This window comes from Marinobacter sp. AC-23, from assembly GCF_001858325.1.
GTDB lineage: Bacteria > Pseudomonadota > Gammaproteobacteria > Pseudomonadales > Oleiphilaceae > Marinobacter.
This window is the reverse complement of sequence record NZ_MBPP01000034.1, coordinates 1-115,343: the sequence shown is the minus strand read 5'-3', so window position 1 is coordinate 115,343 and position 115,343 is coordinate 1. Positions and strand designations below refer to the sequence as shown.

Annotated in this window: 95 protein-coding genes and 12 pseudogenes (1 of these 107 running past the window's edge); 46 read left to right on the top strand and 61 right to left on the bottom strand. The window is 54.0% G+C overall.

Features of this window, described 5'->3' with window-relative positions:
- The 3 genes from BCA33_RS12310 to BCA33_RS12300 all read right to left on the bottom strand — a co-directional run.
- On the bottom strand, positions 1-340 hold the 5' portion of the coding sequence (locus BCA33_RS12310) for a DUF1439 domain-containing protein (protein ID WP_071266237.1). The gene continues 230 nt to the left of window position 1, outside the view; the window shows 340 of its 570 coding nt (coding positions 1-340); its start codon is at positions 338-340; the stop codon falls past the left edge of the window.
- Between the two features lie 93 nt (positions 341-433).
- Positions 434-625 (bottom strand): CPXCG motif-containing cysteine-rich protein, encoded by a 192-nt coding sequence (locus BCA33_RS12305; RefSeq protein WP_071266235.1) that lies wholly within the window; start codon positions 623-625, stop codon positions 434-436.
- Between the two features lie 9 nt (positions 626-634).
- Positions 635-1,861 carry a pyridoxal phosphate-dependent aminotransferase gene (locus BCA33_RS12300; protein ID WP_071266233.1) on the bottom strand — a complete coding sequence of 409 codons (1,227 nt, stop codon included), beginning with the start codon at positions 1,859-1,861 and terminating at the stop codon, positions 635-637.
- A gap of 265 nt (positions 1,862-2,126) precedes the next feature.
- Between BCA33_RS12300 and BCA33_RS12295 the strand changes: the two genes are divergently transcribed.
- Positions 2,127-3,110 (top strand): D-2-hydroxyacid dehydrogenase, encoded by a 984-nt coding sequence (locus BCA33_RS12295; RefSeq protein WP_071266231.1) that lies wholly within the window; start codon positions 2,127-2,129, stop codon positions 3,108-3,110.
- A gap of 59 nt (positions 3,111-3,169) precedes the next feature.
- Here BCA33_RS12295 and BCA33_RS12290 read toward each other — a convergent pair whose 3' ends face one another.
- From BCA33_RS12290 to BCA33_RS12275, 4 genes and pseudogenes are all read right to left on the bottom strand, one after another.
- On the bottom strand, positions 3,170-3,835 hold the full coding sequence (locus BCA33_RS12290) for a response regulator transcription factor (protein ID WP_071266229.1): 666 nt from the start codon (positions 3,833-3,835) through the stop codon (positions 3,170-3,172).
- Between the two features lie 40 nt (positions 3,836-3,875).
- Positions 3,876-5,824, bottom strand: a pseudogene (gene acs, locus BCA33_RS12285) (acetate--CoA ligase).
- Between the two features lie 279 nt (positions 5,825-6,103).
- Positions 6,104-7,651 (bottom strand): fatty acyl-CoA reductase, encoded by a 1,548-nt coding sequence (locus tag BCA33_RS12280; RefSeq protein ID WP_071266227.1) that lies wholly within the window; start codon positions 7,649-7,651, stop codon positions 6,104-6,106.
- A gap of 191 nt (positions 7,652-7,842) precedes the next feature.
- The gene (locus BCA33_RS12275) at positions 7,843-9,021 is read right to left on the bottom strand and encodes a cellulose synthase operon protein YhjQ/BcsQ (RefSeq protein ID WP_254774361.1); all 1,179 of its coding nucleotides are present in this window, start codon (positions 9,019-9,021) and stop codon (positions 7,843-7,845) included.
- A gap of 337 nt (positions 9,022-9,358) precedes the next feature.
- Here BCA33_RS12275 and BCA33_RS12270 point away from each other — a divergent pair, with 337 nt between their 5' ends.
- The 4 genes and pseudogenes from BCA33_RS12270 to BCA33_RS12255 all read left to right on the top strand — a co-directional run bounded on the left by BCA33_RS12270 (position 9,359) and on the right by BCA33_RS12255 (position 15,489).
- Positions 9,359-11,341: an HDOD domain-containing protein gene (locus BCA33_RS12270; protein WP_071266225.1), complete on the top strand. Its 1,983-nt coding sequence runs from the start codon at positions 9,359-9,361 to the stop codon at positions 11,339-11,341.
- 23 nt (positions 11,342-11,364) lie between these two features.
- Positions 11,365-13,541 (top strand): annotated as a pseudogene (locus BCA33_RS12265) (EAL domain-containing protein).
- Positions 13,542-13,788: 247 nt separating this feature from the next.
- Positions 13,789-14,442 carry a class I SAM-dependent methyltransferase gene (locus BCA33_RS12260; protein ID WP_071266223.1) on the top strand — a complete coding sequence of 218 codons (654 nt, stop codon included), beginning with the start codon at positions 13,789-13,791 and terminating at the stop codon, positions 14,440-14,442.
- Between the two features lie 39 nt (positions 14,443-14,481).
- Complete coding sequence (locus BCA33_RS12255) at positions 14,482-15,489, top strand: DUF2156 domain-containing protein (RefSeq protein ID WP_071266221.1); 1,008 nt, start codon at positions 14,482-14,484, stop codon at positions 15,487-15,489.
- Here the strand turns inward: BCA33_RS12255 and BCA33_RS12250 are convergent.
- Together BCA33_RS12250 and nudC are read right to left on the bottom strand one after the other, a co-directional pair.
- A complete protein-coding gene (locus tag BCA33_RS12250) occupies positions 15,484-16,164 on the bottom strand; it encodes an aspartate/glutamate racemase family protein (RefSeq protein WP_368087247.1) in 681 nt (226 codons plus the stop codon). The genes BCA33_RS12255 and BCA33_RS12250 overlap by 6 nt on opposite strands.
- A 148-nt stretch (positions 16,165-16,312) precedes the next feature.
- On the bottom strand, positions 16,313-17,140 hold the full coding sequence (gene nudC / locus BCA33_RS12245) for an NAD(+) diphosphatase (protein ID WP_071266219.1): 828 nt from the start codon (positions 17,138-17,140) through the stop codon (positions 16,313-16,315).
- 138 nt (positions 17,141-17,278) lie between these two features.
- Here nudC and plsB point away from each other — a divergent pair.
- Positions 17,279-19,746 (top strand): annotated as a pseudogene (gene plsB / locus BCA33_RS12240) (glycerol-3-phosphate 1-O-acyltransferase PlsB).
- A gap of 37 nt (positions 19,747-19,783) precedes the next feature.
- On the opposite strand, the gene BCA33_RS12235 reads toward plsB, so the two are convergent.
- From BCA33_RS12235 to ppc, 5 genes are all read right to left on the bottom strand, one after another.
- The gene (locus BCA33_RS12235; protein ID WP_071266217.1) at positions 19,784-20,623 is read right to left on the bottom strand and encodes a class I SAM-dependent methyltransferase; all 840 of its coding nucleotides are present in this window, start codon (positions 20,621-20,623) and stop codon (positions 19,784-19,786) included.
- 48 nt (positions 20,624-20,671) lie between these two features.
- Positions 20,672-21,370, bottom strand: a complete 699-nt coding sequence (tsaB, locus tag BCA33_RS12230) for a tRNA (adenosine(37)-N6)-threonylcarbamoyltransferase complex dimerization subunit type 1 TsaB (protein ID WP_071266215.1) — start codon at positions 21,368-21,370, stop codon at positions 20,672-20,674.
- Positions 21,371-21,403: 33 nt separating this feature from the next.
- Positions 21,404-22,057 (bottom strand): adenylate kinase, encoded by a 654-nt coding sequence (gene adk / locus BCA33_RS12225; protein ID WP_071266213.1) that lies wholly within the window; start codon positions 22,055-22,057, stop codon positions 21,404-21,406.
- Between the two features lie 206 nt (positions 22,058-22,263).
- Positions 22,264-23,637: an HDOD domain-containing protein gene (locus BCA33_RS12220; protein ID WP_071266211.1), complete on the bottom strand. Its 1,374-nt coding sequence runs from the start codon at positions 23,635-23,637 to the stop codon at positions 22,264-22,266.
- A gap of 65 nt (positions 23,638-23,702) precedes the next feature.
- A complete protein-coding gene (gene ppc / locus BCA33_RS12215) occupies positions 23,703-26,348 on the bottom strand; it encodes a phosphoenolpyruvate carboxylase (RefSeq protein ID WP_083394736.1) in 2,646 nt (881 codons plus the stop codon).
- 116 nt (positions 26,349-26,464) lie between these two features.
- Between ppc and BCA33_RS12210 the strand changes: the two genes are divergently transcribed.
- Positions 26,465-26,698 carry a hypothetical protein gene (locus tag BCA33_RS12210; RefSeq protein ID WP_071266209.1) on the top strand — a complete coding sequence of 78 codons (234 nt, stop codon included), beginning with the start codon at positions 26,465-26,467 and terminating at the stop codon, positions 26,696-26,698.
- A gap of 31 nt (positions 26,699-26,729) precedes the next feature.
- On the opposite strand, the gene BCA33_RS12205 is transcribed toward BCA33_RS12210, so the two are convergent.
- The 5 genes from BCA33_RS12205 to cysM all read right to left on the bottom strand — a co-directional run bounded on the left by BCA33_RS12205 (position 26,730) and on the right by cysM (position 32,621).
- Positions 26,730-27,074, bottom strand: coding sequence for a pilin assembly protein (locus BCA33_RS12205; protein WP_071266207.1), 345 nt, complete (start codon positions 27,072-27,074; stop codon positions 26,730-26,732).
- Between the two features lie 124 nt (positions 27,075-27,198).
- Positions 27,199-28,056, bottom strand: coding sequence for a nucleoside triphosphate pyrophosphohydrolase (mazG, locus tag BCA33_RS12200; RefSeq protein WP_071266205.1), 858 nt, complete (start codon positions 28,054-28,056; stop codon positions 27,199-27,201).
- On the bottom strand, positions 28,053-30,293 hold the full coding sequence (gene relA, locus BCA33_RS12195; protein WP_071266203.1) for a GTP diphosphokinase: 2,241 nt from the start codon (positions 30,291-30,293) through the stop codon (positions 28,053-28,055). Before relA ends, mazG begins: the two co-directional genes overlap by 4 nt.
- Before the next feature lie 58 nt (positions 30,294-30,351).
- The gene (gene rlmD / locus BCA33_RS12190) at positions 30,352-31,701 is read right to left on the bottom strand and encodes a 23S rRNA (uracil(1939)-C(5))-methyltransferase RlmD (RefSeq protein ID WP_071266201.1); all 1,350 of its coding nucleotides are present in this window, start codon (positions 31,699-31,701) and stop codon (positions 30,352-30,354) included.
- A gap of 26 nt (positions 31,702-31,727) precedes the next feature.
- Positions 31,728-32,621 carry a cysteine synthase CysM gene (gene cysM, locus BCA33_RS12185; protein ID WP_071266199.1) on the bottom strand — a complete coding sequence of 298 codons (894 nt, stop codon included), beginning with the start codon at positions 32,619-32,621 and terminating at the stop codon, positions 31,728-31,730.
- Positions 32,622-32,844: 223 nt separating this feature from the next.
- Between cysM and BCA33_RS21845 the strand changes: the two genes are divergently transcribed.
- The 3 genes from BCA33_RS21845 (at position 32,845) to BCA33_RS21835 (ending at position 35,719) form a co-directional block, all read left to right on the top strand.
- Positions 32,845-33,834 (top strand): histidine kinase dimerization/phospho-acceptor domain-containing protein, encoded by a 990-nt coding sequence (locus BCA33_RS21845; RefSeq protein ID WP_254774360.1) that lies wholly within the window; start codon positions 32,845-32,847, stop codon positions 33,832-33,834.
- A 131-nt stretch (positions 33,835-33,965) separates the two neighbouring features.
- Entirely contained in the window at positions 33,966-34,883 is a 918-nt protein-coding gene (locus BCA33_RS21840) for an ATP-binding protein (RefSeq protein WP_254774359.1), read from the top strand.
- A 20-nt stretch (positions 34,884-34,903) separates the two neighbouring features.
- Positions 34,904-35,719: a response regulator gene (locus BCA33_RS21835; protein WP_254774358.1), complete on the top strand. Its 816-nt coding sequence runs from the start codon at positions 34,904-34,906 to the stop codon at positions 35,717-35,719.
- Positions 35,720-35,747: 28 nt separating this feature from the next.
- On the opposite strand, the pseudogene pdxJ reads toward BCA33_RS21835, so the two are convergent.
- From pdxJ to rpoE, 14 genes and pseudogenes are all read right to left on the bottom strand, one after another.
- A pseudogene (gene pdxJ, locus BCA33_RS12175) lies at positions 35,748-36,487 on the bottom strand (pyridoxine 5'-phosphate synthase).
- Entirely contained in the window at positions 36,477-37,205 is a 729-nt protein-coding gene (gene recO / locus BCA33_RS12170; protein WP_071266197.1) for a DNA repair protein RecO, read from the bottom strand. Before recO ends, pdxJ begins: the two are co-directional and overlap by 11 nt.
- Before the next feature lie 25 nt (positions 37,206-37,230).
- Complete coding sequence (gene era, locus BCA33_RS12165; protein WP_071266195.1) at positions 37,231-38,148, bottom strand: GTPase Era; 918 nt, start codon at positions 38,146-38,148, stop codon at positions 37,231-37,233.
- Positions 38,148-38,837 (bottom strand): ribonuclease III, encoded by a 690-nt coding sequence (gene rnc, locus BCA33_RS12160; protein ID WP_071266193.1) that lies wholly within the window; start codon positions 38,835-38,837, stop codon positions 38,148-38,150. The genes era and rnc overlap by 1 nt, the downstream gene beginning before the upstream one ends.
- On the bottom strand, positions 38,834-39,223 hold the full coding sequence (locus tag BCA33_RS12155) for a DUF4845 domain-containing protein (RefSeq protein ID WP_071266191.1): 390 nt from the start codon (positions 39,221-39,223) through the stop codon (positions 38,834-38,836). Before BCA33_RS12155 ends, rnc begins: the two co-directional genes overlap by 4 nt.
- Positions 39,224-39,250: 27 nt before the next feature.
- Positions 39,251-40,030: a signal peptidase I gene (gene lepB, locus BCA33_RS12150; protein WP_071266189.1), complete on the bottom strand. Its 780-nt coding sequence runs from the start codon at positions 40,028-40,030 to the stop codon at positions 39,251-39,253.
- An 11-nt stretch (positions 40,031-40,041) separates the two neighbouring features.
- Positions 40,042-41,844 (bottom strand): translation elongation factor 4, encoded by a 1,803-nt coding sequence (gene lepA / locus BCA33_RS12145; RefSeq protein WP_071266286.1) that lies wholly within the window; start codon positions 41,842-41,844, stop codon positions 40,042-40,044.
- 106 nt (positions 41,845-41,950) lie between these two features.
- Complete coding sequence (locus tag BCA33_RS12140) at positions 41,951-43,996, bottom strand: EAL domain-containing protein (protein WP_254774357.1); 2,046 nt, start codon at positions 43,994-43,996, stop codon at positions 41,951-41,953.
- Positions 43,993-44,673, bottom strand: coding sequence for a CHASE domain-containing protein (locus BCA33_RS21830; RefSeq protein ID WP_254774356.1), 681 nt, complete (start codon positions 44,671-44,673; stop codon positions 43,993-43,995). The genes BCA33_RS12140 and BCA33_RS21830 overlap by 4 nt, the downstream gene beginning before the upstream one ends.
- Before the next feature lie 139 nt (positions 44,674-44,812).
- On the bottom strand, positions 44,813-46,297 hold the full coding sequence (locus BCA33_RS12135; RefSeq protein ID WP_083394735.1) for a DegQ family serine endoprotease: 1,485 nt from the start codon (positions 46,295-46,297) through the stop codon (positions 44,813-44,815).
- A 27-nt stretch (positions 46,298-46,324) separates the two neighbouring features.
- Positions 46,325-46,792, bottom strand: a complete 468-nt coding sequence (locus BCA33_RS12130; protein ID WP_071266188.1) for a SoxR reducing system RseC family protein — start codon at positions 46,790-46,792, stop codon at positions 46,325-46,327.
- Entirely contained in the window at positions 46,789-47,757 is a 969-nt protein-coding gene (locus tag BCA33_RS12125; RefSeq protein WP_139172998.1) for a MucB/RseB C-terminal domain-containing protein, read from the bottom strand. The genes BCA33_RS12130 and BCA33_RS12125 overlap by 4 nt, the downstream gene beginning before the upstream one ends.
- Positions 47,758-47,853: 96 nt before the next feature.
- Complete coding sequence (locus BCA33_RS12120; RefSeq protein ID WP_071266184.1) at positions 47,854-48,426, bottom strand: sigma-E factor negative regulatory protein; 573 nt, start codon at positions 48,424-48,426, stop codon at positions 47,854-47,856.
- Positions 48,427-48,441: 15 nt separating this feature from the next.
- Positions 48,442-49,125, bottom strand: coding sequence for an RNA polymerase sigma factor RpoE (rpoE, locus tag BCA33_RS12115; protein WP_071266182.1), 684 nt, complete (start codon positions 49,123-49,125; stop codon positions 48,442-48,444).
- Positions 49,126-49,258: 133 nt separating this feature from the next.
- On the opposite strand from rpoE, the gene nadB reads away from it, so the two are divergent.
- The 5 genes from nadB (at position 49,259) to BCA33_RS12090 (ending at position 53,588) form a co-directional block, all read left to right on the top strand.
- Complete coding sequence (gene nadB / locus BCA33_RS12110; RefSeq protein WP_175469771.1) at positions 49,259-50,863, top strand: L-aspartate oxidase; 1,605 nt, start codon at positions 49,259-49,261, stop codon at positions 50,861-50,863.
- Between the two features lie 23 nt (positions 50,864-50,886).
- Positions 50,887-51,159, top strand: coding sequence for a succinate dehydrogenase assembly factor 2 (locus tag BCA33_RS12105; RefSeq protein ID WP_071266177.1), 273 nt, complete (start codon positions 50,887-50,889; stop codon positions 51,157-51,159).
- Positions 51,143-51,592 carry a hypothetical protein gene (locus BCA33_RS12100; protein ID WP_071266175.1) on the top strand — a complete coding sequence of 150 codons (450 nt, stop codon included), beginning with the start codon at positions 51,143-51,145 and terminating at the stop codon, positions 51,590-51,592. The genes BCA33_RS12105 and BCA33_RS12100 overlap by 17 nt, the downstream gene beginning before the upstream one ends.
- A gap of 33 nt (positions 51,593-51,625) precedes the next feature.
- Positions 51,626-52,636 carry a folate-binding protein YgfZ gene (locus tag BCA33_RS12095; protein ID WP_071266173.1) on the top strand — a complete coding sequence of 337 codons (1,011 nt, stop codon included), beginning with the start codon at positions 51,626-51,628 and terminating at the stop codon, positions 52,634-52,636.
- A gap of 118 nt (positions 52,637-52,754) precedes the next feature.
- A complete protein-coding gene (locus BCA33_RS12090; RefSeq protein ID WP_071266171.1) occupies positions 52,755-53,588 on the top strand; it encodes an HDOD domain-containing protein in 834 nt (277 codons plus the stop codon).
- Here the strand turns inward: BCA33_RS12090 and ung are convergent.
- The 13 genes and pseudogenes from ung to ffh form a co-directional block, all read right to left on the bottom strand.
- Positions 53,582-54,307 (bottom strand): uracil-DNA glycosylase, encoded by a 726-nt coding sequence (gene ung / locus BCA33_RS12085; protein ID WP_071266169.1) that lies wholly within the window; start codon positions 54,305-54,307, stop codon positions 53,582-53,584. The genes BCA33_RS12090 and ung overlap by 7 nt on opposite strands.
- 2 nt (positions 54,308-54,309) lie before the next feature.
- On the bottom strand, positions 54,310-55,842 hold the full coding sequence (gene lysS, locus BCA33_RS12080; RefSeq protein ID WP_071266167.1) for a lysine--tRNA ligase: 1,533 nt from the start codon (positions 55,840-55,842) through the stop codon (positions 54,310-54,312).
- A 52-nt stretch (positions 55,843-55,894) separates the two neighbouring features.
- Positions 55,895-56,990, bottom strand: a protein-coding gene (gene prfB, locus BCA33_RS12075; protein ID WP_139172997.1) for a peptide chain release factor 2 whose coding sequence is annotated in 2 segments (ribosomal slippage) — positions 55,895-56,917 and positions 56,919-56,990 — 1,095 coding nt in all. Because the reading frame shifts where the segments join, the coding sequence is not laid out codon by codon here.
- Between the two features lie 245 nt (positions 56,991-57,235).
- Positions 57,236-58,968: pseudogene (gene recJ / locus BCA33_RS12070) on the bottom strand (single-stranded-DNA-specific exonuclease RecJ).
- A gap of 6 nt (positions 58,969-58,974) precedes the next feature.
- Positions 58,975-60,375, bottom strand: coding sequence for a threonine synthase (thrC, locus tag BCA33_RS12065; RefSeq protein WP_071266165.1), 1,401 nt, complete (start codon positions 60,373-60,375; stop codon positions 58,975-58,977).
- A gap of 26 nt (positions 60,376-60,401) precedes the next feature.
- Positions 60,402-61,703 (bottom strand): homoserine dehydrogenase, encoded by a 1,302-nt coding sequence (locus tag BCA33_RS12060; protein ID WP_071266280.1) that lies wholly within the window; start codon positions 61,701-61,703, stop codon positions 60,402-60,404.
- A 175-nt stretch (positions 61,704-61,878) separates the two neighbouring features.
- Positions 61,879-62,589: a DsbC family protein gene (locus BCA33_RS12055; protein WP_254774365.1), complete on the bottom strand. Its 711-nt coding sequence runs from the start codon at positions 62,587-62,589 to the stop codon at positions 61,879-61,881.
- A gap of 167 nt (positions 62,590-62,756) precedes the next feature.
- A pseudogene (gene xerD / locus BCA33_RS12050) lies at positions 62,757-63,698 on the bottom strand (site-specific tyrosine recombinase XerD).
- Positions 63,699-63,772: 74 nt separating this feature from the next.
- Entirely contained in the window at positions 63,773-64,129 is a 357-nt protein-coding gene (rplS, locus tag BCA33_RS12045; RefSeq protein WP_071266161.1) for a 50S ribosomal protein L19, read from the bottom strand.
- 25 nt (positions 64,130-64,154) lie between these two features.
- The gene (gene trmD / locus BCA33_RS12040) at positions 64,155-64,913 is read right to left on the bottom strand and encodes a tRNA (guanosine(37)-N1)-methyltransferase TrmD (RefSeq protein WP_071266159.1); all 759 of its coding nucleotides are present in this window, start codon (positions 64,911-64,913) and stop codon (positions 64,155-64,157) included.
- A 3-nt stretch (positions 64,914-64,916) separates the two neighbouring features.
- Positions 64,917-65,444 (bottom strand): ribosome maturation factor RimM, encoded by a 528-nt coding sequence (gene rimM / locus BCA33_RS12035; protein ID WP_071266157.1) that lies wholly within the window; start codon positions 65,442-65,444, stop codon positions 64,917-64,919.
- Between the two features lie 27 nt (positions 65,445-65,471).
- Positions 65,472-65,711 (bottom strand): 30S ribosomal protein S16, encoded by a 240-nt coding sequence (rpsP, locus tag BCA33_RS12030; RefSeq protein ID WP_071266155.1) that lies wholly within the window; start codon positions 65,709-65,711, stop codon positions 65,472-65,474.
- A gap of 164 nt (positions 65,712-65,875) precedes the next feature.
- Complete coding sequence (gene ffh, locus BCA33_RS12025; RefSeq protein ID WP_071266153.1) at positions 65,876-67,261, bottom strand: signal recognition particle protein; 1,386 nt, start codon at positions 67,259-67,261, stop codon at positions 65,876-65,878.
- A gap of 181 nt (positions 67,262-67,442) precedes the next feature.
- On the opposite strand from ffh, the gene ccsA reads away from it, so the two are divergent.
- The 5 genes and pseudogenes from ccsA (at position 67,443) to BCA33_RS12000 (ending at position 73,596) form a co-directional block, all read left to right on the top strand.
- Positions 67,443-68,249 (top strand): inner membrane protein YpjD, encoded by an 807-nt coding sequence (gene ccsA, locus BCA33_RS12020; protein WP_071266150.1) that lies wholly within the window; start codon positions 67,443-67,445, stop codon positions 68,247-68,249.
- Positions 68,250-68,331: 82 nt separating this feature from the next.
- Positions 68,332-69,614 (top strand): annotated as a pseudogene (locus tag BCA33_RS12015) (HlyC/CorC family transporter).
- Positions 69,615-69,767: 153 nt separating this feature from the next.
- The gene (locus BCA33_RS12010) at positions 69,768-70,370 is read left to right on the top strand and encodes a Yip1 family protein (RefSeq protein WP_071266148.1); all 603 of its coding nucleotides are present in this window, start codon (positions 69,768-69,770) and stop codon (positions 70,368-70,370) included.
- Between the two features lie 199 nt (positions 70,371-70,569).
- The gene (locus BCA33_RS12005) at positions 70,570-72,774 is read left to right on the top strand and encodes a DUF1631 domain-containing protein (RefSeq protein ID WP_071266146.1); all 2,205 of its coding nucleotides are present in this window, start codon (positions 70,570-70,572) and stop codon (positions 72,772-72,774) included.
- A gap of 45 nt (positions 72,775-72,819) precedes the next feature.
- Positions 72,820-73,596 (top strand): energy transducer TonB, encoded by a 777-nt coding sequence (locus BCA33_RS12000; RefSeq protein ID WP_071266144.1) that lies wholly within the window; start codon positions 72,820-72,822, stop codon positions 73,594-73,596.
- 18 nt (positions 73,597-73,614) lie between these two features.
- Here BCA33_RS12000 and grxD read toward each other — a convergent pair whose 3' ends face one another.
- On the bottom strand, positions 73,615-73,941 hold the full coding sequence (gene grxD / locus BCA33_RS11995; protein WP_071266142.1) for a Grx4 family monothiol glutaredoxin: 327 nt from the start codon (positions 73,939-73,941) through the stop codon (positions 73,615-73,617).
- A gap of 235 nt (positions 73,942-74,176) precedes the next feature.
- Between grxD and argF the strand changes: the two genes are divergently transcribed.
- Both argF and BCA33_RS11985 read left to right on the top strand, forming a co-directional pair.
- Positions 74,177-75,091, top strand: a complete 915-nt coding sequence (argF, locus tag BCA33_RS11990) for an ornithine carbamoyltransferase (RefSeq protein WP_071266140.1) — start codon at positions 74,177-74,179, stop codon at positions 75,089-75,091.
- A 5-nt stretch (positions 75,092-75,096) separates the two neighbouring features.
- Positions 75,097-76,169, top strand: a pseudogene (locus BCA33_RS11985) (ABC transporter ATP-binding protein).
- Between the two features lie 18 nt (positions 76,170-76,187).
- On the opposite strand, the gene glpK reads toward BCA33_RS11985, so the two are convergent.
- The 7 genes from glpK to BCA33_RS11950 form a co-directional block, all read right to left on the bottom strand.
- The gene (gene glpK / locus BCA33_RS11980; RefSeq protein ID WP_071266138.1) at positions 76,188-77,669 is read right to left on the bottom strand and encodes a glycerol kinase GlpK; all 1,482 of its coding nucleotides are present in this window, start codon (positions 77,667-77,669) and stop codon (positions 76,188-76,190) included.
- Between the two features lie 308 nt (positions 77,670-77,977).
- Positions 77,978-79,546 (bottom strand): ATP-binding protein, encoded by a 1,569-nt coding sequence (locus BCA33_RS11975; RefSeq protein ID WP_071266136.1) that lies wholly within the window; start codon positions 79,544-79,546, stop codon positions 77,978-77,980.
- A gap of 64 nt (positions 79,547-79,610) precedes the next feature.
- Entirely contained in the window at positions 79,611-80,348 is a 738-nt protein-coding gene (locus BCA33_RS11970; RefSeq protein WP_071266134.1) for a response regulator, read from the bottom strand.
- Positions 80,349-80,520: 172 nt separating this feature from the next.
- Positions 80,521-80,991, bottom strand: coding sequence for a peptidylprolyl isomerase (locus BCA33_RS11965; protein ID WP_071266132.1), 471 nt, complete (start codon positions 80,989-80,991; stop codon positions 80,521-80,523).
- Positions 80,991-83,201, bottom strand: a complete 2,211-nt coding sequence (locus BCA33_RS11960; RefSeq protein ID WP_071266130.1) for an acetyl-CoA hydrolase/transferase C-terminal domain-containing protein — start codon at positions 83,199-83,201, stop codon at positions 80,991-80,993. The genes BCA33_RS11965 and BCA33_RS11960 overlap by 1 nt, the downstream gene beginning before the upstream one ends.
- A gap of 225 nt (positions 83,202-83,426) precedes the next feature.
- Positions 83,427-83,750 carry a hypothetical protein gene (locus tag BCA33_RS11955; RefSeq protein ID WP_071266127.1) on the bottom strand — a complete coding sequence of 108 codons (324 nt, stop codon included), beginning with the start codon at positions 83,748-83,750 and terminating at the stop codon, positions 83,427-83,429.
- 233 nt (positions 83,751-83,983) lie between these two features.
- Positions 83,984-85,021, bottom strand: a complete 1,038-nt coding sequence (locus tag BCA33_RS11950; RefSeq protein WP_071266125.1) for an NADP(H)-dependent aldo-keto reductase — start codon at positions 85,019-85,021, stop codon at positions 83,984-83,986.
- Positions 85,022-85,109: 88 nt separating this feature from the next.
- On the opposite strand from BCA33_RS11950, the gene BCA33_RS11945 reads away from it, so the two are divergent.
- Positions 85,110-86,357, top strand: a complete 1,248-nt coding sequence (locus BCA33_RS11945; RefSeq protein ID WP_071266123.1) for a glycosyltransferase family 1 protein — start codon at positions 85,110-85,112, stop codon at positions 86,355-86,357.
- On the top strand, positions 86,323-86,901 hold the full coding sequence (locus BCA33_RS11940) for a phosphatase PAP2 family protein (protein WP_071266121.1): 579 nt from the start codon (positions 86,323-86,325) through the stop codon (positions 86,899-86,901). Before BCA33_RS11945 ends, BCA33_RS11940 begins: the two co-directional genes overlap by 35 nt.
- Here BCA33_RS11940 and dinB read toward each other — a convergent pair.
- Positions 86,898-87,962 carry a DNA polymerase IV gene (gene dinB / locus BCA33_RS11935; RefSeq protein WP_071266278.1) on the bottom strand — a complete coding sequence of 355 codons (1,065 nt, stop codon included), beginning with the start codon at positions 87,960-87,962 and terminating at the stop codon, positions 86,898-86,900. The two genes, BCA33_RS11940 and dinB, sit on opposite strands and share 4 nt — an antisense overlap.
- Before the next feature lie 115 nt (positions 87,963-88,077).
- Here dinB and BCA33_RS11930 point away from each other — a divergent pair, with 115 nt between their 5' ends.
- From BCA33_RS11930 to minE, 5 genes are all read left to right on the top strand, one after another.
- Positions 88,078-88,359 (top strand): DUF1244 domain-containing protein, encoded by a 282-nt coding sequence (locus tag BCA33_RS11930; RefSeq protein ID WP_071266119.1) that lies wholly within the window; start codon positions 88,078-88,080, stop codon positions 88,357-88,359.
- A complete protein-coding gene (locus BCA33_RS11925; RefSeq protein WP_071266117.1) occupies positions 88,356-88,742 on the top strand; it encodes a HopJ type III effector protein in 387 nt (128 codons plus the stop codon). The genes BCA33_RS11930 and BCA33_RS11925 overlap by 4 nt, the downstream gene beginning before the upstream one ends.
- Entirely contained in the window at positions 88,739-89,494 is a 756-nt protein-coding gene (gene minC, locus BCA33_RS11920) for a septum site-determining protein MinC (RefSeq protein ID WP_071266115.1), read from the top strand. The genes BCA33_RS11925 and minC overlap by 4 nt, the downstream gene beginning before the upstream one ends.
- A gap of 79 nt (positions 89,495-89,573) precedes the next feature.
- Complete coding sequence (gene minD, locus BCA33_RS11915; protein ID WP_071266113.1) at positions 89,574-90,386, top strand: septum site-determining protein MinD; 813 nt, start codon at positions 89,574-89,576, stop codon at positions 90,384-90,386.
- Between the two features lie 3 nt (positions 90,387-90,389).
- Positions 90,390-90,641: a cell division topological specificity factor MinE gene (gene minE / locus BCA33_RS11910; RefSeq protein WP_071266111.1), complete on the top strand. Its 252-nt coding sequence runs from the start codon at positions 90,390-90,392 to the stop codon at positions 90,639-90,641.
- A 92-nt stretch (positions 90,642-90,733) separates the two neighbouring features.
- Here the strand turns inward: minE and BCA33_RS11905 are convergent, their stop codons facing one another.
- Positions 90,734-91,741, bottom strand: a complete 1,008-nt coding sequence (locus BCA33_RS11905; RefSeq protein WP_071266109.1) for a DUF2804 domain-containing protein — start codon at positions 91,739-91,741, stop codon at positions 90,734-90,736.
- 137 nt (positions 91,742-91,878) lie between these two features.
- Between BCA33_RS11905 and BCA33_RS11900 the strand changes: the two genes are divergently transcribed.
- The 10 genes and pseudogenes from BCA33_RS11900 (at position 91,879) to BCA33_RS11855 (ending at position 103,436) form a co-directional block, all read left to right on the top strand.
- Positions 91,879-92,619: an START domain-containing protein gene (locus BCA33_RS11900; protein WP_071266107.1), complete on the top strand. Its 741-nt coding sequence runs from the start codon at positions 91,879-91,881 to the stop codon at positions 92,617-92,619.
- Positions 92,620-92,692: 73 nt separating this feature from the next.
- Positions 92,693-93,184, top strand: coding sequence for an HPP family protein (locus BCA33_RS11895; protein WP_071266105.1), 492 nt, complete (start codon positions 92,693-92,695; stop codon positions 93,182-93,184).
- Positions 93,185-93,250: 66 nt separating this feature from the next.
- Positions 93,251-94,605, top strand: a pseudogene (locus BCA33_RS11890) (PhoH family protein).
- Between the two features lie 247 nt (positions 94,606-94,852).
- Positions 94,853-95,449: a transcriptional regulator BetI gene (gene betI / locus BCA33_RS11885; protein ID WP_071266103.1), complete on the top strand. Its 597-nt coding sequence runs from the start codon at positions 94,853-94,855 to the stop codon at positions 95,447-95,449.
- Positions 95,449-96,912, top strand: a complete 1,464-nt coding sequence (gene betB, locus BCA33_RS11880; RefSeq protein ID WP_071266101.1) for a betaine-aldehyde dehydrogenase — start codon at positions 95,449-95,451, stop codon at positions 96,910-96,912. Before betI ends, betB begins: the two co-directional genes overlap by 1 nt.
- Positions 96,913-96,975: 63 nt before the next feature.
- On the top strand, positions 96,976-98,643 hold the full coding sequence (betA, locus tag BCA33_RS11875; protein ID WP_254774355.1) for a choline dehydrogenase: 1,668 nt from the start codon (positions 96,976-96,978) through the stop codon (positions 98,641-98,643).
- Between the two features lie 35 nt (positions 98,644-98,678).
- Positions 98,679-99,608 carry a choline ABC transporter substrate-binding protein gene (locus BCA33_RS11870; protein ID WP_071266096.1) on the top strand — a complete coding sequence of 310 codons (930 nt, stop codon included), beginning with the start codon at positions 98,679-98,681 and terminating at the stop codon, positions 99,606-99,608.
- A gap of 130 nt (positions 99,609-99,738) precedes the next feature.
- Positions 99,739-100,587, top strand: coding sequence for a choline ABC transporter permease subunit (choW, locus tag BCA33_RS11865; protein WP_071266094.1), 849 nt, complete (start codon positions 99,739-99,741; stop codon positions 100,585-100,587).
- Positions 100,584-101,764, top strand: a pseudogene (choV, locus tag BCA33_RS11860) (choline ABC transporter ATP-binding protein). Before choW ends, choV begins: the two are co-directional and overlap by 4 nt.
- A gap of 58 nt (positions 101,765-101,822) precedes the next feature.
- The gene (locus BCA33_RS11855) at positions 101,823-103,436 is read left to right on the top strand and encodes an alkaline phosphatase (RefSeq protein WP_071266092.1); all 1,614 of its coding nucleotides are present in this window, start codon (positions 101,823-101,825) and stop codon (positions 103,434-103,436) included.
- A 35-nt stretch (positions 103,437-103,471) separates the two neighbouring features.
- On the opposite strand, the gene BCA33_RS11850 is transcribed toward BCA33_RS11855, so the two are convergent.
- From BCA33_RS11850 to BCA33_RS11835, 4 genes and pseudogenes are all read right to left on the bottom strand, one after another.
- Positions 103,472-104,824 carry a sigma-54 dependent transcriptional regulator gene (locus tag BCA33_RS11850; RefSeq protein WP_071266090.1) on the bottom strand — a complete coding sequence of 451 codons (1,353 nt, stop codon included), beginning with the start codon at positions 104,822-104,824 and terminating at the stop codon, positions 103,472-103,474.
- Positions 104,821-106,635, bottom strand: coding sequence for an ATP-binding protein (locus tag BCA33_RS11845; protein ID WP_071266088.1), 1,815 nt, complete (start codon positions 106,633-106,635; stop codon positions 104,821-104,823). Before BCA33_RS11845 ends, BCA33_RS11850 begins: the two co-directional genes overlap by 4 nt.
- Positions 106,636-106,733: 98 nt before the next feature.
- A pseudogene (locus tag BCA33_RS11840) lies at positions 106,734-108,913 on the bottom strand (TRAP transporter permease).
- Positions 108,914-109,006: 93 nt separating this feature from the next.
- Positions 109,007-109,984, bottom strand: coding sequence for a TAXI family TRAP transporter solute-binding subunit (locus BCA33_RS11835; RefSeq protein ID WP_071266086.1), 978 nt, complete (start codon positions 109,982-109,984; stop codon positions 109,007-109,009).
- Positions 109,985-110,486: 502 nt separating this feature from the next.
- On the opposite strand from BCA33_RS11835, the gene BCA33_RS11830 reads away from it, so the two are divergent.
- From BCA33_RS11830 to BCA33_RS11810, 5 genes are all read left to right on the top strand, one after another.
- Complete coding sequence (locus tag BCA33_RS11830; RefSeq protein ID WP_083394733.1) at positions 110,487-110,867, top strand: rod shape-determining protein; 381 nt, start codon at positions 110,487-110,489, stop codon at positions 110,865-110,867.
- 132 nt (positions 110,868-110,999) lie between these two features.
- Positions 111,000-111,314, top strand: coding sequence for a transcriptional regulator (locus tag BCA33_RS11825; protein ID WP_071266084.1), 315 nt, complete (start codon positions 111,000-111,002; stop codon positions 111,312-111,314).
- Entirely contained in the window at positions 111,307-111,606 is a 300-nt protein-coding gene (locus tag BCA33_RS11820; protein ID WP_071266082.1) for a DNA-binding transcriptional regulator, read from the top strand. Before BCA33_RS11825 ends, BCA33_RS11820 begins: the two co-directional genes overlap by 8 nt.
- A gap of 137 nt (positions 111,607-111,743) precedes the next feature.
- Positions 111,744-112,079: a hypothetical protein gene (locus tag BCA33_RS11815; protein WP_071266080.1), complete on the top strand. Its 336-nt coding sequence runs from the start codon at positions 111,744-111,746 to the stop codon at positions 112,077-112,079.
- Between the two features lies 1 nt (position 112,080).
- Positions 112,081-112,593: a hypothetical protein gene (locus BCA33_RS11810; protein ID WP_139172996.1), complete on the top strand. Its 513-nt coding sequence runs from the start codon at positions 112,081-112,083 to the stop codon at positions 112,591-112,593.
- Between the two features lie 328 nt (positions 112,594-112,921).
- Here the strand turns inward: BCA33_RS11810 and BCA33_RS11805 are convergent.
- A pseudogene (locus BCA33_RS11805) lies at positions 112,922-113,946 on the bottom strand (IS110 family transposase).
- A 108-nt stretch (positions 113,947-114,054) separates the two neighbouring features.
- On the opposite strand from BCA33_RS11805, the gene BCA33_RS11800 reads away from it, so the two are divergent.
- On the top strand, positions 114,055-114,729 hold the full coding sequence (locus BCA33_RS11800) for a hypothetical protein (RefSeq protein WP_071266074.1): 675 nt from the start codon (positions 114,055-114,057) through the stop codon (positions 114,727-114,729).
- Between the two features lie 158 nt (positions 114,730-114,887).
- A partial coding sequence (locus BCA33_RS11795; protein WP_139172995.1) for a transposase occupies positions 114,888-115,343 on the top strand: 456 nt, incomplete at its 3' end.

Below are 115,343 nucleotides of genomic sequence, written 5' to 3'. Positions count from 1 at the left end.
CTTTTTCCTTGCTGTCGTAAACCGGAGCCCCTTCAACTTTTAACGCAATATCAACCGGCAGTTTTGCCATCAGTACGTTAAGTGCCACCTGGCCCTTCAGATCGATCACTGCAACATCACGGCCGTCCGGCCCAAGGGAAATATCTGCGTCATCGAGACGGAGGCTGAGTGGTGACCCACTCTTCAGCTGTGTGCGGTCGTAATCGCGAACCGCATCCTGCAAGTGGCTTTCCAGCTGCCCTTCAGAAATAGAATAAGGAGAAAAGCTGGCGCAACCACTGGTCAAAGCAAGCGCCAATAACACCATGCCCCAAAGGCTACCAAGGTGTAGTTTATTCATCGTTTACTCTCCATGGATTAAGCACCCATCCTGCGGCAGCACAGCAGACGGAACAAGACCGGCGGGTTAATAATTGGTGAGAATCCGGGCCGCTTACTCGTTTTCGGCCCGGGCCTCTACGTGAGGGGTAAGATTATCATCGAAAACAACCCGCAATAGAATGGGCTGACAGCATACCTGGCAATCTTCAACATACTCCTGCTCCGCTACCGAAGGGTCGACGCTGATATCCAGCGCCTCCCAGCAGTACGGGCACTGGATAAGCACAGAATCCAGAGCCGACATAGCCCCTCCTCAGAACGATTGTTTCGCCATCCATGGGATGATGCGATCAAACGCAGCTTCAAGGTTCTCACAGGTGGTCGAGAAGCTGATACGAACGGCGTTGGTGCAGTGTTCACCGAACGCGTCGCCTGGCACTAAGCATACCCCGGTCTCTTTGAGCATACGAAGCGCCAAATCCGACCCATCTACATGGGGCGGCAGGTCCGGGAATGCAAAGAACGCACCACCCGGCTTATACCCAGTCATGTATGGGGTCTGATCAATCAGCTCCACGACTTTGTCCCGGCGCTCCTTGTAAATGCCCAGCATATCTTTTACGCACTGCTGGTCCCCGGTCAACGCTGCGACACCCGCAAATTGAGACGGCGTATTAGCCACTGACGTAGTAAACATGTGGTAGCGACGAAGGGATTTGATGGCCGCCTGGCTGGCAATTACCCAACCTATACGCAGCCCCGCCATACTGTAGGTTTTCGAGAAGCTACTGATGCACATAATGTTGTCCAGATCCATGGAGCAGTTCAGGACACTGGCGAAGTCATCGTCATCAAAAATCAAATGGTCATACACCTCATCGGCATACACCTGTATGCCTCGATAGGCACACTCTTCCAGAATGGTTTCCACAGTGCTGCGAGGATAAACCGCTCCGGTCGGGTTATTCGGATTATTAAGTATCAAGGCAAAGGTTCGCGACCCCATAGCCCGGATGACTTCATCAGGATCAAGCTGATGGTCGTTATCCGCCCGGGTCGGCACAAATTTAACCTCACCTCCGTTCATGCGGATCAACGGCGCATATAGCAGGAAAGAGGGATCCGTTACAATGAACTGCCGGCCAGGCGCCGCTGTAGCCGAGATGGCCAGGTACATGGCCTCTGTCGCGCCGCTGGTGACCAGAATATTATCTCTGGTGAGCTTGCGATTGTACCGCTTACTGTAGTAATCCCGCAGCGCTACCAGCAACTCAGGAAGCCCGGCATCCATAGTATAGCCAGTCTGCCCTGCGTGGAGAGCGTCAACATAAGCATCGATAATATGCTTGGGTGTTGGCAGATCCGGCTGGCCGATCGAAAGATGAATAACATCCTTCATGGTAGCTGCCATGTTAACCATACGCCGAATACCCGGCACCGGAACGGCCTGCATGGCTGGGTTCCAACTGGCCTTGGTTTTCCGGTACTTCACCTTCCGCGGTTTATCCTGGCCGGTGTCTCTGTTGGCAGCATTCGCCATAACAATCTCCTGCAACGGGAACGGTGGGGCAAAACTAACCCCATTGCAGGTTAGCCAGTAAAATCTAGGCACACAAGGTAAAGCCAACAAACATAAGGTAGGTACAAGTACCCACCCAAAAAAACAGCTATTAAAACCCTAAAATCGAGTCTGGGTTGACCGGATGGCATCTGCCTACCAGACTCTCCTCAGGGTCTTTCAGCGGACATGAACGGCCCACAAAAACCACTCACCATAACCAGCCATTTGATCAGGCGGAGGTTCAATGTCTCAGCACAGCAAGCCTGTTGTAACCGTTCTCACTGCACCCGGAGAGCAGGAACCACCGGGGATGGAATCGCTAAGGGCGCGCGCCGAAGTGCGCTTTGCCAGTGACGAGGCAACCCTGCGCAGCACTTTGCCGGGGACGGATGTGATGATGGTGACGGATTTTCGTACCGAGGCGCTTGAGGCGGCCTGGGGCTGTGCGGACAAGCTGAAATGGATACACGCCACCAGTGCGGGGGTAGACGCACTCATGTTCCCCGCTCTTACAGAAGGTGATGTTGTGGTCACCAACGCCAGAGGGATATTCGACCGAACCATCGCTGAATACGTGCTGTGCACCATTTTGATGTTTGCCAAGGATTTTCCGGGGTCTATCCGCTTGCAAATGAAGCACCAGTGGAAACACCGGGATACAGAAAGGGCCGAAGGCAAACGGGTTCTGGTGGTGGGCGCAGGGTCCATTGGTCGACAGATTGGCCGGTTGGTAGCTGCGGCCGGCATGCAGCCCCACGGCATCGCCAGAACCGCTCGCACCGACGACCCCGATTTTGTCGCCGTTCATGGGAACAACGAACTGTATGACCAGCTGGGCCATGCCGACTATGTCGTTATTGCCGCGCCATTGACGCCACAAACCGAAGGGTTGTTTGACGAGAAGGCATTCAAAGCCATGAAAAGCACCGCCCGCCTGATCAATATTGGTCGCGGCCCGGTTGTTAAAACCAATGATCTGATTGCTGCCCTGAAGGCAGGCGAAATTGCTGGCGCTGGGCTAGATGTGTTTGAGGAAGAGCCGCTACCGGAAGACCACCCGCTTTGGGACATGGAAAACGTCATCATGACCGCACACATGGCCGGCGATTTTATCGGATGGAAACGCGCGCTCACTGATCAGTTTCTTGAAAACTTTGACCGCTGGCATAGCGGCGAAGAGTTGTTTAACCCAGTCAACAAGGAGCTTGGGTACGCTGGAAGCAGTTAACAGTCCAACAAAAACGGGAACTCACAGGTTCCCGTTTTTGTCGTCCGAAAATCTGATTTTCAACTTCCAGACAAGGACTGCTTCGAAGGATCAATTTCCATCTGCTGTATGGCAATGACCGCTTGGGTTCGGTTACGAACGCCAAGCTTACGAAACACCGCTGTAATGTGTGCCTTGATGGTGGCTTCGGACACATCCAGATCGTAAGCAATCTGCTTGTTAAGAAGCCCTTCTGCCAGCATACCCAACACTCGGAACTGCTGTGGCGTGAGTGATGCCAACTTCTCAGAGAAGTCGGTGGTATCTGAATGCATTCGCTCAAGCTTGTCTGCAACACCCTCAGGCAGCCAGACATCGCCTTCAAGAATCCTGCAAATTGCTTCAGTAATGGTAGGCAGTGGCGCCGACTTTGGAATAAAGCCAGACGCCCCATAATCAATCGAGCGCCGCATTACCTGCAGTTCTTCAGAGCCTGACACAACCACCACTGGCAACCCGGGGTACTGCCCACGCATGAAAACCAGCCCGGAGAAACCGTGGGCACCCGGCATATTGAGATCGAGCAAAACCAGATCTGCATCCGGGTGCGAATCTACCGACGCTTGGAGTGCCTTGATGCTATCAACTTCTACGGTTTGTGCATCAGGTACCGCTTGATTGACCGCCTGTTTCAGGGCGGCCCGAAACAGCGGATGATCATCAGCGACGATAATTGTTTGTGTCATTAAGCCAAGTCCTCACAGGTTTGCGGCCGGCTTCCAGGCCTTATTTAAACTCACGACTGTCAATGAGCTCATCTACTACACTAGGATCTGCTAGCGTAGAGGTGTCTCCCAACTGGTCGTGCTCATTGGCAGCAATCTTACGCAAAATCCGGCGCATAATCTTGCCTGATCGTGTCTTGGGCAGGCCAGGCGCCCACTGGATAACATCCGGAGAGGCAATTGGGCCGATTTCTTTACGAACCCACTGTACCAGCTCTTTCTTTAGCTCATCAGAAGGCTCTTCGCCTTGCATCAAAGTCACATAGACGTACAGTCCCTGGCCTTTAATGTCATGGGGGAAGCCAACAACGGCGGCTTCGGCCACCTTGTCATGAGCACCAATGCGCTTTCAACTTCAGCCGTACCCAGGCGGTGCCCAGATATATTGAGCACGTCATCAACCCGCCCTGTAATCCAGTAATCACCGTCTTCGTCACGGCGAGCACCGTCGCCAGTAAAATACATACCCTTGTAGGCGCTGAAATAGGTCTGAATAAAGCGCTCGTGATCGCCATAGATCGTGCGCATCTGCCCAGGCCAGCTGTCCAGAATAACAAGGTTTCCGTCAGCTTTGCCTTCCTGCAGATTGCCTTCGCTATCTACCAACCCAGGCTTAACACCAAAGAAAGGCACCGTTGCAGAACCCGGCTTCAGGTCAACCGCACCGGGTAGTGGCGAAATCAAAATACCACCGGTTTCTGTCTGCCACCAGGTATCTACAATCGGGCATTCACTGTTTCCAACAACACGGTAGTACCACTCCCAGGCTTCCGGGTTTATGGGCTCACCCACCGAGCCCAGCAGTTTTAGGCTCTTACGGGTTGTTCCTTGCATGCAAGCTTCGCCCTCGGCCATCAGTGCCCGGATAGCGGTAGGCGCCGTGTAAAGGATATTCACCTGGTGCTTGTCGACAATCTGGCCCATGCGGGAGCTGTCGGGATAATTCGGCACACCTTCAAACAACACAGAGGTAGCCCCGTTACACAAAGGGCCATATAAGATGTAGCTGTGACCCGTTACCCAGCCGAAGTCTGCCGTACACCAATAAATGTCGCCATCGTGGTAATCGAACACATACTCGTGAGTCATGGAGGCGAAAACCATGTACCCGCCGGTTGTGTGCAGAACCCCTTTAGGCGCTCCTGTCGAGCCTGAGGTATAAAGCATAAACAAGGGATCTTCTGCATTCATTGGCTCTGGCGGGCAATCGGCAGAGGCCGTTGCCATCAGGTCTTCATAGCGCTCATCGCGCCCGTCAACCCAGGGCACGTCTTTATTCCCCGTACGGCTGACAACGATCACTTTCTCGACGTTCGTACCGCTTTCGTTCTTAAGCGCCGCATTCACATTCTTTTTCAGTGGAACCGCACGGCCACCGCGTAAGCCCTCATCAGAGGTAATAACGAAGCGTGATTTGCCATTGGCAACTCGAGCACCCAGCGCTTCTGGTGAGAAGCCGCCAAATACAACAGAGTGGATCGCACCAATACGCGCACAGGCCAACATCGCCACCGCGGTTTCGACGATCATTGGCATATAGATGGTGACAACGTCCCCTTTCTTAACGCCTAAGCCTTTAAGAACGTTGGCAAACTTACTGGTTTCCGTATGCAGTTCCCGATAGGAAACATGACGGGAATCAGAGGGGTCATCGCCTTCAAAAATAATAGCCGCCTGGTCGCCTCGAGTTTCCAGGTGACGATCAAGGCAGTTGGCAGACGCATTTAGCTGCCCATCTTCAAACCATTTAATGGAAACATTACTGTAATCGAACGTGGTATTTTTAACCTTCGAGTAAGGCTTAATCCACTCAAGGCGCTTACCATGCTCGCCCCAGAAGGCGCCTGGATCTTCGACTGATCGACGGTACATTTCGTCATACTGTTCTCGGTTCAGCAAGGCCCGTTTGGCCACGCCTGGGCTTACCGGATAAAGGTGTTTATCAGTCATAGTGCTCCCCTTTGATCAGAGTTTGTTGTCATTATCGGTTTTTGCTAATTCAGAGCGATAGGGCATGCAGGCCCTGCAGGCACATAGCTGTAGTTCAACATGTGTGCCACCACACAATGAATTAGACTAACGTCCTAATGCGCCTGAACTTTTAGCGTAAGAAGGTCAATAACCTACAAAAAATCAACGGCAATTTGCCAGGAGCTTGGGCTTCAACAAAAAGCATAGTTCGCTCTGCGCGAGAGGTAAACCAGCCCCGACAAACGGGGCCCGGTATGATCACGCCGCTTGCTTGCGAATCCGAGAGGTGCGAGGGCGCTGCGCTTTCCTTGCTTTGAGCGCGTAGCGGTTGAGGCCGGCAAGATGAATCTTGCGCAGATACACCGCCCAGTCAATCTGGCGGGCGTCCACTGGAAACAGAGCTTTGTCGACCTCTCCCATGCGCGAAGCCAGGGCCAGCAGGTCGTCATTGCGGAAAATGTAATCCGGTGCTGTGTAAAAGCCAAAAACGGTTGCGAGTGAACGCGTGGTATCAAGGTTTTGCAATATCTTGAGCTCGCCACCCTGCCCCAACATACCCACCAGGCGCATCATGCTGCGAGTCAGACTGAGCGGAATGCGGGCACCACTCACCAAGGCATCAAACAAAGAGCGGTTCACTGCAATAAAGGGTTTGACTGGCCGGCGATAAAACAGGTTCTCGTAGGCGGCATAATTGGTTTTGGCCTCTGCCATCAGGTGATCAATGAAATCACCCAGTGACACCGGATTCGAGCTGCCGCTGCAGCACTGGTAAATCCGAGGCCGTGGGGGTTCACCCAGTGCCTCAGCAGCCGCGAGAATAATGGAGTTCGCAACCAGGTCGACAGGAATGACATCAATAATACCGGAACGCTTGCCGGGGAATAAGGTTACTTTTTCCCTCGCGTAAGCAAGAATAATCGCATCCGCCACTTTCACGCCTTCAATCCAGCCAGGCGCGGGCTCTTCCAAAGCGCTTTCAATAATAGACGGGCGCAAAATGGTGAGCGCTCGCCCCTCCAGAGCCTTCATTAGCAACTGCTCACCCAGCCATTTAGTAAAAGTGTAGGTATCACTCCAGCCGTAACGGTTTGCCTCACGGATACCCAGATCCACAAGCTTGCGTTGCAATATTTTACCGGAATAGCGTGAGCGCACATCTGCAATGATGTCGTTAAGCACTCGAATCAGCTCTTCAATTTCGTAAAACCCGGAGGGGCTGCGGGGGATATCTTCACCAGCAGGCTTGATTACCGATTCTGTAATCTGACCAGAATTCATTCCGTTTACATAACAGGTTGAAACCTGAACAACCACGAGAGTTGGGTTTTGGTGAGCAAGCCTGGCAATATTTTGCAGACACTGGGTATTGATGGATAAGGCTTTATCAAGCTCTTCACGAAAATTAACGCTGGCGGCGGAATTAATAACGGCGTCGATGTCGCCTGCAAGTTTTCGAAATGCGTCAGGCTGCAAGCCAAAATCAGGTTGTGTTACCTCTCCGGTGACACAATGCAGTCGCTCCTCCAGAAAAGTCTCAAACGCCTCGCCGTTCTCTTGGCGCAACCGATCAAACACTGACGAGGTGGCAATTTCATTGAGAAAGCGGCCACGGGCATCTGAGTGTCGTTTATTGCCCCGTATTAGCAGGTGTATACCGCCGATGTCCGGTACTGCACGAATCAGTTTTTCCAGAACAACTTTTCCAAGAAACCCCGTGGTGCCCGTAACCAGAACGTGCTTGCCTCGAAGCTGCTCAAGTACCTTTGATGAAGACACTCCAGCCCCCTCTGTTTGCTTTGCCATGGTGAAAACTCCTTTTCTTGGATGCCAGCAGTAACCGATCCTTGCACAATCTTTGTGGTAGGGCGGTGACAAAGTGCAAGGTTATCACCAAAACTCGCACAACAATGTCAGCACAAAACGCTACTCTACAAACACCACCGATAAAATGACGGGTTAACCGGCATGTTTGTACTCCCCCTCAACACACGCGCTCAAGCGTCGTTATCTTTCTCATCCGCCAACGCCCGGAGTATCTGGCTCAGAGAAATATCAGAAGGCTGTTCTTTCAAGACTCGAACCAGGCTTGCCTGATCACCAAAACTGATGCGGTCATAAAAAGGCTCGGGGAGCACAGTCTGCGGCAAATTCTGCATACCTTCAGTGGTATCACCGGGAGATAGATCAGTGGGTGCGATTTCGCCAGCTAGATGTCTGAGATGCGCTGCCAGGTGCTTGCGCTGTTCCTGGCTCAGGTTTTCCCAAGCGATGGCGCTAAGCCCGGTCTGTATAATTTCTACGGTGTCGTTGTCGAGCGTGCGCCCCAACAGCGCAAACAGGCGCATAAAAGCAACGTAGCGCAGCATGGCGCTCTCATCTGAACTCCCGAGCACCAGTTCCAGTTCGCCAACTGCCTGAAGACAGCGCTCACGAGGACTTACTGCGGCGTCTGCTTTCTGCGCGCGGGCTGGCTGGCGCTTCGAAACTGAGTGCCAGTAGGCGGCTATGCCAGCTTTGCGAACAGGCAGTTGCGCCAAGCGCACATTAAGCATGTCAGCCAGGGTGGTGAACTGCCGGCAGGACGGATCAGACACGGGTAAGAGAGCAACAGGCCTTTGGTTTAATACCGACTGACGCAGGGTCTCATCACGCCATATTCCCCCCATATAATGCAGAGAACACTGCAGATGTCGCCGCGCAGCTGAATCAAGACGTTGAAATACCGAGCGGGCCTGGCTGGCACCTTGCGCCATGTTGATCAGCACACTGGGTGTTCTCCGGTACCCACGGCGCTTCAATACCTTGATCAGGGAAAAAGCGTCTGTCAGTGAGGCAGGATCCGGAGTCACAACCACACACGCCAGCTCCGCCGCTGCAATCATGTGTAAGCCTGTAGGCTGAAGGCCCGCGGCGGTATCCGTTATAACGTAATCATAGCGTCTTTCCAGTGCTGAAAGAGCGCGCAGGATACGAAAACTCTCCTCAGGCTCCATGCTCATACACTCTTGGACACCAGAAGCACCAGGCAAAATATGCAGGCCGTAATCCACTTCCAGAAGAATATCCTCAAGGCGGCATTCAGCAGCAACTACATTGGCTAGTGTTCGCTCAGGATAAAGGCCCAGCATGATGCTGACGTTAGCAAGATCTGTATCGCCATCCAGCAGCAACACACGCTTTTGTTGTCGGGCCAGCGTGAGTGCCAGGTTAAGGCTACAGATGTTTTTCCAACACCGCCCTTGCCGCCAGTTACAGCGATGGTTCTGGGTGGGTTCACCTTGTGCGTACGAGATTTCTGAGCACTCATAACAACCGACCCTACATCCTGGCAACAACAAACGGCATGCTGGTATGTAAAAATTGTACACATATCAACCTGCCGTGAATACGCTGATCAAAAAAAGAACAAAACGCTTTGATATCTGAGGTTTATTGTCTAAGCTCGATCTTTGACAATCAATAAATGAACAAAAAATCACAAATCGATCTCAGAGTGCGGCAGGCAAGCCTATGAATACAGTTCCGGATCTTCAGCTCCCGAGTCTTCCGGAAGTTACCCTGCGCGCTCTTGAGGCCTGCCGTAGAGATGAACACTACCGCGTAATCAGTGAAATCGTCGCGTCAGACACGGCTCTCGTGGTTCGGATTCTGGCATTGGCGAACTCTTCCCTTTATGGCCCTACCCCCGGAATTCGGTCAATCGATCAAGCCTTAATGCGCCTTGGAACCCGGCGTTTTAAAACGCTGATACTCACCGCCGCACTGCGACAAATCCTTTTTGAGCTGAGTGGCGGTGCCTGGCAACAGTTACGGGATTTTTGGCGACACGCCCTGACGACTGCTATGACCGCACGGGCTCTGGCTACCCTTACGCGTTACCCAGAAGTTGACGAAGCATTTATGTTGGGCATGCTCCATAACATCGGAGAGCTGATTGCCATTAAAATGCCAGATATCGAAACCGGGCAACAGTATATGGATCGGCAGGCAGACATCGCAGCCGAACTCGTTACATCCTGGGGAATGGGGCCATTGGCTGCAGATGCCATGCGCTATCAGCTGGCATTACCCTCAGAGTTGCGGGACGCCGGGCACCTGGTTAAGATCATCAGTCTCGCCACTCGCCTGGCCTTGTCTGATGCCGCCGGCATTGCTGCTGCGGGCACTTTGTTCGGGCTCAGCGAAGAACTGGTCCGGGAGATCAACCGGCGGATCAGTCAGGACGTGTCCACAATGGCGGAGTCTTTGGGTATCCCGCTCATTAACAGCTATAACGCTGAGCCCGCCTCTCAACAACTCCGCCAGATCGCCTTACGTCACGCCATCGCCCAGCAAGCCATCGGCTTTGTTGATCTGGCCGGTAAGAGTGGCGCCATTCTTGCCGAAACCGTTATTAGCCTAACCCTTATTACCGGGTTGCCTGCGTTGTGTTTCGGGTACGACGATGACAGCCTTGTTTTGCTTTCTGGTACCACAGGGCAGCACCCGAACCTGACGGTAAGCGCACAACCCGGCGGCAGTGTGCTAACGGAGGCTTTCGCCTCTCGAACACTTGTCAGTCTTAGCGGGCGCACGCCAAACATACTCGACCGCCAGCTTTTATCACTACTGAGAACACCGTCGTTGGTCGCTATCCCGGTGATAACGGGTGACAGCGTCCTCGGTGTTTTTGTGCTAGGAACCGATGGCAATACGCCCGGTGCAACCACAGATCTGGTACTCCTTTTTACTCATCAACTTTCAGGTGTTCTTCAAGAAAAGCGCACATCCCTGGAGAGCGTAACAGGCGAGACTGCCTTTGAGCATCAGGTCGTTCTGGAGCAGGTACGCAGGCAGGTGCATGAAATCAGTAACCCGCTGACAATCATCCGCCAATACATCCACCAGCTCAGAAATCGGCTAGAAGACCCGGGCGTTCAGGAGGAGCTGGATGTTGTGCGAGAAGAACTGGATCGCGCAGGCAATCTGCTACTGCAAATCAATCACGAGACAACCGGCGATACAGACGAGGGAGTGGCTGACCTTAACGCAGAAATACAAAGCCTTGCCCGGATGCTTGAAGACAGCCTTTTCAGTGGCAACAACCTGCATTTAAACGTGTTAACGTGTTTTGATCCGACGTTTGTTATTGCCGGTGCACCCGCTGTCCGCCAGATTCTGATTAACCTGATCAGAAACGCTGTTGAAAGCCTGCCTGAAACCGGAGGCACTGTTATAATTAAGACTTCAGCCCCAGTGTGGCAAGACCGCCGCAACTGGGTAGAGGTTGAAGTAACCGATACTGGCGAAGGCATACCCGATACGGTACGGGAAGCCCTGTTTACGCCGGGGAAAACCACAAAGGGGGAAGGCCACAGCGGTTTGGGTCTGAGCATTATGAAACAGCTGGTTGATGACATGGAGGGCATCATCGCTTGCCGCACAGGGCAGGACGGCACCACCTTCCGGGTCTTGCTGCCGGCGACCAACCGTGAAAATTCCGAATCTGACTGATGAAAAAGAACGAGTGCAGGCCGATGGCAACTGAAGAGCGCAACAGACGTCTATCGCAAGGGATGGCGCCACGCATTCTGGTCGTGGATGACGAGCCTCGCTTGGTAAGTGCACTGGCCACATTGCTGCTCAGCTACGGTTACCATGTCACCGAGGCACACGGCGGAAAACACGCATGTGACTTGATCGACACCTTGCGCTTCGACCTTGCCCTGCTTGACTTGCGCATGCCAGAAGTCGATGGTTTTGCGGTTATGGCTCATCTTGCGAACCAGCAGCCTGAGTGCGGCACCGTGGTAATCAGCGGAGAAAGTTCATTTACATCGGTCAGCCGTGCTCTTCGGCGCGGCGCTCTGGACTACATCCGCAAACCATTTGATCCGGAAGAACTCGTTGCAACCGTTAAAAACGTTGTCGGCAAACAATCGCTCCTCAAAGCCCATGAAGATATACAGGGGCGCTTGGAAAAATCTGAAGCCCTACATCGTTATATTGTAAACAGCTCGCCTGACATCGTTTTCATGCTTGATGCACATGGCCGCTTCTGCTTTATTAACAGCAAAGTAGAAAGCCTTCTGGGCTACAAACCAGCTGAACTCTGTGAACGGCACTTCCGGCATATTCTGGACGACCGTGATGTAACCAAGGGTATCTACGCACTCAATGCACCCGACGTTAGCGCAGACAACCCCCGCACCATAGAGATTCGCCTTAAAACACGCGGCAGCCGACAGGCAACGCGGCATTTTGAAATAACTGCGTTTCCCATTGACCCCCAGAACTGGACACACAGCAGCTACACTCGGGGCGGAGGCAGCGGCCAGAATGCCAGCTACTACGGAACTGCTCGAGACGTAACCGAGCGCAAAGAGGCCGAAGCATTTATTAACTTTCAGGCCTATCACGACCTGCTTACACGCCTGCCTAACCGCGCCTGTTCAAAGACCGCCTGGAACTGGCCATTACCCATGCACGCCGCTCAAACCAGAAGCTTGCGGTGATGTTTCTTGATCTGGACCGCTTCAAGATCATTAACGACACCCTTGGCCACGCCATGGGCGACCGGCTACTGCAAGCCGTAACCCAGCGCCTGGAGAGTTGCCTGCGCAAGGGCGACACCTTGTCACGCTTCGGTGGTGACGAATTCACCCTGCTACTGCCATCAATTCATGGCCAGGAAGACGCCAGCCAGATCGCCAGAAAGCTCATCCATACGCTCAAAGCACCCTTCAAACTTGGTGAACATGAAGTGTTCGTGGGCGTCAGTATCGGCATTGCCATTTATCCAGAGGCTGGAAACAGCATGGATCAGCTGATTCAAAATGCCGATATCGCCATGTATCACGTTAAGGCCCGGGGGAAAGACAGCTATCGTTTTTTCTCAGAGAGCATGAGCATCGACAGCACACATCGCCTGCAGCTCGAACGGGATCTGCGCCTGGCGCTTGCGCGAGATGAACTGCGGGTATTCTACCAACCCCAGGTTTGCGTACATACGAACCGAATTATGGGGCTCGAAGCTCTGGTGCGCTGGCAGCACCCTGAACGTGGCTTGCTCTACCCCCGGGATTTTTTGGGCCTGGCGGAAGAAACCAAACTTATTGGCCAACTTAGCGAACAGGTTCTGGACAAGGCTTGCCGAGATGTTGGCCACTGGATTCGCTCTGGCCACCAGAGCCTGCGTTTGGCCGTAAACCTCTCGCCTATCGAGGTAGAGCACCCCCGTTTTGTGGAAACCCTCATGGAGCGGGTTAACTCTAATAGGTTCCCTCCCGGCAATCTGGAGATCGAGATTACCGAAAACGTGATCATGAACGATCTTGAACAGATCAGCCAAAAGCTGCGCGAACTGGCAGACATGAATGTGCGTATCGCCATCGATGATTTTGGTACCGGCTACTCATCCCTCAACTACTTGCACAGGCTGCCCATCCACACGTTGAAGGTGGATCAATCCTTCGTGAACGCCATTCGTAGTGGCTTAGACGACGCCTGCATTGTTAACGCCATTGTGGCCATGGCTCACGGACTGAAGCTGGATATTGTTGCTGAAGGCGTAGAAACAAGTAAACAACTTGAGTACTTACGTACGCTTGGCTGCCATCAAGTTCAGGGCTTTTACTACGGAGCGGCACAGCCCGCTGCGGAAATCAGTAAATTACTGGCACAGCCGAAGATCGAAATGGTCGTGTCTGGCTAATTCTGACTGCATACACCTTATTATTGTCTGACATTCCTAGTCAAAACCTTGACCTTGTTTGCAAAGTATTATTTTGCGTTAACTTGTGTATCTCGAAATGCGCATTGCTGCACATAATTTCCCTACCCTGTTCACTAAGCTCAAATACACAAGACATTGGCCACCAAAACGCCTGAACATGTCGTTAGGGCAAAAATGACAATAACGGTGCCAGTATCCCAGTTAACAAGAACAGGCAGCAGTGATCATGCGCGACAAGTACCGCTACATAGGCCCGGTATACGATTTCCTCAGCAACCTCTACAGCGGCAAAAATATCCATCGCTGTAAAACCGCCATGCTGGATGTGGAGACAGTAAAACCCGGCGACCGGATCCTCTTTGCCGGTGTTGGCCATGGCAGGGACGCCATACGCGCAGCGGAACTGGGAGCAGACGTAACCGTTGTTGACCTGTCAGAAACCATGCTGCGAAAGTTCGGCGAAGCTCAGGAAAGCGAAGCACCCCACCTGACCATTCGCCGCATTCATAGCGACATCATGAAAGTGGATGAGGCCGGCCAATACGACATGGTCGTCGCCAACTTTTTTCTCAATGTATTTGACGAAACCATGATGGTGAAGGTTCTGGAACACCTGATCCAACTGGGCAAAGCAGACGCACGCGTTGTAGTGGGTGATTTTTGCTACCCAACCGGCAATGTGTTCTCGCGCATGTTCAAAAAGTTGTACTGGTATATGGCCGTTTTCACCTTCTGGCTATTTGCCAACAACGCCTTCCACAAAATCTACAACTACCCGGAGCACATGCGGCGCCTGGGCCTTGAGGTTACAGAGAAAAAGCACTTCAAGCTGATGAACATGGACTGCTATTGGTCAATTCTCGGCCGCAAGCAAGCGTAATCGACCGCCTGCAAGATAAAATAACCGGGGAAACATACAATGTCAGATCAGATCCTTGTACTCGACCAGGCCCCAGAACTTGAAGGCGCTGCATTTACCTTCAGTGAGCGGGTGGGTTATCTGAAGAGGTTTGGCGGCCACTCCCAATCCTTCTCCACCCTGCAGCCAGACATGCAGTATTTCGATATGCCGGGTGTGGGTTATGTGGCCTATATGCGAAAGTGGGGCACCACCATTGTTCTTTCCGACCCGGTGTGTGCACCGGAAAACTTCGGAGCGATTCTTGAACGCTTCCAAAAACGCTTTCCCAATGCCTCCTACGTTCAGGTTTCCAAGCCTGTTGTCGACTTTTTACACTTGCGTTTCGGCCTGTATGGAACACAGTTTGGCAGTGAATCACGAATCGACCTGGGCAAATGGTCCCTCAGCGGCAAGAAAAAACAGATTCTGCGCACCGCACTGAATCAGGCGGAAAAAAGCGGAATTACCGTGCAAGAACGCTTCAGCGACGACCATACCCGCGAAATTTCAGAAGCCTGGATTCGAACCCGCAAATGCAAAAGCAATGAGATACGCTTCCTGATTCGTCCTATGGAGATGGATTACCGGGAGAACGAGCGCCATTTCTACGCTTATCAGGATGGTAAGGCTGTTGGGTTTATCTATTTCGACCCGATTTATCGCAACAATGAAATCATCAGCTACGTGCCTAACATTTCCCGCGCAAACGCAGACTTCAAGCAGGGCATTTTTTATACCCTGATGGCGCATGCGATGGACGCTTTCAAAGCCGAGGGCGTTCCTTACCTGGATTTGGGGCTTATCCCGCTGTCCCTTGATGCCACCACGGAACATCAGGAAAGTCGGCTTCTAAAGCGAATCTTGCACGGTCTCTACAACAGGGGGAGTTTCATCTATAACTTCAAGGGGTTGGAGTTTACCAAATCACGGTTCCGGGGTGACAACTTCAAAACCTACTGCTGCCATAAACGGAGCATACCGGCCTTGGAGTTTCTTGCCATGTTCAAACTTACCCAGGTGCTATGATTTTACGGGCCAGCTCCCAGTAACCGTCTTTGGCTGCAGGCCCAAGCCCGCCATATAGCTAGCAACACCCCCGGGGACACCACCTGAGAAAAGAGCGGCAACCACGGGCGCATTTGGGGGGCCTTTGTACTCAAGCGCGTCGTCAAGCCTATCAACTTGCGCCAAAAGCCACGCGACACGACGGGCAATAGCGTCCCCCGAATCCACCCAGAACTTTACCTCCGGCAGGCTTTGTCTGAGGCTATCCAGTAAAAGCGGGTAGTGAGTACACCCAAGAACCACGGTATCAACTCCGGCGTCACGCAACCCCGCAACTGCATTATCAAGCTCGTCTTGAGGCACGGCCACTCCACGAACCAAATCCTCTGCCCACTGAACAAGCCCGGGGTGGCCCACTCGCTCAACCTGGCAACCGGGTGCAAACTCCCGGATTAGTTCATCGAGGTAAGGCCGGCGCACCGTTGCTGGCGTCGCCAGAAGGCCTATGCGCTTATTAAGAGTTTGTGCTGCGGCCGGTTTCACCGCCGGCACCACCCCAACCACAGGCACACCTGTTATTGCCCGTAAGTGCGGCAGGGCAACCGTGCTGGCGGTGTTGCAAGCAACAACAATAGCATCGCAAGGGTATTGTTCGAGCGCCTTTGCAATGAGCGTACAACAGCGCTCAACCACCACCGATTCGGGCTGGCCGCCGTAGGGAAAGGCGGCGTTATCGGCAAGATATACAATCGAAGCTGCGGTAGCTTTTTATGAACACAAGCCGCAATGCTAAGCCCACCAACGCCGGAGTCAAAAATCAGAATCCGGGGAGATCTTCTCTCACTCAAGGTTCAATAACTCCACCGGCGATCAGTTTTTCCATATCGCGAATCAGACGCCCGGAAATGGTGGTGTCAGGAGGCACTGGTGGCCTATTCCCGGGTAAAAACCAGCCAGCGTCCGCCAATTCATCTTCCTGAAGTACCAGCTCGCCTCCGGCATAATCCGCGAAAAAACCCGCCATCAACTGGTGCGGAAACGGCCAAGGCTCTGAGGCCCGATATTGAATGTTGGTAACATCCAGGCCGGTCTCTTCTTTCACCTCACGGGCAACTGCGGCTTCCAGACTCTCTCCGGGCTCCACAAAGCCCGCAACCAGGCTGTAAAACTGGCGTTTAACGCGAGACGACTTTGCCAGAAGATAACGATCCTGTTTGCGTATCACCACAATCACGCACGGGGCAAGACGCGGATACCAGGGAATGTTGCAGTGACTGCACCACTTTGCCCGCTCTAGCCGATGAAAACCCGTGCTGCCACCGCAGCGACCGCAGTATTGATGATCCCGAAACCACTGCCACACCTGAAACCCGGTGCTGAGCATGGCCGCTGGCACATCACTGATCGTCATCAGTGCGTCCCGCAGCGGAACAACATTATGGCCGGCACTCAACGATTCCGGCACCTCCGTCACGAAAACCGGGCGGCCACCGGCGCTTCCCAAGGATACAAAGCCAGCATTTCTAGCATTTTCAGGTATGCTTTCCAGTGGCTGCAACCAACCATCATCGGGCTTGAAAACACCAGAACCAGACAGCGCCAGCACAAGGTCTCCTTGTTCGGGTGCCTTGGTTGTCCAGCCGGGACTCCACTGAATTGTTGATGTTGCCATGTGCCATTGCACCTGAGTGATAAACGGGCCAGACCCGAATGTATCACAGAGCTGGGAGCATCAAGAATGCAGCAGCAGCTTTCCGGCTCTCACTCAACCAAGTAAACTTGGCGCCTGTTTTCATCGGAGCGACACTTTATGCGTCTTTACCAGGGTATTCGAAGCCTGATTCTGACCTTTTTCCGGAAAATTTTGTTTTTATGGATCCGGACAGATGTCAGCGGGAATAGCGTTGACGCACTGGGGTTGTCCTCCGAAAAACCTGTGTGTTACGTGCTGCAGTACAGTTCGCTGTCCAGTCGTCTGGTGCTTGAACAGGAAGTAATACGGGCCCAATTGCCAGGTGCAACCACATCGCTTCCCGTTAAGAACGGCCCTTCACACTCATTCTTTTTTCTGTACCGTCGCATTGGCAGGTCGTTCCGTAAACGCCAGGCACCCGTTCCCACCACCGAGTTTCAGGCATTAGTGCGTTACGGCCTCGAAAACCCTGAGCAAGATGTCCAGATTGTTCCAGTGTCTCTATTTTGGGGCCGCTCTCCCGACAAAGAAAAGTCGCTGGTCAAGCTGTTGCTGTCAGACACCTGGTCTGTCGCAGGCCGGCTGCAGAAGTTCCTGATTATTCTGGTACACGGTCGCAATACCTATGTGCAATTCAACAAGCCGCTCTCCCTGAAGCAGGTTGTCGACGAGTATCGTCATAGTGAGGAGCGCGCCAATCGCAAACTTGCCCGTATTCTGCGCACCCACTTCCGCAAGGTGCGGCAAGCCGTTTTAGGCCCGGATCTGTCACACAGAAGAACGCTTGTAGAGGGCCTCTTACGAACCCAGGCAGTAAAAGAGGCCATTCGAGAAACCGCAGCCAAAGAAGACCTCGCGCCAGAGAAAGTACGGGCCCAAGCCTATAAATACGCTGATGAAATTGCCGCCAGCATGTCCATCGTCACCATCCGTATTTTTGAGGTGCTGCTCGCCTGGCTTTGGAACCGCATCTACAAAGGCATTGCCGTTAACAACATTAAAGTAGCCAAGGAAACAGCACAGAACAACGCAGTAATCTACGTGCCCTGCCACCGCTCCCATGTAGACTATCTTTTGTTGTCCTACGTACTGTACAAAAACGGTCTTATGCCGCCGCACATTGCAGCGGGTATCAACCTGAACATGCCGGTTGTAGGGCCCATCCTGCGCCGGGGCGGTGCTTTTTTCATGCGCCGTAGCTTCCGAGACAATCCGCTGTATGCAACGGTTTTCAATGAATACATGCATGTCATGTTTTCCCGCGGCTACTCGGTAGAATACTTTGTGGAAGGTGGCCGTAGCCGCACCGGGCGAATGCTTCAGCCCCGCCCGGGCATGCTCGCCATGACAGTGCGCAGTTTTTTGCGTAATCATCGCAAGCCGATCGTCTTTGTTCCTGTGTACATTGGGTACGAAAAGGTCATGGAAGGGCGTTCTTACCTCGGGGAACTCAGGGGCAAGAAAAAACAGAAAGAAAGCGTGTTCGGTCTTGCTAAAACTGCCCGAAAACTCAGTAGTTCCTTTGGCAAGGTTTCAGTTAATTTTGGCGAGGCCATACACCTGTCTGAAGTGCTGGACGATGTCCGAGACACTTGGCGCGATGAGGCTTACGATTCGGAGTATCGCCCCGCCTGGCTTAACGAGGCGGTTTCCAAACTGTCTCTGAAGGTTGCCTCTAGCATCAATGCGGCTGTAGCGGTTAACCCTATTGGCATGATCGCAACGGTATTGCTTGGCACCGAAAGACTGGCTATGGATGAGGGCCAGCTTATTCGCCTTGCGGATCAGTATGCAGATCTTCTGAAAGTTTTCCCTTACGCCGATACCGTGACCTTACCGGAGGGCAACGGCAAAGATTGGGTGGTCTACTGCGAGTCCATGGGCTGATTTCGCGCCAACCCCAAAAACTGGGGGATATCATCGGCCTGGAAGGCAGCAATGCCACCCTGATGACTTACTACCGGAATAACATTCAGCACCTTTTCGCACTGCCCGCGCTTGTGGCCAGCCTGTTCGAGAACAAAAGCTCTCTCGCCCGAGATAGAATTGTTTATCTTGCCAGCGTAGCGTACCCCTACATTCAATCGGAACTGTTCCTGAAGTACCAACCAGACGAAGTGGAGGCGGTCATCAACCAGTGGATTGATGTTCTGGTAGATCAGGGCTTGCTGGTTGCTTTGGATAACGAGCGAATCGCCCGCCCTGAAGACGGCACCGATGCCATGCTGCGCCTGAGAGTGCTGTCCCGGTTCATCATCCAAACCGTAGAGCGCTATCACATTGCTCTGGGCATACTGCGCAAGTATGGCTCAGCCAAGATCACCGCAGCAGAACTTGAAGAACAGAGCACCCTACTGGCGGAGCGCATGTCTATATTGTTCGGGCTGAATGCACCCGAGTTTTTTGATAAGACACTGTTCCGAAACTTCATCGCCAACATGCAGAAAAACGGTGTTCTTACTACCGATGAAAACGACCTGCTCTGTTATGACGAGGGGCTGGATGAGGTGGCCGACGATGCGCGGCTGGTATTAAGCGTGGAGAAACGCCAAGCTATCCAGCAAGTAACGATGCTGGGTATCTAACCTGGGCACAATAAAGCCCGCGGAGGCGACAGCTAGCCTAGCGCGGGGGGAGTGCGCGGATGGGATAGATATCGTAGCGGCTGCTTTTGCCTTCTATGCGAGTGCCTGGCTCCGGGCCGCTGATCGCCGGCGCTTTTCGGGGGCGCTTTACGGAAACCCGATACTTAGCTGCAGCGAGCGCTGCCCTAAGTAGCGCTTCTGAATCGTCATCGTCCCCCACGATGGTTCTAAAAACCTGCATTTCTTTCTTTACCAACGCAGATTTGTCGCTGTGGGGAAACATAGGGTCAAGATAAACCACGTCAGCGACTTCGCCCCTCTCGGCTGCATTAGCCAGCCAGTCAATACTGCTACCCGCGTGTAACGTCATGCGTGCAACCACTGGCGCACAATCCACATTCAATGCTGCCCGAGCCAGCCCGTCCGCCAACAGGGCATGAATCACAGGGTTGCGCTCAAACAAACTTACGTCACAACCAAGGCTGGCAAGCACGAAGGCGTCTTGGCCTAGCCCCGCCGTTGCGTCCACAACGTGCAAGCCAGTCTTTGTTTTCTGTAAGCCCACGGCGCGGGCCACAAGCTGGCCTGAGCCTCCACCATGCTCACGACGGTATCCCATCTTCCCTGTTACAAACTCGGCCCTTACCGGGCCCGGAGCGCCCTTTCCGGCAACCTGAAGACCCAATCCATTTTCATCCAAAAACAGAAAAACACTGGCGCGCCGTACATCTTTTGGTTGCACAACGCCCAGATATGGCAAGGAAAGCTCTGAACTGAGCGCCTGAGCCTGATGCTCATCACCAAGAGGGCTTCTGGCAACAGCCAGCGGAAAAACGTGATTTTCTGAGGGAGTGTTCGAAGCTTTGGAGCGCGACATCAGATCAGACTATCAACCACGGATCTTATAGGAAAGGAACGGCGTAAATTAGCTGCGGCCTGGCAGCTTCTTCCAGGCAACTTCGTCGCGAATGTATACCGGTTGCGCCTGCTCTGCGGGCACTGCCAGGCCGTTATCGAACTTTACAGCCGCCAAGCGTGCAACCCAACTTGCGCGCGGAATAAGGGTTTCGTCCACTGAGTTGATTTTGCTTGATACCTCTTCAGGCATATCTGCCCGAAAGGCCCAACCCCGGCCGGCGCCATCCCAGCGCGTAATGTCGGCTTCCAAAACAACATTGGAGGGCGGGCAAACTCGCTCTTCGCCTTGCAACTCGGGAAGACCTGAACGGTTTCGAAAGCAACCCCAATATAGTTCGCTCATGCGGGCATCAAAGGCGACAGCAATACCTCCACCCTCGCTTACCTGCATAGCTTCAATAGCGCCGAAGGCAACGGCTTCCAGCGAAGAAACAGGAACGACCGGAAGACTAAGCCCCCACGCCAGCCCCTGAATCACACCCGTGGCGATGCGTACTCCGGTAAAAGACCCTGGGCCGCAGGCAAAAGCTAGCGCATCCAGGTCGTTTGGCCTAAGCCCTTGCTCCGCCAACAACTCACGAACCATCGGCATTAGCAGGCGAGTATGCCCTCTTGGGGCAATCTCAAACTTCTCGATAACATCGCCATCAACAAAAAGGGCTGCCGAGCAGCCTTCGGAAGAGGTGTCCAGTGCCAATAGTTTCACAGGCGTGAATGGCCTCGGTAGAACATAGGTGAGTTATTTCAGGCTAGCGCGAATCTGATCGCGAATACTGTCGAGACTGCCCACACCTTCTACGCGCACATATTCAGGCGCCAGCTCAGGCTCATTTTTTGCCAGGTCCTGATAGTAACCGACCAAAGGCGCAGTCTGCTCGTGATAGATCCCCAGGCGCTTGCGGACGGTTTCTTCTTTGTCGTCTGCACGCTGCATCAGCGGCTCGCCGGTTTCGTTGTCTTTACCTTCCACTTTGGGCGGATCGTATTTTACGTGGTAAATACGGCCACTGCCTTCATGCACTCGGCGCCCTGACAAACGGCTGACAATCTCTTCATCATCTACAGCGATTTCGACCACGTAGTCGATAACAATACCCTGGTTTTTCAAGGCTTCAGCTTGAGGTATGGTGCGGGGAAAGCCATCCAGAAGATAACCATTTTTGCAGTCCGGTTGCTGAATCCGCTCTTCAATCAGCGCAATAATGATGTCGTCAGACACCAAACCGCCCGTCGCCATCACTTCCTTAACTTGTTTGCCAAGCTCAGACTCGGCCTTCACCGCAGCCCTAAGCATGTCACCGGTGGAAATCTGGGGAATATCAAAGCGTTCAGTAATGAACTGGGCCTGGGTGCCCTTCCCCGCGCCTGGCGCGCCTAACATGATGATTCGCATACCGTTGTGCTCCCGTTTTCGTCATTATCGTTTAATTTAAAAAGCTGTGGCAAAAACCTATGCCTTTGCAACAACCTCTCACTCTGGAAGAGATAGTAGCCGAAATCGGCGATGGCGCATTATACGAAGTCAGACACCTCAGAGAAAGTCGACCTCCGTATCATCTTCAGAAAACAGATATGTAACCGAAACCGGAGGCAGCGCCGTTAGGTGATCAAGGACGAAGCCAGAGCATCCAGCTCCGGTGCAACCTGATCGATTTCAGACAACAATTCATCCACGATAGCAGGCTCCAACTTTAATCCGTGCAGCAATGCGGGAATATTATCGGAATTAAATTCATCACCAATACCCCGCCCTTTCAGTAGCGCGTTAGCCAACTGAACCATCATTACGTAGTTCTCATGCTCTCCCTGATAACCCGGGTACTGGTGCACGCCTGCTGCTTTAATAACAGGGTCAGGCAACTCCCATAACCGGTGCAGGATGCCGCCAATGGCGCCATGGCCTACCGCAAGAATTTCCTGCTCACCGCCCTGCCCGAACACCTGCTGCTCAAGCGATTGCATACTGGTTTCGGGATTGGCTTCCCGCAGCCGGTTGAGCTCTTTGAACTCTGCCGGGAACAAATGGCCTACCAACAACAAACCAAAGTTGTGCAACAGACCGCAAAGATACGCTAAGCCTTTGTCTGCACCACAACGAGGCGCCAAACGCTGGCAAACAAAAGCACAATACAATGAATGCCGCCAGAAGTTATCCATACCCAACATGCCTGCCTTGGGTACATCGAACGCCCGAACCGAAGCAATGCCCAAAGCAATATGGGCTACGCGATCAAAACCCAGCACTCGGGTTACCGCTTCTTGAACAGAGTTGATTTGGCCCGGGTAATTGAATAGGGCCGAGCGAGCATAGCGCATAACCTGCGCCGTAAGGCTGGGGTCAAACTCTATGAGCTCTCCAAGCTCACGGGCTGTGGCCTCGGTGTTTGAGGTTAACCGCAGAATACGCAAAGCCAATGCTGGCATGGGCGGCAACCGGTACAGCTTTTTCAGTTTACTGGCTACATCTGCCAGCGTCAGCGCGTCTCGTACTACATTATTACCGGAACCGCGAATGGCCAAATGCCCCTCCCGGGAACCGGACATTGCCAAGCGCAAAGAGCTGCCATTCATTTCTATGAATGAGTGGTTTGTGCCACTGGAAAACAACACACGCTCGGCCTGCGTAACATCATCATCCAGTAACACGGACATATCGTAGGCATTACCGATGGGCGGCGTAAACCCAGGGTCACAATCACCGAACAACCGCACGGCCTGGCGTTCGGTGAGAGGCTGAAGGTGGCGGCCCGTCATTTGCAGGAGTGCCTCTGTGTCAAGGGTGCTGTCGTATCTCTGAACCACCATCAAAATGCCACTGATATCAATCAGCAGGGTTGCCTTGATAACATCACCCCGAGGCTGCCCCAAAGCAGACACGGCTTCATCCAGGCTGGCAGCCTTGGTTATCGGCAGCTCTTTGTAAGCTATACCTTGTTGATTTAAAAACCGCTCCAGTCGCACTGCGAGAGCCACAAGAATACTCCTGTTATCCATGGTGGGGATGGATCGAGCCTCCCCTAAACCTGTACCCGGTGGCTTTAACCTGTGTTACGCATACCGGCGGAAATTCCCGCCATTGTAACCTTAAGCGCGCGCTCTACCAGCTCCGGCACCTCGCCCTTACCTTCACTTTCCCGGTCACGCTTCAGTAATTCCGCCTGGAGGTAATGCAAAGGATCTGTGTAGGGGTTGCGCACACGCATGGAGTGAGCAAACACGGGCTCACCCTCCAGCAACTTACTCTGTTCCTTGAGCTCCAGCAGGCGCTGAACGCAGCCTTCAAGGCGGGCGCCCAAGCTGGCCCCCAGTGTTCGGAGCTTGTCGTCGTCCAGCAGAGTCTTTTCATAATAGCTGGCGATGCGCAGATCCGCTTTTGCCAGAACCATTTCGAGCATATCTACATAAGTGCGGAAGAACGGCCAGCCGTGCATCATCTCACGCAAGATCGGCAAGCGCCCCTCTTTGGCGGCATCTTCCAGCGCCACATCACTGCCCAGCCAACTGGGCAACATCAGCCGCATTTGAGTCCAGGCAAAAATCCACGGAATGGCCCTCAGACTTTCCACACCACCACTGGCTTTGCGCCGTGCAGGCCGGCTGCCCAACGCCAGTTTTCCCAGCGCCTGCTCGGGAGTCACCTGGCGAAAATAGGGTACAAAGTCGGGGTTTTCCCGAATCACTTCCCGATAAGCTTTGAGCGAGCGCTCTGTCAACCAATCCATGGTGTCACGCCAGTTATCTTCAGGCTCAGGGGGTGGTGCCAGAGTCGCCTCAATGACCGCTGTGGTGTATAGCGTCAGGCTTTGCACCGCCAGCTGAGGCAAACCAAACTTGAACCGGATCATCTCGCCCTGTTCGGTGATACGGAAACTGCCGTTTACCGAACCAGGAGGCTGGGAGAGAATTGCCCTGTTAGCCGGGCCGCCGCCACGGCCAACGGTGCCGCCACGACCATGAAACAGGGTCAGGTGCACACCATACTGGCTGGCCACCTTAGTGAGCTTTTCCTGTGCCTGATACTGTGCCCAAGCTGCCATAAGCTGGCCGGCATCCTTGGACGAATCCGAGTAGCCAATCATGACTTCCTGGCGCCCCTGGCAATAATCCCGATACCAGTCCACCTCGTACAAGGCGGCCATACTCTCAGGCGCGCCGCGCAGGTCGTCGAGTGTTTCAAACAAAGGCACAACCCGCATGGGGAATTTCATGCCCGATTCACGAAGAAGCAGGATGACGCTCAGCACGTCAGACGGCTTGCTGGCCATCGAGATAACGTAGGAACCCAGAGCTTCTGGCGTTTGTTGCGCGACCACCTCGCAGGTGTCCAGTACCTCACGCACCAGCTCGGAAGGCTCCCAATTCCTGGGAACCAATGGGCGACGCCCCTGGAGCTCTCGCACCAGAAAGGCCTGACGGTCTTTTTCAGGCCAGGAAAGGTAATCGCCCAAACCAAGGTACTCCACCATTTCGGCCACCGCTTCCGCGTGGCGAGTCGCTTCCTGACGGATGTCGAGGCGAATAAGGGGCAAGCCAAAGGTATGGGCCCGGCGGATGGTATCCAGCAATGCGCCCTTGGCAATATACTCAAGTCCGCACTCCACCATTGAGCGATAGCAGAGCTCAAGCGGAGCCGTCAGGTCTTCGTTTTCAAAAAGAATGCCCTTGGTATCGGCAGGCTCACCATTCACGCAGGCTTCAGCCCAGTCCCGGGTTTTGATAAGTCGATCCCGCAGCTCCGCCAGTACATGACGGTATGGTTCCCGAGAGTCGCCCGCAAGACCGCGCAGCTCATCGCTGGCTTGCCACATGGAGAGCTCCGCCCTTAGCGACTGGATATCACGGAGAAACAGATCCGCCGCCATCCAACGCCCCAGCAGGAAGACCTTTCGCGTCACCTGATGGGTGACGTTCGGGTTGCCGTCACGGTCGCCGCCCATCCAGGACGCAATGCGCACAGGTGAAGCCTGCAAAGGAAGCCCTTTCCCCGTTGCTTCCTGAAGCGATGTATCAAGATCATCAAGGAATCGAGGCAACGCCTGCCAAAGGCTGTTTTCGATAACCGCAAATCCCCACTTGGCTTCATCGACCGCGGTGGGGCGCTCATGGCGGATCTCATCCGTATGCCAGGCTTCTGCAACAAGCCGGGACAAGCGCTCTATAATCGCGTCTCTTTCAGCCGGCAATAGGTCGGTGTGGTCCAAGCTGGCCAGACAATCCGACATTTCATCGTATTTCATGATCAGTGTGCGGCGTGCCACTTCGGTGGGGTGTGCCGTTAGCACGAACTCCACTCGCATACCTGCCACACACTGATGCAGCGCTTCGGCACTAACGCCGCTGGTTTTCAGGCGACCGAATACATCCGACAGCGACTCAACCGTGAGATCCGAATGATGATCCCGCTTGCGGCGAATGCCGTGGTATTGCTCAGCCAGGTTGGCAAGGTTGAGAAACTGATTAAACGCTCTGGTGACAGGCAGCAGCTCGTCATCGCTCAATTTGCCGAGAAGACTGACCAGGCGTTGGCCGGAGCCGCTCTCCTGCCGACGGTCAGATTTGGCGGCAGCCCGGATTTCCTCAATTCGGTCAAAACAGTCTTGCCCGGGGTGGCGCTGGATGCTCTGGCCCAGCAATTCGCCCAACATGCGGACATTTTCACGGAGATCAGGGTGTAGCTTGGTCACATTGGCGCCCTTATGAATTGACGAAGACAAAGTAAACTAACGATACTAAGGAACCATCGGAAAAGTCTATTGGCGTTTAAAGCCGCAACAGCGCCCGCAACTGAATAGGAGCCACCATGAAAGTCACAGATCTGCCCAAGCACTGGACGCAACAGAAAGAGCCCGCAGAGCTCACTCACGACTACAACCTGAGGCTCCCTCTGGAGGACGCAGCCAGAGTAGCTGCGTTGGCCGAACTTTACCCTGACCGCAGCGAAAGCGACATTCTTAACGACATGGTTGCCGCTGCACTGGACGACCTGGCCAGTCAGGGCCTGCTAAAAGAAAAGCTGGATAAGCAAAACGGGTAAGGGCCTCAGGCTCTTACCTGATGATACGCAATCAGGTTACAGCTTCGGGCTGGTGGGCCTTCAAGCGCTTGATATGTTTTTGACTAAGGTGCACGAACTCCGGAGTAAGCCCCTTGTCTTCATATATTTCAAAGCCGTCCTCATCGTAGGCGACTACCTGTGCGCCCTGAACGTAGGGGAACTCGGTTTCTATCTCGTCCAGTGCTGCGGAAATCAGGTCGCGCATCAGGTCCTGTGACGATTTCAGGGGGTACATGGCCGACAGCTCTTCAAGCTGCCAGTGATGCTGGTCAGACAAAGCTATAGAGCAAGCATCCTGGGTAAGCCTACCTCTTGCGTGCGTGTCCCAGTAACTGACCAGATCTTTGATTTTCATCGAGCCTGACTCCTGCGTTCTGTTGGTGGCCACAGCGCACAAAAAGCGCCCATGCTTCAGCAAGTGTAGACGAAGCTCAGGAGTGAAAACCTCGGCATTTGGTAACGGATTGTACCTACTCACGCTACCCGCTTTTCTTTTCCACACCCTTAACCGATTGCCAGATCTCATCGAGTGCCTCGAGAGTCTCGTCGTCAAAAGAGCGACCTTCGCGCTCAAGAGCCTGCTCAATGGCCCGGAAGCGCGCCTCAAACTTGTGGTTGGTGCGCCCAACCGCCTGCTCTGGATTCACTTTCATGAAGCGGCCGAGGTTCACGCAAACGAACAGCAAGTCACCCAACTCGTCTTCAACGGCATCGTGACCACCCTGCCCGGACTGGGCGGCCTGCCAGGCCTCCTTCAGCTCGTCGATTTCTTCATGGAGCTTATCGAATACCGGCTCTATATCGGGCCAATCAAAACCGTGCCTTGAAGCCCGTTTCTGCAGTTTTTCCGCACGCACCATCGCCGGCAGAGCTCGGGCGATGCCATCCAACCGGCTTGGCGTCGCTGCGGTCTGTGAATTTTCCACGTGTTTTTGAGCCCGCTCCTCTGCTTTGATACGCTCCCAGCTTTCTTTGATCCAGGCTTCATTGGGCCGATTATCCGGATCGATACGGCTTTCCAGCGTACCTTCGGGAAACACATGTGGGTGGCGACGCACAAGCTTGCGCACCAGTTTGTCAACCACGGTATCAAGACTGAAACGGCCTTCTTCTGCACCTATCTGGGCGTAGAAAATCACCTGAAACAACAGGTCGCCCAGTTCATCCTCCAGGTTGTCATAGTCCTCACGCTCAATGGCATCCGCCACTTCGTGGGCCTCTTCCAGAGTGTGCGGAACAACGCTTTTGAACGTTTGCCTGGTATCCCACGGGCAGCCTGTTTCCGGGTCTCGCAGCCGGGCCATCAGTACTTTCAGATCGTCAATAGAGTAGTTCATGAGCGCTTGCGCCTGACGTCGATAACATTAGGAAGGTTGCGAACCTGTGCCAGCAACCGCGCCAACTGTTCCAGACTGGAAATCTCCACCGTAACGATCATGGTTGCAGTGTTGTCATCACGATTAGTCACCGTATGAAGTGACAGAACATCGCTCTTTGACGACGACAGCACCTGTGTGATATCCCGCAACAGCCCCGACCTGTCATAGGCCTCAATTTCGATGTCCACCGGATAAACAGACGCCTGCTGACCGCCCCAACTCACCTCAATGATTCGGTTTGGTTCCACCTCCTGCAGATTGAGGTACGTAAAGCAATCCTGGCGATGAACGGTTACACCCCGCCCAACCGTAATATACCCGCCAATGGCATCACCTGGCAGTGGTTTGCAGCACTTGGCTACCTGGGTCTTCAGCTTGCCCACACCCGCTATCTGGATGTCCGATTCCGTATCGTACGGCTTACGCCGCTGGGCCGTCAGCTTCAAATCAAGCTGCTCGGACTTTGGCTCGAGCATTTGCTGGGCGACGTTGGCCACATGTGCAGGGCGCAGGTCGCCCGCACCCACTGCGGCAAACATATCTTCGGCACTGTGATAATTCACTTTTACCGCAAGATCGCCCAAATCCACATCGTGCAGCGACAGGCGCCGGAATTCGTCATCAATGATGGCACGGCCATCCGTTACGTTTCGCTCGCGATTCTGTTGTTTAAACCAGTGAGTGACCTTAGCCCGGGCGCGGGATGTATGAATATAGCCAAGGCTGGGGTTTAGCCAGTCCCTGCTAGGTGCCGGGTTATTTTTGGAGGTAAGAATGGATACCTGCTCCCCCGTCTTTAACGGGTAGGTCAGGGGAACAATCCGGCTATTCACCCGCGCGCCACGGCAAGTGTGGCCGATCTCAGTGTGAACCCGATAGGCAAAATCAACCGGCGTAGCCCCTTGCGCCAAATCAACAACATGCCCATCGGGCGTGAAAACATAGATCCTGTCCGAAACGATATCGGATTTAAGATGATCCGCCAGCCCGGAGAGGTCACCCAACTCCTCCTGCCACTCCAGCACCTGGCGCAACCAGTTGATTTTGGCATCATAGCCAGACGATTTATTGCTTTTGTCGGTGCCTTTGTAGAGCCAATGCGCGCACACGCCCAGCTCCGCATCTTCGTGCATGCCATGGGTACGGATTTGGACTTCCATGACCTTGCCGTCTGGCCCAATCACAGCTGTGTGCAGGGACTGGTAACCGTTCTCCTTGGGGTTGGCAACGTAATCATCAAACTCATTGGGAATGTGACGCCAGAGCGTATGCACAATCCCCAGGGCGGCGTAACAATCCCGCACTTCCGGCACCAGAACGCGCACGGCCCTTATGTCGTATACCTGGGAGAAATCTATGCCCTTTATGCGCATCTTCCGCCAAATGCTGTAGATATGCTTGGCGCGGCCAGAAAGTTCGGCTTCAATTCCGGAGGTTTTCAGCTCCGCTTGCAGCGTCGCGATAACACGACGGATATAGCCTTCCCGGTCGAGGCGCTTTTCATCCAGGAGCTTGGCAATTTTTTTGTACGCGGTTTCGTGCAAGTAACGGAACGAGAGATCTTCCAGCTCCCACTTGATGTGCCCTATACCCAAGCGATGGGCCAGTGGCGCATAAATATCGAACACTTCCCGGGCCACGCGCATGCGTTTTTCTTCAGGCGCAGTCTTCACACCACGAATGGCGCAGGTTCGCTCAGCAAGCTTTATTAAGGCAACCCGGACATCATCGACCATGGTAACCAGCATTTTACGGACGTTGTCCAGCTGGCCTTCGCTCTGGCCGAGCACATTGCCTTTAAGGGGATGATGTATGGATGAGATGGCCGCCATCTGCTGCACGCCGTTTATCAGCCCGGCTATCTCGTCACCGAATTCCTTACGTATGGACTCGAGGGTAACCCGCTCTTCCCGAACAGCTCGATAGAGAATCGCAGCAACGAGGCTGGCTTGATCCAGTCGCAATTCAACCAGCACCTGAGCCATCTCAATGCCAATACGAAAGCTACTGGAGCCGGGCGCCCACAAACGGTCTTCACGGAAAGCCTGCAAATCGATTTCTGCGGATTTTTCACAGGCCCGGCGAAATTGTTCCACATCATCCAGATGAGTCTGCGCGGCAATGTGCTGTACCCAGCACTCGATGTCGATCTGGCCGTCGCCATTCACTGCGTAGTCTTCGCGAACTTTTACCATATCTGTTTTGAAATTCCTGGTGATTCACGCAGCAATCCCTTGCTGCCCACTACAACATTCAGTGAGAGTCGCGCTCAAACAGCGCAATAGACTCCACATGCGTGGTATGAGGGAACATATCCATCACACCGGCGCGCACCAACCGATAGCCGTTACGAGCCATCACGCCGGCATCCCGGGCCAGAGTGGCGGGATTGCAGGAGACATACACAATGCTCTTTGCATCGAACGCGGTCAGGTATTTGCAGATTTCCTCCGCACCGGAGCGCGGCGGGTCAATAAGAATTTTATCAAAGCCCTCTTGCGCCCAACTCTGGCCGGTAAAGTCACCGTGCAGATCCGCGCCATGGAACGCAACATTCGTCAGCCCGTTCAATTCCGCATTTTCCCGCCCCCGGACAACCATAGCATCATCGCCTTCCACGCCAATAACCTGGCCACCCTTACGCGCAAGAGGCAGCGTAAAGTTTCCCAGCCCGCAAAACAGATCGAGAACTCGCTCATTTGGCTGTATATCCAGCCAATCCACCGCCCTGTTTACCATGACCTTGTTAATGTCTGCATTGACTTGCGTAAAGTCCATGGGATGAAATTTCATGGTGAGATCGAATGCATCAAGCCGATAACTAAGGCGCTCATCATCCCGGCCAGACGATTCCGGCCAGATACGGTGAACCGTATCCGGCCCCTTTGGCTGCAGATAAATATGCAGTTCGTGGGCCTGGCCAAAGGCAATCAGTTTTTCTCGGTCGCTACTACTCAGGCCGTCCATGTTGCGGAAAACCATCGCTGCAGTATCGTCGCCACAGGCAACTTCAACCTGGGGAATGCGGGCATAGGCATCCATGCTATGCAACAGTTCGCGCAGCGGAACGATGCGCTCACCGATGCGAGGATCCAGCACTACACAACGATCAATATCCGTAAGAAAGCTGTTGCGCTTCTCCCGAAAGCCTACCAACACCGATTCCCGGGCTTTAACATAGCGCACGCCCATGCGTGCTTTGCGGCGGTACCCCAAGTTGCTGTCCGGGCGCAGAGGGGCAATCCACTCCTCAGGTTCTATGCCACCAAAATGCGCAAACTGTTCGCGCAGCGTGTTTTCCTTAAAGCGGATTTGCGCGTCACTGCTCATGTGCTGAAGACTGCATCCGCCACATAGATCGGCAAACTCACACGGTGGCTTCTGGCGATCAGGCGCAGACTCCAAAACCTCAAGCGTACGCAGTTCATCAAACTTGCTTCGGGTGGACACCACCTTGGCCATCACTGTTTCACCCGGCAAGGCGCCATCCACAAACTGGACCTTGCCATCCTGATGAGCGATGCCGCGGCCATCATGGCTAAGTCTTTCCACATCACAGCGCACGGGTTCCGTAGGAAGTACCTTCCTGCGTCGTCTGCTCATAGTCTGTTCTCTTGGTGTCGTCAGATTTAGGCGCTGGGAAATACGCCAGTGGATAAATAGCGGTCGCCACGATCACAAATAATGGCTACGATAATAGCGTTTTCAACCTGCGCAGAGAGCCGAAGTGCCGCTGCAATGGAACCTCCGGATGACACGCCACAGAAAATCCCTTCCTGCTCTGCCAGAGCGCGCATCGTGTTCTCGGCTTCTTGCTGACCGATATCGAGCACCTGATCCACACGTGTCGCATCGTAGATTCTGGGAAGGTAGGCTTCCGGCCAGCGGCGGATACCCGGTATAGAGGCACCTTCTTTTGGCTGCAAGCCAATGATATTGATATCGGGATTACGCTCCTTAAGATACCGGGACACACCCATGATAGTCCCCGTAGTTCCCATCGAGCTTACAAAGTGGGTTACCCGCCCTTTGGTTTGCTCCCAGATTTCCGGGCCCGTGGTTCTGTAGTGCGATAGCGGATTGTCCTGGTTACTAAACTGATCAAGTACCTTGCCCTTGCCGTCTGCCTCCATTTTCAGGGCCATGTCCCGTGCCACTTCGATGCCCTCTTCTTGACTGACAGTAATAATTTCCGCCCCGAACGCGCGCATGGAGGCCCGACGCTCTTCGCTCATATTGGCCGGCATAATGAGCACCATGCGATAACCTTTAATGGCCGCAGCCATGGCCAACGCAATACCGGTATTGCCACTGGTTGCCTCAATCAGCGTATCGCCAGGGCGGATTTCGCCGCGGCGTTCAGCCTCCTGAATCATCCCCATGGCGGGCCGATCTTTTACAGAACCGGCGGGGTTATTGCCCTCCAGCTTTGCCAGAATTACATTACTGGTATCGCCCGGAAGGCGCTGCAACCTAACCAAAGGCGTATGCCCGACATAATCTTCAATTGTAGGAAAATGCATATGAGAACCCTGTGGTACACTTTTGCGTTGGCATGATACGCCTTATGGCCTCGGTCGCCCAATACAGCTTCTCGCTAAAACCATGACTGGGGGCTATATAGATCATGTATTTTCTAGCTCAGTCGGCACTCATACGAAAATCATCTGCGCCAGCATGAGCTACCATTACAAGGACGCAACCCGCCCCTGCAGGCGGCGTTAAGTTATTTTTCAGGAATTTCGTATGCGGCGGTGGGGCATTCGCAAAAAAGTGTTGGTGGTCACTCTGGTTCCCACACTTATTACAACACTGATGCTAGGGCTGTTCTTTACTTACAGCTGGATCAGCAATATTGAAAGCCTGTTGCAGGATCGCGGCGAATCGCTTTCACGCCAACTTGCTGCCGGCTCCGAATACGGTCTGTTCACTGCCAATCGCAGCCTGTTAAGCAGCCTTTCTAACGCTTTGTTGGAGGAACAGGATGTACGCTCAATTACATTCTTCGACAGCGACCGACGTCGCTTGTTACATACTGGCCCAGGCGGCTCTGACAATCTTGATAGCAAAGAATTAGCTAGCGAACAGGCAAGCCGTATTGCCAAACAAACCAGCACTCGTTTTGTTACACCCGCTTTCCTGCAAGAACTGATGGTTCAAAATATGCTGGATCCGGACACCCGGCAGTCTGCGTCGCAGCAGCGCGAGCCTTTAGGGTGGGTAGCCGTGGAGATGTCTCACACCCGCACCGAAAAAGAGACCTACAAAGCACTACTGATCTCTTTGCTGTTGATACTCGGTGGCGTTATTTTCAGCCTTGTGATCGCACTTCGGCTGAGCCGGGCCTTTACCGGGCCAGTTTTCGAGCTTAACGAGGCCGTGGCAAAGCTGAAAGAAGGCAAGCTTGATACGCGTATCCATACAGGTGCAGGCCCGGAGTTCGAGCAGCTGGAGTCTGGCTTAAACGCAATGGCAGGCGAGCTGAGCAAAGCCCAGGCCGAGATGCAGCAGAATATTGACCAAGCCACCGAAGACCTGCGAGAAACGCTGGAAACCATTGAAATCCAGAACATCGAGCTGGACTTTGCGCGCAAAGAAGCCCTTGAGGCCAGCCGCATCAAGTCTGAATTCCTGGCGAACATGTCCCACGAAATCCGAACACCACTCAATGGTATTATCGGCTTTACCGAGTTACTGCTCAAAAGCCCCCTGCCTCGCCAGCAACGGATCATCTGAGCACCATTCGCAAATCGTCGGAAATTCTACTTACCATCATCAACGATATTCTGGACTTCTCCAAGATTGAAGCCGGCAAGCTGATCCTCGACCGCGTGCCTTTCCAGCTCAGGGATATCGTGGAAGAAGTCATGGTTATGCTGGCACCTGCCGCCCACAGCAAAAATCTGGATCTTGTCCCTCTGGTGTACAACGACGTGCCGGACAACATCATGGGTGACCCTTTGCGGGTAAAGCAGGTAATTACCAACCTGGTCAACAACGCCATCAAGTTTACCCAGACCGGCGAAGTAGTGCTGCGCGCAAGCCTTGAAGATGAAGACAAAGAAAGTAACCGCGTGACCCTGCGCTTGAGCATTACCGATTCTGGCGTGGGGCTTTCCCGGGCGCAGCAGCAGTCTCTGTTCAACGCATTCAGCCAGGCTGACGCATCAACGGCGCGACAGTACGGAGGCACGGGCCTTGGCCTGGCCATATCCAAGCGCCTGGTAGAAGAAATGGGCGGCAAGATTGGCCTGCAAAGTGAGTTGGGAAAAGGCTCTACTTTCTGGTTTACCCTTACACCCGAACTTTCCTCAAATGGAGACGTGATCGCCCCACGAGATGCCCTGCGAGGTGAGCGGGTTATTTATCTGGAACATCAGAAAACCTGCGGCCTTTCGGTTGAGCACATTTTGCGTGACTGGGGCATGACCGTGGATCGCGTATCGTCCCCTGGCGCCATGCAAGAGAAGGTTGAAGAGGCACAGAAGAGCCAGTCAGGCTATGCCGCCGCCATTATCGGGATTACCCGGCACCTGCTGAACTCAAACCAGTACTGTAGCTTGGTGCGGGCCCTGGAGATTGAGCGTGACTGCCGCACCCTGCTGCTGACCCCTACCTTGGAAACTCACGATACGCCGTTGTCAGGATTGCCCAGTGGCCACCTGACCAAGCCGGTATGCCGTGAGGCGCTTTATGACGAGTTGCTTCTTTTGGTGCACGGCATCAACACCTCAGGCCTGAGCATTTCACGCCAGGATCATGTGGCGCGCTCCCGGCTCCCGTAAATACGCCCAGAGTGCTGGCTGTGGACGACAACGAAGCCAACCTGAAACTGGTTATGACCCTGCTACAGGACTACCAGATACAAGCCGAAGGTTCATCAAGCGGCTTTGAAGCCTTGAGCAAAGCCCGGAAAAAGTCTTTTGACCTGGTTTTCATGGACCTTCAAATGCCGGGCATGGATGGCGTGGAAACCACGGCCCGCCTTCGTGAAATGGATAACAACAGCCACAGAACAACGATCATCGCACTCACCGCGCACGCGCTGGCAGATGAGCAGGAGCGCCTGACTCGGCAGGGTTTTGATGGCTATCTGCCCAAACCCATCAGCAGTGCGCAGCTTGCTGAAACCATACTCGAATGTACCGGCTATGAATGCCAGAGTGCCGGTGAGCTTGGCCGAATTTCTGTATCAGAGGTGCGGGATACAAGGCGCGCTTTGCGGCCCTCAACCCGCAAAATGCAACGGGACTGCGTGAGTGTAAAAGAGAGTATTCAGTTGGCGGCGGGCAAGGCAGACCTCGCAGAAGAGTTGTTCAGCATGCTTCTGGAGCAGCTCCCTACAGACCTCAACACCATTGAGCGGCTATGGGACAGGGACGATCTGAAGAGCTTGCTGGAGTGCGTGCATAAGCTGCACGGCGCCACACGTTATTGCGGGGTACCGGAGCTTCGCTCGGCGGCAAATCGCCTGGAAACGGCTCTCAAGTGCTCAGCACCGGACATGGAGTTGCTGAAAAACCAGTTGGCCTCAGCCATCGAGCGCCTGCAAATCTGGAGTGACCAGACCGACTGGCAACAGATGTTCCGGCAGCACCGCCCGCAGGCTGAAACCAACTGAGGGCGCGTCTACACTGCCCCCATACAGCTCAGGCTCGGCCACGAGCCCGATCAAGAATGGCACTCATATCCCGGACGGCCTCTTTTAAACCACAGAACACAGCCCTGGCGATAATCGCGTGACCAATGTTGAGCTCGTTGATGCCAGGAATCGCAGCAATTCGCTCAGTGTTGTGATAATTCAGGCCATGGCCTGCGTTCACGATCAGCCTTTTTTGCGGGCGTAAGTCACTGCATCTGCCAGCGCATTAAACGCCACATCTTGGGCTTGGGCACCCACGGCCTCCGCATACTCACCTGTATGCAGCTCGATAACCGGAGCGCCACAGCGCGCAGCTGCATCAATCTGCGCGCGATTCGGATCGATAAAGAGGGACACCTCTGCGCCTAATTTGGCAAGGCGCTCACAAGCATTCGCCACACGTTCTTCCTGGCCTTCAACATCCAGGCCACCTTCCGTAGTTAACTCTTCGCGCTTTTCCGGAACCAGGCACACACACTCAGGCTTAACCTTTTCGGCAAACTCCAGCATGGCGTCGGTAACCGCCATTTCGAGATTCATTTTGGTTTGCAGCACGTCCTTGAGCAGCAACACATCACGGTCCTGAATATGGCGCCGATCTTCCCTCGGGTGAATCGTAATGCCGTCTGCACCTGCCTCTTCCGCCATCAGGGCAGCTTGTACCGGGTCGGGATAACGCGTGCCCCGAGCCTCTCGTAAAGTGGCAATATGATCGATGTTGACGCCAAGCAAAACTCTAGGATTCATGTCGTTCTCCCCTTTTGTGAGTGAAAAGACTGCGACTGTTCAATGGACGCCCCTGCAGCAGGTAATCTGTGAGTACGCGCATAACCCGCTTCGCCACCCGGCGGCTTGCAACCGTTTCAAAATCGCCACCGGCGAGGGCCAGAAGCGCCTCGCCCGGCAGGTTTTGCAACCGCACACCAGCAGAGGTTGCGGTGACAATACCCTGTTCAGGGTCGTAGCAATAGGTCCGAGTGGCACAGACGGCCTGGCCGGTATCTGTAGCCAGATCCCATGCAAAATCGTAGCCCAGGCCCGCAGCGAACGACTGCTCAAACTTTCGCAATACCGGCTCTACATCTGACGTTTCTGCAAGCAGCGCAAGGGCTTCAATATAAGCGGCAAATAGTGTGGGGTGAGGATCTGCTTGCGGCAATACCCGCTGCACCAGCTCATTCAGGTACAAGCCGCTGTACAGGGACACGGTGCGATGCAACGCCGGGCCATCGCACACATCTACTTGGGTTAGGGTTTTCAGATCGCTACGCCCCACCCAGCCCAACAATAAAGGCTGAAAGGGCTGAAGCTGTGCCTTCAGAGAGCTTTTGTTACGGCTGGCCCCGCGGGCAACCACGGATATGCGGCCATGATTGAGGGTAAACAGATCAACCATCAGGCTGGTCTCTCGCCAGGGCCGGCGGTGAATCACATAAGCAGGCTCTTGCTCCTGCGCTCCTCTCATAGAGGCTTCAGGGGGCATAGTGGCCTCAGAGGTCGTTCATGCCCAAGCTTTTCAGCGCACGCTCACTGTCTGCCCAGCCACGCTTCACTTTCACCCAAAGCCGCAGCATAACCTTGCTGTCAAACATGCGCTCCATATCGGCTCGGGCATCCTGACCGATACTTCGTAGCCTATCGCCTTTGTCACCGATCATGATTTTTTTCTGGCCCTCGCGTTCCACAAGGATCAGCGCCGAAATGTGCAGCGTCTTACCGTCGCGTTTAAACTCTTCAATTTCTACCGCAACAGAATAAGGCAGCTCAGCCCCGAGTTGGCGGGTGATTTTCTCACGCACCATTTCCGAAGCCATAAAGCGTTCGCTCCGATCGGTTATCTGATCATCGGGATAGAAATGGACACTCTCCGGTAAAAAGCGACCAACTGCTTCTTCTAGCGGTTCCAGGTTGGTCTCCTTCAGCGCTGACATAGGAATGATTTCCGCAAACTCGCGCTTTCTGGAAAGCATGTCCAGATGCGGCAGCAAGTTTTCCCGCTTTTCAATTCGATCCACTTTGTTCACGGCCAAAATAACCGGGCACGACAGCTTGCTGAGTTTTTCCAGTACCATCTCGTCGGCAGTGGTCCAAGCGAGTTGGTCTACCACGAATACCACCACATCCACGCCAGAGAGCGCCGAAGTAGCTGCTTTGTTCATGTAACGATTCAGAGCTCTGGGCTCTTCCACGTGCATCCCAGGTGTATCCACATAAACCGCCTGCACAAGGCCCACAGTTTTAATTCCCAGCACTTTATGGCGCGTGGTTTGTGGTTTGCGGGATGTAATGCTCAGCTTCTGGCCCAGAATATGGTTCAGAAGCGTCGACTTGCCTACATTGGGGCGACCAACAATGGCCACAAAGCCACAACGGCTGTCGGGGTTCTCCGGACGGGTAATATCGTTCATCAGGGTGTCTCCACGCCGAGTTGTTTCAGCGCGCTACGGGCAGCCTCCTGCTCCGCTACGCGGCGGCTACTGCCAACGCCACTGGTTTTGCGATCCAGCGACTGCAACACACAGGACACATGAAATGTTTGGTTATGAGCTTCTCCATCCACAGAAATAACATCGTACCTTGGCAAGGGGAATTGCCGCGATTGCAGATACTCCTGCAAGCGGGTCTTGGGGTCTTTCTGGGTATCCTGAAGGTCGAGCTGTGTTAACCGGTGTTCGAACCAGCGCAACACTTGCTCCCGACATGTGTAAAAATCACTGTCGAGATAAATGGCCCCAATAACAGACTCCACCGCATCAGCAAGAATAGACTCTCGGCGATAACCACCGCTTTTCAGCTCGCCGGAGCCCAGCCGCAAATAATTCCCTAATTCGAACTCCCGGCCAATCTCAGCCAGGGTTACGCCTTTCACCATTCGAGCACGTAAACGGCTCAAATGCCCTTCCCGGGCTTTGTCGAAGCTCAGGAACAAGTATTCTGCGATAACCATGTTCACTATAGAATCGCCGAGAAACTCCAACCGCTCATTATTCTGGTTGCCATAACTGCGATGTGTAAGCGCCAGCATCAGACGCTCTGGCGACTTAAACTGATAGCCAATGCGCCGCTGTAACTGATCTAGATCCGGCTGTGAGCTCACTTGCCCTTCATCTCATATCTGTGTTGAAAATGAACCACAGTGTCCATGTTACGGATAAGGTTATTACGAACTTCGTAATCCACATTGACCACCACAATCCCGCCGTCTTTCTCCACCGTAATATCCTTGGCGTCAAAGCCGCGAATATTATTAACGCTCAGGCGCTTATTGATCAATGTGCGAACTTGCGCCGGCCCCATTTGCGACAACCCCTCTGTACCATCCAGGCTCTCAAGGGCCTCCTGAATCGTAAGGTCATCCATGTACGCAGGCCCAACCTTGATGGCCAGGGAGAGCAAACTGCCGAAAAATAACACCATGATCAGGATAACAAGCGCAGATGCGCCACGTTGGCGGCCCATGGCAGAGAGATTATTTTTCTTCATTACAACTGAACTCCAAAATAGTCAGAATTACTCAATACCGCCAACACGCTTAAAGGATGGCAAGCTGGTGAAAGATTCCCAATGCATCCAGATCGCAAACGCCCTGCCAACAATCAACTCATCCGGAACCGTGCCCCAGTATCGGCTATCGTTACTGTTGTCACGGTTGTCACCCATCATAAAATACTCGCCTTCGGGGATTTTCCATTCGCCCTCACCGGCAGCACCTGAGCGTCCCATGGTGAGGAAAATATCGTGCTCCACCGCGCCCAGGTCTTCTTTGCGCACTTCCACCGGCGGCAGGCGCACAACAAACTCACTCTCAACCAATTGATCATTAATGAACAGCTGCTTGTTGTCGTAGCGTACCGTGTCGCCCGGAAGGCCTATCACGCGCTTGATGTAGTTGGTTTCGCCATCTTTGGGGTAGCGGAATACCATCACGTCACCCCGGGCCGGATCCCCAATGTCCAGAACCTTGGTTCCAACAACTGGCAAGCGCAGCCCATAGGCATATTTGTTGACCAGTATAAAGTCACCAACTTCCAGCGTCGGCAACATAGAGCCCGAGGGTATCTGGAAAGGTTCCACCAGAAACGACCTGAGGATTAACACCACCACCAGTACCGGGAAAAACGAACGGCTAAGATCAACCAGGTAGGGCTCTTTGGGCTCGTCTCCATCATCGGAAACATCCGCCGGAGTCGCTGCAAGACGGCACTTACGCCAAAACAGTATATCTGCCAACCAGATCAGCCCTGACGCAAAGGTCAAAACCACCAGAATCAGCGGAAAATCAATATCCATCAAGGTGCCTTTTAATTATCGACTTTCAATACGGCAAGGAACGCTTCCTGAGGCACCTCAACATTACCCAGCTGCTTCATGCGTTTTTTGCCGTCCTTCTGCTTCTGGAGCAGCTTTTTCTTCCGGCTGACGTCGCCGCCGTAACACTTTGCCGTTACGTTTTTGCGTAACGCTTTTACCGTGACCCTCGAGACAACCTGGTTGCCGATGGTGGCCTGGATTGCGATATCAAACATCTGCCTGGGAATCAGCTCTTTCATTTTCTCGATAAGCTGACGCCCTTTGTAGTGCGACTGATCCTTGTGAACAATCAACGCCAGAGCGTCCACTCGCTCGCCGTTAATAAGCACATCCAAACGCACAAGGTTTGCCGGCTGGAAACGAATAAAGTGGTAGTCCAGCGACGCAAATCCGCGGCTGGCAGATTTGATTCGGTCAAAGAAATCCAACACTACTTCTGCCATCGGCAGCTCATAGGTCAACTGCACCTGACTGGTCATAAAGTGCATGTTTTTCTGAACGCCTCGTTTTTGTTCACAAAGCGCAATAACGTTACCCAGATGCTCCTGGGGCACTAAAATATTTGCCTCAACGATAGGTTCGCGCATTTCCTCAATTGACCCAATATCGGGCAGCTTAGAGGGGCTGTCTACCGAGAGCGTCTCGCCTTTTTTATTCAACACCTCGTAAATAACCGTAGGTGCGGTGGTAATCAGATCAATATCGTATTCACGCTCCAGCCGCTCCTGAATGATCTCCATGTGCAGCATGCCAAGGAAACCACAGCGGAAGCCAAAGCCCAGAGCATCGGAACTCTCAGGCTCGTAAAACAGTGAGGCATCATTCAGGGTGAGCTTTTCCAGCGCATCCCGAAAGTCGTTGTAGTCGTCAGCACTCACCGGGAACAGACCGGCATACACCTGCGGCTGAACCTTTTTGAAGCCCGGTAGCATGGGCGTGGCTTCGGCAAACTTGTGATGCACGATGGTGTCACCCACAGGCGCACCGTGAATATCTTTAATACCGGCAACAACAAAGCCCACATCACCAGCTTCCAGTATATCGGTGTCGTGTGGCTTGGGGTTGAAAATCCCTACTTTGTCGGCATTCCAAGCCTTACCGGTCGACTTGATAACAATTTTTTCGCCTTTTTTCAGAATCCCCTGAGTAACCCGAACAAGAGATACAACACCCAAATAGTTATCGAACCAGGAATCAATGATCAATGCCTGCAGCGGGGCGGCACGATCACCCTGGGGTGGCGGAACTTTTTTGATAAGGTCTTCCAGCACATCCTCAACGCCCATGCCGCTTTTGGCAGAGCAGCGCACCGCATTTGAGGCATCAATACCGATGATGTCCTCTATCTCGGCTGCAACTCGCTCCGGCTCAGCCTGAGGCAAGTCCATCTTGTTCAAAACCGGTACGACTTCCAGGCCCTGCTCGATGGCGGTGTAGCAGTTCGCAACAGACTGGGCTTCCACGCCCTGGCCGGCATCTACAACCAGCAGCGCGCCTTCACAGGCATACAAGGACCGTGACACCTCATAGGAGAAATCCACATGCCCAGGCGTGTCGATGAAGTTCAACTTATATTCGTGGCCGTCCCGCGCCGTGTAATTCAGCGTAACGCACTGGGCTTTAATGGTGATACCCCGTTCCCGCTCCAGATCCATGGAGTCCAAAACCTGTTCGGCCATTTCCCGTTTGGTTAGCCCCCCGCAAATCTGGATAAACCGATCTGCAATGGTGGATTTTCCGTGGTCAATGTGGGCAATAATGGAGAAGTTACGGATTCGGCTCAGTTCAGTCACAGACAATGAATACTCATAAAAAATACAAAGGATTGAGCCCGGAAAGGCCACTACCAAGATCCGGGGCCGGCGTGATTTTACCGGTTACCGGCCGCCATTGCCATGATCAGGAAATCAACGGCCGTTCATACTGCCGAATCAGGAACCCGATCAACGCATCTTCGTCCAGCGGGTAGCTAAACAAATTGCCTTGGCACTGGGTACACCCCGCCGACCTCAGGAAGCTCAGTTGCTGCGGGGTTTCTACACCCTCAGCCACAACCGTAAGATGCAGTTTTTGCGCCAACGCAATCACCGCAGACGCCACATCGGTTGCGCTAACATTGTACGGAATATCGCGGATAAAGCGGTGATCAATTTTTATTACATCGAGAGGAAGCTGCTGCAACGCAACCAAAGAGCAAGAACCCGCGCCAAAATCATCCAAAATCAGGCAAACGCCCAGATCGTTGAGTGACACAAGAAGTTCGCGCAACATACGTGGGTCTTCATTCAATAGCTCCACGGGCATTTCCAGTTCCAACTTCTCAGGCGAAACACCGGTTTCGGTAATGACCTGTCGAACCATATCAAGAAAACGCGAATCTATGATCTGCCTCACCGACAGGTTGACCGCCATCTTCAACGCCTCAAAACCTGCCCGTTCCAGTGCCTGAACCTGAATACAAGCCTGGCGTAATGCCATTTCTCCCAAGCGCACAATCAGCCCGGTTTCTTCCGCCAGGCCAATGAACTGCTGCGCTGAAACCAAACCTTTTTCAGGATGATGCCAGCGCAGAAAAGCCTCAACACCAATAACCCGCTCACTGATCAAATCTACCTTGGGCTGATAATGCAGAACAAAACGCTCCTCATCCAGAGCACTCGCCAGCTCCTCTTGCTGCAGTAGCCTGCGAGCGGCTTTGATATTCATGGCCGGGGTAAAGAACTGATAGGTATTCCGGCCCATTTCTTTGGCTCGATACATGGCCAAGTCTGCAAACTTCATTAGGGCGCCGGGGTCTTCACTGTCATGGGGAATCATGGTTATACCAATACTTACGGTAATACCGACTTCATGATCGCTCAGGCGAATCCGCTGACAAAGCCTGCGCAGAATGGTTTCCGCAACTTTGCCGGCGGCATCTGCGCCACTGATTTGCGACAGCAACACAACAAACTCATCACCGCCAAGCCGGGCCACAGAATCCTCTTCACGCACACAACCCTCCAGCCAATGCGCCACTTGGCGCAAAAGCTCATCGCCAGCATCGTGACCAAGAGTATCGTTAATGCGCTTGAAACCGTCGAGATCAAGGAACATGAGGGCCGCAGGCTCACCACTTCTTCGGCTCCGACGCACCACATTATTGAGGCGATCACGGAACAGCTGACGGTTGGCAAGCCCCGTAAGAGGATCGTAAAAAGCCAGTCGGTGCAATTCAGATTGAGCTGCTTTGAGCTGAGTAAGGTCCCGCAGGCTGAGCACCACACCGTCAACCCCGGGTACCGCGAGCATAGCTGTATAGGTACCTTCCATGTCCCGCCAGTTGTCTGCGGCATCGCGAATGCGTGCCCGAATAACTGCCATCTGCTTGCCCGGCGCCACAATGGCATCATCAAAACCTTTCGCCAGCTGGGGCCAGTCGTCCTCATGCACAAGGCTTTCCAATGCAAGCGCCTGCACCTCCTCAGGATCAAACCCGAGAATATCAAAACAGGAAGGGCTGGCATAAAGGGGCACGCCCGCCTCATCCATAACCAGGGTTACATTGGCTGCTCCCTCCGTAATGGCGCGATAACGCCCCTCACTGATCTGCGCCATCAGGCGTGAGCGAATCAGCACCAGCGCTACGATGAACAGCAGCAGGCTGATAGCCACCCCACTGCCCAGAACGATCGATGGGCGCGGATCAGAAGCAAGGTAGTCGAAAGCCGGAGTGGAACGGGTTTGCAGCAGCCAGTCCCGACCGCCGTGACTTACGGTCTGGCTCATATCAAAGCTGAACTCATTGTCCAATGAGCCCAGATTTGAGCCGTACATGAGGTTTTCGCGAGCCACCACGCCATTGTCGTAGATACGAACATCTAGAAATGGCGAAATCAGGCCAATGATGCCATCAAGAAGGTTGTTCATACGGAAGGCGCTGAACACAAATCCTGCCAGCATCATACGGCGCTCAGCCGTATTTCAGGTACCTCCCCACCCTGATAAACCGGGTAATACATCAGGAAGCTGGCCTGCCCTTCCTCCAGTTCCTCCTGTACCAGAACGACTTTGGCCGTTACCGTGGGAATGGCATTATCCCGCGACTGCTCCATGGCTTTGCGGTGAACGGGATCACTAAAGGCGTCGTAGCCCAGCGCCTTCCGGTTGCTTTCGGTTCCAGGCTCCAGGTACACCATGGGGTAGTAGTAAGGCCCAGCCCCCAGCGGCTTAACCAGATATTTGTACACCCCCTCAGCACGCACCGACGCAATGTGATCGGCCATGCCCCGCACTTCAATACGCTCAACATACCCTATACCCTGTATACCCGGGTAATAGCGGTTTATATCAACCTTGTGAACGTATTCACGCCATTGCTCACGTGAAACTTCCCCGGCGACCGCAAAAAGGCCGGCACTGCCCGCCAGAACCTGCTCATAGTTGAGCAAGCGCTCCTCAATGGCGGTTTTTAACTGCAGCGACTGGGTTCGAAACCGGGCCTCGGTGCGATCCTCTACCAACCGAATTGAAAACTGCCAAGACACCACGGTTACGGCGATCGCCACGACCAGAAGGAGCCAGGCAACCCACGCATTACGGGGTTTGAGAAGTTGCAGGAGAGGGAGATCCTTCTTGTTCATAATCTGACCTGGTCCATTCCGTGGCCGCTGTTATTATTGACGCTGGACAGTATAGCAAAAAAGCCCCCAGGACTGTCGTTTTAAACATCAGGCCTGGAGGCTTTCTACAATAATATGTTGAGCATTCAAGCTCACGCTATCAGGGTTTCATTACCAGATAGATTGCCCGCCCCTGGCGCACAACGCGAACAGACACAGCCCGCCCTTCTGGTAAGGCCGCGACCGCTTTTTGAAAGTCCTCAACCGACGATACCGCTTTTCTGTTGATTTCGGTAATCACATCCCGGGCACGAACACCCGCATCATAAGCAGGCCCTCGATTAACACTCAGCACGACGACGCCCTCCGACACACCAATAGAATCAGCCAGATCCGACGGCAAAGGCTCAACCGTCAACCCCAGGGGCGAGGCGGATGACCCACTTTCAGCAGGGGCAGCTTGCTGAGCACCACGCTCATCCGGCAGTTGACCGATTTCCACATCCAGTGTGATCTCCTTTCCACTACGAAGAACCATAAGGCGGGCTGTATCACCTATCGGGGTGCGCCCCACCATAGGAGGAAGATCCGACGAAAGCTGAATGTCGTCACCGTCATACTCAAGAACGATGTCACCAGGCTGCAAGCCGCCGGCTTCGGCTGGCGAGCCATCCATCACTTCTGCAATCAACGCGCCCCGCGGGCGTTTAAGGCCGAACGACTCCGCCAGGTCGCGGTTTACTTCTTGAATCAGCACGCCCAACCAGCCGCGGGAAACCACACCTTTGTCACGAATCTGGCGGAATACGCTCATGGCATCGTCAATGGGGATAGCAAAAGAAACCCCCATGAACCCCCCTGAACGGGTGTAGATTTGTGAGTTAATACCTATAACTTCACCGTCCAGATTGAACAGCGGGCCACCGGAGTTACCCGGGTTGATGGCCACATCGGTCTGGATAAACGGCACGTAGTTTTCCGATGGGAGCGAGCGACCCAGCGCACTAACTATGCCGGCTGTAACCGTATAATCAAAACCAAAGGGCGAGCCTATGGCAAACACCCACTCACCAACTTTCAGGTTTTTAGAGCTCCCTGTTTTCACTACGGGCAGGTCGTCCCCATTCTCGATTTTCAAAACAGCCATATCTGAACGGGGGTCCGTGCCAACCAGCGTTGCCGGCAGCTCACGACGGTCATTTAGCCGAACAATGATCTCATCGGCACCTTCAACCACGTGATTATTGGTCAACACATAGCCATCCGCAGAGACAATAAACCCTGACCCCATGGAGCGGCTCGGCCGGGGCTCACTCGGCCCGCCGCCAAAGGGTGACTGAGGTCCGCGAAAGAAATCTTGGAAAAACTCTGGCAGCTGGTCGAGCTGCCCCTCATCAAAGGGCAAGCCGCGAAAACGCTTATTGGCAGCAGTAGGGGCGCTCGCTGTGCTAGTGGTGCTTATGTTAACGACAGCGTCGGCGTTTTCCTCAACCAGCTCGGTAAAATCTGGCAAACCATCCGCAAAACCTGTTTGGCTCCAACCCACAAGCACGATAGCGAGCAGCGTCGGTATCAATGAACCCAGCACCCTCTGGCCGAGCGGTGCCGGGGAAAACCGGCTAACTGCAGTTGTGGCTTTTCGCATGTCAGAATCCCCTATATGTCAGATATGTCAGGTTAGCGAGTCGGGATGAGCGACCATTCCAGCTGGGATGCGGTTCACCCGGAGCAGCCTGGGTTCATAACTGCCGGCATTCCGGCGTTGTAACTGTCGACTTATCAAAAAGCCCAATGCAAGACCGGCCGCAGCGCCCAAGATAGCTGCGAAATCATTGCCTCCGGACAGATGATGCCCAATCATACTGGCCGTCACCAAAAGCAATAACGGAAGCGCATACACAAGCAATGAGGCGCCAAGGAGCGCGCTTTCATCAATACCAAGTGTCACTTCTTCGCCAACACACGCATTCACAGAATTAACGACACGCACCTGATTAGCCCGGCCTCCAGTTGCCGAGGCCAATACCTTTTGTCCGCAGCCATTACGTGCTGCACAACTCTGGCAAGCACTGGTGCGAATGGTCTGTACCCAGGCATGCTCGTCGGTAACGGCAACAACTTTTCCAGACTCCGTAATCATTGATCGCTCGCACCCAGCACAAAGGCTTCGTCAATTTGCACTGAGTCGGCCACCTGGCGAGCAGATGCCGGTGGTAACTCACCCACAACCGTCACCAGAAATGCATTATTTTCGCTCTGCATATGGCGCATATAAATGGTTGTTGCTCCTATGCGGGAAGCACCCGTGGGCATATGCACGGTACCGGCAGGCTCAACAAACACTGAGAATGCCGCCAACCCATCTGAAAATGCAACAGCCTGCCCCTTACCAGAGCTTGGTGCTGCGGCCGGCTCAAACCCGTCCGGGCGCCAGCCAAGGTGCCAGCCCTGCTTACGCGATGCGCTGGAAAATCCGTTCTGAGAATCAGCCTGAGCTCCCTCCCCGTTCAGTGTGCGGGAAATTTCACGACCCTCAGAGCGAATTTCAAATTCGTTGTCAGGAATAGCGTCAGTGATCTCAAGGTTGGTAAACTGAAAATGCTCCAGCACCTCGCCACCGGCTGCTCGAACGTGGCTTTTCACCAAAAGCCCGGTAGATTTCTCCAGCCACAAGCGATGACTGTATCTATGCTGGTCTTTAGCCGTCAGTGCAACAATCACCACATCATAGCCGGCGATACGGCCCTCGCCTTGCAATTCAGCACGATACCACCGGCTAACCGGAACAAGCTGGCTGGCAAGCGCCTCTGCAAAAGGGCCAGAAGGGATGATCTGTTCCAGCTGCATCTTGCCTTGCTCCGGCAGCACGCAGACCACATTCATGCCGCGCCGAACAATCTCACCGCTGGCGCCGTCCTGTAAAACCAGACGCTCCTCCACGACTCCTTTGTGATAACGATGGGCTATTTGCATGGAGTGAACACTGGAGCCCCTGGCGTATACGAACACACCCCGATAGGTCGTCATATTAAGAGCGGGCCCCAGGCGCTCGAGCCAGTAGGCTGCTGTTTTTTCTTCCGTAACACCATAGGCTGGCGTGGCCATAGCCAATATAAGCGCCAGAAGCGCGGGCAATGACCAGTTAATCAGGCGCAAGCTGTAAGTACCGGCTTTTTTCATGGTCACCTTTAATACGGTCAATCAGTAGCTGCCACTAGCACTGACAAGACGGGCATAGCTCACTGAGCCCTGCCCCACACCCACACTGTTGTGCTGAGCGTGCTCTAGAAGATAGCGGTTCATGTACTCCCTCTGTTTCTCGTCAAGCCCCTGTAAAGCAACTTCCTGAACCGGCAAATCACTATCTGTCAGTTCAATTTCAGGCGCCTCGGTTACAGGCACCGATGCCAGTTCATCAGGAGAGATCTCGCCGGACTCCCAGCCCGCGCCTGCCCCAAAGCCAACCAGTAAAGCTGCGGCAACCATTGCCACTGCGGCTGACCACTGCCATCGTCGCGGCTCCTCACGGTGCTGCGACACAACTGGGGCCCGCGACCTGGCACGGCCATCCAGGGCCTCGCGTACGGCGACACTTACATCCACACTCTCAGCCGGTGAGTGGCCTCGGTGCATCAAATCATGCACCCCCTGCCAACGCTGCCACTGGGCGCGCACATCGGCTTGATCCTCATGGGACAACAATCGCCGAACTGAAAGTTCGTCGGCTTCATCGTCCATCATGGCAGACAGTGTTTCTCGGAGACGATCATCCATAGGATGCACCTTCAATTACGTCACAGAATGGTTTAGCAAGGGTCCCAGGTGCCGATCAACAGCATCCCTGGCCCGGAAAATACGCGAGCGCACGGTCCCAATAGGACACTCTAATATCCGCGCAATATCTTCATAACTGAGCCCGTCATACTCTCGTAGCAGGAACGCCGACCGCAGTTCCTCTGGCAGACTTGCAATGGCATTGTTCAGCTCTTTCTGCAGCTGATCACGCTGAAGCAGGCGCTCCGGCGAGGCGATGTCACGTAACCGTCGCCCGTCATCAAAATTCTCCGCCTCGGCAGAATCGGCACTACCCTGGGGCCTTCGGCTACGGGACTCAAGATGGTTTTTCGCGGTGTTCACCGCAATGCGGTAAAGCCAGGTATAAAAGGCGCTGTCGCCACGAAAGCGGTCAATGGCACGGTACGCTTTGATAAACGCTTCCTGGGCAAGATCCATCACTTCCTGGCTGTCGTAAACATATCGGCTGATAATAGAGGCCACCCTTGACTGGTATTTAACTACCAGCAAATCAAAAGCTGCACGATCTCCGTTCCGGACTTTGCGAACAAGTTGCAGGTCGGTCTGGCGATCTGGCTGCTCAGCCTGTTTTTGGTCATTAGGGGCCATGGTCGCTGCGCCGGTGCTCTCCGGTTTCATGGCCAGTTTTTCGGCCGATACGAGTTTCTGATGATTCATGCTCTCTGTCCGGCGCCCGTTTATGAAAAGGACAACCTTGCCTACTTGGCTAGTCATCCGTCAGGCCAAATAGACAGCAAGCGTAAAGTTTAGTTCAATACACGTCTACATTATGGCCTGCGATAACGAACCGATGCCACAGCCCTATGAATACGATGTTCTTATTATTGGCAGCGGCGCCGCCGGCCTGACCGTTGCGCTCAACCTGCCAGAGCACTTAAAAGTATGCGTTGTCAGCAAGGCTGACATCAGCAGCGGCGCGACACTCTGGGCCCAGGGCGGCATAGCCGCGGTTCTGGACGACCAGGATTCCACCGAAAACCATGTGCAGGATACCCTCTCAGCAGGCGGAGGCCTGTGCAACGAAGAGGCCGTGCGCTTCACAGTGGATCACAGCAAAACAAGCATTGAGTGGCTCATCGATATCGGGGTTGATTTTACCCGGGACACAGATGCTCAACTACACCTTACCCGTGAAGGCGGCCACAGCCACCGGCGTATTATTCACGCCGCCGATGCCACCGGGCATGCTGTCTCTACAACCTTAACAGCTCAGGCCCAGGCCCGACCCAACATCGAGCTTAGATCCGGACGTGTTGCAGTGGATCTGATTACCAATCGCAAGCTGGCCCTTCCGGGCAATCGCTGCGTTGGCGCTTACATACTGAACCTTGAAGATAACCATGTGGAGCTTTTTCGAGCGCGCTTCACCGTGATTGCAACCGGTGGCGCGTCCAAGGCGTACCGATATACCACCAACCCCGACGGTGCATCCGGGGACGGTATTGCCATGGCCTGGCGTGCAGGCTGCCGCGTGGCCAACATGGAATTTAACCAGTTCCACCCGACCTGCCTGTACCACCCCCACGCCAAGTCATTCCTGATTACTGAAGCGGTTCGGGGCGAAGGTGGATTATTGAAACTGCCGGACGGCTCCCGCTTTATGGATCGGTTCGACAAGCGAGGCGAGCTGGCGCCACGGGATATAGTGGCCCGAGCCATTGACCATGAGATGAAACGGCTGGGGGCAGACCACCTGTATCTGGACATAAGCCATAAACCGGAGGATTTCATCCGGCATCATTTCCCCACCATTTACGAGAAATGCCTCGAGTTTGGCATCGACATTACTCGCGAACCGATTCCTGTCGTGCCAGCGGCGCACTATACCTGTGGCGGTATTGTCAGCGATAAGCGGGCACGAACCGACATCAATCAGCTTTACGTGGTCGGGGAAGCCGGGTTTACCGGGCTTCATGGCGCCAACCGCATGGCGAGCAACTCGCTACTGGAGTGCCTGGTCTATGGCCGGGCCGCTGCCGCCGACATCACACGCAGGGAAGCAGACATTCCGCCCCCGCCCGAGGCCCCGGCATGGGACGAAAGCCAGGTACGGGACTCTGATGAAGACGTCGTGATTTCTCACAACTGGGACGAATTACGCCACTTCATGTGGGATTACGTAGGCATCGTGCGCACCACGAAGCGCCTTCAGCGGGCAAAGCACAGAGTGGACCTTCTGTCCCAGGAAATCGGCGAGTTTTACAGCAACTACCGGGTAACCAACGACCTCCTGGAACTCAGGAATCTGGTCACCGTGTCCGACCTGATTATCTGCGCCGCTTTGCAACGCAAGGAAAGCCGTGGCCTGCACTACACACTGGATTATCCGGGACTGCTACACGAGGCCCGTGATACTGTACTGATACCAACAACCTACAGAACCCCTTCGCCGTAAAGGGAATGACCAAGAGAGCAACTATGCAAGACACCCAGCCCCCTGCGGACAACTCGGATTTCAACCGCCTCTGGTGGCACAGCCGCCGTGGCATGCTGGAATTGGATGTCCTGCTGATTCCGTTTTTGGAAGAAGCCTATCGGGATTTGGACAAAGCAGACCAGGAACGCTACGAAAAGCTGCTGATCTGCGAGGATACAGACATTTTCGAGTGGTTCATGCAGCGCAGCCGCCCCGACGATGCAGATCTCCAGCGCATCGTTGACATTATCCTCGCCCGTGTCCAACCAGATTGACCTAACATTAACGCGCTGTACTGCAGCGGGTTGCCTGGCAGCCGCTCCATGGCTGGTTGCCAGCGCGTTTGTGCTGATTACCGGGGCATCTGAAAAACACTGGATGTTCGCACTCGCCCCACTGACCTTCGCGGGTGCCATATTCCAGTACCGGCTCAATGGGCTACTGGCGGGCCAGTCGGCCGTTCTGGGGCTATGCCAGGATCAGAACACCCTCTATGCACGCCTTGGTAGCGGACAAACTCTCGCTGTTACCGCCTGCCCGTCGAGCCGTATCAGTTCCAAAGTTGTACTCTTGAAACTGCGCCCGATAGCCACCAGATCTGCTTCATACCCGGTTGTGTTACTCTCCGGCACACGAATTGCCGGTAATGTTCCGGAAGATCAGTTTCGTCGTCTGAGAATGTGGCTCCGGTTGGGTCGCACTCAGTAATCCTTTGAATAGTATTTTTGCCCGGAGTTCCCCATGACTGGTACAGATACAGCTGCTTCAGCCCCGCCTGTTTACGCATCAGCCGAGCTCCCCTCCCCGGTTTCTGGCCGCGTTCTGCTGACCAACCGCGTTTTGGTTCGCATTTCTGGCTCAGGTACGGACAAATTCCTGCAGGGCCAGTTAAGCCAAAATCTTGATGACGTAAAAATCGGCACATCACCCCGCGCCACGGGTGCTACGCCCAAAGGCCGGGCTTACTGCCTGACTCGTTTGGTCCGGGATGGAGAGGACATACTGCTGGACCTGCCCACTGAACTGGCAGAGTCGATCACAGCTCACCTGCGCAAATACATGATGCTCTTTCGTGGCACCTCCATGGAGACACAGACCGACGGTCAAATCATTGGGCTGCTGGGCAATGAGGCTGCGTCGAGCCTTTCTGGAGAAGGCTTCAACAACCTGACATCCCCGGGAGATACGCTGGCGCTGGAATCAGGGTTCCTGATCCGAACAGAAAATACAGGCGAGGGGCTGCCCCGCTTTGAGCTGTGGCAAACCAGCGCAATCGATCTGGAACTGGACAACATCCCAGAGAAGACGCTTGCAGACTGGCAGGCCTCCGAAATTGCGGCGGGTGTTCCCATGCTGACCACGACGACCAGCGAATCCTATGTACCGCAAATGCTTAACTTGCAACATCTGGGCGGCGTGCATTTCAAGAAAGGCTGCTACACCGGCCAGGAAGTGATCGCCCGCATGCACTTTCTTGGGCAGCTCAAAAAGAGCCTGTTCCGCTTTCACGTTGCAGAGGCTAACTCCATACCCGCACCTGGAACCTCCATCATGGCGGGTGAGCGTTCCGTGGGCGAAGTCGTAAACGCAGTGGGTTTCAATGACGGTTCTTGCGAATTGCTTGCGGTTATCCGGCACAACGCTGTCAGCGGCAAGCTGTTGGCAGACGGCCAGCCAGATGCAGTGTTGGAGCAGCGGCCGCTGCCATACACGGTTACCGAGAGAGAAGGCGCAGCACCAAAGGATACATAAGTTGACAGGAAAGCCCGCAAAATTTTGCTATAAATAGAGTTCACAATTTTGATCCTCGGGTTGTCCGCTCACTAGCATGACGGACCGCCCGATCTGACAAGCGGACCCTTGCCAAACCATGTCGAATATTTCTGAAACCATCAAAGCGGACCTCACCGCCGCTATTGAAAACGACAAGCTGGTACTCCCAACTTTGCCCGAAGCGGCACTTCAGGTGCGCGAGATCGCCGAGTCAGAAGACTCTGCCATTGGTGATCTGGTTAAGGTCATTAGCAATGACACAGCACTCTCTGCTCGCATCATCCGTGTCTGCAACAGCCCACTTTTTCGGGGCAACCGCGCGATAGAGAATCTGAACATGGCGGTAAGCCGGCTAGGAATGGTCTACACCAGCAACCTGGCCATGGGCCTGGCCATGCAGCAGATGTTCCAGGCAACCTCTGAGATGATCGACAAACGCCTGCGCGCAACCTGGCAGACCAGTACCGAAGTAGCGGGCGTTTGCCACGTATTGGCCCAGCATTACACTAAACTGAAGCCGGACCAGGCGACCTTGGCGGGCTTGGTTCACCTGATCGGCGTGCTGCCCATTTTGCGCTACGTGGAAGACGAAGACGTGCAGATCAGCAGCATCATGCTGGACAACGTCATTGACGAACTGCACCCAAGAATCGGTGCTGCAATTCTTAAACGGTGGGATTTCCCGAAAGACCTGCAAAACGTTCCGTTGGAATACGCCAACTTCCAGAGAGAAGTACCCGCAGCCGACTACGCTGACCTGGTTATGGTGGCCAACCTGCAGCTGGCTGCAGGCTCCGAGCACCCTTGGGCACAACTGGACGGATCTGCTATCCCAGCTTTTAAGCGCCTGGGTATCGACCCGAATATCGATATGAGCGAAGAAGAAGACCTGAATGCCCAGATGGAAGCCGCAATGGCTTTGCTTCAGTAGTCGGCATCCAGATCTGCTTTAAAGGGCAGCGCCCAGCTTACTGGCGTTCGCCCTTGTTCCCGGAGCCATTCATTGGCCCGGGAGAAATGCTTGCAGCCGAAGAATCCGCGATACGCACTAAGCGGTGATGGGTGCGGCCCTTCCAGCACCAGGTGCCGGCTCCGGTCAATATGCCGCCCCTTCTTTCTGGCATAGTTGCCCCAGAGCATGAACACGACGCCCTCACGCTCATGATTCACTGCCTCAATCACGCGGTCTGTAAACGTCTCCCAGCCTTTCCCCTGATGCGCACCGGCCTGCCCCTGAGCCACCGTAAGCACACTGTTGAGAAGCAACACGCCCTGTTCCGCCCAAGGCTGTAGGCAGCCGTGATCTGGCGGCGCAATGCCCAGGTCACTCTGAATTTCTTTGAACATATTAACGAGCGACGGTGGCGGGGGAACATTCGGCCTTACTGAAAAGCACAGACCGTGGGCCTGGCCTGGGCCGTGATAAGGATCCTGCCCAAGAATGACCACACGCACCTCATCCAGAGGCGTGCTGTTCAACGCGTTGAAGCAGTGGGAGCTGCTTGGGAAGAGAACCTTCCCGGCACTTTCTTCGGCAGCCAGAAACTCAGCCAACGCCTGCATGTAGGGCTGGCTGAATTCGCTTGCGAGGTGTTCTTTCCAGCCCCGGTCGGGCCTGAGATGGCTTGCCAGTAGCTCAACCGGGTGCATGGTTATTCCTCGTGCTTCGCGCTCTCGGTTTTGTGTTCAGGGCGCATGGCCGGGAACAGAATCACGTCGCGAATGGACGGAGAGTTGGTCAGCAGCATGGCCAGGCGGTCAATACCAATGCCCTCGCCCGCGGTTGGCGGCAAACCATATTCCAGAGCCATTACATAGTCTTCGTCGTAGAACATAGCCTCGTCGTCGCCGGCATCTTTCTCTGCCACTTGAGCCTGGAAGCGCTCAGCCTGGTCTTCTGCGTCGTTAAGCTCGGAAAAGCCATTGGCAATCTCACGGCCACCCACGAAGAACTCAAAACGCTCAGTCACAAACGGATTGCTATCCTTGCAACGCGCCAGTGGTGACACTTCCTTCGGATACTCGGTAATGAACGTTGGCTGCATCAAACGATGCTCTGCCGTCGCCTCAAAAATTTCGATTTGGACCCTACCTAGGCCCCAACCGGATTTCACATGAATGCCCAGGTCTTTTGCTACCTGGCGAGCGGATATCTCATCCGCCAACTGCTCGGCTGTTACATCCGGAGAGTAGCGCAAGATTGCATCGACAACGGTCAGGCGTTCAAAGGACTTGCCAAAATCGTACTCAATGCGTTCTTCAGTGCCATCGGCCAGCATGCGAGTGTTCACTACGGTGGTGCTACCCAAAACATTCTCTGCAATCGTGCGCAGCATATCCTCGGTAAGATCCATCAAGTCGTTGTAATCGGCATATGCCTGATAAAACTCAACCATGGTAAATTCCGGGTTATGACGGGTAGAAAGCCCCTCATTCCGAAAGTTACGGTTAATCTCGAATACCCGCTCAAAGCCACCCACAACCAGCCGCTTGAGGAAAAGCTCCGGTGCAATGCGCAGGTACATATCCATGCCCAATGCATTATGGTGGGTAACAAATGGTCGCGCAGTCGCGCCGCCAGGAATCACCTGCAGCATGGGCGTTTCAACTTCAATGAAGTCCCGATCTGCAAAGAACTGGCGCATAGAAGTAATGATCTTGGACCGCGCAAGGAATACCCGACGGCTGTCTTCGTTAACCATCAGATCCACATACCGATGACGGTACCGCGATTCGGTATCAGTCAGGCCTTTGTGCTTTTCCGGCAGCGGGCGTAGCGACTTGGTGAGCAACACATACTCATCCATAGTCACATAAAGATCACCTTTACCCGATTTGCACAAGGTGCCCCGTACGCCAACAATATCCCCCAGATCCCAATGCTTGGTATCTTTTTGCACATCTTTAGTGGCATAGATCTGGATACGACCAGTCATGTCCTGAACCACTTTGAATGCTTTTCGATCAAGCATCATACGGCCTGCAACGGCAACCTTAATGCCCATAGACTCCAGTTCTTCTTTACCATGGTCGCCGTATTTAGCCTGCAGCTCGGCGGCAGTGGAATCGCGACGAAAGTCATTTGGGAACGGATTACCACTCTTGCGCAGCTCGGCCAACTTGGCGCGGCGCTCGGCAATCAGCTTGTTGTCCTCTTGGGGTGCATTCTTGGCGTGTTCAGTCATGTTGGCTCACTAGAAAATCGGGATGTCCGGGTTGGCTTGCTAATGACGCTGATTACAGCGCCATTTTCAGGCTGGCTTCAATGAACTTATCGATATCACCATCCAACACCGCCTGGGTGCTGCTGGTTTCAACTTTGGTACGCAAATCCTTTATACGGCCATCATCCAGCACGTAGGAGCGAATCTGGCTGCCCCAACCAATATCGGATTTTGCGTCTTCGGCCTTTTGCTTCTCGGCGTTACGTTCCTGCATCTCACGCTCATACAGCTTGGCTTTAAGCTGCTTCATAGCCTGATCTTTGTTCTGATGCTGGCTTCGGCCGGCCTGACAGGCCACAACAATACCTGTCGGGTTGTGGGTCAGGCGCACCGCAGATTCCGTCCGGTTAACGTGCTGACCACCGGCGCCGGAGGCACGGTAAACATCCACCCGCAGATCCGCCGGGTTAATTTCAATCACAAAGCTGTCGTCCACTTCCGGTGAAACAAATACCGAAGAGAAAGACGTGTGGCGACGATTACCAGAGTCGAAAGGCGACTTACGAACCAGACGATGAACACCGGTCTCCGTTCGTGACCAACCGAACGCATACTCGCCTTGAATGTGGATAGTGGCACTCTTCACGCCAGCCACATCACCCTCTTGCAACTCCACAATGTCCGCCTTAAAACCACGGCGCTCAGCCCAGCGCAAGTACATACGCAGAAGCATGTTAGCCCAGTCCTGAGCTTCCGTGCCGCCTGACCCGGCCTGGATTTCGAGGTAGGCGCTATTGGCGTCCATCTCACCCGAAAACATCCGGCGGAATTCAAGCTTTTCGAGCTCGGAATCAAGCGCTTCAAGATCCGACTCAATCTCGGTTACTGTGTCTGCGTCATCTTCATCAACCGCCATTTCCAGCAGGCTTTCTGCATCGGCCAGGCCGGTTGTGAGGTTGTCGATGGTACTAACAATCAAATCAAGATCAGAACGCTCTTTACCCAGCGCCTGAGCGCGCTCAGGGTCATCCCACACAGTGGGCATTTCCATTTCTCGCTCTACTTCGACCAGCCGCTCACTCCGCTGATCATAGTCAAAGATACCCCCTGAGCGATTCAGTACGCTCACGAAGCTCTTTAATCTTCGTCACAATGGGATTAATTTCCATGAAAACCTTACTCACGTTGGAAAATGATGCGTAAAACTGTGGCGGGATTCTACCGGAATTCCGGCTGCAAATCAGCCGTGGGAAACCGAACTTCAACTTGGGCGCAATCCAGGCGAGCTATCTTTACAGCCAAGTCGGTCAGGGGGCGGGTGCTCTTTTCTGCCGGAAAAAGATGTCTGAGCGCAGCGAGTTGCTTTTTCCAGAAGAAAAGAGCACCCGCCTCCTGACCAGACTCAAAAGCCTGGTTAGGAAAGCGGCTCCAGATAATCCACCAAAAGCTGAAGGTTAGTCCGGCCCCGGAAGGTATTGGCATCCGGCTTGTAAACCACCCTAGCCCCAGTGCGCGTGTAATCAGGAACCTCCGGCCCGGTATTGAACGCTATGCCGTCGATGATGCCGCTGCCATCAATCGGCTGCAAAACCAGCTTCAGGTGATTTTCGCCAACGATACGCTGACTGACCACACGGAACTCGCCGTCAAACAAAGGCTCGGGAAAATGCTGCCCCCAAGGGCCTGCGCGCTTCAATAACGCGGCTGTTTCCAGAGATAACTCTGCAGAACTCAGCGGCCCATCGGTGGTAATTGCAGCCTCAAGATCGGCTGCAGTCAGGGTATCTCTCACTGCCCGATCAAACGCCTCGGTAAAGGCATCAAAATCATTTCGGGCCAGGGTCATGCCAGCGGCCATGGCGTGACCACCGAACTTTTTCATCACCCCAGGATGACGAGAATCAACAACGGCCAACACATCGCGAATGTGGAGGCCCGGGATTGATCGCGCAGAGCCTTTTACATCTACGCCGTTTTCATCGGGGGCAAAGGCAATGGTCGGCCTGTTGGTTTGCTCGCGAATGCGGGCCGCGAGAATGCCGATAACACCCTGGTGCCAGTCCTGATCGAACAGGGCCAACCCCCAGGGCAGCCCTTCCAAATCCAGAGACATGGAAGCGAGCAGGTCTTGGGCCTGGGCTTTCATATCTTTCTCAATGGTACGCCGCTCACGGTTGAAGGTGTCCAGCTCGCGGGCGAGTCGCCGTGCTTCATCTGGGCTGTCGGCTAGTAGACAGGCAATACCAACGCTCATGTCGTCCAGCCTACCCGCAGCGTTAAGCCGTGGGCCAACCACGAATCCAAGGTCGGTGGAGCTAATGTTTGCATGCTCGCGACCGGCAACCTCGAGCAATGCGAGAATTCCCGGGCGGGCTTCGCCTTGACGAATGCGCCGCAGGCCCTGCTCAACAAAGATGCGGTTGTTATGGTCCAAAGGCACCACATCGGCCACGGTGCCCAATGCCACCAGATCTAACAAAGTGCCGAGGTTGGGCTCTGGCTGCGGCAATCGACCGGCTTCCCGGAGCTTTTTGCGCAGTGCTGTGAGCACATAGAACATAACCCCCACGCCTGCGGCATTTTTGCTCAAGAAAGCGCAGCCGGCTGATTGGGGTTCACGATAGCGTCGGCATCTGGCAGGGTTTCGCCAGCAAGGTGGTGATCCGTTACCACAACCTTAATACCCAGATCGCGGGCCGCTTTAACGCCTTCAATAGCGGAAATCCCGTTGTCTACCGTCACCAAAAGGTCAGGCAGTTCGTCTTCCAGCTGCAAGCGCTCAATAATGCCGGGGGTAAGCCCATAACCATCCGCAAATCGGCTAGGCACTCGAAAATCGATGCTCTGCAAGCCAAGCATGGAAAGCCCGAGCATAGCCACAGCGGTACTGGTGGCGCCATCAGCGTCAAAATCCCCGAGTACAACCACCCTCTGGTTCTGAGCAATCGCGTCCGCCAGCAATTCGACCGCACGCTCAATGCCGCGCAGCTCAAAGGGTGATGCGAGGTGCCTGAGGGTATAACTTAATTGGTCGTCGGAGGTTACGCCGCGAGCAGCGTACAAACGGCGGAGCAACGGAGGCAGGTCTTGCCCCCACGCCGGAACGCTGTTCGGGTGGGAGCGACGCAGGATCTTTTTGGGTGTCATTCCGGGTCAGGTATTCTTCCAGTGTTTTGCGATGAATGCCTGAACGCCCGCCTTATCATTATCAAGTACGGTATAGCGCTCTTCGCGTTCGAACAGATCGGCCATATGCGGCGGAAGTTCCGCCTTTACCGTCAGGCCAGACTCGGTGATGGCATCGGGGAACTTGGCCGGGTGGGCCGTTCCAAGTGTGATCATGGGCACCTGAGAATCACGACGACAAGCCCTGGCCGCATTTACGCCGATGGCTGTGTGCGGGTCCAGCAGGTATTCGTTCTGCTCGTAGACTTCACGGATGGTGTCGCAAGTGGCCTTGTCATCAACTGCCGCGCTGTCGAAGAGCTTGCGTGCCTGCTTCCAGCGATAATCTTCAATACTCACCGGGCCTTTGGATGCGTTTTCAAGCAACTGCTTAACCGCCAGGCCGTCGCGACCATGAAGGTCAAACAACAAGCGCTCAAAGTTGCTGGACACCATAATATCCATGCTCGGCGAGAGCGTATGCTCAAGCGTGTGCTGCTCGTACTTGTTGCCACTCATGAAGCGATGAAGAATGTCATTCCGGTTGGTGGCGATAACCAACTGGGATATGGGCAAGCCCATTTTTTTCGCAAGATAGCCGGCGAAGATATCCCCGAAATTACCCGTTGGCACCGAAAACGCCATGCTGCGATCCGGGCCACCGAGCGCCAAAGACGCATGAAAGTAATAGACAATCTGAGCCATGATGCGGGCCCAGTTGATGGAGTTAACCGCAGCCAGCTTGGCTTTACCACCCAGGAACGACTGATCGCCAAAGCTCTCTTTAACCATGCGCTGACAATCGTCAAAATTGCCACGAATGGCCAGATTATGAATATTGTCACCCTTAACCGTAGTCATCTGGCGGCGTTGCACTTCCGACACGCGCTCGTGAGGATGCAGAATGAAGATATCCACATGCTCGCAACGCCGACAACCTTCAATGGCCGCAGAACCGGTGTCGCCGGAGGTTGCACCCATAATGACCGCATGCTCCTGGCGCTTTCCGAGCACGTAATCCAGCAAACGACCTAGCAGCTGAAGCGCAAAGTCCTTGAACGCCAGTGTCGGCCCACGGAACAGCTCCATCACCCACTCGTTGGTGTCAAGCTGCACCAGTGGCGCTACGGCCTTGTGGGCAAACACGCCGTAGGTATCATCCAGCATTTGGCGGAAATCAGCTTCAGGGATAGCCTCTTCCACAAACGGGTACATGATATTGAAGGCCAGCTCGGTATACGGAAGCCCACGCCAGCTACGGATTTCTTCCAGGCTGAAGTGCGGAAGCGACTCCGGAACATAAAGACCGCCGTCAGGGGCCAACCCTGTGAGCAGAACATCTTCAAAACCCAGTGCGGGGGCTTCTCCCCGCGTACTGATATATCTCACGTGCGTACCTGTCGGTTATGGTTTTCTCAGTTGAAGTTTTCGGCGCGGATACGAATAACCGGTCCATCAATATCCGAGAAAGCTTCCATCTCTTCGATAGCTCGGTTGATCTGCCGCTCTTGTACGGTGTGGGTCAGGATAATGACCGGAATGCGGCCATCCTTCAGCTCAGATTCTTTCTGCATTATCGACTCAATATTGATGCCGTGTTCACTCAGAACGGAGGCAATTTTTGCCAACACACCTGGCCGATCCAAGGCGGTAATACGCAGATAATAGGCCGACTGAACCTCTTCCATGGAAAGCACGCTCAGGTTTTCCATGGCCTCTGGCACAAAACCCAGGTAAGGAACCCGTAACGCGCCGTTGCTTGCCACAACACGGGCAACATCAACAATATCGGCAATCACAGCAGAAGCTGTCGCTTCATCACCCGCACCCGGGCCGTAATACATAGTCTGGCCAACTGCATCGCCTTCCATAAGAACAGCGTTAAGTACGCCATCGACCTGAGCAATCAGGTGGCTTTTTGGAACCAGGGTTGGGTGCACCCGAAGCTCGATACCTTCTTCGCGACGGCGAGCAATACCCAAATGCTTGATACGGTAGCCAAGCTGCTCAGCATGGGCGATGTCGTAGGGAGTAATTGATGAAATTCCTTCGGTAAATGCCTTATCAAACTGCAGCGGAACGCCGAAACCGGCCGAAGCCAAAATAGTCAGTTTGTGGGCCGCGTCGATACCCTCAACATCAAAGGTCGGGTCTGCTTCTGCGTAACCAAGATCCTGGGCTTCTTTAAGAACTTCAGCAAAGGCTCGCCCTGCACGCATCTCGGTAAGAATGTAATTGCCAGTGCCATTTATAATTCCGGCAATCCAATCGATACGGTTAGCGGCCATGCCTTCACGAATGGCTTTCATTACTGGAATGCCACCCGCAACACCTGCCTCATAGGCAACGACGACACCGGCTTTTTCAGCCGCTTCGAAAATTTCGTTACCATGAACAGCAATTAGCGCCTTGTTAGCGGTTACTACGTGCTTGCCATTCTTAATGGCCGTCAGCACGAGTTCCCGCGCGGTGTCATAACCGCCAATCAACTCAACAACAACGTCGACGGCAGGATCATTCACCACGTCAAAAATCTCGGTGCTAAAGGCTACGTCGCCAAGATCTATATCGTCACGGCTGCGACGACTGGCAACCCGGGTAATCCGGATATTACAGCCCGCACGGCCCGCAATTAGCGCTGCGTTGCGCGTTAATACATTGAATGTACCGCCGCCAACGGTTCCCAGTCCGCAGATTCCGACACTGACGTCTTTCAAGCTCTCACCTCTGATCCCGAATGGGGGTGCTGATAAATTGTAGTTTTGCAGCATTGCGATGTTGCGACACTGAAAAGGCGCATAGTATACCGGTTCAAGGCCTGCTGAATAAGCCCTGAACCAAAAGCCTGTCACATAACCGCGCCACCCTGGGCGTGGCGCGGTTATGCACGCATCAAAGCAAGCCCAAGCCTTCGGCCAGGTTCCTTGCAGGAACGTAACCACGCACGATATTGCCGTCTTCCAGTACGATTGCCGGTGTACCCGTAACACCCACGCGCTGGCCTAGCTTAAACTGCTCCAGAACCGGGTTTTCGCAGGTGGCCGCCTCAACCGTATTACCGGCTTTGGCTGAATCCATCGCAGATTTTTGATCCTCTGCACACCACACGGACACATACTTTACAAACGATGGCTTGCCCGGGCCAGAGCGCGGATAAGCATAGTAATTCACGGTAATACCATAGTCATTAAGCTGTGACACTTCATCGTGAAGTTTGCGGCAGTATGGGCAATCAATGTCGGTAAACACATCAATCACCGCTTTTTCGTTGCTGGCCTTATAACGGATCACGCCATCGTCACCATAATTCTCCATGGTTTTGCGCCGCTCAGTGGCTCTGGCCTCTTCTGTCACATTGGCGATACCCGTGCTGGTAACCTTCAACAAATCACCGGTAAGCAAGTACTGGCCATCAGCCGTTGTATAGATGGTATCGCCATTGTTGCTCTGAACCTCGTAAAGCCCCTTCGCTTCGGATTCCCGCACAGACGAAATTCTTAGCCCAGGCACAGAGCTGGAAAGTCGTTCACTGATGCTATCCTCAACATCACCGGCAACGCTGAAGGGCGCACCCAGAACACCTGCGGCCATCACAGCCATCATGAAAAAACGATTTATAATCATTCTGGTAAACACACCTTTTTGATCGGATACTTATTGGGCTTGCGCAGACACTCGCACTAGCCATGAAACGAATTTTTAAGCTAAAACAATGCGACACCTGCTTGCCACAAAAGTTCAAAGCGACACCTTACCGAAAAATCACAAGCTCAACCACGCGGATGATGAGCCTGATGTAACGACTGCAAACGCTGTCGCGCCACGTGGGTATATATTTGCGTTGTGGAAAGATCCGAATGGCCCAACAACATCTGAACAACCCGTAGATCTGCACCATGGTTAAGAAGGTGGGTTGCGAAGGGCATGCCGCAGCGTGTGGGGTGACAAGTGTTTTCGGATGCCCGTTCGCACAGCGTAATGGCGTACACGGTACCAGAATGTTTGCCGCGTCATGGCAGCTGCGCGGTTGCCGGGAAACAGCGCATCGCAAGCCCTCCCTTTAAGCAGCTCAGGCCGCCCCTCCTTCATATACTGGAGCAACCAATCTATCGCCTCTTCTCCCAAAGGCACAAGGCGCTCTTTGTCGCCCTTACCCATAACCCGTATAACGCCTTGGCGAAGATTCACCTGATCAACGCGCAAGCCGGTAAGCTCAGACACCCGCAACCCGCAGCCATATAGAATCTCCAGCATCGCCTTGTCACGCTGCTCAATCGGCAAGCTGGGATCCGGCTCCGCCAGAAGCGCATCCACCTCCACTTCGGTCAACGAATCCGGCAACCGCCGGGGCAAGCGAGGGCTATCTATACGCAACGTAGGGTCCTCTGAAATCAGTCTTTCCCTCAGCAAAAACCGAAAAAAACGGCGCATGCCCGAGAGACGACGAGCCGCCGTAGACGTTTTGATTCCTTCGGCTAGCCCGCCAGCCATCCACGCCAACAAATCCGTTCGCCGCGCCTCGGCCAGCAGCGCCGCCCGGGCTGGTTTTCCAGCCATGCGGCCAAGCGTTGCAAATCACTGCGGTACGCTTGTCTGGTTTTTTCACCCAGACCATCCTCAAGCCATACAGCATCAACAAACCGGACAACGACAGCTTCATCCTCTAGTCTCACACCACCGCCCTCTGACAACCCATATTCGCAAATTTGCATTCTGGCTCGCCAGAAACGAAAAAGGCAGCCCTTAGGCTGCCTTTTTCACTGCAGGGTTGCTCAGCATATGCTGATCAGCCCAGCTTTTCCTTGATACGTGCTGCCTTACCAGAAAGCTCGCGCAAGTAGTAAAGCTTCGCCTGGCGCACATCGCCACGACGCTTCACAGCAATGCTGTCGATCAACTTGGAGAAGGTCTGGAAAGTACGCTCAACGCCTACGCCGTATGAAATTTTCCGTACGGTGAAAGACGAGTTCATGCCACGGTTACGCTTACCAATGACAACGCCTTCGAACGCCTGTAGGCGCTCACGAGTGCCTTCAGTTACACGAACCTGAATAACCACGGTATCACCCGGCGCAAACGCGGGGATTTCCTTGGTCATCTGCTCTGTTTCAATTTGATGGATGATGTTGTTCTTGCCGCTCATCGTAATGCTCCTGATACTCAATCTTTTAATGCCCTGATGATTCAGAGGCACACGGTTCGTTTAAAATCTCACCCAGTAGCTCACGCTCTTCGTCCGTAAGCACCCGCTTTTCAAGCAGGTCGGGGCGTCGCTCCCGGGTTCGCCTCAGCGACTGCTTTAGCCGCCAACGCCGGATTTGACCATGGTGACCGCCCAACAAAATATCCGGCACCGCCTGACCTTCGTAAACTTCGGGCCGGGTGTAGTGCGGACAATCCAGCAAACCGTCAGCAAAAGAATCCTGCTCTGCCGACTGCGCATGACCCAGCGCTCCGGGGATGAGGCGTGTAACCGCATCAATAACAGCCATAGCTGCGAGTTCGCCACCAGAAAGAACAAAATCTCCCAGTGACACTTCCCGATCAACCTCTGCTGCTATCAGGCGTTCATCAACGCCTTCATAGCGCCCAGCTACCAGAATCAAACGCTCTTCCGAAGCGAGCGACTCCACAACAGCTTGATTTAACGTCTCACCCTGGGGCGAAAGATAAACCACGCAGGCTTTTCCTGGCGCCGCCTTCCGTGCTGCGTGAATGGCATCCCGGAGCGGCTGAATTTTCATCAGCATGCCAGGGCCACCCCCGTAAGGACGGTCATCGACGGTACGGTGACGATCATGGGTAAATTCGCGAGGGTTCCAGCAATCGAAGGTCAAAAGACCATCGCGCACTGCCCTACTCGTTATCCCGTAATCCGTTACTGCCTGGAACATGTCCGGAAACAGACTGACTGCGCCAATCCACATCCGTCAGAACTCCGGATCCCAGTCTACAACCAATTTGCGTTGCGCCAGATCGATCTCCCTGACCACTTCGTCAGGACGATAAGGAATCAAGCGCTCGCGCTGGTCTATGGAGCCCGCCGTTGCATGCACCACCAAAACATCATTGGAACCAGTTTCTATCAGGTGATCCACGCGACCGAGGCATTCACCTTCAATCGTGAACACATCAAGACCGTGCAACTGAAGCCAGTAAAACTCCCCATCAGGGAGTTCAGGCAATTCAGCTGTTGGCACCTTAACTTCAGCACCACAATACGTGCGTGCGAGTTCACGGTCAGCAATACCTTTAAGCCTGACAACGATCGCTTTGCCTTGACGGCGACCCTCTTCAAGCTTTATAGGAATACGCTTACCGTCCAGATCCAGAACCCAGTCGGTATAGTCAAGTATTCCGTCTATGGGGTCGGTGAAGGAAAAAACCTTTAGCCACCCTTTAACCCCAAATACCGAGGTAATCCGACCGATCACAGTTTCCTGCGAATTCTGCGTCATACAACAACCCCGGTGGTCAGTAAAAACTTACTCAGCAGTCTTGAGCAATTGCGCAACGCGATCGCTGGCTTGTGCACCCTGGCCAATCCAGAAATTTACACGGTCGCGATCAACGCGCAGACGCTCTTCTTGGCCGCGTGCAATTGGGTTAAAGAAACCAACGCGCTCAATAAAGCTTCCGTCACGTGGTTTACGGCTGTCAGTGACTGTCAGATGATAGAACGGGCGCTTCTTAGAGCCGCCGCGAGCCAAACGGATTGTTACCATTTAACCAATATCCTGTTCTGTTATACGAACTTTGTACGTTTCACGACGACCACAATGGTGGCTATCGCGAAGACCCATACTCGAAAGGGGCGCTATTCTATGCTAAATGCGCCCCAAAGAAAACAGGAAAACCAACTGATTCCAGGTTTTCCGTGTAAGGCTTTTCACATACGCCCAGGCGGCGGCATTCCACCGCCACCACCGGGCGGCATCATACCACCGAGACCGCGCATCATATTGGCCATTCCGCCTTTTTTTCCAAACTTTTTCATCATTTTCTGCATTTGCTTGTGCTGCTTGAGCAAACGATTCACATCTTGTATCTGAGTTCCAGAGCCCGCAGCAATGCGGCGCTTTCGGGAATTGTTAATCACATCCGGGCGGCGGCGCTCTCTTGAGGTCATTGAACAAATGATCGCCTCTAGCTGCCCCATGGACTTATCATTGACCTGTTGCTGCGCTACTTGCGCCATCTGCCCCATACCCGGAAGCTTATCCATCAAGCCACCAATACCGCCCATGCTTTTCATCTGCTGAAGCTGGTCGCGGAAATCCTCCAAATCAAAACTTTTACCTTTCTTGATTTTTTTGGTGAGTTTCTCTGCTTTTTTCTGATCCAGTTTGCGTTCTGCTTCCTCTATAAGAGACAGCACATCGCCCATGCCAAGTATCCGAGAGGCCACCCGCTCTGGATAAAACGGCTCCAGGGCATCCGACTTTTCGCCAACACCCAAAAACTTTATCGGCTTACCAGTAATATGCCTTACAGACAGCGCCGCACCGCCACGGGCATCGCCGTCGGTTTTAGTCAGCACTACGCCGGTCAATGGAAGCGCGTCGTTAAACGCCTTGGCGGTATTCGCGGCATCCTGCCCCGTCATCGCATCGACCACAAAGAGGGTTTCTACCGGCTTGACCGCGCTATGCAGCCGTCCAATCTCCCCCATCATCCGCTCATCAACGTGCAGGCGACCCGCGGTATCAAGAATTACAACGTCAATGTGCTTCTTGCGGGCTGCGGCAACCGCGCCCTCGGCAATGGCAACCGGATCCTGGTCAGCGGTACTTGGGAAAAACTCAACACCCACCTCACCTGCAAGGGTCTCCAGCTGCTTGATAGCCGCCGGCCGGTAGATGTCAGCACTCACCACCAAAACAGATTTTTTCTGGCGCTCCTTGAGGAAACGCGCCAACTTAGCAACTGTCGTGGTTTTACCCGCGCCCTGGAGGCCCGCCATCATGATTACGGCAGGAGGCTGAACGGCAAGATTAAGGGTTTCATTCCCCTCGCCCATTACCCGCTCAAGCTCTTGCTGAACGACCTTAATGAACACCTGGCCTGGGGATAGGCTGCGCTGGACCTCCTGGCCGATAGCTCGCTGACGGACACCCTCAACAAAGTCTTTCACTACCGGCAGAGCTACGTCGGCCTCCAAAAGCGCCATGCGCACTTCGCGGAGAGTGTCCTTTATATTGTCGTCGGTAAGCCGCGCCTGGCCGGAAATCTTGCGCAGGCTACCGGAAAGTCGGTCTTGGAGGTTCTCAAACATGTTGCTCTTCCGTACCCCGGATAAATTGAGTGCACAAACCTCAGGGCCGGCTTCGGCCCCTTGATTCCTGTTGCATAATCGCGACATTATAACCAGACTATCGTTCTGAAACGACCAACCCGGTCAAATCGGCAGCCATGCTTGCCGATCTCCAGCTAGCACAGCGGTTAATAAGGAAGTCATGGGAACGCTGATTCTCGCGGTCACCTCTCTTTTTCTGTACAGCGTCGGTACCGCCCTGCAAGCGCTCCACTTTCGTGGACACGTGCAAAGTAACATGGCGATCACCACCCTTATAGGCATGTTGGCGCTCACCGCTCACGGGCTTTTGATTACCCAGACAATACACCACGATGGCGGCGTCGATCTTGGATTTTTCAAAAGTTCAGTGCTGATTTCCTGGCTAATCGTGTTTCTTTTGTTAGGGCTGAACCTCAAAAAACCGGTTCAAAGCCTTTTTTTAGGCGCATACCCGTTGGCAGCGTTCACCATCATCATGGCCCTGATCACGCATACGCCGTCACGCCTAGTCTCCGACGAAAGCTACGGCGTGCTTTCCCATATCGCACTGTCGGTAACAGCCTACAGCCTGTTTACCCTCGCGGCTATACAGGCAACTTTGCTTTACTTCCAGAACAGGCAACTAAAACACAACTACAACAGCCCTTTAATACGCAACCTGCCACCGCTGCAAACCATGGAATCTTTACTTTTTGAAATGGTCTGGGCCGGCGTGGTCATGCTGATTCTCGCCATTGTGACGGGCGCGCTGTTTATAGAAAACCTGTTCGCTCAGAACCTCGCCCATAAAACTTTATTCTCCCTGTTATCGCTGCTGGTATTCGTTGCGCTGCTTGTTGGGCGCTACACAAAAGGCTGGCGAGGTATCACAGCAAGCCGCTGGACGCTGGCTGGCTGCGCGCTTCTCATGGTGGCCTTTTACGGCAGCAAGTTCGCCCTTGAGCTTGTATTTCGAAAAGGTGGCTAACTCACCGCGTACAACGTCTTGACACCAGACACAATCACAACTTATTTTCGCTACTTATAAGTAACAAAAGGACACCCCTAGCTTGGACGGTACATCGCTTACTGCGCTGTCGATTATTCTTGTCGGGCTGATCATGCTGTCGGCATTTTTCTCCAGCTCTGAAACCGGCATGATGTCACTCAACCGGTATCGCCTCAAACACATGGCGAAAACTGGCCACAAGGGCGCAAAACGAGCCCAGAAGTTGCTGCAACGCACCGATCAGCTAATCGGTATCATTCTGATCGGCAACAACTTCGTGAACATATTGGCATCATCCATTGCCACTGTTATAGCCATTCGCATCTGGGGCAACGCGGGCATTGCTATTGCGACGCTACTATTAACCATCGTCATCCTGATTTTTGCCGAAGTCACCCCAAAAACCCTGGCCGCCCTGTTTCCGGAAAAAATCGCCTTCCCGGCAAGCTACATCCTAGGACCACTGCTTAAGGTTCTTTATCCCATCGTGTGGGCAGTCAACTTGTTTACCGGCGCCATTCTCAGAATTCTGAGGATCTCACCGAACGACGCTGCCAGCGACCACCTTAGCCGGGAAGAACTTAGAACCCTGGTAAACGAAGCGGGCGCCTGATTCCGGCAAAGCACAAAGACATGCTTGTAAGCATTTTGGACCTGGAAAAAGTCACCGTAAATGACATTATGGTGCCGCGAAATGAAGTCTCAGGCCTCGATCTGGATGACGACACAGACACTATTCTGCGGCAACTGAGAAACAGCCAGCACACCCGGCTGCCGGTATTTAAAGGGGATATCAACAATATTCAGGGCATCTTGCACCTACGCAGCGCAGCCAAACTGCTGCAGCAGGACGAAATCAGCAAAGCCATGATCCTGCAGCTGTGCCAGGAGCCTTACTTCGTTCCCGAGAGCACACCACTGAATACGCAGCTCATCAATTTTCAGAAGGGAAAGCGCCGATTTAGCATCGTCGTTGATGAGTATGGTGACGTGCTTGGGCTTGCTACCCTGGAAGATATTCTCGAAGAGATTGTTGGCGAATTCACAACAGACTATGCAGCCACAAGCCCCGACATCATCCCTCAGGAAGACGGCACCTTTATTGTTGACGGCACTGCCGCCGTGCGCACTATCAACAAAACCCTGGGCTGGAAACTGCCTACGGACGGCCCCAAAACCCTCAACGGCTTGATTACCGAAACCCTTGAAAACATTCCTGACACCAATGTTTGCCTAAAGGTAGACGGCCACCGGGTAGAGGTTCTACAGATCAAGGACAACGTGGTAAAGGCGGCGATTGTTCACCCCAAAAAACGCAAAAAACGGGCGCTTTCCATCGCCTGACACTGCCAACCTTCTCACTTCGCTATAGACGCTCTGGTTATAGCGAAGCCTGTTCTAAAACGATCTAAATGTAACCAACTCCTTGACGCCTATCAATCTACCGCCAACACTTAGAGGGAACGCGGAACAACAATAATCGCAAGGAGTTTGTCCATGAGTTTGACGCATAGCTTTGGTCTTCTGACCAATCCTGACCAGCAATGGGAAGCCATTCGGAAAGAATCCGAGTCTGTTACCCGCCTTTACACAGGACACGTATTACTTCTCGCACTCATACCAGCGTTAGCGGGCTTTTTTGGAACCACCCAAGTGGGTTGGCAAATCGGCGACGGCCAGATCACGCGCTTGTCAGTCAGCAGTGCACTGAGCCTATCCGTAATGTTTTACGCTGCCATGCTGGCTGGCATATTCATTCTCGGTAAATTTATTGATTTCTTTGCGGCAACCTACGAAGTAGCGGATAAAACCCCGCGGGGCGTCGCCATGGCAGCCTACACCGCCACCCCTATGTTTTTGATCGGAGTTATTGCCGCTTACCCTAATATTTGGGTGAACATGCTGGCGGGGCTCGTTGCCATTGCTTACGCGGTATACCTGCTTTATGAAGGCTTACCCATTCTCATGAAGATTCCTGCAGACCGTGGGTTTATGTTTGCCACAGCAGTGCTCACGGTTGGGTTGATCATGTTTGTCGCCCTCCTTGCAATCACCGTAGTGATCTGGAGCGTAGGAATTGGCCCGGTTTATATAAGCTAAGAGCAAACATTAGGCCTTCGCGTCAGCGAAACAGCAAAGGGTGTTCTGACCGAACACCCTTTCTTTTTTCAAATAGACGCACCGGTTGGCTTTTATTCGTGTTAACAAAGCCAAAAATGCGGTAAATTTAACCTATAATCAAAAATCAGACAGTTAAGCTCGGTCATGTACCCGGTTGAGCCGTTAATAGGAGTCGGCCATGAACAAGCAGTCCGGCATACATTACCTCCGTGAACACAGAGAAGCGGGTAGCAGCAAACCGGTTCCTGTGGAGGTCACCCGTATCCGCGACACAGTTGTCGCCGGGCTAGGAGATTTGCTGCAGGGTGCCTTCGATGCGGTTGATGATTCGCTGTTCGAACTGGCTAACAACGCTCGTAGCAACAACGAACAGAATCGCTATTTTGAAGCCATGCGGGAAATTCGCATTAAGCGCAAAGGCGTAGAGCGGCATTTTCAGAATACGGTTGCCCAGTTTTTTGCCAACCCTCCCCATGCAGGCCAGCTGCAGGAAGATTCCTTGGGGCAACAGGCAAGTGCAGACAACCTCGCGCTCGTTGGAGACGATGATCTGGAAGAGCAGGTTGCTCTAAATGCCATGATCACCAAGGCCAAGGTTCATTTCCAGGGCCCACTTTTGCAGCTGCAAACTCGCTTCAGCAAGGTGTACGAAGGCGCTTCTGACGAATCGCCAGTAAACCCTATGGCGCCTGAACATCTTTGCAGCGCTTTCACTGAAGCCATTCAAGCACTGGAAATTCAGATCCGTGAACGATTAATCCTGCTCAAGCAGTTTGATCGCTACGTTGTGTCCAACCTGGGCATGCTTCTGGATGAAGCAAACAGAATTCTCATTCAGGCGGGCGTCATACCCAACTTCCGCTATCACGGCAAAAGCGGTCAGCAACACGGCGCCTCTGAAGATCGATCGGCGGCCGCGAACCCGGAAGGCTCCGCTGTACCCGGCGAGGGCCGACAAGACAGCAGTGCTGGCAGTAGCGCCGTATTTGAGCAGATCCATCAGCTGCTGGCCCGCCAACGGGCTAATTCGGGCATACCGTCACGGCAGCATGACCCAGACATCCGGGTCATTGGGGGCAGTGAATTGGTGGGTTTGCTGGCAACCCTATCTTTGAATACTCAAGCTAGCGCTGAAAACAACCTCAGCGAAGGCGAGCCGCTTACCATTGATCTTCGTGAAGCGGTCCAACAGATTCTAGCCCAGGCGAACACCCGCGACGGCAAAAAGCCGGCGCTCAAAGAAATGGACGAGGATCTGATCAACCTTGTATCCATGCTTTTTGAATTCATTCTTGATGACTACAACCTGTCGGCCCCGGTTCAAGTACTTATCAGCCGATTGCAGATACCTATCCTGAAAGTTGTCATCAAAGACAAAAGCTTTTTCAGCAAGACTACGCATCCGGCGCGCAAGCTACTGAACGCCCTAGCCCGAGCCGGCATTGGCTGGAGCAACAGTGATGAAAAGGCCCGTGACAAGCTGTACGAGATGATTCACGGCATTGTGCAGAGAATCCTCTCTGAGTTTGACGGCGACATAACCCTGTTTGAAACGTTGAACGATGAGTTTGAAGAATTTCTTGCCCGAGAAAACCGCAAATCATCCCTGGTAGAGCAGCGTACCCGTGAATCTGAACGTGGCCGCATAAAATCCCAAAAGGCCCAAGAGCTGGTCGACAGGGTCATACAGGAGCGCGTGGCACGCTACCGACTTCCAGAGCCTGTATATAACATACTGATCAACGGCTGGAGCCGGGTCATGTTTCTTGCCTACCTCCGGGACGATGTCGAGCATCGCTGGCAGGAGAGCGTGAAAGTTGTCGATGACCTGATCTGGTGTCTCCACCCGCACCAAGAAGACGCTGAACGGGATCAGTGGGTTCGCGTTGTTCCCAGCCTGCTCAAATCACTGCGCGCGGGCCTGGAAGAGGTTTCGTACAATGCCGCAAAGCTCGACGATACTATGGGGCAGCTTAAGCACGAATTAGCCGAAGCTTTCAGGGCCAGTTCCAGTATGGAGCTGACTGAAGCACCTACAGTTCAGGCTGAAGACCTGGACGAAGCCAAAAACAAAGCCGAGCTTCAGCCCGAAGATGCTGCCATAGCTGAATTCATGGCTCAAATTGATAGCATCGAGATAGGGAATTGGGTTGAGTTCCGGCTGGTTAATGGTGCAAACTTTCGGTGCAAGCTTTCCGCAATCATTGAGGAAGCAGACTGCTTTGTCTTTGTGAATCGCATGGGCCTGAAGGTCATTGAGAAGACCCGCGTTGAGCTGGCGCATGAAATGCGACGCGGAAGAATGACACTGCTTGAGCAAGGGGCATTTATTGACCGGGCACTGGATGCCGTCGTCGGTTCCCTGCGCAGCAAAACTGCCTGACCTGGCTTGGCAGTTATCCAGTAACAATGGAGCAACCTGAGATCAATGCTGGAGCATGGCAGTAACAACAGCCTTCCGGCGAAGTATCGGATCGCCCTCGCCTTATCAACCGCTTTCCTGATTCATACGCTGTTGCTATCTGGCGTCCCTGCTATTACGCAGGATCCCCCAGTTCGGCACCGCCAGCAATTGAACCTGGAACTGGTCGCCACGCAAAGCGACCATAGAACGCCGGTCGCCCATACACCCGAGCCTGTCGAAAAACACACCGACCGCAATCCACCATTTGAAGTAATACCAGACGGTATCGCCTCGCAGCTAGTCAAACCCCTAATTTCGACAAGCAGTTCTCAGCGAAAAACGGCAAGCACTGAAGATTCTCAGGCGGCAGCAAAGACAAAATCGAAACCGAACCTGGTAAGTCCCACAACGCCTGCCAGCTCGCCGTCAATATCAGGAGCCCGCTCACAGGTTTCGAAAAAGAAAAGCTCTGACGACACCACCAAAATTACGCAGTCACCCGCCGAACAGGATCCCTACCTGATCAAACTGGCTATGCACTGGGGCGCTATGCTTGAAACACTGCGGGTACCCGCCATGAGGAAGCTGGCTGGCTCAAGCACTATGGAAGTGGAACTTCAGTTACTGGGGAATGGCGCATTGACCAGAGCGAGAGTCGTCAAATCGACAGGTATTGAACAAATAGACCGCGCGGCCTACCAGGCCGCGCTCGCAGCCAGCCCCTATCCGGAGCCACCACCGGATCAGGCCGGAAAAAGCCGCTTCGAAGTAAAACTGCTATTTGCTCCGTCGCGGCTTTAGCCATCAGAAAAAGCGGAATCAAGCCTCAGCTTGCTTGGCTGCCTCTTTTACCAGCGTAGCCAGCTCACCGTTTTCGGACATCTCCATAATAATGTCACAACCACCGACCAGCTCACCGCTAACGTAAAGCTGCGGATAGGTTGGCCAGCTTGAGTAAATTTTCAGGCCTTCCCGCAGTTCCTGGTTATCAAGGATATTCACGAACGCAAAGCGCTCGCCGCAAGCCATCAGAGCCTGTGAGGTTTTGGACGAAAAACCGCACTGGGGAGCTTGGGGCGACCCCTTCATGTAAAGGATAATCGGGTTTTCTGAAAGCTGGGCTTTAATGGTTTCGTTAATGTCCATGAACATTCACCTCTGGTTAAAAATGAACAGCTTGTTTGCGCTGTTGCACCTATCTCTATTGGATTCCATTGTACACGCTGGGCAAGCTACTCAACAAACCTCAAAGTTTGACCCAAGGCAAGGCCTCGACACCCGCAGCGTTGTCTTCATTGGCGCGAAGGGCTAGACTTGGTGCCCCCGTTTTTTCGCCAGTAATTATACTCATCCTGGGCTTCACCAAGGTAAGGGCCATCCCATGGCAGCAAGGCATTTTCTAACACTGAATGACATGACCACGACAGAACTGGAAGACTTGGTGGATCATGGAACCAAGCTCCGGAACGAATGGCGCCAGGGCAAGGTGCGGGACTCACTCAAAAACCGCGTGCTGGCGATGATTTTTGAAAAGTCTTCAACCCGCACCCGGGTCTCTTTTGAGGCCGGCATGACACAGCTGGGTGGCTCTGCCATGTTTCTCTCTCCGAGGGACACTCAGCTTGGCCGCGGAGAACCCATAGAAGACTCCGCCATTGTCATTTCCAGCATGGTGGATGCGGTGATGATCCGCACCTTTGCTCATAAAACGGTTGAGACATTTGCAAAGGCCTCGCGGGCACCGGTTATCAATGCCCTCACAGATGACTTCCATCCCTGCCAGTTGCTGGCCGACATGCAAACCTACCGCGAACATCGGGGCAGTATTCGGGGCGCTACAGTGGCGTGGATTGGCGATGGCAATAACATGTGCCACTCGTACATCAATGCTGCCAAGCAGTTCGATTTTCACCTGAACATCGCAACACCCGAGGGCTACGAACCAGACCCAGAACTGGTAAAGGCACACAGTTCCTGCGTAACCCTCATGCGTGAGCCAGCGGAGGCAGCTCGCGATGCAAACCTGTTGGTTACTGACGTCTGGGCCTCCATGGGCCAGGAAGACGAGCAGAAGGCCCGCGAAAAAGCCTTCAGCAACTACCAGATAAACCCGGCATTGATGAGTGTGGCCGCAAAAGACGCACTGCTCATGCATTGCCTGCCCGCTCACCGCGGCGAAGAGATCTCTGCAGACATGATAGAGCACCCAAATTCGGTAATCTGGGATGAAGCCGAGAATCGGCTCCACGCCCAAAAGGCTCTGCTGGAATTCCTGATCTTGAATCGCCTGGACTAAGCGTTATGAGCACCCCCGAAACGACCGCCCATAACTGGCTCCTGGAAGTAAACAACCTGGTCTGCGGCTATGGCGGAGGCGCTGTTGTAAAAGATGTCAGCTTCGCACTGAGCCATGGGGATATCGGCTGCCTGCTTGGCCCCAGCGGTTGTGGAAAAAGTACTATTTTGAGGGCGCTGGCGGGTTTCCTCCCCCTGACCGGAGGGGAGATTCGCCTGCAATCCCAGCAGATTAGCCTGCCCGGCCGCACACTGGCGCCAGAGAAGCGCCGCATAGGCATGGTTTTTCAGGACTATGCGCTTTTCCCGCACCTGAGCATTGCCGATAACGTGGGCTTTGGATTACGCGGGTTGAGCAAAACCGAGAAGCGCGACAAAGTTATGGAGCTGCTTCATGTTGTTCACCTACAGGATCTGGCGGACAATTATCCACATGAACTGTCGGGCGGCCAACAGCAGCGGGTTGCCCTGCACGAGCTCTTGCCCCGGAACCAACGCTGATTCTCCTGGACGAGCCCTTTTCAAACCTGGATGCCGATCTGCGCCGCAGGCTCAGCCTGGACGTTCGCGAAATTCTGAAAACCCTCGGCATCAGCGCCATTCTGGTGACTCACGATCAGCAAGAAGCGTTTGCCATGTGCGATCAGGTGGCGGTGCTCCAGAACGGCAAAATCCAGCAATGGGACGTGCCTTACAACCTCTATCACGAGCCTGTGAATCGGTTTGTGGCAAGTTTTGTAGGCCAGGGCGGGTTTGTGCCAGGCAGAGCTGCGGGGCCAGACACCATAGAGTCTGAGCTGGGCACTATTCACGGTAACAGAGCTTACAGCTGGCCCACTGGCACGCTGGTGGATGTGCTGATACGCCCAGACGACATTGTCTACGATGCGGATTCAGACCTGCGCCCCAAAGTCGTTGAGAAAACCTTTGCAGGCACCTCCACGCTTTACCGTTTCCGGTGCTCCGAAGATACGGAATTTGAGGCGCTGTTCCGCAGCCATCTGGACTTTCACCTGGGCGAGGTGGTTCCGGTAAGAGTCGAGGCCGATCACCTTATTGCCTTTGAGCGCAACAGCTGAAGAGCCTTATGGGGGTCCTTAGTTGTTGCAGACCCGCTCAACAGCATCCAGCCAACCCGCATAAAGTGACTCACGCAGCGCGGGGCGCATTCCCGCGTGAAACTGCCGCTCGCACTCCCAGAGCTCCGAGATCTGCTCCAGGCTGCTATAAACACCGGTTTGCAATCCAGCAAGGTAAGCAGCGCCCAGCGCCGTGGTTTCGGTAATTCGAGGGCGATCAACCGTCACATTCAGAATATCCGCCAGAAACTGCATCAGCCAGTCGTTGACCACCATACCCCCGTCTACCCGAAGCGAGGCCAGAGCTGCCCCATCATTCTGGATGGCTCGCGCCAAATCTTTGGTCTGGTAGCACACAGACTGCAACCCGGCTGTCACAATCTCGCCGATCCCCGTGTCCCGCGTCAGCCCCATGATGGCCCCACGTGCATGGGGATCCCAGTGGGGCGCCCCCAGGCCAGTAAATGCTGGCACCAGGTACACCTGGTTATCCACGCCAACGGTTTCTGCATAGGCCGAGGATTCGTTAGCATGGGCAATCAGCTTCAGCCCATCTCGCAGCCACTGCATGGCGGCACCCGCCACAAAAATACTGCCTTCCACCGCGTAACAGGGTTTGCCATTCAGCCGGTAAGCCACGGTGGTAAGCAGGCGATTCTCAGATCGTAGGGCTATGTCCCCGGTATTAACCATCAAAAAACAGCCAGTGCCATAGGTACTCTTCGCCATGCCCGGTTTGAAACAGGCCTGCCCTATCAATGCTGCCTGCTGATCGCCCGCAATGCCGGCCACCATCACCGGAGCACCAAGCCATTCGGCGTCAGTTTCGCCGTAATCTGCCGCACTATCGAGCACACCTGGCAACAAAGATTCAGGAACGCGAAAGAGCGAGAGCAGCTCATTGTCCCATTCTTGCTCGTGTATGTTGAACAGTGCCGTTCGGGAGGCGTTGGTGGCATCGGTATAATGCGAACGGCCACCGGTCAGATTCCACAGAAGCCAGCTGTCTACCGTACCAAACGCCAGCTCACCGGCTTCCGCCCGGGCCCGGGCACCTTCTACATTATCCAGAATCCATGCAATTTTAGTGGCGGAAAAGTAAGGGTCGATCAGAAGCCCAGTCCTTTCAACTACAATATCCTCATAGCCGTCGGTTTTCAGCTTGGTACACAAAGACGCCGTACGCCTGTCCTGCCAAACAATCGCGCGGTGAATCGGCTTGCCGGAGGCTCTCTCCCAGATAACCGTGGTTTCACGCTGATTGGTAATGCCAATCCCGGCAAGCTCCGAGGCCTTAATGGCTGCTTTATCGAGAGCGCTTCGGCACACTGCCAGCGTACTCTCCCAAATTTCCGTGGCGTCATGCTCCACCCAGCCATCACTGGGAAAGTGCTGATGAAACTCCCGTTGATCTGTAGCAACGCTCGTACCGCTTTGATCAAAAACAATGGCTCGGGAACTGGTGGTTCCCTGGTCAATGGCAAGCAGATATCGGGTCATCGTGGTTCCTGGTGTCCGGTCGTTTACCGGATTCTACCAGCTGGTTCTCCTGAAGAAGAACATTGGTAAAGACACAGGAGGGAATTCGGAGGAGTAAGCGCAGGAATACACAAAAAATAAAGAAAAAAAAGGGCCGGAAAACCGACCCTCAAATGACGAATGAAACAAGGAAAGTTCGTAAGAACCACAACCAAAAAAGTCATCCCTTACGCTTTTAATTATCTGCGCTGACAAAGAAATGTTCAGTAGTGCTTGTGTAGTCACTTTGTTACATCAGGTGAGAGCCTGAGATCTGCCTCACAACCTTCTCACAAGCTCGGCTCAATCGGCTTCTTGCGCGGCCAAACCAAACTGAAGCGCGCACCACCAAGGCTGTCACTTCGGCTAACAAAAGCCTGGCCGTTATGCCAATACAGAATACGGCGCACGATAGACAGGCCAAGCCCATATCCGCCGGAGGTACGGGTGCGGCTGTCATCGAGCCGGGAAAACGCGGTGAAAACTTTTTCCCATTCATCTTCCGGAATACCTGGGCCATCGTCCTCTACATCAATACGGCAGTGGTCTTCATCAATATGGCAGCGCACAAGCACCCTTCCAGATGCATAACGCCCCGCATTCCCCACTAGATTCTGGATGGCCCGATGAATATAGCGCGGCTCCACATCGGCTAGCGCCAAGTGCTCCGTGGCCTCGTCAATTTCACCTTCAATACTCAGAGCCGGACGAACAAGTTGTTGCTCCCCAACAACCTGTCGCACTATGTCAGTAACAGATGCCTCTTCCAGGGAAAACACAGGACCGCCCTGCTCGAGCCGCGCATAGGTCAGGATCTCATCAATCAGCTCATCCAGCTCCTGAATGTCTCCATCGATACCATCAAGCTGTTTCTGCAGAGCTTCTTGGCCCTGACAGTCCTCAATCATCTGTACCCCGAAGCGAATACGGGCAACCGGGGTTCTTAATTCGTGGGACACCGCGTGAATCATTTCACGCTGAACATTCACAAGGCGCTGAATGTGTTCCGCCATACCATTAAATGCAGCGGCTAACCGGGAGACGATGGTGCCTTCGTCCGCCTCTACACGGGCGCCCATTTCTCCACGGGCAATCCGCACAGCCACAGACTCGACCTTACGCAGCTTGCTATCAAGGTCACGGAGCACGAGAATCAGCGCCAGCGCCAGTACACTCCCGGACACCACCAATAACAGAAGAATGACCGGCCATGCCCACGGATTGAAAGGTGCCGGCAAAGTGACCTGAACCAGCTCGCCATCCGACATCTGGACAAGCACTCGCCCCTCACCATTGCTGCGGTAGAATGCGGATCCTTGGCTATAAACCCGCTCCAGGACTTCATCATCTGGCAGTGCGGTCAGATCCTGCACTCTTTGAAGCCCTACGTTTAAACCCTTGGTCAGCCGCTCAGCAGCACCTTTACGCTCGCTTGGGGTGGCGGCATCGAGGTGTACTCGCAGGATCTGTGCTGAGGCAACAGCAATATCACGATAGGGCTGAGCCGCCCTGAGCTGCAAAGCTTCGCCATGAAACCCGGTTACCAGAAAACGGTAGCCCAGACTGCCTTCAACCGCCACCACCTGGCCATACCCCAGGCGCTCCCGAACAATCGAGGAAACCGACAGCTCCCCGGCTCTTGCAACTCTGAAGTCGTACTGGGAGCCCAGCCAATGGTAACGGATTTCCGGTGAAGGTGAATCCGCAAGCCAGCGCATCAGCGGCTCGGAAAAACGTTCATGCCAGAATTGTGAGCGTACCGAATTGATACCATAGAACAGCACAATACAAAGCATTATGACCAGCGCTGTAAGGCCGGCAAGGCGAGCGTATAACTTGAGGAAAAACTTCAGGGGCATGTCGACAAACCCTGGCAGGGAAACGCCGGCCGGAAAACCCGTGCCGACGCCAAAGCCTGAAACGTCAGGCTTCTTTCACAAACAAATAACCTTTACTTCGAACGGTCTTGATCCTGCGCGGGTGAACGGGATCGTCGCCGATTTTCGGGCGAATCCGGGAGACCCGAACGTCAATGGATCTGTCCTGCCCATCATATTCTATGCCGCGCAAGGCCGTGAAAATCTCTTCTCGGCTCAATACGCGTCCGGCATTGCTTGACAGCAGCCAGAGCAGATCAAACTCAGCGCTGGTCAGATCGATGCTTACATCGCTAAGCCAAGCCTCACGCATGGACCGATCAACAACCAAATCGTTGAACTGCAAGCGTGTAGGCTCTTCAGCGCTTACTTCATCAGCACTGTTTTGGGCATTTTCAGTAGCACGACGTAACATTGCCCGGATGCGAGCCAAAAGCACGCGGGGCTTGACCGGTTTGCTGATGTAGTCATCGGCTCCCATCTCAAGACCCAGCACCTGATCCAGATCGTCAGTGCGCGCCGTAAGCATAATAATGGGGCCAGAATAATACGGCCGCACACGGCGACAAATGGAAAGACCATCCTCCCCGGGCAACATCAGATCCAGCACCACAAGATCCGGTTGTTCGTTGCGGATTCGCTCTACAGCAGGGCTTCCATGCGTTTCGATTGATACGGCCAAGCCGTTACTCTCGAGGTATTCACGGGTCAGCTCGGCCAGTCGCTCATCATCTTCGACAATAAGAATTCGCCAACTTTCGTTTGTCTGTTCCACGCGGTCCATCTCTGATTTTGTTTTTTCGGGTTCAGTTTTTGCCTGCATTCGACAATACAGACAACGCGATGTAACAGCAATTATACATGCTATTCAGAAATATACATGGACCGGCCATGGAGTTACACCGAGTGACAAACAATGAACCTTGCAACCGCGGCGGCCACAAAATCGCTGAGGCTTAAGATAACGGCCAGCCCTGATCGATTTCGTCGTTCGTTGCTTCACGACGCCCAACGATTTCCAAATCAAAGTACAGGGTAAAACCCGCTAACGGGTGGTTGGCGTCTATTCTGATGAGATTTCCATCAATGCCCATTACCTGAACAATTTGCGCGTTGTCGCCATTATTCGTTTGGAACTTCATGCCAACTTGCAGATTCTCCACGCCTTCGAACATTGAGCGAGGAACCTTTCGAACCAAATCCGCTCGGTGCTCACCGTAGGCCATGGCGGGTGGCACTGTCACTTCCAGGCAATCCCCGGCATTGCGATCTTTCACTGCCTCTTGGATCCCCTTGATAACATCCGGGCTACCGTATAAAAAATGCAGAGGCTCACTGCCCTCTGAAGTATCAACCAACTCGCCGATCTTATTCTTCAGCACGTAGTGAACCGTGAAAACGTCAGGTCTTTCTTGGGGTGTTTGCATCAGGCTTTCGAGTTTCCTGTATCCGGTGGGTTTTCTGTCAGTTGCAGGCCGAGAATCACCAGACGCTGATCTAGCTTTTCCCGCAGCCCTGAAGGCTGGCTCAGACCCATTCGTTGCAGCAGTTCGGTATAGCGGCCCTGCTCATCTTTTGCCCGAAAGGCCTGCAAAAGAGTCACCACTTTACCACGGCGGGTAGCCGTTTTAACCTTGAGCTTGTTCAGGGCCTGACCTAAAGCCAACTCCTGATCGGTAAAATCCCGCCCAAAGGGAAATGCCGGGAACCAGTCTTTGCCGCCAGCCTCTGCAAACGCCTTAGCGATACTTTCTGGCGTGTTGTTTAGCCAACTGGCTGGCAACCGAAACGCTGCATCTACTTTACCGGCCTTTTGTGCCTGAGAAAGCAGCCCCCGCTGAAAGCGGGAGTCTGCGATACGAATCAGGCGCAGATATACCTGCTCATCTGGCTGACCGCGCAAATCTGCAATGCCGTATTCGGTGATCACCACATCCCGCAAATGGCGGGGTATCGTACAGTGGCCGTAATTAAATACAATATTAGACACCACCGTACCCTTGGTGTTTCGGGTGCTGCGCAAAGTGATAATGGATCGGGCATCGGGCAATTCATGAGCCATGGAAACGAAATTGTACTGCCCGCCCACGCCGCTTATTACCCGGCCATCCTCAAGTCCATCCGAAACCGCCGCACCGCTAAGCGTGTACATCATGGCCGTGTTGATAAACCGGCTGTGTACACGCTGAGACGCTTTAAGACGCTGATCACCGAACTGATGATCATAAAGGTGGTTGATAAAGCTAACACTGGTCATGCAAATACGGTCACGATCCGTATCGGAAAGCTCCCTTAATGACTGGTAGAACTTCTTGGGGCCCACATAAAAACCGCCATGCAAAGCCACACCGCCGGTAAGCCTCTCCCCAAGCGCCAAGGACGCAATGGCCTCCCTGGATTCGATGTCATCCAGATTGGTATCCAGTGAATGCTCGCCAACTCGCAACCGACCACCCTTGAAATCCACAGCATCTTGCAAAATGCCGTGCCTCTGCAGCCAGGCCACGTCTCGCGCCCGCATGGGGGAGTCAATAAGCTCCTCCCGGCGCAGTACATCGAGGGTGGCGAGAGAAACTTGCTCGTCAATTTCGCCATCATTGATCAGCGTTTGCAGATCGGCATTGTCATGCACCTCGCGCCGAAGAATGCCGGCCTCCATGAGGTACAAAAAGCCGTCGACCATCATCTCGCTGCAGCCGTACAGGCCTTTCTCAAACGGCCCAACTCCACCTTCGCGTACCGCCAGGGGAAAGCACTCAGCCACTTTTAGACGATCAAATACAGCCCGCCAGGCGTCATTGTTTTTATGGCGTAGAATGGCGCTGTGCACAAGCGCCGCCCCTAGCGAACCTATACCCAGCTGCAGGGTGCCGCCATCTTTTACCAGGGTGCTGGCGTAAAAGCCAATCAGGTGGTCTACCGAACTGATGGCCATCTGGGGCGCGGAAAACAGCGGGTATTCCGACGCCTGGTGCTCAAACATCACATCAAACTGGTCTTCGGCAATGGCGGCATCTCGACCGAACCAAGGCAGCTGACGGTTGATTTCACCCACGATAGCCACAGGAGCCCCAGAAGCCTCCATCTCCCTCAACAGCGGCAGTAAATCAAGACTCAAATCGGGGTTGCAACTCAGGCTTACCATACCCGGCGCATCATGCAGTTCGCCCGGCGATACCATTTGCGCCACCACATTGACTCCCAGATTCATAAGATCACGAACCGCATGGGTGTAGTTGGTAGATATGTATTGCTGCTGTTGGTTGCGGTTATTGAGGTAGCTGCCAGCTTTAAAGAAGAATTCTGACACCTGAACATTGGGAGGCAGGCGGTTTTTTAAAACGTCGCGGGCATATTGCAGCTCAGGAATGTCGCCATAAAGACGCTCGGCGAACGGACCCATAAAGCGCTTTTCCAGAGAAGATGCTCCAGAAGGCGCCAACAGTGAAAGCGCCGTAAATATGTGCAAATTTATTTCAGGATCGTCTTTGGCCCTTTGGTAAAGCGCGTTTACCAAGCGGGTTGGCTTCCCCAACCCCAGGGGCAGCCCTAGCGTAATCGTCTTACCAACCCGACGGATGACTTCATCAACACAACGCTCTGTATCGCTCAGGCGCGGCCTGCCGTTTACCGTCATATAAGGATCCTCATTGATCAATCTGCATGTAACGTCCGTTGGGGGATCATCACACGACACATGCACGCAGACAATGCGCCAATCCATGAATCTGGTGTGAAACAACAACGATCAAGGAAACGAAGAGAATCGGGATTATAAAGGGGGTGTCAGTTAAGACTATAAACAAGAAGCGCGTTAAGGGAGGCGAGTGTAAGGATGAGCTGGGAGCTTCGGGTTAAAAATTCAGAAGTTCCACTTCAGGTTCAGGCAGGCTCCTTCATTGAGCAGCGCAATGCCGTGATCCGCTTGGGCAGGTTGAGAAGCGTACCTTTTACCAGAATTGTCTGTGCTAACCAGGGAAAGACTCAGCAAGCGGGAGCCAATTTCAGCCACGGCCTCGTAGTTGTCGTCCTCAACATCGCCATACATCTGCTGCTGCAACTGATAAACATCTTCCGTTGTCATGATTTCCCCGGGCTCATCACTGGCTCGCTCAGACGCATCAGCGCGGACCACAAACGCGGCAACGTTGAGAACCAACAGAGCGATAAAGATTCGAATTATCATGATACTTACGAAGACCTTCTTAACCGGAAGTGAAGTTTACTAATACCTTAGCCCAAAGTCTAACCCTTGAGCGGCAAAAAGATATGAAATCGCACACAGTTACGCCTCTTTTTTGTCACAGAATTAATCGCTTTTTGTCAATAAATGATCTTCAATATTGCAGAATGTAACAGCGGAATTGAAAATATTGGCCAACTCCTTTTGGCTCAATATGTTAGATCAACTAAGGGTCACTAGGGGCAAGGATAGGTAAACTCTTGATGAATCGCCTCAATGGCCTCCAACACATCCGGGCTGAGGTTCACGCTAAGCGACCCCAAATTCTCACGAAGCTGCTCCATGGTGGTGGCACCAACGATATTACTGGTTAAGAAGCTACGGGTGTTCACATAGGCCAGGGCCATCTGAACCGGCGACAAACCGCTCTGCTGGGCAAGTTCTACGTATGCCCGTGTCGCATCCGCGCCACGCGTATTGGTATACCGGCTGAACCTTTCAAACAAAGTCAGGCGAGCTTTTTCAGGCCACTTACCACCCATGTATTTTCCAGACAGCATGCCGAAAGCCAGAGGCGAATACGCCAACAAGCCCGCTCGTTCCCGCTGTGCAATCTCGGCCATACCCACTTCAAAAGTGCGGTTGAGCAGGTTGTAGGGGTTCTGAATACTGGCGATCTTGGGCCAGCCTTTTTCCTTCGCCAGGCGCAGATATTCCATGGTGCCCCACGGCGTCTCATTGGAGAGCCCGACGTGCCGGATTTTTCCCGCCTTAACTAGCCCACTGAGCGCTTCCAGCGTTTCCTCGATGGGTGTAGCTTGCTCCTTGGAGTCATGCTCATAACCGAGCTTACCGAAAAAATTGGTATTCCGGTCTGGCCAGTGCACTTGGTACAGATCAATATAATCGGTCTGCAGGCGTTTCAGACTGGCATCACAGGCTTCAATAATATGATCACGGGTAAGGCGCGGGCCATTGCGCAGATAGCTCAACCCATTGCCTGGCCCGGCGACTTTTGAGGCTATTACCAGATCGTCACGGCGGCCGCGCTGGGCTAGCCAATTGCCCAAATAGGTCTCAGTAAGCCCTTGAGTTTCTGCTCGTGGCGGTACGGGGTACATCTCTGCAGCATCAATAAAATTCACACCTTCCGAGGTGGCGTAATCAAGCTGCTCATAAGCTTCCTGCTCGGTGTTTTGCTCGCCCCAGGTCATGGTTCCCAAGCATATAAGGCTGACGTCAATGTCGGTATTGCCTAGCTTTCGGGTTTGCATAGCGTCTCCGTTTCAGGTTGTTGAACAAGTAAAGAGAATGTCATAGGACTGTCGCGCGCTTGTCACTGTTGGCCCCCATAGTAAAGCCATGTTAATAAAAAATACGGGGAACGTCGTGATCGATACCAGGCTGGCTCGCCCGCGAAAACAGCACATTACCATCGTTTCCGAAACGTTTCCGCCAGAAATCAATGGCGTTGCCAACACGCTGAAGCACCTATGCCAAGGGCTCATACAACACGGGCACCAGGTCACCGTTGTACGCCCCAGACAACGTCACGAGAGTATAGGCGTGACGCTCAACGCGGGTAATACATTGTTCGCCAGTGAGTATGTTGTGGCCAGCCTCCCCCTGCCGGGCTATGCAGATCTGCGTGTCGGCATAGCCCGCAGCTGCGAGCTTCAGCGGCTTTGGCAAGCAAACCGTCCGGATGCAATCTATGTAGCCACTCAGGGGCCCTTGGGCATAGTTGCGGTCTCTGCAGCACGAAAGATGGGGTTGCCCGTGAGCTCCGGCTTTCACACCAACTTTCACCAGTACAGCCAGTACTACGGGTTTGGGGCTTTGGAAAAGTTACTTTGCGCCTATGGCCGTTGGTTCCACAACCGCACCGCAATAACACTTGTTCCCACAAAAAAAATGCAGCAGGTCACTGCAGACATGGGCATTACGCCAGCCGGTCTCTGGAGCCGTGGGGTAGATTGCAGCCGCTTCACACCATCCAAGCGGGATGAACCGCTGCGTGCGAGCTGGGGACTCAAAGAAAAAGACCACGCGGTGCTTTACGTGGGGCGCCTGGCTGCAGAGAAAAACCTTCGGATGGCCGTGGCCTGCTACGAGCGCATACGCACATTACACCCGCGAGCCAAATTTGTTCTGGTGGGTGATGGCCCCATGCGCAAACAGCTGTCTGAGAAACACCCGGACTATATCTTTTGCGGAACTCAACGTGGCAGTGACCTGGCCCGCCACTATGCTTCTGGTGATCTATTCTTGTTCCCCAGTAAAACCGACACTTTCGGAAACGTCGTGCTTGAGGCGATGGCCAGCGGGCTTGCCGTAGTGGCCTACGACGACGCAGCTGCTCACGAACACATCCGTCATGAAGAAAGTGGCTTCAAAGCTCCGCTGGATCAGGATGAGCGGTTTATTAGCGGAGCACTCCGACTTGCCAATCAACCAACCCTGCTCAATCGTATTCGCGCCCAGGCACGGCGGGATGCTCTCAAACTAAGCTGGAGTTCGCGGATCGAACAATTCGAAAAACTCGTATTAAACCAGAATGAAAAGGCCCGACCCTATGCCAGGAACAAGCAAAGCATCCCGCTTCTTTGAGCTGGCAGATCAGCGTGAATACGCCTTCTGCCAGTGCATCAACCAAATCGTAAGATTTCGACCGGTCATGCGCTATTTCCAACTGGTAAGCCGGCTGGGGGATGGATGGTTCTGGTATGCTCTGATATTAGTCATCCCTTTCCTGGAGCCCAAGACTGGCGCCGGCCTGGCACTGCTAATGGCCCTGACAGGATTGACCTGCACCCTCACCTACAAGCTTCTTAAGCGCTGGTTGATCCGCGAGCGGCCTTTTATATCATTCCCCTCGATTAACTGCGGTACGCCGCCGTTGGATCGCTACAGCTTTCCTTCCGGACACACGCTTCACGCTGCCTGTTTTCAGGCCATACTGTTTATGACAATGCCCAAGCTGGCGCTGGCTACGGCTCCATTCACATTGAGCGTGGCAGCATCCCGAGTGGTGCTGGGCCTGCACTACCCTTCCGACGTTGTAGCTGGCGCCTTGATAGGAGGCCTGATGGGGTATTTGTCAGCACTGTACTTTTTCAGCGCATCCCTTGCCTTGTTCCCGGGCTTATTTTAGTCGAACAACCGTAGCTGGGTGACGGGCGCATCATCGTTACGAAATCGCACACCCAAGCCCAACAGGCGAACCGGCCGCTCGCGATTAGTGACCAGCTCGGTGAGCAGTGGCAGGAAATCATCAAATCCAGGTTCTTTTATATTTTCCCGCACACGCTCCAGGGTATGGGTGGAAAAATCGCTATACCGTATTTTTATAAAGAGCTTATAAATGGGCTTGTCTCGACCCTTACGGGTAAGCCGTAGATTTAGATCGGCCGCCAGCGATGCCAACACGGTTTCACACGCTGCCATATCCGGTAAATCCTGGGAGAAGGTACGCTCTACGCTGACGGACTTGGCAATTCTGGACACCACCACCGACCGCTCATCCCGGCCATGGGCCATCTCATGCAACCGATAACCCTGCTTGCCAAAACGGTCGATAAGCACGTCGACCCCTAGCGCCTGCAAGTCTCCGCAGGTCTTAACACCAAGTGCATGTAATTTTGCGGCCGTTACCTGCCCCACCCCAAACAACTTCTCAACCTTAAGCTCGCGAACAAACCCCTCCACCTCATCGGGCTTTACTACAAACAATCCGTCGGGTTTTTGCCAGTCGCTGGCAATCTTGGCAAGAAACTTATTGGGGGCAACTCCGGCAGAAATGGTGATTCCCACCTCTTTTTCTACCCGCTCCCGAAGATAGCGGGCCATCAACGTGGCGCTGCCCTTGTGGTCGGTAATATCGGATACATCCAGAAACGCTTCATCCAGCGACAGTGGCTCAACCAGATCGGTCAGTTCCCGCAGAATACTCATTACCTTTTGCGACGCCGCGCGATAGCGGGCCATATCCGGCGGTACGGTAACCAGGCCGGGGCATAACCGGCGAGCTTCGCCGCCAGGCATAGCCGAGCGCACACCAAAAGCCCGGGCTTTATAATTGCAGGTTGTCACCACGCCACGACCACCTTCACCGCCTACCGCCAGCGGAACCTCCCGCAGTGTTGGGTCATCACGCATTTCAACTGCCGCATAAAAGCAGTCACAATCCACGTGAATGATCTTGCGTTGAGGCATAATCACTGGGCTCGCGTCGGGTTTCTGTACATTTATACAGCCTTGTATCTTAAAGTAAGATGCTGAGAATGTCAGGAATCTCCCAAACAACCATCGAATACTATAGCGAGACCCCATGTCGAACCCTATTCCAGACTCTGAGCGCACTGAAATCGAAGCCGCAGCTTTTCGCCGCTTGGTTAAACACTTGGGGGACAACCCCGACGTCCAGAACATTGACCTGATGAACCTGGCTGGGTTTTGCCGTAATTGTCTTTCCAAATGGTATCGGGCTGAAGCCCACAAGCGGGGCCTCGAAATCTCCGACTCTGCCGCCCGGGAAGAAATTTACGGCATGCCGTACGAAGAATGGAAAGCGCTCCACCAGACAGGTCCGAAACAGGATCATAAGCAATGAATGTAAACGAAGCAGTACGCATCCATCTGGCTTCATTGGGTGGCGGCCATGCAAATTTTGATGACACCCTGGCGCTGGTCGAGCGGCACTTCGACTACCACTCCGCTGGTTTTCATAACGGCCCACTATTCAATACAGCCGGGGAAAACGCAGGCTCATGCAAAGTGTTTGGTTTGGGTCTCTACTGCAGCCTGAATGAGGCAGACACTCTGAAACTGTTTGCTCAGCATTACCAACAGGTGCTGGACGACCCCGCTGGAGAAAGCCACAGCAATATTCGCCAATTTATGGGTTCTGGCTGGTCAGGCATCCGTTTTGAAGACACGCCGCTGCGCTTACGCCGCCCATCCGAGCCTAATATCAAGGAAGAGACCCAGTCATGAGCGATATCGCTACCTCCGGGGTACAGCAAGTGTTTCAGCTTAAAAGTGCCAGCGTATCCATGACCGCGTTGGAGCTTTATTTTTTCGACAATGACAGATTTGAAGAAACGTTGAGAGACAAAATAAGCCAGGCGCCTGGTTTTTTTCGAGACATCCCCCTCATTATTAGTCTGGAAAAATACGAGGGCCTCGACAGCGAGCTGGATTTCTTCAAAATCATTGGTGCCTGTCGGCGCAATAACATTCACGTGATTGGCGTTCGCGGCGGCAATGACGACCAGCGGCGCCTCGCCCGAGGGGCCTCATTGGCCCTTATGCCCGGAGGCGGGCAGCGAGACCGGGATCACGAAGCCCAAGCCACAGCTGAAAAAGCGGAATCGCCCGCAGCTCCAGCACCCCAAACAATCGTGGAACCACCCCCAACGAAAATCATTAGCCAACCGGTGCGTTCAGGCCAACAAGTACATGCACCAGATGGCGACCTGGTTATCCTGGCGCCGGTTCAGGCAGGGGCAGAAGTACTGGCCGCCGGCAACATTCACGTATATGGCCCATTGCGTGGCAGGGCCCTGGCAGGCATCCACGGCGCCGAGTCTGCAAGAATTTTCTGCCAATCCCTTGAGGCAGAGCTTGTGTCCATCGCCGGACACTATAAAATCTCCGAAGACCTTCAGGATAATGGCTGGAAAAGCGCTGTACAGATTCAGCTCAGGGACGACCTACTGGTGGTGGCACCACTGGACAAGGCCTGATACTGGAATCGAACAAAATAATGTGACCGGGCTGTAGCCGGCAGACACGACGAATCCATCGAGACACAGGAAATAAACCTTGGCTAGAATAATTGTCGTAACCTCAGGAAAGGGCGGCGTTGGTAAAACCACCACCAGCGCCTCCATCAGCACTGGCCTCGCCAGGCGCGGCCACAAAACCGTAGTGGTAGATTTTGACGTGGGCTTGCGCAACCTGGACTTGATCATGAACTGCGAGCGCCGCGTGGTGTATGACTTTGTGAACGTCATTCAGGGCGACGCAACGTTGAACCAGGCGCTTATCCGTGACAAGCGGGTTGATACCCTCTACATCCTCCCAACCTCTCAGACCCGGGAAAAAGAGGCGCTGACCAAAGAGGGCGTTGAAAAAGTTATCAACGAACTCTCTGAAACTTTCGACTACATCATCTGCGATTCGCCCGCGGGTATCGAGCACGGGGCTTTGATGGCCCTGTACTACGCCGACGAGGCCATTGTCGTGACCAACCCGGAGGTTTCATCAGTTCGGGACTCTGACCGCATTCTGGGGATTCTGCAAAGCAAATCCCGGCGCGCCGAAATGGGCGGGGAACCGGTTAAGGAGCATCTGCTGCTTACCCGTTACAACCCGGTCCGGGTTGAGCGGGGCGAAATGCTTTCTGTGGCGGATGTTGAAGAGATTCTCGCCATTCCGTTACTGGGCGTTATTCCGGAAAGCCAAGTTGTTCTGAACTCCTCAAACCAGGGGTTGCCGGTTATTCTCGATAACGAAAGCGATGCCGGCCAGGCATACGAGGACGCAGTTGCACGCCTTCTGGGTGAGGAGCGTGAACAGCGCTTCATGACCAACCAGAAGAAGGGCTTCTTCTCACGGATGTTCAAAGGGGGCTGACGGATGAGTTTCCTCGATTACTTCAGAGGCAAGAAAACGGGCTCCGCCAATGTGGCAAAAGAGCGTTTACAAATTATTGTGGCCCACGAACGCGGCCAGCGTGATCAACCAGACTATCTGCCGCAATTGCAGCAGGAATTACTGGCGGTGATCCGTAAATACGTCCAAATCAGTGATGATATGGTTCAGGTTGAAGTGGATCGCAACGGCAGCTGCTCTGTTCTGGAGCTGAACGTAACCCTGCCCGAACGCTAAAGCCAAACCGGAGCGAGACCGGGCTGAGACCAGGCTGAGAAGAGCGTCTGCCCATTTTTTATGGGCAGGCGCTCTTCCTTTCTCTCGGGCCATTACCACCGGGCGAAATGATCCTCGACCAACCCCTGTAAGCCGGTGACGGCAATTTTATTGCCGTCCTCACCAGTAATGGTTCCGTTAAACGTGCCTACGTACTGCCGAAAATTGGACGCCAGCATGCCCGCGTTGAGCTTTTCCGTGCGCGCCCCTGCCGGAACAAAGTGCAGATCAACCCGACCATCCTCCGTGGTTACGCGCCAATCCCCGCCAGTATGGTAGCGATCAAAGTAAAAACGCGCCGCTCCAAGCTTCTGGCACTGCCCATCCAGCCACAGAGCGTTTTCTGTCATGCCTGTTTCATTAACGCCCGCAGCCAGATTGAGCCCGAGTGAGCGACCATCCTGCAACTGCCCAGCCAGGCTTGCCCAGCTCCAGGCAGTTTCGCGGCGCATAAAGCCGCAACTCCAATCAATGGCGCCACGGGTGGTTTCGTCACACCGCCAGATGCGGTGGCCCCAACGGATTTCACCTTCTACCGGCAAGCCCGCCGACTTCCGGGTAAATACCCAGCCATTGTAGCCAGCCGGACAAACCAGCCTCAGAGGGTCGTTATCTTCTTTCAGCGTTAACTCCACACGAATACCGCCTGGCGCGGATACCGAGATTGACCGGCCCCCAACGAAAGGCCGTATGCGCATAGAGACTTCACCTTTACTAAATGAGGCGCAGCCGTGCTCCGGGTATGGCTCTATTCGGGTACTCAAAGCCAATGGGCTCATAAAGCTCTGCTCAAGCATCTGCCCGGATGCGAAATCGTAGAGATAAAAGAAACCATTCCCCAACAATTTCAGATCCACCAGTGCCATACCGAACACCCACCCAGGGCCAGTTGCACTCACAAACTGAAACTGGTTAAAGCGCCAACGCCGGGCCAGCTTCGAGCGCGGGCGATCCATCACCGTTCGCAAGTCATAATCCAGATAGTTTATTTCGTCTACCGGCTGGCTCAGCACACCGGGAGTGATATGCCCTTTGTCATTAATTAGTTTTTTTGTCGTCATGGTCTTCGTCAGATCAGGCCAATTTAACGAGCTGTTTCACCGAGCGACTGCCTGGTTCACAATCCCCTGCTTCGGGGGCCGTAACGCCAATCGCCTCATGTTAGACTTAGCTCACTATTTTCAAGGAAGTGTAGCTTATGAATAAGACCGGAGCCCATGGCTTTAAAGGCTGGGCCTCAGTCATCAGCGGTGTCATTTGCGCCTTGCTGGTTTCTGCTATGGCGGCTACCACCGCTCGGGCAGCATTGCCTGCCGAAGACAGCGAGGCCTGGAGCCTACGCGAAGAAGCCGGCAACATCCGCATTTACACCACAGAACAGACTGATTCCAGCTTTCAGGCTTTCAAAGCCGAGGCTGTGCTTAACGTTCCCATCGAAGCCATTATGGCTGTTATGTCAGACCCGAAATCCTGCATGGAATGGGTACTCAATTGCTCTGAATCCTACGACGTGGGGAAAAATGACTTTACCGATCGTTACGCCTATTCAGTAAACGACATGCCCTGGCCGGTAACAGATCGGGACTATGTGCTGCACATTCGCACACAAGGCGACGAGGGGTCTGGCGAGATCGTCATGAAAATGAGCGCCACTCCGGGCAAACGGGCAGAAAACAGCAGCCGCGTAAGAGTGGATCGCTCAGACACCTTGTACCGTTTCACTCCCGAAGACGGCAAAACCCGAATGATATGGCTGCAACACACAGATCCCAACGGCGCCCTGCCCGGCTGGCTGGTGAACAGCCTCTTGGTTGATATACCCATAAGCTCCATGGAAGAGCTTGAGCGGGTAGCAGGCCAGGAACGTTATCAAGGTTTCCAATTGATATACGACCAAGACGGCCAACTGACTGGTGTCAAAAACCCAACCGACATTTGAATGTGATGAGTGACGGCCAGAGCCTTAAACGCTAAGCTCTGAAGAAAGGACTTCACAAGGCAGAAAATACCCAATGACCGTGCGCGCTTACGAAATAATGACGCCCAGCATTAAGGCGGTGCCCCAATCCTGGACAATGGATCGCCTGGCACGGTTTCTGACCGACAACGAAATCATCGGCAGCCCTGTTACAGACGAATCCGGCGAAATTGTCGGCATTGTCACCCTCAAGGACATTGCAGAGTTTCGCTGGAATGCCAACCGCTCCGATACCAACAAAACGCTCACAGCAGAAGAGCAGCAAGAAGCTCGGCGTTTGCGCATGCTAATGTTTGAAGAAATGGGCAAACTACCTGTAGAAGTGCACGACATAATGACGCCCATTGTACTGTCGGTGGACGAAAACACGCCGGTGCGCGATATTGCCGATATCATGATGAGCGAACACCTTCATCGGATTTTTATTACCCGGGAGTCAAAAATTACCGGTATTGTGACCACATACGATATGTTAAAAGTCATTTCGGATGAGGAGCTTACAACACGCTGCGCCCGTAACGACTGAACCACCACAGAGGTAGCGCCCCCTATGCCCAGAACACCGGAAAAAGCACCGCAAGCTCGACGTAAAATGTACGTCCTCGACACCAATGTCCTGATCCACGACCCGAACGCCCTCCTCAATTTTGAAGAACACGATGTCATCATCCCGATGACCGTCCTTGAAGAACTCGATGGCCTCAAATCCGGCAAACAAAGCGTGGCCGCAGATTGCCGCCAGGCTATCCGCGCCATCGACAGGTTGCTGGGCGATGCCAGCCCGAAGGACATAGAACAAGGCGTGCCTATCATTCGGGCCAAGATGGCCAAACCTTTGGGCACCCTCTCCATCTTGATGAGCACGGAGCACACAGGCAACCACTCGCTACCGGAACACCTGAACGACAACAAAATCATCAACACGCTTGCGGCGCTGCAGGAACGGCACACATCCCGAGATATCATTCTCGTGAGCAAAGACATCAACATGCGGCTTAAAGCCCGTGGTTTTGGCGTTCATGCTCAGGACTACCACAACGATCAACTGATTGATGACATTGACCTGCTACCCAAGGGCTATCACGAGTTCCCGAACTCTTTCTGGGACACCATTGCCAAAGTGGAAACCGTGCAGCGGGAAGGTGCAACCGAGCATATCCTCAAGCGTGAAGACAGGCTGACAAAGATCAATATCAACGAATTTGTGCTTGATGAGCAGGGGTTTGTGGGTAAGGCCGTCAATATCACCGATGACCAAGTGGTTATCCGGGACCTGAGCCAACACGATCTTATGAATGAGGAAGTGTGGGGGTTGGTACCACGGGATATTTATCAGGCCATGGCATTGAACCTGTTGCTTGACCCCGATGTACACCTGGTTAACCTCACCGGCTCTGCCGGCTCAGGCAAAACCATACTGGCGCTGGCTGCCTGCATCGAGATGACCGTTGCCAGCAAGCTGTACAAGCGGATTATTGCCACCCGCTCAACGCAGGGCCTGGATGAAGACATAGGTTTCCTGCCCGGCACCGAAGCAGAAAAAATGGAGCCCTGGCTGGGTGCCATTGTGGATAACCTGGAAGCACTGCACGAAGACGACGAGAACATGACCGCCAGTGTGGATTACATCCTTAGCAAGGTCCCCCTGCACTTCAAATCCATGAACTACATTCGGGGCCGCAGCTTTCAGCACAGCCTGATTATTATTGATGAATCCCAAAACCTGACCCCACACCAGATCAAAACTATTATTACCCGCGCAGGCAATGGCTCCAAGGTAATCTGCCTGGCAACCTCGCACAGATTGATACGCCTTACCTGAGCGCCCTCAGCTCGGGCCTGACCTACATGACAGAGCGCTTCAAGAGCTTCAGCCACGGTGGTCACATCCACCTGCAAGGCGTGCCGCGCTCGATCCTGGCGGAGTTTGCCGAAGCCAATCTCTGATAAAAAACCACCGGCCTACCGCTCCAAACTGGGGCGGAGCCGCGTTTTTCCGGGCAACCACTCTTTCGTATTCTAAAGAATTTTTCTCTCTACCCTGCCCGCTTTTCATTACTTTTAGCCTTAAAGCCCGATCAATCGGGCTTTTATTCGTGTTTGATATTTAGCCTTCAAACCATTAACCTTCCGTCATTGAATACTTGTTCAATATATTGAACACCCGTTCAACGGAGCGTAACTTGAGGGCGACATGGCAAGATTAGGGGTGGAGTCAATTCGGCGTCAGCAGCTGATCGACGCAACACTGAAGGTGATTGAAGAACACGGTTTCCAGGGTGCAACGATCGGCAAAATCGCGGGAGCCTCAGAGCTATCAGTAGGTATTGTTAGCCATTACTTTGGCGGCAAACAGGGCTTACTGGAGGCGACAATGCGGTATTTGTTGTCATCCCTCCAGCAGGATGTGTCGACGCTGATGGCAGGGCGGCCCAATACTCCGCGCGAACGCCTGATGGCCATTGTGGATGCGAACTTTTCCGGCGTTCAGACCCATGCCCAGTCGGCGAAAACCTGGCTGGCATTCTGGACCCAAGCCATGCACAGCCCAGACTTGATGCGACTGCAGCGGGTTAACGAGCGTCGTCTGTTGTCCAACTTAATGTTTTATCTACGCCCACTCATGCCCGCTGACCAGGTACGCACAACGGCGCAAACCATTGCCGCACTGATCGACGGCTTCTGGCTGCGTGCAGCCATGAGTGAAGGCCGTATTGAGCCAGATCAGGCGATTGCCTTGTGCAAAACCTACGTCGACCAAGCCATTCATGCGAACAACGGAGCCTCCTGATGACGCTGCCAATCTATCAATCCTTTATAAATGGCCAGCCTCTGGCAAACCAAAATGGCGAGCGGTTCGACGTTGTAAATCCCGCCACAGGGCAAGTGATTTATCAAGTTGAACAGGCCGATGAATCTGTCATGCAGGCAGCCGTTGCCAGCGCCCAACAAGGCTTTAAGACTTGGTCGGCCATGACAGGCCTGGAGCGCGGACGCATCCTAAACCGCGCCGCCGCCATGCTGCGCGAGCAAAACGATGCGCTAGCCGAGATCGAGATGCGGGATACAGGTAAACCCTGGCAGGAAGCCAGTGTGGTAGATGTGGTAACCGGTGCCGATTCCGTTGAGTACTTCGGCGGCCAGGCCTCCAGCATTGTGGGCGAAAGCCAGCAAATCGGGCCGGATTTTTTCTATACCCGTCGGGAACCCCTGGGCGTGTGTGCCGGCATTGGTGCCTGGAACTACCCGCTGCAAATTGCCTGCTGGAAATCAGCACCGGCCCTGGCTTGTGGCAACAGCATGATATTCAAGCCGTCTGAAGAAACACCGCTTGGGGCCATCAAACTCGCTGAAATCTACCACGCCGCAGGCGTGCCAGCGGGCGTATTTAACGTGGTACAAGGGGATTACCGGGTCGGCCAAATGCTGACCTCCGATCCAGCCATCGCCAAGGTGTCATTTACCGGCGAAGCAAAAACCGGTCGCACCGTGATGGCCGATGCCTCGCGCACACTCAAGTCCGTCACCATGGAGCTTGGGGGCAAATCGCCACTGATTATCTTTGACGATACCAATCTGGAACAGGCGGTATCGGCCGCAATGCTGGGCAACTTCTACACCCAGGGCGAAATCTGCACCAACGGCACCCGTGTTTTTGTACAGCGCAAAATTTATGACGCGTTTCTGGCCCAGCTGGTAAAGCGCACCGAGAACAACATCATCGCCGGTGCCCCCGAGAACCCGAATACCAACTTTGGCGCCCTGATCAGCGCCGGCCATCGGGATCTGGTGATGAAGTACATCGACAGCGCCAAAGCTGAGGGCGCACGCCTGTTGGTAGGTGGATCCAAACTGCAGCCCGCAGGTTGTGAGAACGGCTATTTTGTGGCGCCCACGGTGTTCGCAGATTGCACCGACGACATGACCATTGTGCGCGAAGAAATCTTTGGCCCTGTAATGGCGGTACTGCCTTTTGATACCGAAGAAGAAGTCGTCCAACGCGCCAACAACACCGAGTACGGCTTGGCCGCCGGTATCTTCACTGCAGACATCACCCGTGCTCATCGTGTGATTCATCAGTTAGAGGCAGGGATTTGCTGGATCAACAGTTTTGGTGCCTCACCCGCCGAAATGCCGGTGGGCGGCTATAAGCTTTCGGGACTTGGCCGCGAGAATGGCCGCGAAGCACTCGCGCACTACACCCAAACCAAATCGGTATACGTGGGCTTGGCGCCTCTTGAGGCGCCGTTCTAACAACACCATTCAAACCATCGTCGCTGCGGATTGCTGGTCCGCGTCCGTATGAAGGAGACAGTTTTGCAGTTTGATCATGAATTTGACTATGTGATTGTGGGTACCGGCTCTGCGGGTTGCGTATTGGCCAACCGTTTAACGGAGAGTGAGCAAGACCAAGTGCTGGTACTGGAAGCCGGGCGCCGGGACGACACCTGGAAGATCCACATGCCAGCGGCGCTGATGTTCAACCTGATGGACGACAAGTACAACTGGTATTACCACACAGAGCCACAGACGTTTCTGAACAACCGGAAACTCTACTGGCCTCGCGGCAAGGTTTGGGGCGGCGGTTCAACCCTGAACGCCATGGTTTATATTCGCGGCCATGCTTACGATTACGATCGTTGGCACGAAGAGGGCGCAGTTGGCTGGCGCTACCAGGATGTCCTGCCCTACTTTCGCAAAGCCGAGAGCCGGGAACAGGGCGCGGACGACTACCGCGGCGGTGACGGCCCACTCAACGTGCACACCGGAGACGAGCCGAATCCTTTGTTTGGTGCCTTTTTGGAAGCAAGCCAACAAGCGGGCTACCCCTACACCAAAGACATGAATGGCTACCAGCAAGAAGGCGTTGGTGAGATGGACATGACCATCCGCAAAGGCAAACGCTGGAGTGCAGCCCAGGCCTACCTGCGACCGGTACTGGAGCGCCCCAACCTGACCACCGAAACCGGCGCCATGACCACGCGCATCCTGTTTGATGGCAACACAGCCGTCGGGGTTGAGTATGTTCAAAACGGCAAAACGGTTCGAGTCGCGGCCCGCAAAGAAGTGATTGTGAGTGGCGGTGCCATCAACTCGCCGCAACTGTTAATGCTGTCTGGCATCGGTGCCGCAGCCGAGCTGGAAGAACATAATATTCCCGTAGTGGCGGACAGGCCCGGGGTTGGCAAAAATCTGCAAGACCACCTGGAAATATACGTTCAGCACAAATCGACCAAACCGGTCACGCTTTACAAGTACACCACGCAACCCGGCAAAACCCTCGCGGGTATGAAGTGGTTCTTGAACAATGATTGGGGTGCTTGTCGTACCTCGCACCTGGAAGCCGGCGGGTTCATCCGCTCCAAGGCAGGTGTGCAGCATCCGGATATCCAATTTCACTTCCTGCCATCCCAGGTACTGGATCACGGCCGTAAAGACGCCGAGTGCCATGGTTACCAGGTTCATGTTGGCCCCATGCGACCTACCAGCCGCGGTTACCTGAAGCTGAAATCCGCCAGGCCGGGTGACCACCCCATCATTCAGCCCAACCTTCTCAGCACCGAGCAAGACCGCTGGGAAATGCGGGAAAGCATTAAGCTAACCCGGGAAATTTTCACCCAATCGGCGTTCGATCCGTTCCGGGGCGAAGAACTAAGGCCAGGCGCCAAAGCCACCTCCGACGAGGATATTGACGCCTTCATCCGTGAATACGCAGACAGCGCCTATCACCCGTCCTGCACCTGCAAAATGGGAGCAGCCGACGACCCCATGGCCGTAGTGGACGAACAGGCACGGGTCTACGGTGTGCAAAATTTACGCGTGGTGGATGCCTCCATCATGCCAAGCTTGGTGAGCGGCAACCTGAACGCGCCCACCATTATGCTGGCGGAAAAGTGCGCGGATCACATCCGTGGCCGGGCCCCGCTAACACCTTCAACCGCTCCTGTTTGGGAGCACCCTGACTGGAAGAACGCACAACGCTAACGCTGTGACCGATAACCGAGAAAGGAGAACAACTAATGAAGAAGCTTATTTTGGCCTGTGCTGGCCTTGCGATCAGTGGCGCCGCAGTGGCCGCCCCGAACACCGAATGTAAAACCGTTCGTTTTGCCGATGTGGGCTGGACCGACATAACTGCCACCACCGCGCTGGCCTCCGAAGTATTAGCAGGCATGGGCTATGAGCCAGAAGCAAAAGTGCTGTCGGTGCCCGTTACCTATCGGTCGCTCCAGAACAAGGATATTGACGTGTTCCTGGGCAACTGGATGCCAACCATGGAAGGCGACGTGCGCCCTTACCTGGAAAGCGGCGATGTTGAAACCGTGATCACCAACCTGGAAGGCGCCAAGTACACCCTGGCTGTACCTCAGTATGTTTACGACGCAGGTGTAACCAGCTTTGCTGACATTGCCATGCACGCAGACGAATTTGATGGCGGTATTTATGGCATCGAGCCAGGCAACGATGGCAACCGCCTGATTCATGACATGATCGACAAAGACGCGTTCGGCCTCGGTGACTTCCGGGTAGTGGAGTCCAGCGAAGCTGGCATGCTCTCCCAGGTTGGCCGTGCGGCCCGGCGTGATGAGTGGGTGGTTTTCCTTGCATGGGAGCCGCACCCAATGAACGCCAATCATGACTTGGCCTACCTGGACGGTGGTGATGACTTCTTTGGCCCCAACTACGGCGGTGCTACCGTTCACACCAACGTACGCAAAAACTACCTGAGCGAGTGCCCGAACGTAGGCACTCTGCTGACCAACATGACGTTCTCGCTGACCATGGAAAACGAAGTGATGGGCGCCATCCTGAACGACGGCGAAGAGCCACGGGACGCAGCCCACACCTGGCTGGCCAACAACCCATCGGTACTGGATGGCTGGCTTGAGGGTGTCACCACCCTGAACGGCGATGCCGCACTGCCCGCGGTTAAGGCCTCCCTGAAGTAATACCAAGCGCGGTACTGAAAACAGTACCTTGCGGGCGCTGAGCCGGCCGGTTCAGGGCGCCTGATTATGGTTACGAACACCTCCCATTTTCGGTGCTGGCCAAGGCCCGTACCCAACAAGACTGAACGCCATGAGCTGGATAACTGAGCACCAACTGCCTTTCGGCGACTTCATGGAAGACGTTGTTGATTTTCTAGTCGTCAATTTCAGCGGCTTTTTTGACGCCGTTTCCGACACCCTTAGGAGCATGATCCACGGCCTGACTGATGCCTTTTTATGGGTACCGCCCGGCGTACTGGTGTTGCTGCTAACTGTGGCGGCACATCTGCGGCATCGCCGTTGGGGATTAACCGCTTTTACCGCCTTCAGCTTTTTGCTGATCTGGAACATTGGCTACTGGGAAGACACCATGGCAACGCTGTCGTTGGTGTTATACGCCACCATGCTGTGCGTGGTGATCGGTATTCCCCTGGGTATTTATGCTGCCCATAGCAATTGGTTGTACAAATTTTTGCAACCGGTGCTGGACTTGATGCAAACCATCCCTCCCTTTGTTTATCTGATCCCGACGCTAACACTGTTCGGCCTGGGGGTAGTACCCGGCGTGATCTCCACCGTGATTTTCGCCATCGCCGCGCCAGTGCGGTTGACCTACCTTGGCATCTCGCAAGTCCCTAAAGAGTTGGTAGAAGCGGGTAAAGCCTTTGGCTGCACCAACCGGCAACTGTTGTTCAAGGTAGAACTACCCGCCGCCATGAGCTCCATCGGAGCCGGCATTACCCAGTGCATCATGCTATCGCTCTCGATGGTTGTTATTGCCGCCCTGGTAGGCGCCGACGGCCTGGGTGTTCCCGTAGTTCGGGCATTGAATACCGTCGATATAGGCAAAGGCTTTGAAGCGGGCCTTGCGATTGTATTGCTGGCCATCTGGATGGATCGGTTCTTCCGCCAAAGTGATGCTAAGGAGACGTCATCATGATCGAATTTGAGAATGTAAACGTCGTCTTTGGTAAGCAGCCCAAGCGCGCGCTGCCACTAATTGAGCAAGGCCTGGACCGAGCTGCAATCCGTGATCAAACCGGGCTGGTCGTCGGCGTTCAGGACGCCACCTTGAGTGTCAAAAAGGGTGAGATCTGCGTACTGATGGGGCTGTCTGGCTCTGGCAAGTCCAGCCTGCTGCGCTGTGTAAACGGCTTGAACGATGTCACCAGCGGCGCCATTCGCATTCAGCACGATGGCGAAATGCTGGACTTCACCCAAGCCAGCGAGAAAGTGCAGCGGGATATCCGCACCCGCCGGATCTCCATGGTGTTCCAAAACTTCGCCCTGATGCCCTGGCTAACAGTAGAAGACAACGTCGCTTTCGGCTTGGAGCTACAAGGCCTGGGTAAGGCTGAGCGCCGCAAAAAGGTCGCGCGCCAGCTGGAGCTGGTTGGCCTGGAAGGCTGGGCCAAATGCCTGCCGGATGAACTGTCTGGCGGTATGCGCCAACGAGTGGGCCTGGCCCGGGCACTGGCCACGGAATCGGAAATTCTGCTGATGGATGAGCCTTTCTCCGCCCTCGACCCACTGATTCGTCACCAGTTGCAAGACGAACTGCTAACCCTGCAGGAAGAACTGCAGAAAACCATTGTTTTCGTTAGCCATGATTTGGACGAAGCCCTGAAGCTGGGCTCGCACATCGCGATCATGAAGGACGGCCAAATCGTTCAGCATGGCAAGCCAGAATCCATCGTGCTGCAGCCGGAAAACGATTACGTTAAAAGCTTTGTCGCCAGCACCAACCCGCTAAATGTTCTGGCCGCACGCTCTCTGGCACTCCCCATCGGCAGATACAAGAAGACGCCAGCGGCAACCGTTGCCTCAACAAGCGCTACGACATCTGGCTGCACACCCCGGATGTGGCAGAAAAAGCCGTCGTCACCAGCGGCGGCCAAACCTATCAAACCCAGCCCTGGCAAGAAGGCCAAGCCATCGAAAGCCTGGCCCAACAGCCCACCCGCATCGAGCCAAACACCCCATTGCGGGATGCCGTCGAGATTCGGTACTTCACCGGTCATAGCCTGCTGGTAGAAGAGAACGGCCAAATCACTGGAGCTATCGGCGACCGGGAGCTATACCACGCCATGTTGGGCAAGCATCTGGACGACAGCTAGCGCGGCAATCGCCGAGCCCAAATACCCATAAAAACATAAACCCTAAAAGGATTTGAGTATGAACATCCGAAAAACCACCGTAGGCGCAGGATTAGTCGCATCCTCCCTCATGCTGGCAGCCTGCGCGCCCATGCAATCGGCACCAAAAGCGCCGGAAAAGGCCAAAAACGTCATCATGATCATCGGTGATGGCATGGGCCCACAACAAATTGGTTTGCTCCTGGCGTACGCCAAACAGGCACCAAATTCGGTGATCGCCAATGGCACCACCGCTTTTGATCGTATTGCGGCCAACGGAAATATGGGTATTTCCATGACCCACGCCAATAACAACCTGGTCGTAGATTCCGCTGCTTCCGCCACACAACTGGCAACCGGTCAGCTGGCCGGCGCCGAAATGATTGGCGCAGATAAAGACGGCAACAGCGCGGAAAGCATTCTGGAAAAGGCCAAAAAGCTGGGTAAATCCACCGGACTGGTTTCAGACACCCGCATTACCCATGCCACCCCAGCGGGTTTTGGTGCCCACCAGAGCCATCGCTCACGGGAAAATGAAATTGCCGTGGACCTGCTTAACAACAATGTAGATGTAATGTTGTCCGGTGGTTTGCGTTACTGGATTCCGGAATCTGCCAATGATGAACAGTCTGCTGCACGCCAAGAACTGGAAGCGCTGTCTGAAGGCAGCGTACGTATCAAATCCAAGCGTAAAGACAACCGCAACCTGATTGCCGAAGCGCAACAGAAGGATTACAACCTGGCGTTCAACCGCTCGCAGATGGCGCAAGCTGATGGCAAAATCCTGGGCTTGTTTGCGTACTCCGCGCTGCCTAACGCGATTACCGAAAACCAGACCAAGAACGACCCAGGCCGTACCATACCGACCCTGAAAGAGATGTCCGAAAAAGCGATTGGTTCTTTGTCGCAAAACGAAGAAGGCTTCTTCCTGATGATCGAAGCCGGGCAAATCGACTGGGCCGGGCACTACAACGACACAGGCACCATGCTGCACGAAATGCTGCGGCTGAACGAAACACTCAATTACGTGCTGGATTGGGCCGAAGGCCGTGATGACACATTGATCGTAGTGACCGCCGATCACGAAACCGGTGGTTTTGGCTTCAGCTACTCCGCCAACGACCTTCCCCACGGACGTGATCTGCCAGGCAATGTGTTCAAAGAACAGCAGTTCAAACCCGCCTTCAACTTTGGCGATGTGGCTACTCTGGACACCCTGTACGAGCAGAAGTCTTCTTACGGCGACATCTTTTACAGCCAGTTCGATGCCCTGGAAAACGACCAGAAAACGCCGGCTAACCTGGCTCGCATCGTTAACGCCGAAACCGGTTTCGACATCACTGAAGCCCAGGCTGCTCGTGTATTGGCAACCGAGGACAATCCTTTTTACACCAAGGGCCATCAATACCTGAGCAGCAAGACCGTCCCGAAAATGGACGTAAACGGCGCTTTCTTCGTGTACCAAACTGACGACAACCGCCAGAACCTACTGGCTCGCGAAGTGGCCGAACAGCAAAACGTAGTCTGGGCCACCGGCAGCCACACCAACACCCCGGTGCTGGTATTCACCCAAGGCCCGGGAGACACCACCGCTCCCTTCGGTAAGGTGCTGCACCACACCGAGGTAGGCCAGCAGGCTATTGACGCTCTGTAGGCCAGAGCCACCAGGAGCGCATGAAGGGACAAGGCTCAGTCTTTAAACTGAGCCTTGTCCAGGCCGTGCTTTTTCATTTTGTCGTACAGGGTTTTGCGGGCAACACCAAGCTGCACCATGGTGTCTTTGATACTGCCCTGACAGGCATTAAGGGCGCTGGTTAGCACCGAATGCTCAAAGCTATCCATCATCTCTGTGAGGGTACGCCGGCCACTTACATCGGCCTTCGCTGCCGGTTCACTGTCATCCAGAGCCGACGGGCCTAGCAGCACATAACGCTCAGCCAGGTTGCGTAACTCACGGACATTTCCCGGCCAGGTGTGGTGCATTAACCGCGCGGCCTGGCTGGCATCCAGCGGAATACTTTCCCGGTCGTAACGCGCCGCCGCAATCAGAACAAAGTGATGAAACAGCATTGGGATGTCTTCTTTGCGCTCGCGCAAGGGCGGGATATCCACCTTCACCACATTCAGCCGATAATATAGATCGGCGCGAAAACTGCCTTCTCCGCTTAAGGTTTTGAGATCCGCTTTGGTGGCCGCAATAATGCGCACATCCAATTCCTGAACCTGATTGCTACCCAGGCGTTCCACCTTTTGCTCCTCAAGTACCCTCAGCAGTTTGATCTGCAGCGCCATGGGCATGCTTTCAACTTCATCCAGAAACAGTGTGCCCCGGTGTGCATGCTCAATTTTGCCTATGCGGCGCTTATCCGCACCGGTAAATGCCCCTGCCTCGTGGCCAAAAAGCTCACTTTCAATCAGGTTTTCCGGCACTGCACCACAGTTTATCGCCACAAAGTTGTGCGCGCCTCGCGGGCTGTTCTCGTGGATATAACGAGCCAACGCATCCTTACCGGAGCCCGTCTCGCCAAACAGTAAAATGTTGGCGGCAATATCCAGAATCGGCGTAATCGTATCCATCACCTTTTGCATGCTGGGCGTGCCACCCAAAATTCTCGGGCCAGGCCGCGCCAGATGGCGCAGCTGCGCCTTAAGGCGCCGATTCTCCAGAGCAAGCTGGCGTTTCTCCATGGCATGCCGAAGCAGCTCGATCAGCTCGTCATGATTGAACGGCTTTTCGATAAAATCATAGGCCCCCTGTTGCATGGCCGACACCGCCGTACTGATGTCGCCTTGGCCGGTCAGAATAATAACCGGAATGGTTTCATCCAGAGCCTGAATCGCGCTCAGCATCTCTAGCCCATCCATCCCCGGCATATTGTAATCACACAACACCACGCCGTTGTATTCTGGCGTAATAGCGCTGAGGCCAGGTTCTGCAGCCTCAAAACAACGCACAGGCAGATCTTCCAGAGTCAGCGCCTGAGCAATGGCCTGGCGAATGTGTGGATCATCATCCACAAAGATTACCGAGGGTTCTGTCATTCCGTGGCCTCCCGCTTTTTCAGGGTGAATTCGAATTCGGCGCCTGGTGCATCGCTGCGGTTGCGGCCGGTAAGCCGGCCACCCAGGGCATCAGCAATCTGCCTTGAAATAGACAGACCAAGCCCAAGCCCCTGCTTGACGGACTTGGTGGTGAAAAAAGGTTCGAAAATCTGCTCCGTATTCGCCGGCAAGCCTGAGCCGTTGTCTCGAACAAAACAGCGCCAGCTTCCCTCGTGTTCTTCCACCTCTATGGTGATCTCCGGGTGTTCCTGGCCTTCAACCGCCTGTACCGCGTTAGCCAGCAGGTTAACCATCACCTGCTCGATGCGGATCAGATCGCCATGGCAAAAAACCGCCAGCTCGGGCCGGTTCCATCGAATATCAATGCCCGCAGTACTTTTTTGCGCCGTCATAATTTTCAGGGACGCATCTACCGACAGGCGAAAATCCACAATGGTTGGCGGCCCTTCGGATTTGCGGGCAAACACCTTGAACTGACGGGTTAGCTCCGCCATTTTATCGCACAGGAGTACGATTTCACTGAGGTTGGCATCCACCATGTCGGCGGCGCCCTTCTCCAGGAAGCGGCGACTGTTTCTGGCGTAGGTTTGAATGGCTGTAAGAGGCTGGCTCATTTCATGATTAAGGCCGGCAGACATTTGCCCAAGCACCGCCAGTTTGGCCGCCTGGATCAGCTCCTGCTGGGTTTCTCGCAACTCGCTCTGGGTACGCTCGCGCTCCCGTATCTCATCCATTAGTTTGCGGTTGGAGCGTTCCAGATCCGCCGTTCGCTCCGTAACACTGAGCTCAAGCTGCTCTCCTCGCAGGGCCAATTCCGCTTCGCGCCGGTAGCGCTCACGCACATACAGCCAGGCCAGCAGAATACCCACATAAATTGCGATGCCGCCCACCACAAAGCCAAGCCGGGTCCATACAACCGAACGGGTGCTCACCATAACCTGCAGTGTCCAATCCAAACGTGGCAGTGGTGTTCGAACGCTCAGGTACTCGCGGCCTCCGCCGTTCTCCCGGATGCGCAAGGTGCCAGATGAACCCGACAAACCGGGCGGCTTACCAAGGTATTTCAGGGACACAGGTTTCAGATCCCTATCTGGATAGCGTTGGCGCGAGGCCTCACCCGGCGCTTTTTCAGCATTGCCAGTAAAATCCCGATAAAGCCATTCCGGCTTGCTGGCCAGAAAGCTTACACCGGCCTCATCCAGCACCACCATTTCTGCTTCACGCACAGAAGCTGGCCTGTGCCATTGGGATTCCAGCTCGTGCACCAGCACCTTCACAGCCACCACGCCCAGCAGCTGCCCTTGCCCGCCACGCACCGGGTGCGAAAAGTACAGCCCGCGCACTCGCGAGGTAGAACCCAAAGCGAAATAAATGGCAGAGCTATTGTTATCCATAGCTTCGTAAAAGTAGGGCCGAAAACTGAAGTTTCGCCCCACAAAGCTGCCCGCCTGCTGATAATTGTTCGCCGCAATCGTCAGGCCGGTGGTGTCCATCAGGTAAACATCAGAGCTGCCCACAATCGTGGCCATGCGCTGCATTTCTTCATTAGCCTGGTGAATGATCTCAGCGTTATCGGGCGAGCTCAGAGCAGACTCAAGCAACGGGTGCTCTGCCATCAGCTCAGGAATAGGCAGGTATCGGTTAAGCTCGTTGCCCACAAGCTGGCGATAGCGGAAAGACTCCTCCAGGCTGTCCTGCTCGACCTGGCGATAGCCAACCCAGCCACCCAGCATCCAGGACACCGTGAGGGTCAACAAAAATACAACTAAAGCGCCTATCCGGTAGGACATAACCCGGTTTCCGCAACACCGTTAAAGGACGCCAGAGTATCCCCCGGCCCCTTGAAGGACAAGAGCCGGAGGACGAGAGCCGGCAATTGCCGGAACGCTCAGGCAGCCGCCAGGCGGCCTTTGCGTTGGCGCTGCATCAGGAACACGATCACTGCAAGCGCAACACCTGCAAGGTCGGACACAAAGCCGCCTTCAATCATCAACAACGCAGCGCCAATCAGCAGCAAACGAGCCACCCAAGAAGCGGTCACATTGCCAAACCAGCCCAATACGCCGCCAGACAGCATGTACACACCAAACAGCGCGGTTACCAGTGCACGGGCAATATCAAACCACCCGGCCTCCATCAACAGCGCACCGTTGTAGAAGAACATGAAGGGTACAATGAACGCCGCAATACCAATCCGGAACGAGGCCACGGAGGTTTCCATGGCTTTAGCACCGGAAATCGCAGCTGCCGCGTAGGAAGCCAGCGCAACGGGCGGCGTAATGGCAGACACAACCGCAAAGTAGAACACGAAGAAGTGCGCAGTCAGCGGCTCAATTCCCAGCTGTACCAGCCAGGTGCAACCACCGAAGCGGCGACTGCATAAGCGGCTGTTGTCGGCATTCCCATGCCCAGAAGGATGGAAATAAACATAGCGAAGATCAGAGCGAGCAACTGACTGGCTTCTGCCACATCAAGCAGCAACACCGAGAAGCGGGCTCCAACGCCGGTCAGGGAAATAACGCCAACAATAACGCCCGCCGCCGCACACACCACAACAATCTGTATCGCCATGTAGGAGGCAGTTTCCAGCGCCTGCAAAACCTCGCGAATGCCCATCTTGTTTGGTGAGAACCAGCTAACAACTGCCGCCGAAACCATGGCCAGCGTACCGGCACGTATGACCGAATAGCCCATAAACAGCGACACGACCAAAATAATGATCGGTAAAAACAGGTAGCACTGCTTCACCATGGCCCGCAGCTTTGGCAGCTCGTCTTCGCGCATGCCGCGCATGCCGGTTTTTGCAGCTTCGAAATCGACCATGAAATAAACGGACGCAAAGTACAGTATCGCGGGAATAATGGCGGCAATGGCAATTTCGGTATAAGGAATACCGGTAATTTCAGCCATGATGAAGGCGCCAGCCCCCATAATCGGCGGCATGATCTGGCCACCGGTAGAGGCCGCCGCTTCCACAGCGCCGGCCGATTTTTTGCTGTAGCCCACTTTTTTCATCAGCGGGATAGTCAGTGACCCGGTGGACACCACGTTACCTGCACTGGTGCCGTTGATCATACCCATCAGGCCTGAAGCAAAGATGGATACCTTGGCGGGGCCACCCCGTGAGCGCCCAGCCACCGCAAACGCAAAGTTTACAAAGTAGTCGCCTACTTTTGATGACTGTAAAAACGCCGCAAAAATAATGAACAGAATAATATAAGTGGACGACACCGCTGTGGTGGGCCCAAGAATGCCCGCGTCGGTGTAAACCTGACTAAAGAAGCGCTGCACAGACAGCCCAGGATAACCAAGGAAGCCCGGCAGATACGGGCCTGCAAACACGTACGCCAGAAATATCAGCCCAATAACCACCAAAGCCAAGCCGGCAACCCGGCGGGTAAGCTCCATGATCAGCGCGGTGCCACCAACCGCAGCGAACGAAATGCCTATGGGCGCAAACGAGGTGCCCGTAGACATGCGCATAGAGGTGTTATAAGCCACAAGAAAATAAGCGGCAACGGCAATTGAACACACAATCAACACCAGATCCGGCACACTGAAGCGCGAGCGCTCACGTTGGTGAAACCAGCTCACCACAATACCAGTGCCTATTGCAGCCAGTAGCGGCCAGCCAAAGTGCCAGGTTTCTAGCTCTACGGGAATCCGCATGGCGCCATTCTGGACCAGTTGCCAGAACGAAAATGTTTGATAAAGCACATAAAGTGCGGGAATGAGCGCGACCGCGCCAATCCATGTTGTCCACCGGTGGCGCGCTGAACCCTCTTCGGCAGACACAAACCGAGCACCGGCAAACAGAACAAAGCCCAAAACCAATGTCCCGGCAATGTGCACAATCCTGAACGACCAGGTTTCCAACGGTGCAATATTCAGCGAATACAGATGGAACGAGGAGTATAGAATCGCAAGCAGAGAAACAAACTTCAGCAGGGGGCCTTTAAACAACCTGCGATTTGCTTCTACCGGCTCTTCGTCCACGTTATGGGCAAGCGCATGGTCTTCGCCCACCTCCACATCGGAAAAGTCTTTTGGGTGTCGTTCGAGTGTCATTGGGTGTCCTGCCAGCAAATCGGAGCCGGCAAGGTGCCAGCTATTGTACAGGGGCCTTGCGGCCCCCTTCTTTCAACTCTTCAGATCAACAGCTTATTTGATCTTGCTTTCTTCGATGGTGTAACCGTTTTCGTTGAACCAGCGAGCTGCACCTGGGTGCCAAGGCAGAACATTGTTCTTGCTGTAGTTCTCAGGAATTGAGTTACGGGCTGCCTTGTGGATAGACACCATTCTGTCGTTCTGCTCCATGGTCAGCTTGGTGATTTCATACACAAAGCTTTCGGGCATGTCGCAGTTCACCATGGCGAAGTTCCACATGGAGACAACACGCGATGGCTCATCCAGAGACTGGTAGGTGCTGGCTGGAATGGTAAATTCAGATACCGGGAAGTTATCCGTCACCTTCTTCGCTTCCGCATCGGTCATGCCAATGATGTTTACATCGGTTTGAACTTCCAGCTGGCTTACGGCCGGGATGGGAATGCCCGCGGCAAAGGCCACAACATCAATCAAACCATCCTGAAGCTGACTGCCAAGATCCGACCAGCTGCCATTACGGCGCTCGAAGTTCACACCCAGGGTTTCCATCATGCGCGGGAAATAGGTATCAGAAGTAGAACCAGCCGGGCCGAAACCAATGGTGGCGCCATCAGGAATATCAGAAATAGACGTGATACCGGAGCTGGTCAGCGCGGTAACCGAAAAAGGCGTCTCGTACATGGGGAACATGGCGCAAACATTGTCCATCTTCATGCCTGGCGCAATCGGGCTGTTGCCATCCATAGATTCCTGAGCCGGCCCCATGGTGGTCAAGCCGAACTTAAGATCACCGGTGTGCACCAGCGCCATGTTCTGCATAGGCCCGCCAGTAATTTCAGCACCACCGGAAACACCCAGGCTTTCTGCAACAAAGTTAGCCCAGCCAGAACCATAGGCGAAATAAGTACCGCCCTGGCTGGCTGTGCCAACAGTAAAGTTATCTGGCCAGCCTGCCCGGTCCTGAGCAACAACAGGATTAGCAACAGCAAAAGTAGAGGCGAATGCCACCGCCATAATGGCTTGGGTCTTCATAGAGAATGCTCCCTGATTCATTTGTTTTATTAGGTGCTCAACGGAGCCCGAAGGGGCTGCGATGTATAAGGCATAGCAAGGAGCAGGCCAGATTAAAAAATGCTTGAAAAACAACGACATTCGTGAAGAGCCATAAGCCAACCGCTGATCAATGGGTACATTCTCACCCATTAACAAAAGGCAATGGGTTGAAATCCGCCACACCAAAGAGACAGGCCGGGCTGCTTTATCAACCCCCTACCCGCACGGCAATTGAGAACCATAAAAGCCTGTTTGCGCACGCGATTCCTACAACGGCATGTCTATACAGTACGATTGACTGAACAAAATAAAGAGGTCGCGCGATTACATGGTGAAGGCGGGAAAATTGGGCTAAGCTTTTGTTTAATTTGGACCTAGGCAGCGTTCCCACTGCGGTGTGAGAGCGGTGTTATCGAGAGCGCACTTTTTTGCAATATTGTAGAGCGCGGTCTAGTTGCTGTTATGCACAAGGATATGAGCATTGAGGAAAGCATTTTCAACTGAGCTGTACATTATAGTTTTAAGGGACACTTTCAAGATCGTAAAGGTGTCTGAGCCTGGCAGTGAACAGGTTTTTACTCCCAGCCAGGCTTTCACCACTCAGCGCCTTCTGGTCGGCCAATTTTCGATCGCAGAACATTGCCTGAAGAATGCCATCAACTCAGTTGTTGGGAAAAGTTTTATTTCTAAATCAATAGCGGTCGTTGTTCATCCAAGGGAAATGGTTGACGGTGGCCTCTCTGAAGTTGAGGAGAAAGTACTGAGGGAGTTGTGCCTGAGCGCAGGAGCCAAAAAAGTTGCCGTGTGGACAGGTGGCACGTTGGGCCCGCAAGAAGTATCTAAGCTCCTCGAAAATGCATAACCAATCGCTTAAGTACGTTCCCGGCCCGAGGGCCGTCCACCGGATGCCCTTGTCAGGGCACCGCTTAGCTTCGCGTTAATCCTTTTCGACGCCAACCTTGCAAAACTCCGTCAATGACGTATATTTGTCGTCATGTTTACGATCATCGAAACCCCTACATTTGAAGCGGATGCCAGAAAGATCTGGACTGAGGAAGAGCGAAGCGCTTTTTTTGCTTGGCTGGCCGCCAGTCCAGAAATTGGCGACCCCGTTCCAGGTAGCGGAGGGTGTAGAAAGGTTCGTTGGTCGGTGGCGGGTTCAGGGAAGCGTGGTGGAGTGCGAGTTATTTACTTTACCAAGCTGGCAAATGGTGAGATCTGGTTATTGGTGATCTACAAAAAAGCCGTCAGGGGCAACATACCCGCTCATATTCTGAAGTCGATTCGTGAGGTATTGGAAAATGAGTAACGAGATGCTGAGTGCTGAGGAGCTTGGTTACAAGCTACTCCAGTCCGTCAAAGAAATGAAAGCGGGTAAAGAGGCGCGAATCAGTCGTGTAGAACCTAACGAAGTGGCGCAAGCACGGGGTAAAACGGGTCTGACCCAGATAGAGTTCGCTGAGGTGCTGCATATTTCTGCACGTACGTTGCAGGAATGGGAGCAAGGTCGACGTGAACCCTCTGGCCCAGCAAAAGCACTCATCGAGATTGCTTGTCGCCATCCCGAGGTCATTCGGGAAGGCCTCGAGCTGCGGGGTTAACAAGCGGCTGTTGTCGGACGCGCCTACGCTGCGCTTCGTCACGCCGCAAAGCCGAGCGTTAGGGGCGGTGGTTGCCGGATTGTAAGCCACTGGGTACTATCCGTTTTGGAAAAAAACCATGGAAAGGAGAAAGTACAATGGACTGTCCTACGATTTCGGGCTTGAAGCTGGACTCTGAAGATCAGGAAGCACTGGAGGCAATAAGGAAGGCTCAGCGCAATGGAAACATGCTTGAGATTCTTTTACCCGCTGGTGTTTTAACAACGATATTTCTTGGCAATAACTCTGCGCAAGTAACTTTCAATGTTCATTCCACCGACTGGGTTTTGTTCGCGCAGTCAATGAGCAAGATTCAGCCTATCGTAAGAAAAACCATATCCAAAATTGCCCAAATGCAAAGACTCAGAGCAGGGTTGTCATACGAGCAACGCCAGTTCTGGGAAGCCGTGGATAATGGTTGCGGGGGCTATTGATATGAAAATTAATTTCAAGTTCGCATGCCCTTTACTACTCGCCGCCACTTCTGCTCTTGCTGGCAGTAATGACGAATCTAGTGCACATCGGTACATCTCTGAGAGAATTGCACAATATGGAGAAGCAGTAGAGCGGTGTGAAAAGGTAGCGGCTAGCCGTCCCTTACCCGATGAGTCAGTGATCAAACATTTGCGTGGCTACAGTGTCGAGGATGTTAGAGTTTTTCTTATCACACGTAGCTCGCTTATCTCGGAAGTTTGCGAAAAGCCAGAGTTGACTGAATTGGCTTACGCAATTGGTGTTTTGGAGGGTGCTGATATTTCCGGGACGCCAAAAGAGGTTGTACAGAATATAAAATTGCTGGTTTTTGGCGAAGCTACTTGGGGGTTGAAAAAGAAATATCTCGAGCTTCCAATGAGTGTCCAAAATATTTTGGAGCAAACGGATTATTTTGATAAGCCATTCGACGATATTGCTATTCTGAATGCTATCGAAAATGCCAAAAAGCCATAACAAGACGCTGTTGTCGGACAATTTTTCCGCCGCTTTGCGGCTCCAAAATTGCCGCAAAGCTAAGCTACATGGACTCCCCCTGCGGTCAAGCAACGTCATTTGATTCCGAAGCGGTTTGAGACTGCAGCTCTACATTCGGCCTCTTTGTGGGCGTTTCTGCCCGGGCCAGGATGATGATGCGTGTGAGTGATGGCCTCATTCGTTAGTCGGCTTTTGCTAGCCGCAAAGCTTAACAGGCTCTACCACTCTCGGTCTGACCGTTCCGTCATCGCTTGCCGTTGCAAGACTCGGCTGGCAGGCGTGTTCTGCCTGTCGTTATTACTCGGTTTTAGCCCTCCACAGGCTGCGTTTTAAACTCGGTTTGGTTCATCAGTAGCGCCAGATGATGCGGGCATTCTTAGCGGCCAATGCCACGGCGGCTCTCTTGTACCCGCGACGCTCCACCAGCTCTCTGGCCCAGCCACTGAGTCTGTCGTTCTTGTCGGCGAGCTTGGCGATCACCGCTCGGGTGCCATGGATGAGCAGGGTTCGCAGATATTTGTCCCCGCGTTTAGTGATTCTGCCCAGTCTCGGCTTGCCCCCGGTTGAGTATTGTCGGGGCACCAATCCTAGCCAAGCGGCAAAGTGACGCCCGCTTTTGAACTGTCTGGGATCGGGTGCGCTGGCGAGTATGGCAGTGGCTGTTTGTGGCCCGATACCTGGAATGGCCATCAACCGTTTGGCCCGTTCGTCGCGCCGGGCCATGGATTCGATTTCCCGGTCATAGGTCAGGATTTCTTCATCGAGCTGCAGGATGCGCTGATTGATGTTGTTGAGTAAACGACGGGCCAGCATGGGCAATCCGTTCTCAGCATCTTCCAGAATTTCCGGAATCCGGTGTCGAGCGTGATAGCGCCCCTGCGGAATGATCAGTCCGAACTCGGCCAACAGCCCCCGAATCTGATTGATCTGGGCAGTGCGTTCTTTGATTAGCCCACGGCGGATGCGATGCAGGCACAGAGCGGCTTGCTGGTCTTGAGTTTTGATGGGAACAAAGCGCATGTTAGGCCGACTGACGGCTTCGCAGATGGCCTCAGCATCATTGTCGTCGTTCTTACTGCTCTTGCGATAAGGCGCGACAAAGCGGGGGGCAATGATCCGGGCGTCGTGGCCGAGCTTGGTCAACTCCCTGGCCCAATAGTGCGCCCCAGAACAGGCTTCCATGCCAATCAGGCACGGTGGAAGTTGGGCGAAGAACGCCAACAGCTTGGGACGATTCAGCCGTTTGCGAACCACGACCTTGCCGTGTTGGTTAGTGCCATGAATACTGAACACAGTTTTCGCCAAATCGATGCCAATGGTTGTAACATTCATGAGGACTCCCCCTCTTCTGATTGAAGTCTGACTACACCTTCAATGTGGCACATGGATGCCGTGGGAGCAGGGGGAGTCCATATCATTCGTTAGATTTTTGGAGGATTGATGCCGCTTACCGAAGAGAAAATTCAGCTTGAGTTGGATGGGCGGTGGAGCTTGGAAGAGCTGTCTGATGTCACGAAAAACTATATCCATCTTTACGGTTTTGCCTATTCATTAATGCCAGAGCTATCAACTGCCCGACGTGCAGAAATTGACTATATCTATGGCAAGTTCCCGTGGAGAGGCGGCTACAGCACCGTAAATTTCTTCAATCAGTTGTTCCATAAAATTCCTCGAGACCGCCGCCCCGAAGTTAAGCGAATTCAGTACGCATCACCTGGGTTCATCGAGCTTTCTCTTCTCCTTTTGGCCGCAAGCACCGTTGCCGGAATTGTTAAAGCGGTTTGCTCTTCGATAAATGCCGCCAACGATACCTATCGGAATATTCAGAAAGGAGCGATCGAGCACAAGCTGTCAAAAGTAAACCTGGCGAAGGAAGAGATTGATCTCAAGAAGCGCCAAATTGAATTTTGCGAAAAATCATCCAAGGAGCTTGTGAAGATATTTGGTCTATCACCCGAGCATGAGAGCTTGATTGACCAGCGGACCCAGAGTAACCCCGTAATGAAGCTGAAAATCTTGTTGTCGGTCTTTAGAAGAGTTGCCCCTTTGGCGGATAAGCAGGCGGAGGGAAAGCTGAATGTCAAAGGTGAGAGCTCAGAAGAATCCAACCAATAGTTCCAGTTCGTTCCGGGCCTAACGGCCCTCCACCGGACGCCCCTTTCTCCGCTTCGCTGCAAAAGGGTCGCCGCTGAACAAAAGCGTTGAGGTTGTAGAAAAACCCCAAAACGGATGGTTTTTGGTAGCATTGAGCAAACAGACAAGGAGCCGTCGGCATGCCTCGTTTCAAGCACTACAACTACGACCAGGATGCCATGGTTGTCATCAACTATCAGGAACAGCTCCAGCCCGGCACCTTTGAACACGCCGTTCATTACCTGATCGAGCACAAGCTGGATCTGTCGGTGTTTCACCCTAAGTATCGCAACGACGACACCGGCCGATTGGCCTACGATCCGGCCATTCTTCTGAAGATCATCCTGTTTGCCTACTCCAAAGGCGTCAAATCCAGCCGTGAGATTCAGTGGTGCTGTGAGACCAACATCATCTTTAAAGCGCTGTCCTGCGATACCGTCCCGCACTTCACCACCCTGGCCAAGTTTGTCAGTCTTCACGCCGATGAGATTGAAGAACTGTTCGAACAGGTGTTGTTGGTGTGCCACGAACAAGGCCTTCTGGGCAACGAGTTGTTCGCCATCGATGGCTGCAAAATGTCCTCGAACGCCGCCAAG

What these genes read in the sequence shown, in the direction of transcription:
- grxD (WP_071266142.1), bottom strand. Translation starts at nt 73,941, where the DNA reads ATGGACATTAACGAAACCATTAAAGCCCAGCTTTCAGAAAACCCGATT.
- BCA33_RS11800 (WP_071266074.1), top strand. Translation starts at nt 114,055, where the DNA reads ATGCCGCTTACCGAAGAGAAAATTCAGCTTGAGTTGGATGGGCGGTGG.
- BCA33_RS12125 (WP_139172998.1), bottom strand. Translation starts at nt 47,757, where the DNA reads ATGGCCACGCCAGCCTATGGTGTTACGGAAGAAAAAACAGCAGCCTAC.
- BCA33_RS12270 (WP_071266225.1), top strand. Translation starts at nt 9,359, where the DNA reads ATGAATACAGTTCCGGATCTTCAGCTCCCGAGTCTTCCGGAAGTTACC.
- BCA33_RS11870 (WP_071266096.1), top strand. Translation starts at nt 98,679, where the DNA reads ATGAAGAAGCTTATTTTGGCCTGTGCTGGCCTTGCGATCAGTGGCGCC.
- BCA33_RS12120 (WP_071266184.1), bottom strand. Translation starts at nt 48,426, where the DNA reads ATGGATGATCGTCTCCGAGAAACACTGTCTGCCATGATGGACGATGAA.
- glpK (WP_071266138.1), bottom strand. Translation starts at nt 77,669, where the DNA reads ATGACCCGATATCTGCTTGCCATTGACCAGGGAACCACCAGTTCCCGA.
- cysM (WP_071266199.1), bottom strand. Translation starts at nt 32,621, where the DNA reads ATGCATTTTCCTACAATTGAAGATTATGTCGGGCATACGCCTTTGGTT.
- recO (WP_071266197.1), bottom strand. Translation starts at nt 37,205, where the DNA reads ATGAGAGGAGCGCAGGAGCAAGAGCCTGCTTATGTGATTCACCGCCGG.
- rimM (WP_071266157.1), bottom strand. Translation starts at nt 65,444, where the DNA reads ATGACGCAGAATTCGCAGGAAACTGTGATCGGTCGGATTACCTCGGTA.
- minE (WP_071266111.1), top strand. Translation starts at nt 90,390, where the DNA reads ATGAGTTTCCTCGATTACTTCAGAGGCAAGAAAACGGGCTCCGCCAAT.
- BCA33_RS11905 (WP_071266109.1), bottom strand. Translation starts at nt 91,741, where the DNA reads ATGACGACAAAAAAACTAATTAATGACAAAGGGCATATCACTCCCGGT.
- relA (WP_071266203.1), bottom strand. Translation starts at nt 30,293, where the DNA reads ATGGTAAAAGTTCGCGAAGACTACGCAGTGAATGGCGACGGCCAGATC.
- minC (WP_071266115.1), top strand. Translation starts at nt 88,739, where the DNA reads ATGAGCGATATCGCTACCTCCGGGGTACAGCAAGTGTTTCAGCTTAAA.
- trmD (WP_071266159.1), bottom strand. Translation starts at nt 64,913, where the DNA reads ATGTGGATTGGCGCAGTCAGTCTGTTTCCGGACATGTTCCAGGCAGTA.
- adk (WP_071266213.1), bottom strand. Translation starts at nt 22,057, where the DNA reads ATGCGAATCATCATGTTAGGCGCGCCAGGCGCGGGGAAGGGCACCCAG.
- BCA33_RS12300 (WP_071266233.1), bottom strand. Translation starts at nt 1,861, where the DNA reads ATGGCGAATGCTGCCAACAGAGACACCGGCCAGGATAAACCGCGGAAG.
- BCA33_RS11835 (WP_071266086.1), bottom strand. Translation starts at nt 109,984, where the DNA reads ATGAAGACCCAAGCCATTATGGCGGTGGCATTCGCCTCTACTTTTGCT.
- BCA33_RS12095 (WP_071266173.1), top strand. Translation starts at nt 51,626, where the DNA reads ATGACTGGTACAGATACAGCTGCTTCAGCCCCGCCTGTTTACGCATCA.
- ffh (WP_071266153.1), bottom strand. Translation starts at nt 67,261, where the DNA reads ATGTTTGAGAACCTCCAAGACCGACTTTCCGGTAGCCTGCGCAAGATT.
- rlmD (WP_071266201.1), bottom strand. Translation starts at nt 31,701, where the DNA reads ATGAGCAGACGACGCAGGAAGGTACTTCCTACGGAACCCGTGCGCTGT.
- mazG (WP_071266205.1), bottom strand. Translation starts at nt 28,056, where the DNA reads ATGAACTACTCTATTGACGATCTGAAAGTACTGATGGCCCGGCTGCGA.
- BCA33_RS12090 (WP_071266171.1), top strand. Translation starts at nt 52,755, where the DNA reads ATGTCGAATATTTCTGAAACCATCAAAGCGGACCTCACCGCCGCTATT.
- nadB (WP_175469771.1), top strand. Translation starts at nt 49,259, where the DNA reads ATGCCACAGCCCTATGAATACGATGTTCTTATTATTGGCAGCGGCGCC.
- BCA33_RS12280 (WP_071266227.1), bottom strand. Translation starts at nt 7,651, where the DNA reads ATGGCAAAGCAAACAGAGGGGGCTGGAGTGTCTTCATCAAAGGTACTT.
- BCA33_RS12205 (WP_071266207.1), bottom strand. Translation starts at nt 27,074, where the DNA reads ATGAAAATCAAAGATCTGGTCAGTTACTGGGACACGCACGCAAGAGGT.
- BCA33_RS12005 (WP_071266146.1), top strand. Translation starts at nt 70,570, where the DNA reads ATGAACAAGCAGTCCGGCATACATTACCTCCGTGAACACAGAGAAGCG.
- dinB (WP_071266278.1), bottom strand. Translation starts at nt 87,962, where the DNA reads ATGCCTCAACGCAAGATCATTCACGTGGATTGTGACTGCTTTTATGCG.
- BCA33_RS11820 (WP_071266082.1), top strand. Translation starts at nt 111,307, where the DNA reads ATGAGTAACGAGATGCTGAGTGCTGAGGAGCTTGGTTACAAGCTACTC.
- BCA33_RS11895 (WP_071266105.1), top strand. Translation starts at nt 92,693, where the DNA reads ATGACCGTGCGCGCTTACGAAATAATGACGCCCAGCATTAAGGCGGTG.
- rplS (WP_071266161.1), bottom strand. Translation starts at nt 64,129, where the DNA reads ATGAGCGGCAAGAACAACATCATCCATCAAATTGAAACAGAGCAGATG.
- BCA33_RS12010 (WP_071266148.1), top strand. Translation starts at nt 69,768, where the DNA reads ATGAGTTTGACGCATAGCTTTGGTCTTCTGACCAATCCTGACCAGCAA.
- BCA33_RS11825 (WP_071266084.1), top strand. Translation starts at nt 111,000, where the DNA reads ATGTTTACGATCATCGAAACCCCTACATTTGAAGCGGATGCCAGAAAG.
- rpsP (WP_071266155.1), bottom strand. Translation starts at nt 65,711, where the DNA reads ATGGTAACAATCCGTTTGGCTCGCGGCGGCTCTAAGAAGCGCCCGTTC.
- ccsA (WP_071266150.1), top strand. Translation starts at nt 67,443, where the DNA reads ATGGGAACGCTGATTCTCGCGGTCACCTCTCTTTTTCTGTACAGCGTC.
- rpoE (WP_071266182.1), bottom strand. Translation starts at nt 49,125, where the DNA reads ATGAATCATCAGAAACTCGTATCGGCCGAAAAACTGGCCATGAAACCG.
- BCA33_RS11810 (WP_139172996.1), top strand. Translation starts at nt 112,081, where the DNA reads ATGAAAATTAATTTCAAGTTCGCATGCCCTTTACTACTCGCCGCCACT.
- BCA33_RS11900 (WP_071266107.1), top strand. Translation starts at nt 91,879, where the DNA reads ATGAATAAGACCGGAGCCCATGGCTTTAAAGGCTGGGCCTCAGTCATC.
- BCA33_RS11940 (WP_071266121.1), top strand. Translation starts at nt 86,323, where the DNA reads ATGCCAGGAACAAGCAAAGCATCCCGCTTCTTTGAGCTGGCAGATCAG.
- betB (WP_071266101.1), top strand. Translation starts at nt 95,449, where the DNA reads ATGACGCTGCCAATCTATCAATCCTTTATAAATGGCCAGCCTCTGGCA.
- BCA33_RS12255 (WP_071266221.1), top strand. Translation starts at nt 14,482, where the DNA reads ATGTCAGATCAGATCCTTGTACTCGACCAGGCCCCAGAACTTGAAGGC.
- BCA33_RS11850 (WP_071266090.1), bottom strand. Translation starts at nt 104,824, where the DNA reads ATGACAGAACCCTCGGTAATCTTTGTGGATGATGATCCACACATTCGC.
- BCA33_RS12210 (WP_071266209.1), top strand. Translation starts at nt 26,465, where the DNA reads ATGAAAGTCACAGATCTGCCCAAGCACTGGACGCAACAGAAAGAGCCC.
- BCA33_RS11925 (WP_071266117.1), top strand. Translation starts at nt 88,356, where the DNA reads ATGAATGTAAACGAAGCAGTACGCATCCATCTGGCTTCATTGGGTGGC.
- era (WP_071266195.1), bottom strand. Translation starts at nt 38,148, where the DNA reads ATGAACGATATTACCCGTCCGGAGAACCCCGACAGCCGTTGTGGCTTT.
- BCA33_RS11945 (WP_071266123.1), top strand. Translation starts at nt 85,110, where the DNA reads ATGTTAATAAAAAATACGGGGAACGTCGTGATCGATACCAGGCTGGCT.
- BCA33_RS11960 (WP_071266130.1), bottom strand. Translation starts at nt 83,201, where the DNA reads ATGACGGTAAACGGCAGGCCGCGCCTGAGCGATACAGAGCGTTGTGTT.
- BCA33_RS21830 (WP_254774356.1), bottom strand. Translation starts at nt 44,673, where the DNA reads ATGAACAAGAAGGATCTCCCTCTCCTGCAACTTCTCAAACCCCGTAAT.
- BCA33_RS11950 (WP_071266125.1), bottom strand. Translation starts at nt 85,021, where the DNA reads ATGCAAACCCGAAAGCTAGGCAATACCGACATTGACGTCAGCCTTATA.
- BCA33_RS11930 (WP_071266119.1), top strand. Translation starts at nt 88,078, where the DNA reads ATGTCGAACCCTATTCCAGACTCTGAGCGCACTGAAATCGAAGCCGCA.
- BCA33_RS12155 (WP_071266191.1), bottom strand. Translation starts at nt 39,223, where the DNA reads ATGAAGAAAAATAATCTCTCTGCCATGGGCCGCCAACGTGGCGCATCT.
- BCA33_RS12000 (WP_071266144.1), top strand. Translation starts at nt 72,820, where the DNA reads ATGCTGGAGCATGGCAGTAACAACAGCCTTCCGGCGAAGTATCGGATC.
- BCA33_RS12305 (WP_071266235.1), bottom strand. Translation starts at nt 625, where the DNA reads ATGTCGGCTCTGGATTCTGTGCTTATCCAGTGCCCGTACTGCTGGGAG.
- BCA33_RS12295 (WP_071266231.1), top strand. Translation starts at nt 2,127, where the DNA reads ATGTCTCAGCACAGCAAGCCTGTTGTAACCGTTCTCACTGCACCCGGA.
- BCA33_RS11815 (WP_071266080.1), top strand. Translation starts at nt 111,744, where the DNA reads ATGGACTGTCCTACGATTTCGGGCTTGAAGCTGGACTCTGAAGATCAG.
- BCA33_RS11965 (WP_071266132.1), bottom strand. Translation starts at nt 80,991, where the DNA reads ATGCAAACACCCCAAGAAAGACCTGACGTTTTCACGGTTCACTACGTG.
- BCA33_RS12105 (WP_071266177.1), top strand. Translation starts at nt 50,887, where the DNA reads ATGCAAGACACCCAGCCCCCTGCGGACAACTCGGATTTCAACCGCCTC.
- BCA33_RS11855 (WP_071266092.1), top strand. Translation starts at nt 101,823, where the DNA reads ATGAACATCCGAAAAACCACCGTAGGCGCAGGATTAGTCGCATCCTCC.
- nudC (WP_071266219.1), bottom strand. Translation starts at nt 17,140, where the DNA reads ATGGCAACATCAACAATTCAGTGGAGTCCCGGCTGGACAACCAAGGCA.
- BCA33_RS12235 (WP_071266217.1), bottom strand. Translation starts at nt 20,623, where the DNA reads ATGTCGCGCTCCAAAGCTTCGAACACTCCCTCAGAAAATCACGTTTTT.
- BCA33_RS12140 (WP_254774357.1), bottom strand. Translation starts at nt 43,996, where the DNA reads ATGATGCTGGCAGGATTTGTGTTCAGCGCCTTCCGTATGAACAACCTT.
- BCA33_RS11975 (WP_071266136.1), bottom strand. Translation starts at nt 79,546, where the DNA reads ATGCCCCTGAAGTTTTTCCTCAAGTTATACGCTCGCCTTGCCGGCCTT.
- BCA33_RS12135 (WP_083394735.1), bottom strand. Translation starts at nt 46,297, where the DNA reads ATGCGAAAAGCCACAACTGCAGTTAGCCGGTTTTCCCCGGCACCGCTC.
- choW (WP_071266094.1), top strand. Translation starts at nt 99,739, where the DNA reads ATGAGCTGGATAACTGAGCACCAACTGCCTTTCGGCGACTTCATGGAA.
- BCA33_RS21845 (WP_254774360.1), top strand. Translation starts at nt 32,845, where the DNA reads ATGCGGCGGTGGGGCATTCGCAAAAAAGTGTTGGTGGTCACTCTGGTT.
- BCA33_RS12290 (WP_071266229.1), bottom strand. Translation starts at nt 3,835, where the DNA reads ATGACACAAACAATTATCGTCGCTGATGATCATCCGCTGTTTCGGGCC.
- BCA33_RS11970 (WP_071266134.1), bottom strand. Translation starts at nt 80,348, where the DNA reads ATGGACCGCGTGGAACAGACAAACGAAAGTTGGCGAATTCTTATTGTC.
- ung (WP_071266169.1), bottom strand. Translation starts at nt 54,307, where the DNA reads ATGCACCCGGTTGAGCTACTGGCAAGCCATCTCAGGCCCGACCGGGGC.
- betI (WP_071266103.1), top strand. Translation starts at nt 94,853, where the DNA reads ATGGCAAGATTAGGGGTGGAGTCAATTCGGCGTCAGCAGCTGATCGAC.
- BCA33_RS11845 (WP_071266088.1), bottom strand. Translation starts at nt 106,635, where the DNA reads ATGTCCTACCGGATAGGCGCTTTAGTTGTATTTTTGTTGACCCTCACG.
- BCA33_RS12130 (WP_071266188.1), bottom strand. Translation starts at nt 46,792, where the DNA reads ATGATTACGGAGTCTGGAAAAGTTGTTGCCGTTACCGACGAGCATGCC.
- BCA33_RS12260 (WP_071266223.1), top strand. Translation starts at nt 13,789, where the DNA reads ATGCGCGACAAGTACCGCTACATAGGCCCGGTATACGATTTCCTCAGC.
- argF (WP_071266140.1), top strand. Translation starts at nt 74,177, where the DNA reads ATGGCAGCAAGGCATTTTCTAACACTGAATGACATGACCACGACAGAA.
- lepB (WP_071266189.1), bottom strand. Translation starts at nt 40,030, where the DNA reads ATGGATATTGATTTTCCGCTGATTCTGGTGGTTTTGACCTTTGCGTCA.
- BCA33_RS11955 (WP_071266127.1), bottom strand. Translation starts at nt 83,750, where the DNA reads ATGATAATTCGAATCTTTATCGCTCTGTTGGTTCTCAACGTTGCCGCG.
- BCA33_RS21840 (WP_254774359.1), top strand. Translation starts at nt 33,966, where the DNA reads ATGGTTATGCTGGCACCTGCCGCCCACAGCAAAAATCTGGATCTTGTC.
- BCA33_RS12055 (WP_254774365.1), bottom strand. Translation starts at nt 62,589, where the DNA reads ATGATGGCTGTGATGGCCGCAGGTGTTCTGGGTGCGCCCTTCAGCGTT.
- lysS (WP_071266167.1), bottom strand. Translation starts at nt 55,842, where the DNA reads ATGACTGAACACGCCAAGAATGCACCCCAAGAGGACAACAAGCTGATT.